Annotated in this window: 79 protein-coding genes; 46 read left to right on the top strand and 33 right to left on the bottom strand. The window is 66.2% G+C overall.

Annotated features, from left to right (window positions below):
• Positions 1 to 623, bottom strand: a 623-nt coding sequence (locus tag AC5RW2_RS30355) for an acylneuraminate cytidylyltransferase family protein (RefSeq protein WP_494074818.1), incomplete at its 3' end; no start/stop codon positions are given.
• 138 nt (positions 624 to 761) lie between these two features.
• On the opposite strand from AC5RW2_RS30355, the gene AC5RW2_RS30360 reads away from it, so the two are divergent.
• From AC5RW2_RS30360 to AC5RW2_RS30400, 9 genes are all read left to right on the top strand, one after another.
• Complete coding sequence (locus tag AC5RW2_RS30360; protein WP_494074819.1) at positions 762 to 2351, top strand: glycosyltransferase family 87 protein; 1590 nt, start codon at positions 762 to 764, stop codon at positions 2349 to 2351.
• Positions 2348 to 3787: a phytoene desaturase family protein gene (locus AC5RW2_RS30365; protein WP_494001177.1), complete on the top strand. Its 1440-nt coding sequence runs from the start codon at positions 2348 to 2350 to the stop codon at positions 3785 to 3787. The genes AC5RW2_RS30360 and AC5RW2_RS30365 overlap by 4 nt, the downstream gene beginning before the upstream one ends.
• Before the next feature lie 39 nt (positions 3788 to 3826).
• Entirely contained in the window at positions 3827 to 4846 is a 1020-nt protein-coding gene (locus AC5RW2_RS30370) for a PHP domain-containing protein (RefSeq protein ID WP_494001176.1), read from the top strand.
• A gap of 64 nt (positions 4847 to 4910) precedes the next feature.
• Complete coding sequence (locus AC5RW2_RS30375) at positions 4911 to 5393, top strand: transporter substrate-binding domain-containing protein (protein WP_494001175.1); 483 nt, start codon at positions 4911 to 4913, stop codon at positions 5391 to 5393.
• Positions 5390 to 6385: a cation diffusion facilitator family transporter gene (locus tag AC5RW2_RS30380; RefSeq protein ID WP_494001174.1), complete on the top strand. Its 996-nt coding sequence runs from the start codon at positions 5390 to 5392 to the stop codon at positions 6383 to 6385. Before AC5RW2_RS30375 ends, AC5RW2_RS30380 begins: the two co-directional genes overlap by 4 nt.
• A 106-nt stretch (positions 6386 to 6491) precedes the next feature.
• The gene (locus AC5RW2_RS30385) at positions 6492 to 7316 is read left to right on the top strand and encodes a fumarylacetoacetate hydrolase family protein (RefSeq protein WP_494024943.1); all 825 of its coding nucleotides are present in this window, start codon (positions 6492 to 6494) and stop codon (positions 7314 to 7316) included.
• A 39-nt stretch (positions 7317 to 7355) separates the two neighbouring features.
• Positions 7356 to 10211, top strand: a complete 2856-nt coding sequence (locus AC5RW2_RS30390; RefSeq protein ID WP_494024944.1) for a helix-turn-helix transcriptional regulator — start codon at positions 7356 to 7358, stop codon at positions 10209 to 10211.
• A gap of 276 nt (positions 10212 to 10487) precedes the next feature.
• The gene (locus AC5RW2_RS30395; RefSeq protein WP_494024945.1) at positions 10488 to 12170 is read left to right on the top strand and encodes an ABC-F family ATP-binding cassette domain-containing protein; all 1683 of its coding nucleotides are present in this window, start codon (positions 10488 to 10490) and stop codon (positions 12168 to 12170) included.
• 139 nt (positions 12171 to 12309) lie between these two features.
• Complete coding sequence (locus tag AC5RW2_RS30400; RefSeq protein ID WP_494074873.1) at positions 12310 to 13437, top strand: MFS transporter; 1128 nt, start codon at positions 12310 to 12312, stop codon at positions 13435 to 13437.
• Positions 13438 to 13586: 149 nt separating this feature from the next.
• Here AC5RW2_RS30400 and AC5RW2_RS30405 read toward each other — a convergent pair whose 3' ends face one another.
• The 13 genes from AC5RW2_RS30405 to AC5RW2_RS30465 all read right to left on the bottom strand — a co-directional run bounded on the left by AC5RW2_RS30405 (position 13587) and on the right by AC5RW2_RS30465 (position 27344).
• Positions 13587 to 14546: a 2-hydroxyacid dehydrogenase gene (locus AC5RW2_RS30405; protein ID WP_494074820.1), complete on the bottom strand. Its 960-nt coding sequence runs from the start codon at positions 14544 to 14546 to the stop codon at positions 13587 to 13589.
• Positions 14547 to 14555: 9 nt separating this feature from the next.
• Complete coding sequence (locus tag AC5RW2_RS30410; protein WP_494074821.1) at positions 14556 to 15542, bottom strand: phosphoglycerate dehydrogenase; 987 nt, start codon at positions 15540 to 15542, stop codon at positions 14556 to 14558.
• Positions 15539 to 16258: a GntR family transcriptional regulator gene (locus tag AC5RW2_RS30415; RefSeq protein ID WP_494074822.1), complete on the bottom strand. Its 720-nt coding sequence runs from the start codon at positions 16256 to 16258 to the stop codon at positions 15539 to 15541. Before AC5RW2_RS30415 ends, AC5RW2_RS30410 begins: the two co-directional genes overlap by 4 nt.
• A gap of 39 nt (positions 16259 to 16297) precedes the next feature.
• Positions 16298 to 17035, bottom strand: coding sequence for a ribonuclease activity regulator RraA (locus AC5RW2_RS30420; protein WP_494013470.1), 738 nt, complete (start codon positions 17033 to 17035; stop codon positions 16298 to 16300).
• Positions 17036 to 17150: 115 nt separating this feature from the next.
• On the bottom strand, positions 17151 to 18362 hold the full coding sequence (gene lhgO / locus AC5RW2_RS30425) for an L-2-hydroxyglutarate oxidase (protein WP_494013471.1): 1212 nt from the start codon (positions 18360 to 18362) through the stop codon (positions 17151 to 17153).
• Complete coding sequence (locus tag AC5RW2_RS30430) at positions 18359 to 19450, bottom strand: Ldh family oxidoreductase (RefSeq protein ID WP_494074823.1); 1092 nt, start codon at positions 19448 to 19450, stop codon at positions 18359 to 18361. The genes lhgO and AC5RW2_RS30430 overlap by 4 nt, the downstream gene beginning before the upstream one ends.
• 44 nt (positions 19451 to 19494) lie before the next feature.
• Positions 19495 to 20490 (bottom strand): Bug family tripartite tricarboxylate transporter substrate binding protein, encoded by a 996-nt coding sequence (locus AC5RW2_RS30435; protein WP_494074824.1) that lies wholly within the window; start codon positions 20488 to 20490, stop codon positions 19495 to 19497.
• Between the two features lie 336 nt (positions 20491 to 20826).
• Positions 20827 to 22155, bottom strand: a complete 1329-nt coding sequence (locus tag AC5RW2_RS30440; RefSeq protein WP_494074825.1) for an enolase C-terminal domain-like protein — start codon at positions 22153 to 22155, stop codon at positions 20827 to 20829.
• A gap of 3 nt (positions 22156 to 22158) precedes the next feature.
• The gene (locus AC5RW2_RS30445; RefSeq protein WP_494074826.1) at positions 22159 to 23760 is read right to left on the bottom strand and encodes an aldehyde dehydrogenase (NADP(+)); all 1602 of its coding nucleotides are present in this window, start codon (positions 23758 to 23760) and stop codon (positions 22159 to 22161) included.
• Positions 23761 to 23792: 32 nt separating this feature from the next.
• Entirely contained in the window at positions 23793 to 24719 is a 927-nt protein-coding gene (gene kdgD / locus AC5RW2_RS30450) for a 5-dehydro-4-deoxyglucarate dehydratase (RefSeq protein WP_494074827.1), read from the bottom strand.
• Positions 24720 to 24839: 120 nt separating this feature from the next.
• A complete protein-coding gene (locus AC5RW2_RS30455) occupies positions 24840 to 25229 on the bottom strand; it encodes a universal stress protein (RefSeq protein ID WP_494013477.1) in 390 nt (129 codons plus the stop codon).
• Between the two features lie 53 nt (positions 25230 to 25282).
• On the bottom strand, positions 25283 to 26818 hold the full coding sequence (locus AC5RW2_RS30460) for a tripartite tricarboxylate transporter permease (RefSeq protein WP_494013478.1): 1536 nt from the start codon (positions 26816 to 26818) through the stop codon (positions 25283 to 25285).
• 16 nt (positions 26819 to 26834) lie between these two features.
• Positions 26835 to 27344, bottom strand: coding sequence for a tripartite tricarboxylate transporter TctB family protein (locus AC5RW2_RS30465; RefSeq protein WP_494013479.1), 510 nt, complete (start codon positions 27342 to 27344; stop codon positions 26835 to 26837).
• A gap of 583 nt (positions 27345 to 27927) precedes the next feature.
• On the opposite strand from AC5RW2_RS30465, the gene AC5RW2_RS30470 reads away from it, so the two are divergent.
• The 7 genes from AC5RW2_RS30470 to AC5RW2_RS30500 all read left to right on the top strand — a co-directional run bounded on the left by AC5RW2_RS30470 (position 27928) and on the right by AC5RW2_RS30500 (position 36173).
• Entirely contained in the window at positions 27928 to 28746 is an 819-nt protein-coding gene (locus tag AC5RW2_RS30470) for a class I SAM-dependent methyltransferase (RefSeq protein WP_494074828.1), read from the top strand.
• Positions 28747 to 28845: 99 nt separating this feature from the next.
• Complete coding sequence (locus tag AC5RW2_RS30475; protein ID WP_494001169.1) at positions 28846 to 29031, top strand: PspC domain-containing protein; 186 nt, start codon at positions 28846 to 28848, stop codon at positions 29029 to 29031.
• A gap of 354 nt (positions 29032 to 29385) precedes the next feature.
• Positions 29386 to 30414, top strand: coding sequence for an extracellular solute-binding protein (locus AC5RW2_RS30480; protein ID WP_494074829.1), 1029 nt, complete (start codon positions 29386 to 29388; stop codon positions 30412 to 30414).
• An 89-nt stretch (positions 30415 to 30503) separates the two neighbouring features.
• Positions 30504 to 32099 (top strand): ABC transporter permease, encoded by a 1596-nt coding sequence (locus tag AC5RW2_RS30485; RefSeq protein WP_494074830.1) that lies wholly within the window; start codon positions 30504 to 30506, stop codon positions 32097 to 32099.
• Complete coding sequence (locus AC5RW2_RS30490; RefSeq protein ID WP_494074831.1) at positions 32096 to 33244, top strand: ABC transporter ATP-binding protein; 1149 nt, start codon at positions 32096 to 32098, stop codon at positions 33242 to 33244. The genes AC5RW2_RS30485 and AC5RW2_RS30490 overlap by 4 nt, the downstream gene beginning before the upstream one ends.
• A 5-nt stretch (positions 33245 to 33249) precedes the next feature.
• Entirely contained in the window at positions 33250 to 35811 is a 2562-nt protein-coding gene (locus AC5RW2_RS30495; RefSeq protein ID WP_494074832.1) for an AMP-binding protein, read from the top strand.
• Between the two features lie 71 nt (positions 35812 to 35882).
• Positions 35883 to 36173 (top strand): GNAT family N-acetyltransferase, encoded by a 291-nt coding sequence (locus AC5RW2_RS30500; RefSeq protein WP_494074833.1) that lies wholly within the window; start codon positions 35883 to 35885, stop codon positions 36171 to 36173.
• Positions 36174 to 36266: 93 nt separating this feature from the next.
• Here the strand turns inward: AC5RW2_RS30500 and AC5RW2_RS30505 are convergent, their stop codons facing one another.
• Positions 36267 to 38015, bottom strand: coding sequence for an L-aspartate oxidase (locus tag AC5RW2_RS30505; protein WP_494074834.1), 1749 nt, complete (start codon positions 38013 to 38015; stop codon positions 36267 to 36269).
• Positions 38016 to 38088: 73 nt separating this feature from the next.
• On the opposite strand from AC5RW2_RS30505, the gene AC5RW2_RS30510 reads away from it, so the two are divergent.
• Together AC5RW2_RS30510 and AC5RW2_RS30515 are read left to right on the top strand one after the other, a co-directional pair.
• Positions 38089 to 39066 carry a LysR family transcriptional regulator gene (locus AC5RW2_RS30510; protein ID WP_494074874.1) on the top strand — a complete coding sequence of 326 codons (978 nt, stop codon included), beginning with the start codon at positions 38089 to 38091 and terminating at the stop codon, positions 39064 to 39066.
• Positions 39067 to 39275: 209 nt separating this feature from the next.
• Positions 39276 to 40634 (top strand): protein kinase domain-containing protein, encoded by a 1359-nt coding sequence (locus AC5RW2_RS30515; RefSeq protein WP_494074835.1) that lies wholly within the window; start codon positions 39276 to 39278, stop codon positions 40632 to 40634.
• A 21-nt stretch (positions 40635 to 40655) separates the two neighbouring features.
• Here AC5RW2_RS30515 and AC5RW2_RS30520 read toward each other — a convergent pair whose 3' ends face one another.
• Both AC5RW2_RS30520 and AC5RW2_RS30525 read right to left on the bottom strand, forming a co-directional pair.
• Positions 40656 to 41861 carry an alpha-hydroxy acid oxidase gene (locus AC5RW2_RS30520; RefSeq protein WP_494074836.1) on the bottom strand — a complete coding sequence of 402 codons (1206 nt, stop codon included), beginning with the start codon at positions 41859 to 41861 and terminating at the stop codon, positions 40656 to 40658.
• A gap of 25 nt (positions 41862 to 41886) precedes the next feature.
• Positions 41887 to 43203, bottom strand: coding sequence for an MFS transporter (locus AC5RW2_RS30525; RefSeq protein WP_494074837.1), 1317 nt, complete (start codon positions 43201 to 43203; stop codon positions 41887 to 41889).
• Between the two features lie 98 nt (positions 43204 to 43301).
• Here AC5RW2_RS30525 and AC5RW2_RS30530 point away from each other — a divergent pair, with 98 nt between their 5' ends.
• The 10 genes from AC5RW2_RS30530 to AC5RW2_RS30575 all read left to right on the top strand — a co-directional run bounded on the left by AC5RW2_RS30530 (position 43302) and on the right by AC5RW2_RS30575 (position 50992).
• Entirely contained in the window at positions 43302 to 43961 is a 660-nt protein-coding gene (locus AC5RW2_RS30530; protein ID WP_494074838.1) for a GntR family transcriptional regulator, read from the top strand.
• Positions 43962 to 44190: 229 nt separating this feature from the next.
• The gene (locus tag AC5RW2_RS30535; protein WP_494049213.1) at positions 44191 to 45177 is read left to right on the top strand and encodes an ABC transporter ATP-binding protein; all 987 of its coding nucleotides are present in this window, start codon (positions 44191 to 44193) and stop codon (positions 45175 to 45177) included.
• Positions 45178 to 45179: 2 nt separating this feature from the next.
• Complete coding sequence (locus AC5RW2_RS30540; RefSeq protein WP_494074839.1) at positions 45180 to 46025, top strand: ABC transporter permease; 846 nt, start codon at positions 45180 to 45182, stop codon at positions 46023 to 46025.
• Positions 46026 to 46044: 19 nt separating this feature from the next.
• A complete protein-coding gene (locus tag AC5RW2_RS30545) occupies positions 46045 to 47313 on the top strand; it encodes a sensor histidine kinase (RefSeq protein WP_494074840.1) in 1269 nt (422 codons plus the stop codon).
• Positions 47306 to 48025: a response regulator gene (locus tag AC5RW2_RS30550; protein ID WP_494074841.1), complete on the top strand. Its 720-nt coding sequence runs from the start codon at positions 47306 to 47308 to the stop codon at positions 48023 to 48025. The genes AC5RW2_RS30545 and AC5RW2_RS30550 overlap by 8 nt, the downstream gene beginning before the upstream one ends.
• A 303-nt stretch (positions 48026 to 48328) precedes the next feature.
• The gene (rpsF, locus tag AC5RW2_RS30555; protein WP_136787676.1) at positions 48329 to 48634 is read left to right on the top strand and encodes a 30S ribosomal protein S6; all 306 of its coding nucleotides are present in this window, start codon (positions 48329 to 48331) and stop codon (positions 48632 to 48634) included.
• A 94-nt stretch (positions 48635 to 48728) separates the two neighbouring features.
• Positions 48729 to 49301, top strand: coding sequence for a single-stranded DNA-binding protein (locus AC5RW2_RS30560; RefSeq protein ID WP_494013490.1), 573 nt, complete (start codon positions 48729 to 48731; stop codon positions 49299 to 49301).
• Between the two features lie 58 nt (positions 49302 to 49359).
• Positions 49360 to 49599, top strand: coding sequence for a 30S ribosomal protein S18 (gene rpsR / locus AC5RW2_RS30565; RefSeq protein WP_136787674.1), 240 nt, complete (start codon positions 49360 to 49362; stop codon positions 49597 to 49599).
• 27 nt (positions 49600 to 49626) lie between these two features.
• Complete coding sequence (rplI, locus tag AC5RW2_RS30570) at positions 49627 to 50076, top strand: 50S ribosomal protein L9 (protein WP_493988326.1); 450 nt, start codon at positions 49627 to 49629, stop codon at positions 50074 to 50076.
• Between the two features lie 76 nt (positions 50077 to 50152).
• Positions 50153 to 50992, top strand: a complete 840-nt coding sequence (locus AC5RW2_RS30575) for a PhzF family phenazine biosynthesis protein (RefSeq protein WP_494074842.1) — start codon at positions 50153 to 50155, stop codon at positions 50990 to 50992.
• A 10-nt stretch (positions 50993 to 51002) separates the two neighbouring features.
• Here the strand turns inward: AC5RW2_RS30575 and AC5RW2_RS30580 are convergent, their stop codons facing one another.
• Complete coding sequence (locus AC5RW2_RS30580) at positions 51003 to 51440, bottom strand: DUF1801 domain-containing protein (RefSeq protein ID WP_494074843.1); 438 nt, start codon at positions 51438 to 51440, stop codon at positions 51003 to 51005.
• 92 nt (positions 51441 to 51532) lie between these two features.
• Positions 51533 to 52366 (bottom strand): hypothetical protein, encoded by an 834-nt coding sequence (locus AC5RW2_RS30585; protein ID WP_494074844.1) that lies wholly within the window; start codon positions 52364 to 52366, stop codon positions 51533 to 51535.
• A gap of 493 nt (positions 52367 to 52859) precedes the next feature.
• Here AC5RW2_RS30585 and dnaB point away from each other — a divergent pair, with 493 nt between their 5' ends.
• On the top strand, positions 52860 to 54227 hold the full coding sequence (dnaB, locus tag AC5RW2_RS30590) for a replicative DNA helicase (protein ID WP_493941666.1): 1368 nt from the start codon (positions 52860 to 52862) through the stop codon (positions 54225 to 54227).
• A gap of 34 nt (positions 54228 to 54261) precedes the next feature.
• On the opposite strand, the gene AC5RW2_RS30595 is transcribed toward dnaB, so the two are convergent.
• A complete protein-coding gene (locus AC5RW2_RS30595) occupies positions 54262 to 55215 on the bottom strand; it encodes a M20/M25/M40 family metallo-hydrolase (RefSeq protein WP_494074845.1) in 954 nt (317 codons plus the stop codon).
• A gap of 204 nt (positions 55216 to 55419) precedes the next feature.
• Between AC5RW2_RS30595 and AC5RW2_RS30600 the strand changes: the two genes are divergently transcribed.
• The 6 genes from AC5RW2_RS30600 (at position 55420) to AC5RW2_RS30625 (ending at position 60210) form a co-directional block, all read left to right on the top strand.
• Positions 55420 to 56592, top strand: a complete 1173-nt coding sequence (locus tag AC5RW2_RS30600) for a cytochrome P450 (RefSeq protein WP_494074846.1) — start codon at positions 55420 to 55422, stop codon at positions 56590 to 56592.
• Entirely contained in the window at positions 56589 to 56783 is a 195-nt protein-coding gene (locus AC5RW2_RS30605) for a ferredoxin (RefSeq protein ID WP_494074847.1), read from the top strand. Before AC5RW2_RS30600 ends, AC5RW2_RS30605 begins: the two co-directional genes overlap by 4 nt.
• The gene (locus AC5RW2_RS30610) at positions 56780 to 57964 is read left to right on the top strand and encodes an NAD(P)/FAD-dependent oxidoreductase (protein WP_494074848.1); all 1185 of its coding nucleotides are present in this window, start codon (positions 56780 to 56782) and stop codon (positions 57962 to 57964) included. Before AC5RW2_RS30605 ends, AC5RW2_RS30610 begins: the two co-directional genes overlap by 4 nt.
• Positions 57964 to 58578: a TetR/AcrR family transcriptional regulator gene (locus tag AC5RW2_RS30615; RefSeq protein WP_494024964.1), complete on the top strand. Its 615-nt coding sequence runs from the start codon at positions 57964 to 57966 to the stop codon at positions 58576 to 58578. Before AC5RW2_RS30610 ends, AC5RW2_RS30615 begins: the two co-directional genes overlap by 1 nt.
• Before the next feature lie 91 nt (positions 58579 to 58669).
• Positions 58670 to 59443 carry a hypothetical protein gene (locus tag AC5RW2_RS30620; protein WP_494024019.1) on the top strand — a complete coding sequence of 258 codons (774 nt, stop codon included), beginning with the start codon at positions 58670 to 58672 and terminating at the stop codon, positions 59441 to 59443.
• A 308-nt stretch (positions 59444 to 59751) separates the two neighbouring features.
• A complete protein-coding gene (locus AC5RW2_RS30625) occupies positions 59752 to 60210 on the top strand; it encodes a sortase domain-containing protein (RefSeq protein ID WP_494074849.1) in 459 nt (152 codons plus the stop codon).
• A 159-nt stretch (positions 60211 to 60369) separates the two neighbouring features.
• Here the strand turns inward: AC5RW2_RS30625 and AC5RW2_RS30630 are convergent, their stop codons facing one another.
• Positions 60370 to 61386, bottom strand: a complete 1017-nt coding sequence (locus tag AC5RW2_RS30630; protein WP_494074850.1) for an SDR family oxidoreductase — start codon at positions 61384 to 61386, stop codon at positions 60370 to 60372.
• Between the two features lie 204 nt (positions 61387 to 61590).
• Here AC5RW2_RS30630 and AC5RW2_RS30635 point away from each other — a divergent pair, with 204 nt between their 5' ends.
• Positions 61591 to 61875, top strand: coding sequence for a hypothetical protein (locus AC5RW2_RS30635; RefSeq protein WP_494049224.1), 285 nt, complete (start codon positions 61591 to 61593; stop codon positions 61873 to 61875).
• Positions 61876 to 62189: 314 nt separating this feature from the next.
• Here AC5RW2_RS30635 and AC5RW2_RS30640 read toward each other — a convergent pair whose 3' ends face one another.
• The 3 genes from AC5RW2_RS30640 to AC5RW2_RS30650 form a co-directional block, all read right to left on the bottom strand.
• Positions 62190 to 62846: a 4a-hydroxytetrahydrobiopterin dehydratase gene (locus AC5RW2_RS30640; RefSeq protein ID WP_494074851.1), complete on the bottom strand. Its 657-nt coding sequence runs from the start codon at positions 62844 to 62846 to the stop codon at positions 62190 to 62192.
• A gap of 194 nt (positions 62847 to 63040) precedes the next feature.
• Positions 63041 to 63772, bottom strand: coding sequence for a hypothetical protein (locus AC5RW2_RS30645; RefSeq protein WP_494074852.1), 732 nt, complete (start codon positions 63770 to 63772; stop codon positions 63041 to 63043).
• Between the two features lie 279 nt (positions 63773 to 64051).
• A complete protein-coding gene (locus tag AC5RW2_RS30650; RefSeq protein ID WP_494074853.1) occupies positions 64052 to 64750 on the bottom strand; it encodes a histidine phosphatase family protein in 699 nt (232 codons plus the stop codon).
• A 203-nt stretch (positions 64751 to 64953) separates the two neighbouring features.
• Between AC5RW2_RS30650 and AC5RW2_RS30655 the strand changes: the two genes are divergently transcribed.
• From AC5RW2_RS30655 to AC5RW2_RS30670, 4 genes are read left to right on the top strand one after another with little or no spacing between them, the layout of a single operon-like run.
• Positions 64954 to 65925 (top strand): glucosyl-3-phosphoglycerate synthase, encoded by a 972-nt coding sequence (locus tag AC5RW2_RS30655; RefSeq protein ID WP_494074854.1) that lies wholly within the window; start codon positions 64954 to 64956, stop codon positions 65923 to 65925.
• Between the two features lie 3 nt (positions 65926 to 65928).
• Positions 65929 to 67056 carry a glycosyltransferase gene (locus AC5RW2_RS30660; protein WP_494074855.1) on the top strand — a complete coding sequence of 376 codons (1128 nt, stop codon included), beginning with the start codon at positions 65929 to 65931 and terminating at the stop codon, positions 67054 to 67056.
• A complete protein-coding gene (locus AC5RW2_RS30665; RefSeq protein WP_494074856.1) occupies positions 67053 to 68078 on the top strand; it encodes a Gfo/Idh/MocA family protein in 1026 nt (341 codons plus the stop codon). Before AC5RW2_RS30660 ends, AC5RW2_RS30665 begins: the two co-directional genes overlap by 4 nt.
• On the top strand, positions 68075 to 69178 hold the full coding sequence (locus AC5RW2_RS30670; RefSeq protein ID WP_494074857.1) for a zinc-binding dehydrogenase: 1104 nt from the start codon (positions 68075 to 68077) through the stop codon (positions 69176 to 69178). Before AC5RW2_RS30665 ends, AC5RW2_RS30670 begins: the two co-directional genes overlap by 4 nt.
• Positions 69179 to 69226: 48 nt before the next feature.
• Here AC5RW2_RS30670 and AC5RW2_RS30675 read toward each other — a convergent pair whose 3' ends face one another.
• On the bottom strand, positions 69227 to 71350 hold the full coding sequence (locus AC5RW2_RS30675) for a calcineurin-like phosphoesterase C-terminal domain-containing protein (protein ID WP_494074858.1): 2124 nt from the start codon (positions 71348 to 71350) through the stop codon (positions 69227 to 69229).
• A 1252-nt stretch (positions 71351 to 72602) separates the two neighbouring features.
• Here AC5RW2_RS30675 and AC5RW2_RS30680 point away from each other — a divergent pair.
• Positions 72603 to 72794: a YjzC family protein gene (locus AC5RW2_RS30680; RefSeq protein WP_494074859.1), complete on the top strand. Its 192-nt coding sequence runs from the start codon at positions 72603 to 72605 to the stop codon at positions 72792 to 72794.
• Positions 72795 to 73826: 1032 nt separating this feature from the next.
• Positions 73827 to 74918 (top strand): LLM class flavin-dependent oxidoreductase, encoded by a 1092-nt coding sequence (locus AC5RW2_RS30685; protein WP_494074860.1) that lies wholly within the window; start codon positions 73827 to 73829, stop codon positions 74916 to 74918.
• Between the two features lie 784 nt (positions 74919 to 75702).
• Here AC5RW2_RS30685 and AC5RW2_RS30690 read toward each other — a convergent pair.
• Genes AC5RW2_RS30690 through AC5RW2_RS30720 form a run of 7 tightly spaced genes read right to left on the bottom strand, consistent with a single transcriptional unit; the run spans position 75703 to position 83565 of the window.
• Positions 75703 to 76134: a nuclear transport factor 2 family protein gene (locus AC5RW2_RS30690; RefSeq protein WP_494074861.1), complete on the bottom strand. Its 432-nt coding sequence runs from the start codon at positions 76132 to 76134 to the stop codon at positions 75703 to 75705.
• 51 nt (positions 76135 to 76185) lie between these two features.
• The gene (locus tag AC5RW2_RS30695) at positions 76186 to 77514 is read right to left on the bottom strand and encodes an SLC13 family permease (protein WP_494074862.1); all 1329 of its coding nucleotides are present in this window, start codon (positions 77512 to 77514) and stop codon (positions 76186 to 76188) included.
• 43 nt (positions 77515 to 77557) lie between these two features.
• On the bottom strand, positions 77558 to 78772 hold the full coding sequence (locus AC5RW2_RS30700) for an NADH:flavin oxidoreductase/NADH oxidase (RefSeq protein ID WP_494074863.1): 1215 nt from the start codon (positions 78770 to 78772) through the stop codon (positions 77558 to 77560).
• Entirely contained in the window at positions 78667 to 79848 is a 1182-nt protein-coding gene (locus AC5RW2_RS30705) for a thiolase family protein (RefSeq protein WP_494074864.1), read from the bottom strand. Before AC5RW2_RS30705 ends, AC5RW2_RS30700 begins: the two co-directional genes overlap by 106 nt.
• Positions 79845 to 80276: a Zn-ribbon domain-containing OB-fold protein gene (locus tag AC5RW2_RS30710; RefSeq protein ID WP_494074865.1), complete on the bottom strand. Its 432-nt coding sequence runs from the start codon at positions 80274 to 80276 to the stop codon at positions 79845 to 79847. Before AC5RW2_RS30710 ends, AC5RW2_RS30705 begins: the two co-directional genes overlap by 4 nt.
• On the bottom strand, positions 80273 to 81907 hold the full coding sequence (locus AC5RW2_RS30715) for an AMP-binding protein (protein ID WP_494074866.1): 1635 nt from the start codon (positions 81905 to 81907) through the stop codon (positions 80273 to 80275). The genes AC5RW2_RS30710 and AC5RW2_RS30715 overlap by 4 nt, the downstream gene beginning before the upstream one ends.
• Positions 81904 to 83565 carry an FAD-dependent monooxygenase gene (locus tag AC5RW2_RS30720; RefSeq protein WP_494074867.1) on the bottom strand — a complete coding sequence of 554 codons (1662 nt, stop codon included), beginning with the start codon at positions 83563 to 83565 and terminating at the stop codon, positions 81904 to 81906. Before AC5RW2_RS30720 ends, AC5RW2_RS30715 begins: the two co-directional genes overlap by 4 nt.
• 399 nt (positions 83566 to 83964) lie before the next feature.
• On the opposite strand from AC5RW2_RS30720, the gene AC5RW2_RS30725 reads away from it, so the two are divergent.
• Complete coding sequence (locus AC5RW2_RS30725) at positions 83965 to 84510, top strand: MarR family winged helix-turn-helix transcriptional regulator (RefSeq protein WP_494074868.1); 546 nt, start codon at positions 83965 to 83967, stop codon at positions 84508 to 84510.
• A gap of 46 nt (positions 84511 to 84556) precedes the next feature.
• Here the strand turns inward: AC5RW2_RS30725 and AC5RW2_RS30730 are convergent, their stop codons facing one another.
• Positions 84557 to 85117, bottom strand: a complete 561-nt coding sequence (locus AC5RW2_RS30730) for a MarR family winged helix-turn-helix transcriptional regulator (protein ID WP_494074869.1) — start codon at positions 85115 to 85117, stop codon at positions 84557 to 84559.
• A 114-nt stretch (positions 85118 to 85231) separates the two neighbouring features.
• Between AC5RW2_RS30730 and AC5RW2_RS30735 the strand changes: the two genes are divergently transcribed.
• The 3 genes from AC5RW2_RS30735 (at position 85232) to fahA (ending at position 88582) form a co-directional block, all read left to right on the top strand.
• The gene (locus AC5RW2_RS30735; RefSeq protein ID WP_494074870.1) at positions 85232 to 86449 is read left to right on the top strand and encodes a homogentisate 1,2-dioxygenase; all 1218 of its coding nucleotides are present in this window, start codon (positions 85232 to 85234) and stop codon (positions 86447 to 86449) included.
• 86 nt (positions 86450 to 86535) lie between these two features.
• The gene (locus AC5RW2_RS30740) at positions 86536 to 87303 is read left to right on the top strand and encodes a hypothetical protein (protein WP_494074871.1); all 768 of its coding nucleotides are present in this window, start codon (positions 86536 to 86538) and stop codon (positions 87301 to 87303) included.
• Between the two features lie 43 nt (positions 87304 to 87346).
• Positions 87347 to 88582, top strand: coding sequence for a fumarylacetoacetase (fahA, locus tag AC5RW2_RS30745; protein WP_494074872.1), 1236 nt, complete (start codon positions 87347 to 87349; stop codon positions 88580 to 88582).
• Positions 88583 to 89129 lie beyond the last annotated feature (547 nt).

The following is an 89129-nucleotide window of genomic DNA, read 5'->3' on the forward strand; positions in this document are numbered from 1 at the left end:
GCCTGCCCCGCGGGCACTTCCTGCAGCCTCAGCCGGCCGAAGAAGCGGTGCCCGCGGTCGAGGAAGCCCTCGGTGCGCATGGCGTAGAACGCGCCTGTTTCGCGGTACTGCGGCCGGCGGTCCTGGCGGCGGGGCCGCACGTCGGCGCGGTGCCCGACGGCGGTGACGGCGCCGTCGTCGTCAAGCGACCAATGGAACGCGTGGCTCTCGGTGACGGAGAAGGCGACGTCGGCCCGGTCCTCCAGCACGTGAAGGACGGCCCGGTCCAGGTGCTCCGGCTCGATGAAGGGCGAGGTGCACTGCAGCAGGACGGTGACCGCTGGCTGCCGGGGCAGCGTGGAGAGCACGTGGAGCACGGCGGATTCGCTGCTGGCGGTGTCTCCGGAGAGCTCCGCGGGGCGGATGACGACGCGGGCGCCGCAGCGTTCGGCTTCGGCCGCGATGTCGGGATGGTCTGTGCTGACGACGACGTCGGTCACCGACGGGGCTGCCAACGCACTGTCGATGGCGCGGGCCACCAGGCTCCGGCCGGCCACGGGCGTCAGGTTCTTGAACGGGATTCCCTTGGAACCGCCGCGGGCCGGGATGACGACCAGGACTTCCCGGGGATCGTTGTAACTCATTGGAGCCACGGTAGGAAGCACCGGTAACGGCCCGGGGTGGACCAGGTTACGGGAAGGCGTGCAGCAGCGGACGAAACGGGTAACCTGCCGCCGGCCCCGGATCTGTGGCCTGTGGGCCGCCGACAGTAGTCTTGGACCATGCCCGGGTCCCGCTCTTCGCGCCGCACGCCGCTGCGCATCGTGGTGCCCAGCCGCAACGACCCGTTCCTGAAGCAGTTCACCGAAATGGTGGGCGGTCCGTTGGGCCGGCACAGCGCCCCGGGCCTGGTGTCGCCCGGATTTTTCACCGTGGAGCGGGTGCTGATCATCTTGACCACGCTCGCGGCGCTGCTTTCCGTCCTGGTCAAGACGCCGTGCCGGCTGGCCGGGTGGGAGCTGCCGGACTATTTCTACATGGGCTGCTACTCGGACTGGCCGGTGCTCTTCGAGTCCCGCGGGCTTGCCGGCGGCGTGATGCCGTTCGTCACCGCGGGAAGCTCCTTCGAGTACCCCGTGCTGCTGGGACTGGTGGCCGGGGCCACGGCGTGGCTGGTTCCCGGCGAGGGCACGTCTCCGGAGCGGGCCCTGGCCTATTTCGATATCAACGCCACCCTGGTGGCCGTGGTCTGGCTGGTCACCGTCATCGCGACGGCGCGGATGAGCCACCGGCGGCCCTGGGACGCGGCGATGGTGGCGCTGGCACCGGGCATCGTGCTCGCCGGGACGATCAACTGGGATCTCTGGGCGGCGATGCTCGCGGCGCTTTCGATGCTCGCCTTCGCCCGGCGCCGCCCGGTCCTGGCCGGCGCGCTGGTCGGTCTCGGCGCCGCGTTCAAGGTGTATCCGGTGCTGATCCTCGGTCCCATCCTGCTGCTGGCGGTGCGGACCGGCAGGTACCGCCCCCTGGCCCGGGCCGGGCTGGCGGCGGCCGCGGCATGGGTGGCGGTCAATCTGCCGTTCATGCTGCGCGACCTCGGCGGCTGGTTCCACTTCCTGGACTACAGCCGGCAGCGCGAAGCCGGTTATTCGTCCCTCTGGTACGCCTACAACCTGACGGCGCAGCGGCAGCAACTGCCCGTCCTCAGCCCCGAATTCATCAACGCCGCCTCCCTCCTGCTGTTCGCGGCCGCCTGCGCGGGCATCGCGCTCCTGGCCTGGACGGCACCTCGTCGCCCGCGGATGGCGTCGCTGGTGTTCCTGGTGGTGGCGGCCTTCGTGCTCACCAACAAGGTCTACTCACCGCAGTTCGTGGTGTGGCTGGTCCCGCTGGCCGTGCTGGCCCATCCCCGCTGGCGCGACTTCCTGATCTGGCAGTTCTTCGAGGCGATGCACTGGTGGGCCACCTGGATGCACCTGGGCCAGGTGACGAGCGGCGGCGAAGCGGCACGCAACCTGGACACGCCGTACTACGTGCTCGCCGTCGTCGCACATATAGCAGCAACGGCATACATAGCGGGGAAGGTTGTCCGCGGCATCTGGCTGCCGGAGCATGATCCGGTCCGCCGCGTGGACACCGACGACCCGCAGGGCGGGGACTACGACGGCGCGTCGGACAGGTTCACGCTGGGTCTGCCGGGTGGCGCCCCGGGGAGGGGCGCCGGACCGGCGGCCGCCGAGGGGAACGGGCGGCCCGAAAATTCCTCGTCGGGCATAGATGCCGTGCGGCGGCCCTCGACCTGGCCGGGCCTTGCCGGTGAGGCGGCGCAGGCCACAAGGTTGAAGCCCCAGCGGGAAGGAGATCCAACGTGACGGACGTAGCGGTAGTCGGCGCCGGGCCGAACGGGTTGGCGGCGGCCGTGATCATGGCGCGGGCGGGCCTCGGAGTCACGGTCTTCGAGGCGGCAGCCACGCCCGGCGGGGGCTCCCGCACCGTGGAATTGATGGAGCCGGGCCACTGGCACGACGTCTGTTCCGCGGTCCATCCGATGGCCGCGGCCTCGCCGTTTTTCCGGGACTTCGGGCTGGACCAGCGGATCGAACTGCTGGTGCCGGAGGTTTCCTACGGGCAGGTGATCGACGGGGCCGCCGCGGCGGTGGCCCACCGCGACCTCGACCGGACCGTGGCCGGGCTGGGAGCCGACGGCGGCGCGTACCGGCAGTTGATGGAACCGCTCGTCGCGCGGACCGATGCGCTGCTGGAGTTCACCATGGACCAGCTCCTCCAGGTGCCCGCGAGCCCGGTGACGGCCTTCCGCTACGGGCTCCGCACCCTGGAGCAGGGCTCTCCCGCCTGGAACCTGCGCTTCAAGGAACAGTTCGCACCGGCGCTGCTGACCGGCGTCGCCGCGCACACCCCCGGCGGGGTGCGCCGCCTCTCCTCCGCGGGCGCGGGGTTGATGCTTGGCGCGCTCGCCCATGCCGTGGGCTTCCCCCTGCCCGCCCGGGGCTCGCAGGCCATCATCGAGGCCATGGTCGAGGACCTGCAGGCCCACGGCGGCCGGCTCGAGACCGGGCACCGGGTCGCGTCGCTCGCCGAGCTGACCGACGCCGAGGCGGTGATGCTGGATACCTCGCCCACGGAACTCCTGCGGCTGGCCGGTGGCCGGCTCCCGTCCCGCTATGCGCGCGCCCTGCAGCGCTTCCGCTACGGACCGGGCGCGGCCAAGGTCGACTACATCCTGTCCGGACCGGTTCCGTGGGCCCATCCGGACCTGCGCCTGGCCGGCACCGTTCATCTGGGTGGCACACGGGAACAGATGGCAGCCTCGGAACGGGACATTGCCCGCGGCCGGCACTCGGAAGACCCGGTGATCCTGACGGCGCAGCCCGCCGTGGTCGATCCGTCCCGGGCGCCCGCCGGGCGGCACGTGCTCTGGACCTATTGCCATGTCCCGGGCGGTTCCACCCGGGACATGGAGCCGGTCATCACCGCTGCGCTGGAACGCGCCGCCCCCGGCTTCACCGACCTGGTGGTGGATTCGGCCAGCATGTCCGCGGCCGACTACGAGGCCTACAATCCCAACTACGTCGGCGGCGACTTCGGCACCGGGGCCGTCAGCCTGCCGCAGCTCGCGGCGCGTCCGGTGCTGAGCCGGAGGCCCTGGCAGACCCCGCTGCACGGCGTCTATTTGTGCTCGGCCGGGACGCCGCCCGGCCCCGGCGTGCACGGCATGGCCGGCTACCGCGCCGCCGAGCTGGCCCTGCGGGAGCAATTCGGTCTCGCTGTGCCGTCCCTGAGGCCGTAAGCCATGGATCAGCGGGTGGTGCCGGTGGAAGATGGTCACATGGATCCTGTCGCGGCCCTGAACGAAATCGCCTTCTGGCTGGAGCGTGAACTCGCGCCCACGTACAAAGTGCAGGCGTTCCGGCGGGCGGCCGCCGTCGCCGGCGGGCTGGAGCCCGCCGAACTGGCCGAGCGGGCGCGCACCGGCCGGCTGAAGAGCATGAAGGGGATCGGTGCCAGCACCTTCGTGGTGATCCAGCAGGCGGTCGACGGCGAGGTCCCGGACTATCTGGCGAAGGTGCGGGAGCGCGCCGCCGCGCCCCTGGCCGAGGGCGGCCGCGAGCTGCACCAGGCCCTCCGCGGCGATTTGCACAGCCACAGCGACTGGTCCGACGGCGGCTCGCCGCCGGAAGCCATGGCCGATGCCGCCCGCTGGCTCGGCCGCGACTACCTTGCCCTGACCGACCACTCGCCCAACCTCACGGTCGCCAACGGCCTCAGCGCGGAGCGGCTGGCCAGGCAGCTCGAGTTGGTCGAAGAGCTTAACGCTTCAGCGGACGGCTTCCGGGTGCTGACCGGGATCGAAGCCGACATCCTGGAGAGCGGCGAGCTGGACCAGTCACCGGAGATGCTCGACCGGTTGGACGTGGTGGTCGCCAGCGTGCATTCGAAGCTGCGGTCGGACCGGGGCACCATGACCCGCAGGATGCTGGGCGCCATCGAGAACCCGCGCACCAACGTGCTCGGCCACTGCACCGGGCGGCTGGTCAAGGGATCGCGCGGCACCCGCCCGCAGTCGGAGTTCGACGCCGGGCGAGTGTTCGCAGCCTGCGCGGCGAACAACGTCGCCGTCGAAATCAACTCCCGGCCCGAGCGGCAGGACCCTCCGGACGAGCTCATCCAACTGGCCCTCGACGCCGGCTGCCTGTTCAGCATCGACAGCGACGCCCACGCGCCGGGGCAGCTCGATTTCCTCCACTACGGAGCCGAACGGGCGGCCGCAAACGGCGTCCCGGCCGAACGGATTATCACGACCTGGCCGGTGGAGCGCCTGCTCGAGTGGTGCCGCGAGGGCCGGTAGCCCGCCTGCTCGGGCGGACCCGGGCTTCCCCAAAACGCCGCCGGTTTAGCTATGGTCCTGAAGTATGCTGAACAATTTTTCCAAGGCGGCCTTTGCGGTGCTGGTCATGCTGCTGATGACCTCCTGCGGGCTGCAGGTGCCTGCGGACCCGGAAGGGACCTTGGACCGCATCAGCGGCGGAACTCTTAGGGTGGGTGTCTCGCACAACCCGCCTTGGACGGAAATCCGGGACGGCGCGGAGCCCACGGGCTCCGAGGCGGACCTGGTGAGGCAATTCGCGGCGACCCGCGACGCGACCATCGAATGGGCGGCGGCCGGCGAGGAATCCCTGATAGGGCAGCTGGAACGCGGCGAACTTGACCTTGTCATCGGCGGCCTGACGAAAAAGTCGCCCTGGTCGGACAAGGCAGCCCTGACCCAGCCCTACGCCGAGGGCCGGGCCCCCGACGGAGGCAAGGAAGAATACGTCATGGCGTCGAAGATGGGCGAAAATGCCTTCCTGCGGGAACTGGAAAAGTTTCTTCTTGATCGGAAGGAACAGGGATGAATACCAAATTCGGCCGCACCGAGCTGCCCGATGAGCAGGAAAAGGCCCTTCGGCGGGCCATCAAGATCCAGTGGATCACCATCGCGGTCCTGGCCGTGTCGGTCACGCTGGTCTTTTTGGTTATGGGTAATTCGCAGGCGATGAAGGCGGCCTGGATCGAAGACATGCTCTCCCTCGCCCCTCCCATTGCGTTCCTGCTGGCGATGAAGATCATTAACCGGCCCCCCAACCGGAAGTACCCCTACGGGTACCACCGGTCGACCGGGATCGCGCATCTGGTGGCCGCGGTGGCACTCTGCACCATGGGCGCTTTCCTGGTCGTCGACTCAGGCATGGGCCTGCTGAAGGGGGAGCACCCGCCCATCGGATCGGTCCAGCTGCTCGGCCACACCATCTGGCTCGGCTGGCTCATGATCGCCGTCATGGCAGCGACCGCCGTCCCTCCGGTCCTGCTCGGCCGGGCCAAGGAAAAACTCGCCGAGCAGCTGCATGACAAGGTCCTCTATGCGGATGCGGACATGAACAAGGCGGACTGGAAGACCGCCGCCGGCTCCATCGTCGGGGTCGCCGGCATCGGAATCGGTCTGTGGTGGGCCGATGCCGCCGCCGCGCTGTTCATCGCCGGGGGAATTCTGCGCGACGGCTACAAAAACATGCGGAGCTCCGTCACCGACCTGATGGACACCCGGGCCACCACCTTCGACGACTCGGAGCCCCACCCGCTGATCGAACGCATCGATGATTATCTGCGCCAACTGGAATGGGTAGAAGAAGCGGGCTCGCGTGTCCGCGACCAGGGCCACGTGCTGCACGTTGAGGCCTTCGTCGTCCCCCGCGACGGACGTGTCCCCGCGGTCGATGTCCTCGAAGAGGCGCGGGACGGCTGCATCGATCTGCACTGGATGATCCACGACACGGTTCTGGTGCCGGTCTCCGAACTGCCCGAGGAAGCAGGCGGAGCATCGGAGCGCCAGTCCGAGAGGAACCTCTGAGCGCTCCCCGTGCGGCGCGCCCCACCATATATCGTGCAAGGAGGCCCTGCTGCCAGGGCCTGACAACATCACGACGGCGGTGCACGGCTGCCGCAAGGAGGTACAGATGCGTCTGGGGACAGTACGGCGGAACGGGACCACGCAGGCGTTCCGGCAGGATGGCGGTGCCACCGACTACCTGCCGGCCAGGGATGTCGGCGAACTGCTAAGGGGTGGGGACTGGCGGACCCTGCCCGGCGAGCGGGGCCCTGCGCCGGCGGCGTCGGAGCTGGACATGCCGATCCTGCATCCGGGCAAGATCCTCTGCGCCGGCCTGAACTATTACGCGCACGCCGAAGAAGTGGGCCAGGAGGTTCCCAAATACCCCACCATCTTCACCAAGTACCCGAACGCGCTGGTCGGCCCGGTGGACGACGTGGTGCTGCCCGCGGCCAGCACGAAGATCGACTGGGAGGCCGAGCTGACCGTGGTGATCGGTTCCCGGATCCGGTACGCCGACGACGCCGCCGCGCGGGACGCGATCGCCGGCTACACGGTGATGAACGACGTCTCCGTCCGTGACTGGCAAGGCCGCACCTCGGAATGGTTCCAGGGCAAGAACTGGGACCGGATGACTCCGGTGGGCCCGGTCGTCGTCACGGCAGACGAGCTGGATCCGGAGGCGGGGCTGGCGGTGGAATGCGAGCTGGACGGCGTGTCCAAGCAGTCGGGCAACACGTCGGACCTGATCTTCTCCTGCGCGCAACTGGTGTCCTACGTCAGCCAGTTCATGACCCTGGGACCCGGTGACCTGCTGGCCACCGGCACCCCGGCCGGCGTGGGACTGGCCCGGAAACCGCGCGAGTGGATTCCCGCCGGGGCGCGGCTGGTGACGAGGATCGAGGGAATCGGCGAATTGCACAACCGCTGCGTGGCCGAAGAGCCGCGCTGAAACGTCGAATTTCTTCCTCCGGCGTCCTAGGATCAAGGAGTGGCACAAACACGGCTGTTTGGGCGTGACCGGGAGGTGGCGCAGTGGCGCGACCTCGCCACTGCCGTGGAATCCGGCCGCAGCATCGAACTGACCGTCAGCGGCCCGTCCGGAATCGGCAAGACATCCCTGCTGGAGACGGTGTGCGCCGAGGCCTCCGCGCGCGGCTGGAAACTGCTGCGGGCGGCCGGCGCCGCCCGCCGTTCGCTGCCCGGATCCATGTTCTGGCAGTGGTTCGCGCCGCTGGCCCAGCAGGTGCCGGACCACGGCCCGCCCTTCGACGGGCAGGGCCGGGTGCTGCATTCCTTCCTGACCTACGCGGGCGGTCCGCTGCACAAGGACGCCCTGACCTATTCCGCCTCCTGGGTCCTGCGTTCGCTGGCCCAGGAGGGACCTGTGGCCGCCGTGGTGGACGACGCCCAGTGGCTCGACGAACTCTCGCTCCAGTCGCTGTCGGACATGGCGGGCCTGCTGATCGACGTCCCTTTGCTGCTGCTGCGCGGGGTGCGAACCGGCCGGGGCGCCGAGCGCGGCGACGGGATCCTGGCGGACTCCTTGCTGCTGGGGGCCGACGACGGCGGTGCCCGGGGCAGTGCCTCCCGCGCCGACGGCCGCGTGCACTGGCCGCTGCAACCGCTGGACCGCCAGGCCGTGACCGAGTGGACGGCCAGCCGGAGGCCCGCCGCGGACCACGTCGTGGCGGCACGCATCCATGCGGCGGCCGGGGGAACGCCGTTCTACGTCCACGAGCTCCTGGAGGGCGGCGCGGGGGCAGGTCTCGATGCCGCCGGAACCGGTAAGGCCCAGGCGGAAGCCGCGGTGCTCCAAGACCGCCTCGACCGGCTCTCGGCGGACGAGCGGGCGGTGCTGGACGCCGTCGTCGTCCTCGGGGAGGACGCGAGCCACCAGCTCTTGGCGCGTATGACGGGGCTGCCGCCGGCCGACCTGACCCGGGTGTTGAAACGCCTTGCCGCCGCGCGGTTCTTCAGCGCCCTGCTTCCGCGCCCGCGGATCCAGCATGCCCTGGTGGCCGAAGCGGTGCTCGCCGCGCTGGAGCCCGAACGGCAGGCCGAACTGCACGGCCGGGCGGCTGCCGCCCTGACGGCACAGGGCAGCGAAAGCGCCGTGGTGGCGGGCCACCTTCTGGCCACCAAACCGGGCGCCGACCCTGCCTCGGCCGAAGTCCTGCTTGATGCCGCCGGGGGAGCCCGCCGGATCGGCGCAGCGGAACTCGCTGTCCGGCTCATCGAACGGGCCATGGCGGAGAACGGGCTGGCGCCGGATCTGCAGCGCCGGATCGCGATTGAAGCGTCGCTGGCCCATCAGGCCGCCGGCCACCTCACGCAGGCGGAGGTGCTGGGACGGCGGGCGCTGGCCATGACCCACGGCACCCGGGCGCGCGTGGAGCTGCTGCTGGAGTTCGCCGAGGCACGGTATTCAATCAACCGGATAGAGGAAAGTTCGCGTTACTACAGCCAGGCCCTGGGCGAACTGGACAACGACGGCGACCCGCACACCGAGCTCAGGCGGCGGGTGGTTGCGCTGGCAACAGGGGCGGGGTTCCAGCAGCTGCAGTTCTCGGAGGAGTACCGTCAGGAGCTGGCGAGCATCCTGGTGCAGGACCCGGCCCGGGACGGCCCGAGCGACCGGCTGTTGCTGGTGCAGGAGGCGCTGCGCCTGACCGTGACCGGAACCGATGCCCAGCGCAGCGGGGAACTGGCCCTGCGGGCGTGCGCCGGCGGAAAACTGCTGGCGGAGGTCGGCGCGGAATCCAACATCATCAACTACGCGACCGGTGCGCTCAACGGCTCGGAACAGGACGCCGCTGCCCTGGAGCTGCTGGACGCGGCCATCGCGGAGGCGCGGGCCAACTCCTCGCCGATGGCGAACGCCACCCTGACCTATTGCCGCGGCGCCATCCACTTGAACCGGGGTCGGCTGCGGTTGGCCCAAATGGACCTGGAAACGAGCATGCAGGCGGCAGACACCGGCTGGCGGACGTACCTGGAGGTAGCCTGCGTGACGCTGGCCGAGGTCTACCTTGCCCGGGATGACCTGGCCGCCGCCGACGCCCTGCTCAAACGGGTCCCGCTGGCGGAAGAACGCGTGCCGCTGGTCCAGGCGATGGCGCTCCAGCTGCACGGAGTGGTGGCCGCCGGACACGGCGACCACCAGCTGGCGCTGGAATACTTCGCCACCGCCATGGACCTCGACGCCGGCCTGGGCCCGACATTGAACCTGTGGACGCGCAGTGCCATCGAATCCGCCGCCCGTGCCGGGCAGACCGAATACGCCTCCGCGGTTGCCGCCGACCTGCTCCAAGAGGTCCGTTCCTTCGGTGCTCCGCGCCTGACCGGCACCGTGATGCGGGCCGCCGCGCTGGCGCAGCCCGGGCCGAGCGCCGTCGTCATGCTGCGCGAAGCCATCTCGCTGCTCGAAGCCCACGAGGGCCGCTACCAGCTGGCACTGGCCCTGGCCGACCTGGCCGAGATCTGCCTGCAGCCCGCACGGGGCGACGCGCTGTCGGTGTTCCGGACGGAAGCGCTGGCGGCGGCCCGCAAGGCGCTGGTCCTTGGGAACCGGATCGGGGCCGCCGCGGTGGCCCGGCGCATGACCCGCCTGCTCGGGCAGCAGGATCTTCACCTGCCGCTGATCGCCGAGAACAAGGCCGACCGGCTGACGCCGGCCGAGTACCGGGTCTGCTCCTTGGCGGCCAGGGGACTCACGAACCGCAAGATCGCGGCCGAACTGTTCATCACCATCAAGGCGGTGGAGTGGCACCTGTCCCGGTCGTTCGCCAAGCTCGGGATTGCGTCCCGCAAGGAATTGGCGGCCGTGTTGGACCGGCAGGACTGACCCGCGCCAGGGTTAGCGCAGCGGCACACCCTAGGTTTTCCTAACTAGGGTGGATTGATCTGGCAAACGGAAGCCGCCGGGACCATGATTGAAGGTGTCAGCAACCGGAACGGGAGACCACACCGGAGGCGGCGGCACCCCGGATCCGAGTTGGGGGGACATGCCTTAGGGCGGTGGATCCGATGCCGCACACGAAATGGCTCGAAGTGAGTTGGCTAATGGGGAGGCCTGACTTTGGGCCATTTCGTATGTCTGCGACCATGACAGACTGGATCCGTGGCCCATCTCGACGTCTCCAACATCGCATATTTCCTTTCCGACGGCCGCCAGCTGCTCAACGGCGTCGGCTTCAAGGTCGGCGACGGTGCCAAAACCGCGCTGATCGGACCCAACGGCACCGGCAAAACCACCCTGCTGCGGATCATCGCCGGCGACATCGCTCCGGACGAAGGCGCCGTGGCACGCTCCGGCGCCATGGGCATCATGCGGCAGTTCGTCGGCCAGGTCCGGGACGGGACCACGGTACGCGACCTTCTGGTCGGCGCCGCCCCGCCGGCCCTCGCCGCCGCGGCACGAGCAGTGGATGAAGCCGAACTGGCCATGATGGAGCACGACGACGAGCCCACCCAGATGCGGTACGCGCAGGCGCTTGCGGACTGGGGCGACGCCGGCGGCTACGAGCAGGAGACCGTCTGGGACGAGGTCACCTCGGCCGCCCTGGGCGTGCCCTTCGACCGCGCGCAGCACCGCACCGCATCGACCCTGTCCGGCGGTGAACAAAAGCGCCTGGTGCTGGAAGCGCTCTTCGCCGGCCCGGACGAGTTGCTGCTGCTGGACGAACCGGACAACTATCTGGACGTGCCCGGCAAGCGCTGGCTGGAGGAGAAGCTGCGGGAATCGCGGAAGTCGGTGCTGTTCGTCAGCCACGACCGTGAACTGTTGGCCAATGCCGCCACCAGGATCGTCACGCTCGAACCCGGCGCCCTTGGCGCCACCGCCTGGGTCCACGGCGGCGGCTTCGAGAGCTACCTGCAGGCCCGGGACGACCGCAACGCCCGCTTCGAAGAACTGCGCAAGCGGTGGGACGAGGAGCACGCCAAGCTCAAGGAGCTGGTGAACATGTACAAGAACAAGGCCGCGTTCCGCTCCGACATGGCCAATCGGTACCACGCCGCCCAGACCCGGCTGGAGAAGTTCCTGGAGGCCGGGCCGCCGGAGGCCGTGCCGATCGAACAGAACGTGCAGATGCGGCTCAAGGGCGGGCGGACGGCCAAACGGGCGGTGGTGGCCACCAAGCTGGAGCTGACCGGCCTGATGAAGCCGTTCAGCACCGAGATCTGGTTCGGCGACCGGGTGGGGGTGCTGGGCTCCAACGGTTCCGGCAAGTCCCACTTCCTGCGCCTGCTCGCCGGCGGCGGCACCGACCCGGAGAAAGAGCACCTGCCGGTCTCCGAGGTCCGGATCGCCCACGTGCCGCACGCCGGCACCGTAAAGCTAGGGGCCAGGATCCGTCCCGGCTTCTTTGCCCAGACCCACATCCGCCCCGACCTGCTGGGCCGTTCCCTGGTGGACATCCTGCACCGCGGCGACGACCACCGCTCCGGCCTGGGACGCGAGGCCGCGGCCGCCGTCCTGGACCGCTACGGCTTGGCCCGGCAGGCGGAACAGCTGTACGACTCGCTCTCCGGCGGGCAGCAGGCCCGGCTGCAGATCCTGTTGCTGGAACTTTCGGGCGCCACCCTGCTGCTGCTCGACGAGCCGACCGACAACCTGGACCTGCATTCCGCGGAGGCGTTGGAGCGGGCCATCGACGCGTTCGAGGGCACGGTGCTGGCCGTCACCCACGACCGCTGGTTCGCGCGCAGCTTCGACCGGTTCCTGGTGTTCGGCTCCGACGGCAGGGTCTACGAGAGCGAAACCCCGGTGTGGGACGAGGAACGCGTTGTCCGGGAGCGCTGAACCGCCCGGCGTCGGGGAGAACGTCGAGGAGGGCGAGGCCGCGAAGCGCCGGCCCGGTGCACCGCGCGGCGAGGCAAGACAGCGCCCGGCCGGCGATCCGACCCGCCCGCTCCGGGCCGCCACCTACGCGACCTTCGCCATCTTCGGGCTCAACGGGCTGGTCTTCGCCAGCTGGGCGGCCCGCATCCCGGCGGCCGCGGCGACGCTGGACATCAGCGCCGGCAGCATCGGCGCGCTGCTGCTGGCCCTCGGCCTCGGCTCGGTCATCTCGCTGCCCCTGGCCGGCCCGCTTGCCGCCAGGATCGGCACGGCCAACAGCGTCCGGGCCGGCGGGCTGATCGCGGCCGTCAGCGCGGCCGGACTCGCCGCCGCGCTGGCGGCCGGCTCCTTTCCCGCCGCCGCCGCGGCGCTGTTCTGCTACGGCGTGGGCGTGGCCTGGTGGGACGTGGCGCAGAACATCGAAGGCGCCGACGTGGAGCGGAAACTGCTGCGCACGATCATGCCGAAGTTCCACGCCGCCTTCAGCCTGGGGGCGTTCGCCGGAGCCATGGTCGGCGCCTGGCTCTCGGTGCTCGGGGTTTCGCTGGCCGTGCATCTGGCAGTGCTCGCGGTGGTGGTCGCGGCCGCCACGTGGGTGGTGCCGCGGGCTTTCCTGCCCCACCGGCCCCAGCATGACGACGACGGCGCGGCCCGGCCCGGCCGCTTCGCCGCCTGGCGGGAACGGCGCACGGTGCTGATCGGCGTCGTCGTCCTCGGGGCCGCCCTGACCGAGGGCGCCGCCAACGATTGGATCGCCCAGGCCACCGTCGTCGGGCTCGGTGCCACCGAGGCGACGGGGGCGGTCATGTTCGGGGTCTTCGTGGCCGCCATGACGCTGCTGCGCCTGGCCGGCGGGCGGTTCATCGACCGCTGGGGACGCGTGGCCGTGCTGCGGGTCAGCCTGGGCACGGCCCTGGCCGGCCTGCTGCTCTTCGTGCTGGCGCCGAACCTGCCGCTGGCCTTCGCCGGGGCCGTGTTCTGGGGCGCCGGCGCCGCGCTGGGCTTTCCCATGGGCATGTCCGCGGCCGCGGACGATCCGGCCCGGGCCGCGGGACGGGTGTCGGTGGTCTCGACCCTGGGCTATGTCGCGTTCCTGGCCGGCCCACCTTTCCTCGGCTTCCTGGGCGAACAGGTGGGCCTCCGCAACGCCCTGCTCGCCGTGGCCGCGGTGATGGTCGCCTCCCTGCTGACCGCCCCGGCCGCCCGCGAACAGCGCGAACGATCGTAAGGCGCGGTGGGAGGCTGCGCAACGCCCAGGCACCCACGTTTGATCAAAAAGTTCAGCGCTGCCCCCAGTGGCTTGAGTAAGGGCGGAGTGCGTCCGTCACCCAACCTTTGTGTTCCTGCGGAACGTTTTGAGCTTATATGGGGGCACCCCTACACGGGGGTCACCAGTTCTCCACTGCTCATGAAACTGTCGAGGTTGGCTACGACCAGGTTTGCCATTGCCTGGCGCGTTTCGCGGGTTCCGCTGGCCATATGCGGCAGCAACACGACGTTGTCGAGGGAGAGCAGCTCTTCCGGAACGGAGGGTTCCGTGGCGAAGACGTCGAGTCCCGCGCCGGCGATGGTGCTGGACGTGAGCGCTTCAACCAGGGCTTCCTGGTCCACTAGGGAACCCCGGGCGACGTTGATCAGGTATCCGTTCGGGCCCAGTGCCTCGAGCACCTGCCGGGACACCAGTCCGGCCGTGTCCGGCCCCCCGGCTGCCGCCACGATGATCGCGTCGCTGCTCCGGGCCAGCTCCAGCACCGAGTCGACGTACGTGTAGGGAACACCGTGCACGGGTGACCGGCTGTGGTACGAGACCCGGATGTCGAAGCCTTCGAGCCGTTTGGCGATTGCCCGTCCAATACGTCCAAGGCCGAGGATTCCGATCCGCTTGCTGCTGACCTTGGTCGTGAGGGGATACCTCGCGTTCGTCCACTCCCCGCGGCGGACAAATCGGTCGGCTGCGGAAATGCCGCGGAAGACATCGATCAACAGGCCGACAGCAATGTCCGCGACGCAGTCCGTGAGGACGTCGGGGGTGTTGCTCACCGCGATGCCCCGCGCCCTGGCCGCTGCGACATCTGTCGTGTCATAGCCCACGCCGAAGTTCACAATGGCTTTCAGCCCGGGCAGCGCGGCCATCAGTTCCGCGTCGACCCCGACAGTGGCGGACGTGACCGCTGCGGTGATGTCAGGGTGTTCATGGACGAACGTGTCGGTCCCCGTCTCCGGCAGCCGGACCACGGGGTACCGGGCGTACAGAGTCTCCTCCAAGGCCGGGAGGAGGGGTCCCACCTGAAGGATCCGTGCTGGGGACGTTTTTCCGTTCTCGTGACGTGTGGTCATTTCGGGTCCTTATCGTCGTGGAATGGTCGGCAGTATCGGGTGGTCGGGCTGTTCCCCGCGCAGCACCCGGGCGACGTCGCGGACGACGGCGGCGCCCATGGCGGCGTTTGCCCCGTCGCTGCAGGCGCCGATGTGCGGGGTGAGTACCGTGTTCGGCGCCCTCAACAGAGGGTGGTCCTGCGGTATCGGCTCTTCTTCGAAGGCGTCGGAGGCCAGGAAGCTCAGGTGGCCGCTCAGCAGCAGATCGGCGGCCGCCGAGCTGTCGATCAGGCCGCCCCGAGAAGTGTTTATCACTCCCACTCCCGGCTTCATGCTTTCCAGGACATCCCGGGTCAGGACAGGTGTACCGTCGGGAGGCATCGGGGCATGCAGGCTGACGAAGTCACTGTCCCGGAAGACCTCAGCGAGAGCGCAGCGACGGACTCCTGCGTCAGAAAAAACGCTGTCGGGAAGGAACGGGTCGAAGGCTAGAACCTCAAGGCCGAAGCCGTTCGCGCGCCGGGCTACCTCGCGCCCGATCTGACCGAACCCGATCAGTCCGAGGGACCGGCCGAACAGTTCCCGCCCGAAGAGTTGGTTCCAAGCGCCCGCCCGGAGTGTACGGTCCGCCTCGGTCACCTTTCGGGCCCCGGCCAGTAGAAGAGCCAACGTCAGGTCCGCGACGGCGCGCGAGTTTGCACCGGGGGTCCGCACAACTGTGACGCCGGCCTCCGCCGCGGCCTGCAGGTCGATGTTGTCCACGCCGACCCCGTGTTTACCGATCACTTTAAGGTGTGGAGCCGAGGCAATGACCGAGGCATCGACGCGGTCGACGCCAACGATGAGCGCGGCGGCCTCGGAGACCTCATCCCTTAGTTGAGCAGCGGACAGCGGACCTTTGACTCGGGAGCGGCGTACGTCGAGGCCCTCGGCGGCGATGGCTTGCCAAGGGGCGTCCGAGTACAACCCGAAGCTCGGAGTGGTGACCACTACCGGACCCAGAGCTGTTTCCCTCACCGCTGTTGTCCGGTCGCTGGGGAGGGTGAGTCCTCTGCTGATTCTTCGTCGAGGAGACGTGAGATTGACGCCTGGATGTGGCTGCGCATGAGGTCTGCGGCCTTGTCCAGATGGCCCGCGTGGGCGGCATCGTGGATGGCGCGGTGCTCCGAGAACTCTTTGTCGCTGGTGGGCCACTTCTCCCACAGCACGCTTGCGGCGGCCAGCGCCGTGAGGTCTTGGAGCCGGTCGAGGGATTCAACGATGAATCCGTTGTCACACTGGGCGTACATGGCCCGGTGGAACCTGCGGTTGGCGAGGGCGCTGGCGGCGGTGTCCCCGTTGACGCGGTGCCGCTCGACGTCGTCCAAAGCTTGGGCTGCGGAGGAAAAGTCGGGGCGCGGTCCGCGGGCGTGGGCGATGGCCCAGGGCTCCAGCAGCACGCGCTCTTCGTAGATGTGGCGCACCTCCCGGATGCTGAGCCGGCGTACACACACGCCGCGCCTCGGGGCGACTGTGACAAGACCGGAGCGCATGAGTACGATCAGTGCCTCACGTACCGGGGTCTTGGAGATGCCCAGCTGGTCGGCTATGCGCCGTTCGACCAGTACCTCCTCCGGTGCCAGTTGGCCGGAGAGGATCGCGGTCTTGATCGATTCGACGACCAGGTCGGAACGGTTGGTTGACAGGCCCAAGGGAGGTAGCTGGTTCGCGGTTGCTGATCCGGGGGATGTCATTATGGTGAGGTTCCTTTCGCGTTGCAGGGCGGCCGCGTGTCAGCGTCGCCCACGGGACTGCCGGTACGCCTCACGCATTTGAGCGTCCGGGGGGTAGGTACCCCGCAGCGGTCGTCCGCTCTCGATCTGCTCAAGGATGAATTCTTCCAGATGCTCCTGCTCCACTGCGTCGCGGGCGACCTCTTCAACCAGGTGGCGGGGAATACAGATCACCCCGTCCCGGTCTCCGACCATAATGTCTCCGGGGTAGACCGCCACCTCGGCACAACTGACGGGCAGCTGCATATCCACAACGTGGTGCTGGGCAAGGTTGGTGGTGGGGGAGCTGCCGGCAGCGAAGGTGGGCAGGTCGAGTGCCTCGAACCCCGCTGCGTCACGCACACTGCCGTCGGTAACGATACCGGCCGCGCCGCGGCGGAGCAGGCGTGTGGCGAGGATGTGGCCCAGCGAAGCGGCGCGTTTCTGGCCGCGCGCGTCGATGACCAGGACGCTTCCCGGGCTCACCGACTCGACGGCCTTGCGCTGGGGATGGTCATAGTCCTGGAAAACCGACAGGACGTCGAGATCCTCGCGTGCGGGGATGCAACGCATGGTGAACGCTTCGCCAACCATTCGGTGGCGATTCGGGTTCAGCGCACCCAACCCTTCCAGGAAGGTGTTCCTGAGGCCGCGATCCATCAACTGCGTGGTCAGTGTCGCGGTGCTGACCACGGTCAGCGCCGCGCGGGCCTCCTCGCTAAGGCCGGTCCCTGTGGCGGATGCAGTGTCGGTCGTCATGGGTTTTTCCTATCTTTCTCGTCCGGCAGGGGCGGGAGCCGGATAAGTCATCGGGCATTATGGTGGTCGTCGAATAAATCAGGTTTGGCGTAGCACGGCGGCATGGCTCCGTGGCCTACATAGTTTGTTGAGCGGTGTGTTCGGCCACCCGGGCAGCGAGATGCTCCCCAATCGGCAGCGCAGCCGTGGCTGCCGGTGAAGGCGCGTTCAGCACGTGCACCATGCGGGGTGTTTCGGAGAGCAGGAAGTCATGCAGAAGGGTCCCGTCCCGGCGCACCGCCTGAGCCCGGATGCCTGCTTCATAGGGGAGCAGGTCCGCTTTGGTCAGGGCGGGGGCGTACTTGCGGCACTCCCTCAGATAGCTGGCCTTGAACAAGGAGTTCAATACCTCCCGGGCCCCGGTGGCGACGTTGGCGCGGGCGACGTGCCAGAGGCCGGGGAACGCCAACATGCGGGCCGTGTCGCGGAGGTTGAAGGAGAACTTGGGGTAGCCCTCCCGTGCCAGGCCGAGTACGGCGCTGGGGCCGACCGTGATTTCCCCTCCGATAGTGGGGCTGAGATGGACACCCAGGAAGGGCAGCTCGGGATCCGGTACCGGGTAAATGAGGTGCTGTACGTAGTTGGACTTCGAGTCAGGGAGCCGGAAGTACTCGCCCCGGAAAGGGACGATCTGGACGTCGGGCCGCAGGCCGGCCATCTCGGCCATTCGGTCGGCCTGCAGCCCGGCGCAAACCACGAGCTGGTCGCACGTGGTGCTCCCGGCGGCCGTTTGGATCTGGACGTTCTCCCGGGTCTCTGCGATGCCGAGCACCCGGGTGCCCGTGCGCACGACCCCACCGGCGGCAGTAATGAGCTCGGCGAGTTTGCCTGCGACCTGCGTGTAGTCGACGATGCCGGTGCTTGGAATGAGGAGCGCCCCGGTCCCGGCGACATTGGGTTCGCGTTCCTGCAGCTCCTGCCGGTTCAGGCGGTGGGCCTCCAAACCATGAACGGCGGCGCGTGTTTCCAAGGCTTCCAGACGCGACGCTTCAAGTTCGTTGGTGGCGACCAGGAGCTTGCCGCACTCGTCGAAGGGGATCCCGTGCTCGCGGCAAAATTCTTTTGTCTGCTGCGCCCCGGCCTTGCTGAAACGGGCCTTGAGGCTGCCGGGTTCGTAGTAGATGCCGGAGTGGATGACGCCGCTGTTGTGGCCCGTCTGGTGCTTGGCCAAAATCTCCTCGGCCTCCAAGAGCAGCAACGAGGCGTCGGGATTGCGGGACAGCAGCTGGTGGGCCGTCGCCAAGCCGACAATGCCCCCGCCGATCACGCAGTAGGTGTAGTCGCTCATGCCGCCGCCTCCTCGGGCTGGAGGAGGAACGGCACGTTGTTGCGATCGCACACTTCACGAATGGCAGACAGGAGCAGCTGCGGCAAGGGGACGCCCTCGCGCTGCCGGGTTTTCCGGGCGGCGGCTTCGGGCTCTCCGGGCACGAGTACCGGCACATCGGGGTTCAGGGGTTGCGTGGCATGCATCATGTCGATCAGGTCGGAGGTATAGCCGGCGGTGCCGCCGCCGGGATTGAAGGTCTCCGGGTCGATCACCAGGAAGAAGTGTCCAATATTGTCTCCGTGCTCGGAGCCGCCGCCGGGCAGGGCTGCCGCCGACAGGGCAGCGCTGAGGATCTGCACCATCAGCGACAGCCCGTACCCCTTGTGCCCGCCGCTGCGGGTGGTGGATCCGCCCAGCGGCACGAGTCCGCCCTCGGCGCGGGAACGCAAGTAGTCGAAGGCGGCAGCCGAGTCGGTGACCGGTCGCCCCGCCTCGTCGATCACCCACCCGGGCGGGATGTCTTCCTGTTTGAGGGCGTAGGCCTTGACCTTGTTCATGGCCACGGTGCTGGTCGACATGTCCAGCACGAACGGATTCCCGTCCCGCGTCGGTGCGGCGAAAGCGATTGGATTCGTGCTCAGCGCGGGCGTGGCGCCGCCGGTCGGGATGACGGAGAGGACCCGGGCGGTTGTTGTGGCCAGGCCGATCAGCCCTTGTTCCGCGGCCCGGCGCACGTAGTACCCGGTGGCGCCGAAGTGGTGGGAGTTGCGTACGCCTACCGCGCCAATGCCGAGGGTGCGTGCCTTGGTGATGGCCATGTCCACTGCCTGGACGGCCACGGGGTGGCCGAGTCCGGCGTCGGCATCGAGCACTGCCACGGCCGGTGTCTCGGTGACGATCCGTGTCTGCGCCCGCATGTTCATCTTGCGCTGCTGCATCAGCGAGTCGTAATTCATCAGCATCGAGATTCCGTGGGAGTCGATGCCGGACAGGTCGGCATCAACCATCGCTTCGGCAGTCGTGTCGACGTTCTCCTCGGGCATTCCCCACCGGCGCAAGAGAACCCTTATTTGTTCCCTTAGCCGTTCGGCCGGATAAGCGTGCATGTCAGTCCTTCTTCCCTCGTCCTTCTCGGCGGCACCAGCGGCCCTTACTTAGACTTACCGATACCGAACTCTTGGGTCAGCTGTTCGTACTTGCGCGTGTCCTGGTCCACGATCTTTCGAATCTCTGTGGGCTCGACGTCCCACTCGGCAATGAAGGACGTGGCCGTGAACTCCTGGAAGGACTCCGAGTCCTTGGCTGCCTCAACGGCGGTCCGCAGCGTCTCGACGACCTCTTCCGGGGTGTCCTTGGGTACCGCGATCCAGCGGCGCTGCACCACGGAGAAGTCATAGCCCAGCTCCTTGGCGGTGGGCACCTCCGGCAGCATCTTCTCGCGTTCCATGGAGAACACTGCCAGCGGGCGCAGGCTGCCGTCCTTGATGCGCGGCATCACCTCCGCGATCTGGGCCGTCACCGCGTCGGTGTGCTTGCCGAGGACGGAGGTCACGGCAGGGGCGCCGCCGTCGAAGGGGACGTCCACGGCGTTGGCGCCCGCAAGGGCGAACAATCCGGCAGAGGAGAATTGGGCACCACTGCCGACGCCAGAGGTGGCATAGCGGATGGAATCCTTGGCCAGCAGGGTCGGCAGATCCTTGTACGGCGAGTCAGCGTTGACGACCAAGGCATAACCCTCTTCGCTCACCGGGGCCACGATCTCCATGTCATCCAGGCCGGTAGTCGCGGCGTCCTCCAAGAACAGGGGCGTGATGGAGTAGAGCGATTGGGATGCAAGCAATGAGGAGTACCCGTCAGGAGCCCGGTTGAGCGCGTTCTCGGTGCCCACGCCGCCGTTGGCCCCCGGCAGGTTCTCGACCACCACGCTCTTCCCGAGTGGCTCCTTCATGGACTCGGCCAACGCCCTGGCGGTGAGGTCGGTGCTTCCGCCGGCGCTGAAGGGTGCCACGAGGGTGACCTCTTTGGTGGGAAAGTCGCCGGCACCGGAGGCTTGGACCCCACCGCATCCAGAAATGGCTACGAGGGAGACGAGGCCCAAGGTCACGGGCAGGGCGGTCCGCTTCAGGGACTTCAGGGGATTAGTCATTGCGTTTCCTATCGTCATTGATCAGGTGTGGCTTGAATGTCAATTTTCGGGGCAGTCGGTTTGCGCTGCCCGAGGCGCTTGCTTGGTATACCGTCACACCAATATACCAAAATTCGGATGGGGAGAGATGGTTTTGCGGAAAAATCTTTTGGCAGATCCGTCTTACTCGGAGGCTTTGTCAACCGCTGAACCGTTCCGCAGTCACGAAGGTCGGAGCACGAAGCCCGTAACCAAGACAGCTGCAGCCAGGCCCGGGCTCCGACCGTGCCCAGCCACCTGCGGGCGAGGATCAGAAAAGACCGCCCGCCCCGCGGGGTGCGGGGCGGGCGGGAGGTATTAGCGGACCAGGCAGGGGCGTTTGGGGTCGAATTCCCAGCCGGGTACCAGGTATTGCATGGCGGCGGCGTCGTCGCGGGCGCCGAGGCCGTGTTCCAGGTACAGGGCGTTGGCTTCGGCGAGGCGTTCGCGGTCCAGTTCGATCCCGAGGCCGGGGGCTTGCGGGACTTTGATCTGGCCGTCGCGGATCAGCAGCGGTTCCTTGGTCAGGCCTTGGCCGTCCTGCCAGATCCAGTGCGTGTCCAGCGCGGTGATTTCGCCCGGGGCGGCGGCGCCGACCTGGGTGAACATGGCCAGTGAGATGTCGAAGTGGTTGTTTGAGTGCGAGCCCCAAGTCAGACCGAACTCGTGGCACAGTTGTGCCACGCGGACGGAGCCGGCCATGGTCCAGAAGTGCGGATCGGCCAGCGGAATGTCGACGGCGTTGGTGCGCACCGCGTGGGCCATTTCTCGCCAGTCGGTGGCGATCATGTTCGTGGCGGTCTGCAGTCCGGTGGCGCGGCGGAACTCCGCCATCACTTCGCGGCCGGAGAACTTGCCTTCGGCGCCGCAGGGGTCCTCGGCGTACGCCACCACGCCCTGCATGCGCTGGCCCAGCCGGATGGCGTCCTGCAGCAGCCAGCCGCCGTTCGGATCCAGGGTGATGCGGGCGTCGGGGAAGCGCTGTTTGAGCGCGGTCACCGCGTCGACTTCCAGGTCCCCGGCTTGGACGCCGCCCTTGAGCTTGAAGTCCTGGAAGCCGTAGCGGGCCTGCGCGGCTTCGGCCAGGCGGACCACGGCGTGCGGGGTCATGGCCTCTTCGCGGCGCACCCGTTCCCAGTCGTCGGCGCCGTGGGGTTCGCGCAGGTACGGCAGGTCGGTGGCGTCCGGGTTGCCCACGTAGAAGAGGTAGCCGAGCATCGGCACCGCGTCGCGCTGTTGGCCGTCGCCGAGCAGTTCGGCCACGGGAACACCGAGGAACTGGCCGTGCAAATCCAGCAAAGCGGATTCGATGGCGGTCACGGCGTGGACGGTGGTGCGCAGGTCGAAGGTCTGCAGCCCGCGGCCGCCGGCGTCGCGGTCGGCGAAGGCCGCGGCGATTTCCCGCAGCAGGCTGCGGAAGCGGGCCACCGGGCGGCCGGTGATCAGGGCGCCGGCGTCTTCGATGGTGGTGCGGATTTTCTCCCCGCCAGGGACTTCGCCCAGGCCGGTGCGGCCGTCGGAGTCGGTCACGATGACCACGTTGCGGGTGAAGAACGGCCCGTGCGCGCCGGAGAGGTTCAGCAGCATCGAGTCGTGCCCGGCGACCGGGACCACCTCGACGGCGGCAATGGTGGGTTGGTTGCTCATGCGTTACTCTCCGGCCAGTTCCAGTGCGCCGTCGATCCGGCGGTTCAGCTTCCAGGGGTTCTCCTGCTGCACCGGTGCCGGCAGCAGGGCATCGGGAATGTTCTGGTAGGCCACCGGGCGCAGGAACCGCTCGATCGCCAGCGTGCCCACCGAGGTGGTGCGGGTGTCGGAGGTGGCCGGGAAGGGGCCGCCGTGGACCATCGCGTGCCCGACCTCGACGCCGGTCGGCCAGCCGTTGGCCAGGATGCGGCCGGCCTTGCGCTCGAGCACCGGCAGCAGCGGGGCCACCGTGGCGTGGTCCTCGTCGGTCATGTGCAGCGTGGCGGTCAGCTGCCCTTCGAGCCGCTTGGCCGCAGCCAGCAGGTCCTCAATGGAGGTGTAGCGGACCAGCAGCGAGGCCGCGCCGAAGATTTCCTCGTGCAGCACCTCATTGGTCAGGAAGGTGCGGACGTCGGTGCCGAAGACCGCCGGCGCGGGGGCGTTCTGCGTGGCGCCGTCCTGGCCGCGGGCCACCAGCTCCACCCCGTCCTGCTTGCCGAGGGAGTCGACGCCGGCGATCCAGGAGTCGGCGATGCCGCGGGTCAGCATGGTCTGGCCGGCGGCCGGAGCCAGGGCGCGGTTCACGGCCGCCGCGAACGCGTCCCCGGCCTCCCCGGCGGGCACGAAGGCAAGCCCGGGAGCGGTGCACAGCTGCCCGCTGGAACCGGTGACAGAGCCGACGTAGGCCGCGGCCAGCGCGTCCAGGTCGCCCTGGAGCGCGCCGTCGAAGAAGAACACCGGGTTAATCGAGCTCATCTCCGCATAGACCGGGATCGGTTCCGGCCGTGCCGCGGCGGTGGCCACCAGGGCGGTGCCGCCGGAGCGGGACCCGGTGAACCCGACGGCCTTGATCGCCGGATCGGCGACCAGGGCCTGCCCGATGCTGGCGCCGGGGCCGTAGACCAGGGAGAACACGCCCGGATGCAGGCCGGCCTCGGCCACCGCGTCGGCGATGGCGTGGCCGACGATTTCGCTGGTGCCCGGGTGGGCGTTGTGGGCCTTGAACACCACCGGGCAGCCCGCGGCCAGCGCGGAGGCGGTGTCGCCGCCGGCGGTGGAAAAGGCCAGCGGGAAGTTGCTGGCACCGAACACGGCGACCGGGCCCAGCGGGACCTTGCGCTGGCGGATGTCGGCCCGGGGCATCGGCCGGCGGTCCGGCTGGGCCGGATCGATGCGCACACCGCGGTGGTCGCCCTGGCGGATTACCGCGGCGAACAGGCGCAGCTGGCCGGTGGTGCGGCCGCGTTCCCCGTTCAGCCGGGCGGCGGGGAGACCGGTTTCGGCCATCGCGCGTTCGACCAGCTCTTCACCGACGGCTTCGATGTTCTCGGCGATCTTCTCCAGGAAGGCGGCATGCGTTTCCGGCTCCAGCGTGCTGAAGGAGGCGAAAGCTTCCTCCGCCGCGGCAGTGGCCGTCGCCAGCTGGGCCGCGTCGATCAGGCTGTAGGCCGGTTCGAGGACTTCGTTGGTGGCAGGATCAAAACCGTTGACCGTGCCGCCGGTACCGGTCACGGCTTCGCCGGCAATGATCGACTGTCCGGTCAGTGAAATGGTCTGGGTGTCCATGAGGGTAAACTCCTTTCTCCTGATAGGGGCCCTCACGCGGACTGCAAGACGTGGGCGTCAATCAGGGCCTTGAGATCCGCGAGGTCTTGATCGGTCAGGTCCTGCAGCGGCGGACGAACGCCACCTGCGTCGCGGCCGACGGCCTTCAGGCCGCCCTTGACGATGGAAACACCGTATCCCTTGACCCGGTCGCGGATGTCCAGGTAGGGGAGCACGAAGCGGTTGAGCTTCTCGGTCACGGCATCGCGGTCTTGGTTGCGGACGTCGCGGTAGAAATCCAGGGCGAACTCCGGCACGAAGTTGTACATCGCCGAGGAGTAGGTGCTCATGCCCAGCTGCAGCAGCGGCAGGGCAAAGGTCTCCGCCGTCGGCAGCCCGCCCAGGTAGAACAACCGGTCACCGTTGGCCGCGACCACCTTCGTGAGATGCTCGATGTTGCCGAGTCCGTCCTTGAACCCGATGAAGTTGGAATGCTTTTCGGCCAGTCTCATCACAGTCTCGGCGGAGTAGATTGCGTTTGCGCGGTTGTAGATGATCACCCCGAGGGACGTGGCCGAACAGACCGCGTCGACGTGGGCTTCCAGGCCCCGCTGGTCGGCTTCGGTGAGATAGGGCGGAAGCACCAGCAGGCCCTCGGCTCCCGCGGCCTCGGCGTCCTGCGCGTTGCGTACGGCCTGGTTGGTGGGGCCGGTGGCGGGGGCCAATACGGGGACTATATTCCCGACCTCCGCTACGGCTGCTCGGACCACTGCGTTGATCTCCTCCGGGCTCAGGGAAAATCCCTCGCCGGTGCCGCCGGCGGCGAACAGCCCGGCCGCTCCCGCCGACGCCTGCCAGGCGAGATGTTCTCGGTACCGGGTCTCGTCAAAGAGCAGGTCGGCGTCGAAGGCTGTGACGGGGAAGGAGAGCAGGCCGTTCTTGAGGCGGTCGGCCAGTTCTTGGGGGGTGTGGGTTGCCATGATGAGGATCCTTCGTTTCAAGTCGCCCGGGAGGCGAGCAGTCGTTGTACGTTGTCGATTTCAGCAAGGGCAGACAGGCGCCCGAAGCCTTCGCAGGTGTTTTTTGGGACGGGAGCGGCGCTACCGGGCCTTGACAGCAAGAACAGGGCAGGCTGCTTCCAGGAGGATGCGCTGGGCATCGCTGCCCATCAGAACCTTGCCCACCTGGGAACGGCGCCGGATGCCGATTACCAGGAGCTCAACGTTCTCTGTCCCGGAGGCTTCGATCAAGGCGTCGGCGGCGTCCGTTTCGGTGAGCCTCTCGGCCCGCGCCCGCACGCCGACCGCCGCCGCCTTCTCCACGAGGGCCTGTAGTTCGGACTCATCGGCCAGCTTGGGGTCCACGCGGGAGTGACGGTCGGTGGCGTTCATGATCACGAGTTCGCGGCCGAGTTCGGCGGCGAGGGCGAGCGACTTCTCAAAGGCCGCGTGTCCGCGGTCGTTGGGGATGTAGCCGAGGAGGATGCTCATGTTTGTTGATTCCGTTCCCTATTCGTCTGGATTGCCGTCAGTTGCCGTTGCGCCTAGTCTTGGCGGGCTTTTTCGCGGGTGTGCAGGGCGCTGTTTGTCTTCGCTTGCTGACGCCGCAGCACCCACGTCATCGCCGGTGCCGCGAAGATCGCCAGTACGACGCCGACGGCCAGGGAGATGGAGATCGGGCTGCCGACGAAGATCGCCATGCTGCCATCCGCGAGCCGCATCGACTGCCGGAAGGAAGTTTCCAGCAGCCCGCCCAACACGAAGGCGAGCACCAGGGGCCCGGGCGGATAGCCGGTCTTCTTCATGAGGAAGCCGATCACGCCAAAGACAAGGACCAGGAACATGTCGAAGACGCTGTTGCGTACCGTGTAGACCCCGATCATCGTGATCAACACAGTGATCGGGTTCAGGATGGTGGCCTTGACCTTGAGCAGCTTCACGAAGATGCCGATCAGCGGAACGGAGAGCAGCAGCAGGAAGACGTTGCCGATGTACATCGAGTTCACTACGCCCCAAAAGACGTCCGGATGCTCGTTGATTAGCTGCGGCCCGGGCGGAATGCCCTGCAGCAGCAGGGCACCGAACATGATGGCCATGGTGCCGTTTGCGGGGATACCCAAAGTCAGCAGCGGGATGAAGGAGCTCGTGGCAGCGGCGTTGTTGGCGGTCTCGGGGCCCGCGACGCCCTCGATCGCGCCCTTGCCGAAGCGCTCGGGATTTCGGGCAAGCTTTTTTTCCGTGGCGTAGGAAACCAGCGAGGCTACGGTGGCACCGCCGCCGGGCAGGATCCCCAGGATGAAGCCGGAGATCGAGCCACGCGAGATAGCGCCCGCGGACTGCCGCAAGTCCCTGCGGGAGGGCAACGCACGCTTAAAGTTCGGGGTGCCGGCGGTCGCCGAAGGAGGCCCGGCCATGTTGTACAGGATCTCGCCGACGCCGAAGAGGCCCATGGCTACGATGACAAAGTCGATGCCGTCGGCGAGGTTATGAGAGCCGAAGGTGAAGCGGCCCACGGCCGTGACGGGGTCCCGCCCCACCGTGGCCAGCAGCAATCCGACCGTCGCGGAGACGGCCGCCTTCCGGGCCGATCCGTTGCCCAGTGAGGACACCAGCAGGATGCCTAACAGTGCCAGCAGGGTGTACTCGGCCGGACCGAAGTCCAGGGCGAAGGAGGCCACCAGAGGCGCGAGAAAGGTCAGCGCCACGATGGAGATGGTGCCGCCGATGAAGGACCCGAAGGCGGCGATGCCCAAGGCGGCCCCTGCGCGTCCCTGGCGGGCCATCTGGTAGCCGTCCAGGGCGGTAACCACGCTGGAGGCTTCACCCGGCAGGCGCAGCAGAACGGAAGTGATTGTGCCGCCATACTGGGCTCCGTAGAAGATGCCGGCCAACAGGATGATGGCACTGGCTGGCTCCATGGAGTAGGTGATGGGCAGCAGAATCGCGATGGTTGCCGCGGGGCCGAGCCCGGGCAGCACGCCGATCAGCATCCCGAGGGTGACGCCGATCAGGCAGAACAGCAGGTTGCCCGGCTGCAGCACCACGTCGAACCCGGAGAGGGCGTCGTTGAAAATATCCATTCTGTGGTGTCGCTTCCTAGAAGAGATGCGGGATGGGGACGGAGAGCATAAGGATGAACAACCCGTAGACCACCGCTGTGGCTACGACTGCCACCGTGACCGCGGTGCGCCAGCGTTCCCTGCCCAAAACCTTGATCCAGAAGAACAGCAGCAGCACGGTCGGGATCTCGAAGCCAATAACCGGCAGCAGCAGGGCATAGATCACCAGGCTGGCGACGCTGAACCCCACGGTGACGATGCCGCGGTCGAAGGCCTCGACGTCGTCATCCTGCCGGGCTTTCAGCAAAGCTGCGGCTGAGGCGGCGACCATGGCCAAGGAGATAACCAGCGGCCACAGCCCTGCCCCCGGTGCGCTGAAGGATCCGATGCCGAGCGTGACGGACACGATGACACCGAACACCCCTAGGGCCAGCGGGACGAGAGCACCAAGACGGGCGGTGGTAATCCCTCCGCGCTCAGCCTGCTCCTCGAACTCGAGCTCCTGAGGTTCCGTGTGCCCGCCCGGGGTGCCGGCCGCCGAGCTCATTGCTTACCCGCAGGGCTATGAATTCCAACCCGATCGGCTGTTTGGAGCTGCGCTCCGTCCTGGATGCCATCAAGTCCGGTAAAGCCCAAGCCGATTGTTTCGGGCCAGGCGATGGTGGAAAGTGCGTGCTTCCAGTGCCTCGGATAAGTAGGCATTGCTTTTCCTATCGTCATTGATGAGAGCGGCGTACACAGAGTCACCCATGAGGGCATGTTGCAGGCCTGCCGGTTGGGCATGGTGAGCCGGCTCAAACGTTCGGCAGGCAGCAGCAGAGCATGATGCCAACCACTTGGTATACCGTCATGCCAATATACCAACACTGAAGGGTTGCTATGCAAGCATTGGCTGAAAATTTCATGCGGGCGCCAAGGAGCACTCCCTACATCTGATGCAAAGCTCCCCAAGAACTGGGAGCGCGCCGGGCTGCCTCGTGGTCGGGAGCGACCACGGGTACCCGGCCCGACCGCGTTGCCGCTTGGAGGGGACGCCCCGCTCGCCCGCGTTCTACTGGAAATTATTCGAACCCGGCCCCATCCTTGAAGAACCCCCGAACCAGGGGCCTCAATCGCAGGAGGCAACGGTCATGAGCAATCAACCCGACGATTCGGGGATCAAGGCAAAGCACCGGGCCATGTGGGCCCTCGGCGACTATCCCGCCGTCGCCACCGAGGTGATCCCGGCGCTGGGCACGGCACTCGTCGTGGCCAGCGGCATCGGGAAGGGCGACCGTGTTTTGGACATTGCCGCCGGTTCCGGCAACGCGGCCATCCCCGCCGCGCAGGCGGGGGCACAGGTTACCGCGGCGGACCTCACTCCCGAGCTGTTTGAGAAGGGGCGCCGGTTGGCCGAGGAGGCAGGGGTTTCCGTGGACTGGCAGGAGGCCGACGCCGAGAACCTTCCGTTCGGCGATGGTACTTTCGATGCCGCGATCTCCTGTGTGGGGATCATGTTCGCTCCCAACCATCAGGCGAGTGCCGACGAACTCGTCCGCGTGCTGCGCCCCGGCGGCACGATAGCCCTCGCCAACTGGACTCCGGAAGGCTTCATTGGCCAGATGTTTGCGACCATGAGGCCTTACGCGCCCCCGCCGCCTCCGGGCGCGCAACCACCGCCGCTGTGGGGCAACCAGCAGCACGTGCAGGACCTGCTCGGGGGCCGGGCCACCGACGTCGTCGCCCGGCGCGAAAAGCTGACGGTCGAAAGGTTCGCCACCGCCGGGGAGTTCCGCGACTTCTTCAAGGCCGCCTACGGTCCCACGATCAACACCTACCGCTACATCGCGGACCAACCCGACCGGGTCCAAGCCCTCGATGAGGAACTCGAAGAACTGGCCAGCCGGCACGATCTCGGCGGCGGCCGGATGGAATGGGAGTATCTGTTGTTCACGGCCCGCAAGAAGTGACCGTGCCGGGCTAGCGGTCGGGAAGCAGATCGGGGCCTGAGGGTCCGTTTCCGCCGCCGATGCTGTTCGGAAACCGGTCCGGGTTACTAGACTGAGGCCATGGCTGCTGCATTGGTTCGTCCCCGGAACGGCAAGCTGATCGCCGGTGTCTGCGCCGCCCTGGCGGCCCGTTTCGGCCTGCCGAAAGTGCTGGTGCGTCTCGGGTTCGTGATCTTCGGACTGGTCGGTATCGGGGAACTGGTGTACATCGCGCTGTGGATCATGATCCCCAAGGCTCAGGTGTAGTCTTCGCGCCCCTGACCCCGGCACTCCCGCGGTCGGAGGTCCCCGGTGCCTGGGTCACCCGGAAATGCACCACGTGGTCGCGCTCGCTCTCGTGATGATCGCGCTCTCGGATGGCGCCGCCGTCGAGGTCCGCAAGGACTCGGAACGTACCGGCGGGTTTTTGGACCAGCTCTCCGGTTTTCCTGGATTTGGCCGTCCGAGACGCGTGCGGTCAGGCAGTGAGGACATGCAACGGGATTACGTAACACATATGTTGCCTATCATTGCCCGTTAGTACAGAATGTCGGAGGCAAGGTTAGCCTTGCCTACCTTATGTTGCGCGGTGGTTGCCGCTTTCCTCAGGAGTACCTCTTCATGCATCGACCCAAGCTTTATGCTCTTTGCGTCGCGTCGACGGTGTCCGCGTTGGCACTTTCCGGCTGCGGCGTCATGGGTATCGGTAAGCCTCCTGCCGATCTGCAGATCTATTCGGCGCGGCACTATGACCTGGAGGGCGCTTTCGCTGACTTCACCGATGAAACCGGTATCTCGGTGGAATTCATTACCGGTGACGACGCGGAGCTGCTGGAGCGGCTGAAGGCGGAGGGCAGCGATACTCCCGCTGATGTTTTTATGACTGTGGACGCCGGCAATCTTTGGAACGCTGCCCGCCAAGACGTGCTTGCGCCGATCCGTTCGGACGAGCTGGAGAAGGCGGTCCCGGAAGACCTGCGCGACCCCGAGGGACAATGGTTCGGTCTGGCGATGCGGGCCAGGACCTTGACCTTCAACCCCGACAATGTTGATCCCGGCGACTTTGATGCACAGGACAGCTACGCAGGCCTGGCAGATCCGCAATGGAAGGGCCGGCTGTGCATGCGGGATGCGACGTCTCCCTACACCCAGTCCCTGGTGGCCAGCCTGATCGACCTGCACGGGCGGGAGAAGGCCCTGGAGATCGTGAAGGGTTGGGTGGCCAACGAAGTGGACATCATGAGCAACGACGTGCTGCTGCTGGAAGCTATCGACGCCGGGGCCTGCGACGTGGGCATCAACAACCATTACTACCTCGCCCGGACCCTGGAGGAAAACCCCGACTTCTCCGTCGAACTGTTCTGGGCCAGCCAGGAGGGCGCCGGCACCCACGTAAACATCTCCGGCGCCGGCGTGGTCGCAAACTCCGACAACGCGGCGGACGCGCAACGGCTCATCGAATGGCTGGCCACGACCGGGCAGAACGCCTTTGTGGACGCGAACCACGAGTTCCCGGTCAACCCGTCGGTCAAGCCGGAGCCGGTGATTTCCGGGTTCGGTGAGTTTAGCCGTATGCCGCTGAACGCGAAGGCCTATGGAGATCTCAACGCGGAGGCTACCGAGGTCCTGGCCGAGGCCGGCTACAAGTGACTCAGCCGCGGGTCCTGGCGCCGGCTGCGGTCCCCGGAGGGCGCAGGCGCCGGCTGACCGGGAGCGGCCGTCCGTTGTGGTCAGCGGCCGTGTTGGCCGTTGCGGTGCTGGTGGCCACCCCGGTCGTCGCGGTCATGGTGGATGGGCTGGGGAGTCTGGGGCATGGAACCGTGCCACGCGACCTCGGTGCGATGGTCTTCTCCACCGTTGCGCTGATGGGCGGTGTCGGCGCCGGCACCCTCTTAATTGGTGGCGGGCTGGCGTGGCTGGTCACCGCCTACAGTTTTCCCTTTCGGAGAATGCTGGTGTGGGCGCTGGTGCTGCCGCTGGCGATGCCGGCCTACATCCTGGGTTTCGTGTTTCTTTCCACCTTCGACGTGGGCGGTCCGGTGCAGGCCGTGCTGCGTTCGGTGTTGGGGCAGGGGGCGTGGCTGCCGGAGGTCCGGTCCCTGCCCGCCGCGGTCTTCGTGATGTCCTTGACGCTCTACCCCTACGTCTATCTCCTTGCGCGGGCGGCCTTGGCCGAACAGGGCACAGCTACCTATGACGCCGCCCGCACCTTGGGGGCCAGCCGGACCCGGGCGCTGTGGAGGGTTGTCGCACCTATGGCCAGACCGTCGCTGGCCGCGGCCCTGGCCCTAGTCATGATGGAAACACTGACTGACTTCGCCACCGTTCAGTATTTCAACGTGCAGACGGTCTCCGTGGGCGTTTACCTGGTGTGGAAAGGCAGCTTTGACTTCCACGCCGCCACGCAGCTTTCGGTGCTGGTACTGCTGTTCGCGGTAGCGGTGCTTTCGGGGGAACGCCTGTTCCGGGGGCGGTCGCGTTTTCACCAGAAAAATGGTCGCGGCACTGGAATACCGTCCCGGCAGCTGACCGGCTGGAGGGGGTGGGCAGCCGCATTTGCGGGTCTGGCCGTGCTCGGAGCCGGGTTCGTCCTGCCCGTGGCGCAGCTGGCCGGCTGGGCAGCCGGGGAGTTCTTCCGCGGTGCGGGGATGTTGCTGGATCCGCGGTTTGCGGAGTATTTGGCCAACAGCATCGCGGTTGCCACGATCGTCGCACTGCTGTGCGCCGCGCTGGCGCTGCTCATCGGGCACAGCCTGCGCTTGGGTGGTGGCGCGCTGGTCACGTCTGCCGCGCAAGTGACGACCTTCGGGTATGCAGTTCCGGGCGCCGTGATCGGTATCGGCGTTTTGATCGCGTTCGCCCGGTTCGATGAATTGCTCGAAACGGCAGGTGTTCCCGGCGGCACCGGCCTGCTGGTCACCGGGTCCGTGGCCGGGATCCTCTTCGCCTATGTGGTGCGCTTCCTCGCGCCCGCCTACCAGGCGGTTGACGCGAGCTTTGCCAAAATCCCGCCATCATTGACTTCCTCCGCGCTGAGCCTTGGTGCCACGCCGCGAAGGCTGCTGATGCACGTCCACATGCCGCTGGCCCGCCGGGGGGCCGCCGTCGCGTTGGTTCTGGTGGCCATCGACGCTGTCAAGGAACTGCCGATCGTGCTCCTGCTGCGGCCCTTTGGGTTCACGACGGTGTCCGTTTGGGTCTACGAGTTGGCCCGCGAGAATTTTTGGGAGAAGGCGGCGCTGCCGGCACTGGGCATCATTGCGGTGGCCGTGATCCCGGTGTATTTCCTGTTTAGGCGGACGCCCGGGCTCCGGAGCGAGGCGATGGCACCGTGACGTCCTTTCCTGGCCCCCCTTCCCTGCCCCCTGCACTGGAACTGGACGGTGTGGGCAAGCGCTACGGCAAGGTGGCCGCTGCGACTGCCCTGGAACTGCAGGTTGCCGCGGGCGAGCTGGTCACTGTCATCGGCCCGTCCGGATGCGGGAAATCAACCATGCTCCGGCTCATTGCCGGACTGGAGCGGCCAGACACGGGAAGCATCACCATCGCCGGCGAGACCGCCGCGGACCGGCGGCGGTTCCAGCAGCCGGAACACCGCCGGGTGGGACTGGTGTTCCAGGACCACGCCCTGTTCCCGAACCTGACCGTCCGGAAAAACGTGGCCTTTGGGTTGAACCGGATGGCCGCCCGGGAACGGGAAAAGCGCGTCGCCGAGGTGCTCGAGCTCGTACGGCTCGGGCACCTGGCCTCCCGCTACCCGCACGAGTTGTCCGGCGGTGAGCAGCAGCGGGTCGCTCTGGCGCGCGCCTTGGCCCCGCGCCCCGCCGTCGTCCTGCTGGACGAACCCTTCTCCAGTCTGGACGAAACGCTGCGGGGTCGGGTTCGCGCAGACGTTGTCGCAGTCCTCCGGGAAACTGGTACCACAGGCCTGCTGATAACCCACGACCAGACCGAAGCGCTGTCGGTCGGTGACCGCGTGGCAGTGATGCGCGATGGCGTCATGGAGCAGGTCGATACACCTGAGAAGGTCTTCGAACGGCCGTCCACCCGTTTTGTGGCCTCCTTCATGGGGGACGCCGATTTTCTCCCCGCACATGTCCACAACGCGTTGCTGACCTGCGAAATCGGGGTCGTCTCCACGGTGCCGGGCTGGGCGAACTGTGACGCGGACGTGGACGTGGTGCTCCGGCCGCATGAAGTGTCGCTGTCGCCGGACCCTGCAGCCCAAGCCAGGGTGGTGTCCCTGGAATACAGGGGCGCTTTCCTGCTGCACCATATCCGCCTGGCCTCCGGCCGTACCGTGCGGTCCTGGCAGCCGCACCAGGTGCGCTATGCCCCCGGCACTGCCGTCAGCGTGGCGGTCGCAGCCGGCACACACCCGACCCTGCTGGTCGGCGACCGTGCCGTCACGGAGCCGCCCGCATCCGCTGTCGGCTCCGCGACGCCGATACCGTCCCCCATAGCCACACCAATGAGGTAATTCCGTTGTCCATTTCACTACCGTCCCTGCCCTTGGAAAGGGCGACACTGGCTGTTGGCTTCGCCGCGGAGCTCGCCCGCTTCGCCGACAGCCCAGCCGTCCTCACCAATGACGGGACGATCAGCTACCGCCAGTTGGCAGAACGGGTGGAAGCCGTCGTCGACAGGCTTGGCCCCGTTCGCCGGTTGGCTGTGCTGACCGCAAGCAACAACCTCGATTCCCTGGTGGCCTACCTGGCGGCGCTGTCCGCGGGCCACCCACTGATTCTGGTGCCGGCAGACAAACCCTCGGCCTTGCGGTCCATCATCGACGCCTTCGATCCGGACGTGGTCATGGGAGACGCCGCCGGAAACGGGGAGCCAACAATACGGGAAGTGCGCCCGGCCACCCGACACGAACTTCACCCGGACCTCGCCCTGATGCTGAGCACGTCCGGTTCCACTGGTTCCCCGAAACTCGTGCGGCTTTCGCAACGAAACCTGCAGGCGAATGCCGGGGCGATTGCCGAATACCTGCGCCTTCGGCCTCAGGACCGGGCTGTCACCACCCTCCCGATGTCGTACTGCTACGGGTTGTCGGTGATAAACAGCCACCTGCTCACGGGGGCCTCGCTGGTGCTGACCGACCTTTCCGTGGTCGACCCCTGCTTTTGGGACCTGTTCCGCAGCACGGAGGCCACCGCCTTTGCCGCGGTGCCATACACCTTCGATCTCCTGGAACGCGTGGGATTCGCCGACATGGACCTGCCGCACCTTCGCTACGTGACGCAGGCCGGCGGACGGCTGGCGCCCGAGCTTGTCCGGCGCTACGCCGTGCTCGGCCGGGACCGGGGCTGGGAACTGTTCGTTATGTACGGCCAGACCGAGGCCACGGCACGGATGGCTTACCTGCCGCCTGGCCTGACGGCCCAAAACCCGTCCCGCATCGGTGTTCCCGTGCCCGGTGGCAGTTTCCGGATTGACCCGATCGATGGTCTCGACGACGGCGAACTCGTTTACACCGGTCCCAACGTCATGCTGGGCTACGCCGAGAAGCCAGGAGACCTGGCCACCGGCCGCACGGTCAGTGAACTCCGCACCGGAGACCTCGCCCGCAGGCATCCGGACGGACTGTATGAGGTGGTGGGGCGGCGCAGCCGGTTCATCAAGATCTCGGGCCTGCGCATCGATCTGGGCAGGGTGGAGCAGATCCTGACGGACCTGGGCGTGCGGGCCGTCGCCGCCGGCAAGGATGAACACCTCGTGGTCGCCGTCGAGGGTGACCACGACGCCGGACTGCTCAAGAAGTCCCTGGCGGTGGACATGGGTATTCCCCGTGGATCCCTGACCGTGCATGCGGTGGAGCACCTGCCGCGGCTCAGCAGCGGAAAACCCGATTATCAAGCCGTGCTGGCCCTCGCCCATCCCGCCCCGGCGCCGCAGGAACAAACCCGAACACGGGCCGAAGGGCCGCGCGACGTGCGGGCCATCTATGCGGAGCTGCTGGAGGTTCCCGCCGTCCAGGACACCGACACGTTCGCCTCGCTGGGCGGCGACTCACTGTCCTACGTCGCTGCCTCGGTCCGGCTGGAAGATGCGCTTGGCTCACTGCCGGATGACTGGCATCTCCGCCCGGTCAGCGAGCTTGAACGGACGACGCCTCCGGCCAGACGGCGAAGGAAACTGTTCGCGCCGATGGAGTCAAGCATCGTGCTGCGGGCGGTAGCGATCATCTTCATCATCAGCACACACATCGGACTGTTCCACTGGGAGGGAACCGCCCACGTGCTGCTGGCGGCCGCCGGGTACAATTTCGCGCGTTTCCAAGTGCAGGGCCAGCCAGCCAAACGGCTGCGCCGCCAGCTTGCCAGCCTGGCCCGGATTGTCGTGCCCAGCGTCGCCTTCATCGCGCTGGCCTATGTCTTGACCGACGATTACAGCATCGCCAACATCTTCCTGCTGAATGCCCTCATCGGACCGCAAGAGGTGACGACCGAATGGCACTTCTGGTTCGTGGAGGTGCTGACCTACCTCCTGGTCTGCATGACGGCGCTGCTGGCCATACCCGCCGTTTCCCGCCTGCAAAGGCGGTTCCCCTTTGGCTTCCCGCTCGGACTCACCGCGGCCGGCCTGGCAGGCCGATTTGAAATCATTGACCTCGATGTGCCGAACACCGGCCCGGCCCTGTGGTTGTTCGCCCTCGGGTGGACCATCGCGCAGGCGCGGACAATTCCGCAGCGCTGCCTGGCCACCGCCCTCGTGCTGCTCAGCGTTCCGGGCTTCTTTAACGATCCGCCCCGGGAAGCGACACTGCTGGCCGGAATACTGGTGCTCATCTGGCTGCGCACCCTGCCCGTACCCCGCGGCCTGCAGCGGCTGACCGTCCTGCTGGCCAGCGCGTCGCTGTACATCTATCTCACCCATTGGTTGGTCTTCCCGCCCTTGGTCCCCATCCACCCCGCGGTGGCCGTCGTCGCCTCACTGGCCTCCGGCGTCGCCTACTGGGCGCTGGTCACCCGCCTGCTGAGCCTTTACCGTCACCGGGCGGAGCGGCGCAGGCGCCAGGCCGGGCAGGTTCTGACCAGCTGACACCGGTAATAATCCCCAAGGCTCAGGTGTAGGGCTTCGGGCCGCTGCACAGGCCGGGACCGCGCGGGTTCATGGTCGTTCAGGCATGTCATTGGTCCGGGCGGGGAGCCCGTGGGAATGGCCGCGTCGTAGGAGACGGCGGCTGGTACTTCGTCATCGCCGACATGGCTACCCTGCCGGAACATCAACAGCGCGGCGTCGGCGGCGCCGTGCTCGATAGCTTGCTCGAAGACATCCGCACGCGCGCGCCGCGCGGTGCCTACGTCAGCCTCACCGCAGACCCACCCGGGCGCAGACTCTACGAGTCACGCGGCTTTGCGGACGTCGGAGCCGCTGCCGACGCCATGCACCTCTACACCTGACGAGCGAGTTTCAGCGGGCGGGGGAGGGCGCGATGCCCAAATCGAAGCAGCTTCAGTGAGGACAGAGACCGCCGGCTTGCTGGCAGGTCAGCGCTACTCGACGAGCTTGCCCGCTACCGAGTCGTCGACGTCGGCCTCGGCCAGGGACCGGAAGGAGTCTGGGGCAGGGGGCAGGGCCTCGAAGCTGACTCCCTCGGTCGGCGACCAGACGAAGTTGCCCTGCAGCGACGGATCCATCTCGGGAAAGTCCGCCCGGTTGTGGCAGCCCCGCGTCTCACGCCGCTCAAGGGCGCATTCGAGAGTGGCCCGGGCCGCGAGGAGCGAGCCCAGCAGGTCGTAGGCGTGCGCCAGGTCGTCGAACCCGGCGATGTCCGGGTGCGCGGTGACGTGCCGCGCGCGTTCTTCGAGGGCGGCAAGCCGGTGCAGGCCGTCCTGCAGCCCCTGCCCGGTGCGCACGACGCCGGCGTGCTCGGTCATCAGGTTGCGCACTTCGCGCTGCAGCCGCCGGGCTGACTCCGTCCCGCGCTCACTGAGCAGGGCCTGCATCTCGGCGCGGGCCGACTCGACGGCGGAGGGGTCCCGGCGGACATTGGTGCGGGAGGCCGCGTACTCTGCGGCGTGCTCGCCCGTGATGCGCCCGTAGACGAGCAACTCGATCAGCGAGTTCCCGCCCAAACGGTTCGCCCCGTGCAGGCCCGAGGACGCCTCGCCGATCGCGTACAGCCCGTCCACGCCGGTGCCGTGGTCCTCCGGGGCCACCCAGACCCCGCCCATGGAGTAGTGCGCGGTCGGGGCGATCTCCATCTTCGTGGTCGTGATGTCCACCATCTGCAGGTCGATCAAGGTGCGGTAGACCCGCGGCAGCTTCTGCAGGATGACCTCCCGGGGCAGATGGGACACGTCCAGATAGACGCCGCCCTTCTCTGTCCCCCGGCCCGAGGCGATCTCGGTATACCCGGCCAGGGCCACCCGGTCGCGGGTGGACAGCTCCATGCGTTCGGGATCGTAGCGCTCCATGTAGCGCTCGCCGAGCGCGTTGATGAGGATGCCGCCTTCGCCGCGTGCTGCCTCGGAGACGAGTGTGCCGGCAGCGTCGTCGGGCTCCAGCAGTCCGGAGGGGTGGAACTGGACCAGCTCGGCGTCACGGATCCGGGCTCCGGCCAAGGCCGCCAGGCGGAAGGAGTCGCCGGTGTTCTCGTCCCGCCGGGAGGAGGTGTGGCGCCAGATGCGGGTGTGCCCACCGGCGGCCAGGATCACCGCATCGGCGTTGATCTGTACGGGCGTGCCGTCCACGACGTCGAACCCGTAAGCGCCGAAGACAGTGCCGTCGGCCACCAGCAGGCGGGTGATGTAGATGCTGTCGATGATCTGCACGTCCAGTTCGGCCGCGCGGCGCATCAGGGTGCGCTGGATCTCCAGGCCGGTGTAGTCGCCGGCGTAAGCAGTACGGCGGTACTTATGGGCGCCGAAGAAGCGCTGGGAAATCCGCCCGTCTTCCTCCCGCGCGAAGGGCATCCCCCACCTTTCCAGATCCTCGATGCCGCCGGCGGCATTGCGCGCCACGGTCTCCACGATGGCCGGATCGGCCAGGAAATAGGACTCGCGCAAGGTGTCGGCGGCGTGCTGCTGCCAGCTGTCCTCGGGATCCATGGTGGCCAGCGCGGCGTTGATGCCGCCGGCCGCCAGCGTGGTGTGGGCGTCGTGCTTGCGCCGCTTGCCCACCGCCAGCACCTGGACCCCGCGCTGTGCCAGTTCGATGGAGGCGCGCAGCCCGGCACCACCGGTACCAATGACGAGGACAGAGGTGGACAACAGTCGCTCAGCGGCGTGCTTTGGGGTCATATCTCCATGCTAGGAACGCGGGTATGATGAGTCCAATGCATTATCCGACTGAACCTGATGCAAAAAGGCTATGATGAAGCTCGAGCAGTTGTTTTCCTTTGAGGCCGTGGCCCGGAACGGCCACTTCACCCGTGCCGCCGAGGAGCTCTTCCTCGCCCAACCGTCCCTGAGCCGGCAAATCGCCGCGTTGGAGGCCGACCTGGGCACCAAGCTGTTCCGCCGCGGACCGGCCGGGGTGACACTGACCGACGCAGGCGACGTGCTGTTGCCCATCGCGCGGCGGATGCTGGGTGACGCGCGGTTCGCCCGCGAGCAGATGGACGAACTGGCCGGGCTTCGCCGCGGCCACGTCCGGCTCGGCGCCCCGCCGACCCTGTGCGTCTCACTGGTTGCCGACGTGCTGGCGGCGTTCCGGGCCGCGCACCCCGGAGTGGACCTGCACATCACGGAGGGCGGTTCGCGCTCCCTGGTGGAAGCTCTGAACGAGAACGCACTGGACCTTGCCCTGATGGTCACCCGCGGTGCCGAACCATCCGTACCCGGCACCGAGCTGATTCCCCTGCTTTCCGAGGAACTGGTGGTGATCTCAGCCGCGGGCTCACCGATGCCAGGACACGAGCAGGAGCAACCGGGCGGACGCCCGACCCGGGCCGAGCTCACCCTGGCGGAGCTGGCGGAGATCCCCCAAGTCGCGTTCAACCGCAGCTACGACCTGCGCGTGGCCACCGACGCGGCCTTTTCCGCCGCAGGACTTACCCCGACGATCGCCGTCGAGGGTGCGGAGATGGACGCAGTGCTCCGATTCGTGGAACGGGGGCTGGGAGTGGCCGTGGTTCCGGCCATGGTGGTCATCGACCGCCCCTCGCTGGACAGCACCCGCCTGGTGAGCCCCCAGCTGACCCGAACCGTCAACTTGGCCCGGCGGACCGACGTACCGCCCTCGGCCGCAGCAGCGGCCATGCAACAGTTCGTCTTTGAAACCGTGGAGCGACTCGCCGCCCCAGGCACCGACCTCGCGCGACTCGTGACCGTGACGCCGCTTCGCCGATGAGCTCCTATCAGGCAGCAAAGCGGACTCGCTCAACGGACTCCTTCTGCTGCCCGGTGGAGCGGGCAAAGCTCCGTACGCCGGTCGAACACGGGCAGAAAGCCCCAGCGCTACCACGGCGGGCCGCCGCCGCACCGTAGGATACTAAGTGTGCTGTTAAACAGGCAGCCGGGAAGCAGGAGACGTTGGCGCCTCATTTAGATCGATCCGGAATGCTGCTCGACGGGCGCTACCTGCTCAAGGAGTTGGCAGGTACCGGAGCGAACGCCAAGGTTTACCGGGCTAGAGATGAGGTTTTGGGGCGGGAGGTAGCCGTCAAGGTCATTCAGCGGCCCACGATGAACGAGGAAGAATTCCACCGCGACAACGCGGAGATCAAGCTTTTGGCCCGGCTAAACCACCCGAATCTGGTGACCCTGCTGGACGCAGGCATCGACAAGATCGAAGCCGGACATCCGCAAATTTATCTGGTGATGGAACTGATTGAAGGCGCCGACCTGAGGGTGCGGCTGGCCGAAGGTGCCCTCCCGCCCCGCCACGTTGCCCAAATCGGCCGCGAATTGGCCGAGGGACTGGCCTACATCCACAACACCTCGGTCGTCCACCGCGACGTAAAACCGGGCAACATCATGCTCTTTAATTACGACGACGACGGCTCGCGCCTGCGCGCCAAGCTCGCCGATTTCGGAGTCGCCATGGTGGTTTCCGATGATGCCCATGTTCCGGGGGTCTACGGGACGGCTGCCTACCTCAGCCCGGAGCAAGCGAGGGGCGAACCGATAGGCCCGCCCAGCGACATTTATTCGCTGGGCCTGGTTCTGCTCGAATGCCTTACCGGCCAGGCTGCCTTTCCCGGCCCGCCGCTGGAGTCGGCTGTTGCCCGTTTGCTGCGTGATCCGGACGTCCCCGCCGGATTCGGGCCGGAGTGGGCAGGGTTGCTGACCGCCATGATGGCACGTGAACCAGGGGAACGGCCCACGGGGCGGGAGGTGGCACTGGCATTGGCTGATTTGGGGCTCGCACTCCGGGGCCGGCGCAGGGTGGACGCATCCATAATCCCCGTAGACGAAGCTCAACGTATGGAAGCGGTTCGACGCTACGAGATCCTGAACACCCCGCCGGACGGAGCGTACGACCGCATCACCGCACTGGCCTCCCGCCTTCTCGCCGCCCCGATTGCCATTGTCAGCGTGGTGGACCACGATCGCATCTGGTTCAAGTCACACCACGGCCTGGACGTCGAGCAGATCGACCGGGAACCCGGACTCTGCGCCTCGGCCATCCTGCAGCACGGACCCTGGGTCATCAATAATGCGCCCGCGGATCCCCGGGCGTTTGCCAACCCGCTGGTGGCCAGCGACTTCGGGTTGAAGTTTTATGCCGGCGTCCCGCTGAGAACCCGGGACGGATTCAACCTGGGCACCCTCTGCGTACTGGACTTCGAAGCGCGCGACTTCAGCGACGAAGATACTCAGACGTTGGAGGACTTGGCCGCCCTGGTCATGGACGACTTGGAGCTGCGCTTGGAAAGCCGCCGGTACCAGTCGCCCCCTGCCGCTGTGGCGGTCTGAGCACTCCGTGGCGAGGCCCGGTTAGGTGCGCAGCAGGTGTGGTTTCAGGTCCGCGATAGTCGCTGCGCCGATGAGCTGCATTGTCACCTCGATCTCTTTCGCGAGCAGGGTGATCACCCGCTCGACGCCCTCGCGCCCGCCGGCCATGAGCCCGTACAAGTAGGCGCGCCCGATGAGGGTGAAGTCGGCGCCCGCGCACAGCGCAGCGACGATGTCCGCCCCGGACATGATGCCGGAATCGAGGATGATCTCCACCCCTTCCCCGGCTTCGGCCCGCACTTCGGGCAGCGCGCGGAGCGAGACCGGCGCGCGGTCGAGTTGCCGCCCCCCGTGGTTTGAGACGATGAGTCCGTCTGCTCCGGCGTCGAGCGCACGGCGCGTGTCCTCGGCCGTCAGCACGCCCTTGACGAACAGCTTCCCGCCCCACTCCGACCGGATCCATTCAAGGTCCTCGATCGAGAGCGACGGATCGAACATCGAGTTGATCAGCGTGGGCAGGTCCTGGCTGGTCCCGGACAGCGACGCGAACGTGAGCGGGTCGGTGGTGAGGAAGTTGAACCACCACTCGGGCCGGTAAGAGGCATCGAGCACGGTCTTGAGCGTGAGTCTGGGCGGCATTGTCATGCCGTTTCGGGCGTCCCGGAGACGCTGCCCGGCGACCGGTGTGTCCACGGTGACGAGCAGCGTGTCGAAGCCCGAGGCCTCCGCGCGGCGCAGGAGGTCCAGCGATTTCTGCCGGTCCTTCCACAGGTACAACTGGAACCAGCGCCGGCATTCGGGGGCGGTGGCGGCAACCTCCTCGATCGAGCGCGTGCCCATGGTGGACAGCGAGAACGGGATGCCCGCCCCAGCGGCAGCAGCCGCGCCCCCGTCCTCGCCTTCGGCGTGCATGAGCCGGGTAAAGCCGGTCGGCGCAATCCCGAACGGCAGCGATGAAGTCCTGCCCGCGATCGAGGTCGAGAGGTCCACGTTCGCGGTGCCGTGCAGGATGCGGGGGAGAAGCTCGACGGCCTCGAACGCCTCGCGCGTGCGTCTCGCCGTGAGCTCCCGCTGGGCCGCGCCGTCCACGTAGTCGAACGCGGCCGTGGGCGTGCGGCGCTGTGCGATCGCGCGAAGATCCCACACATCCGCGGCGTGCGCGAGCCGCGCAGTCCGGCGATCCAGGGTCGGCAGGTCGAACTTCAGCAGTGGGCGAAGTTCGCTCACACGGGGGAATCTGCGCTTCATGGTGCTACCTCCAAGGTTGTGGAAATCACGGTGCGGTGGTGCCGCGGCCGCGGGCCAGCAGCACAGCGATCACCGAGGACGCGCAGCAGGCCGCAAGGAACAGTGCCGCCGACCACGTACTGCCCTGCGCAGCGGCGATGAGCGCGCCTGCGATGAGGGGGCTCAGGCCCGCCACGATCGCGCCATTGAGTTCGCGCGCGAGCCCGACGCCGGAGAAGCGTCGCTCGGGCGGGAAAAGGTTGGTGAGGAATGCGCCCTGGGCGCCGCTGGTCATCGCGACGACGACGCCGTACCCCACTCCGATCGTGGCCGTCGCAACAGCGACCGACCCGCTCGCCAGGGCGGCGAACAGCGGGAACGCGAACAGCGCGCCGGCCGCGGAACCGATCGCGAGAATCCGGCCAGCTCCGAAGCGGTCGGAAACCCATCCGCCCGCGGGTGTCGCGACCACGCCCGCCAGCGATCCGATCGTGACGGCCAGCAGCGCCTCGGGACGGCTCATCCCGACGGCGGGGGAGGCCATGAAACCGATCGCGAACACCGCCATGATGTAGTTCAGCGCATTGTGGCCAGTGATGGAGAAGAACCCGATCACCACGGCCATCGGGTCCTTGCGCAGGAGTTCGACCACGGGCCGCTTGCGCTTGCGGGCCTCGTCGGCGTGCTCGCTCGCCTGGCGGTATTCCGGCGTCTCCTCGAGTTTGGAGCGGATGAACAGCGCCACGAAGAACAGGACGGCGGAGGCGAGGAACGGGATGCGCCAGGCCCAATCGAGCAGCGCGGCGTCGCCTGCGGAAGAGGCCCAGAGGAAGGCGACGGTCGCGAGGGCGATGCCGGCGGGTGGCGTCGCCAGCACGATGGCAGTGAAGTAGCCGCGCCGTTTGGCGGGGGCGAACTCGGCGACGAGCGTCATGGCCCCCGCGAGCTCGGCGCCCGCGCCGAGGCCCTGCAGGAGCCGGAACACGACGAGAAGGAGGGGTGCAGCAGCCCCGATGGCGGCCGCGGTCGGCAGCAGGCCGATGCCCACGGTCGCGGCACCCATGAGCAGGATCGTCAGGAGCATCGCCGGTCGGCGGCCGTGCCGGTCGCCCAGATGCCCGATCAACACCCCGCCCAAAGGCCGGGCCACGAAGCCCACGGCAAAGGTCGCAAACGCCGCCAGCGACGCCCCGGACCCGGTCTCCGCGAAGAAGAGCGGCCCGATGACGAGGCCGGCCGCCGCGCCGTACAGTGCGTAGTCATACCACTCGATGAGCGTGCCGAGGGTCGCGGCGAAGAGCGCGCGACGAGCGCCCGGGGTAAGCCTTGCGGGACTGCTGGCAACGGCGGTGTTGCTAGTCATGGTTCCTCCTAAGGGCGGACGCGAAGCGATGGTATATCTGAAAGATATTTCTAGCACGCCGTGATATGCTTCACAAGAATGTTTCGTGAGGGGGTTCCGTGGCCGAGTCGATGACCGATCGGGTCGCCGGCGCCTTGCGCCGGCAAATCCTCGCGGGGAACCTGGCCCCGGGATCCCTCGTGGTCGAGCCACGGCTCGCCGAGGAGTTCGGCGTCTCGAAAACCCCTGTGCGGGAGGCGCTGCGCCTGCTCACCACGGAGGGACTCCTGACAGTGCTCCCCAAAAAGGGCTACCTGGTGATGACCATGAGCTCGCATGATGTCGCCGAGGTCCTCGACCTCCGCATGCTCCTGGAGCCGCATGCCTGCGCGAGTGCCGCCGACTATGCGGACCACGCCCTGCTGGCCACGCTGCGGGACCTTTTGGACTATCAGCGCGAGAAGGCCGCTGCTGAACCGCTCGTGAGCATGGAGCACGCCTACTCGTTCCACCGGGCCTTGGCGCGTGGCGGCCGGAACCGCCGGCTTGACGAGTTCCTGGCCCGTTGCCTCGACGAGACCTCCCGCGCCTACCGCGTGCTGCCCGGCCTGCACGCCCACCTGGCGGCCGAGCAGGAACTCGTGGAACACGAGGCCATCTTCACGGCCGTGGCCGCCGGCGACGCCGCGGGTGCGGCCGACGCAATGCGCAGCCACCTGCGCAGCGTACGGTCCGCGATGGCCCGTCAGTTCGAGCGGCCCAGCGACCTCTGGGCTTAGTGCTGGCACCTCTTCCGGTACACAGCAGCGTTCCGGGAACGGTCAGGGGCCGCTCAGGGCTTCCCCCGGTAACGCCCGCCTGCCCGCGGCACGTAGCGTCATCCGTAAGGACGATCCGGCCCGACGCGAAGATCATCCCGCAGTGCGGTGTGCGGCCGGCCGGCACTCCGTAACGTATTCATTGGTCCCGGGAATCCGGGCGCTATTCCATTTACGAAGGACGGTTCAGATGATCGAGGCACAGGGCCTGGTCAAGGTCTACGGAAACAAACCGGCGGTGCAGGGCGTCTCCTTCACCGTGCAGCCGGGTCGGGTGACCGGCTTCCTGGGGCCGAACGGCGCCGGCAAGTCCACCACCATGCGCATGATCATGGGACTGGACCGTCCCACCGCCGGTGACGTCCTGGTCAACGGCAAGCACTACGCCAAGCACCGGGCCCCGCTGCGCGAAGTCGGCGCCCTGCTCGACGCCAAGGCGGTGCACACCTCCCGGACCGCGTACAACCACCTCCGGGCCATGGCCGCGACCCACAGCATCCCCACCAAGCGGGTGCACGACGTGATCGAGCTGACCGGCCTGGGCGCCGTCGCCAAAAAGCGCGTCGGCGGATTCTCGCTGGGCATGGGGCAGCGGCTGGGCATCGCGGCCGCCCTGCTCGGTGATCCGCAGACCGTCATCCTGGACGAGCCGGTCAACGGGCTGGACCCCGAAGGCGTCCTCTGGGTGCGCAACCTGGTCAAGGCACTGGCGGCAGAGGGTCGGACCGTGTTCCTCTCCTCGCACCTGATGAGCGAAATGTCGGTCACCGCAGACCACCTGATCGTCATCGGCCGCGGCCGGATCATCGCCGATGCGCCCATCCAGGACATCCTCAACAACCGGGCGCAGCGGGTGCGCGTACGCACCGACCGGCCCGACGTCCTCACCCGCGCGCTGGCCGGGGAAGGGGTCACCGTCGAAGCCCACGAACCGGAACTGCTGGAGGTCAGCGGCGTCCCGGCGCGGGACATCGCCGAGACGGCCCTCGCCCAGCAGGTGCTCGTCTATGAGTTGACCCCGCTGCAGGCGTCCTTGGAGGAGGCCTACATGGACCTGACCAAGGACGAAGTTGAATACCATTCCGGCCCGGTGGCCGATGTACACGACAACGCCGGCAGTGCAGGGTCGGGACGGCACGCTGCCGTCGCCGCCGGCGTCGGCCAGGAAGGAAAGTGACCATGAGCGCTGCAACCCTGACCCCGGCGGGCCGCGTCACCGGCCCCGGCGTGAGCTTCCCCCGGACCTTGGCGAGCGAGTGGATCAAGTTCACCACGCTGCGTTCCACCTGGGTCCTGCTGGCGACCACCGTCGTGGTGATGGTCGGCATCGGGCTGCTCGGCGGCTGGGGCGTCGCCACGGGGATGGAGCAGATGGAGGCAGCCGGCCAGGATCCGGCGGCCGCCGGCATGGATGAGTCCATCCTGTACCTCATGACCAGCGGCGGGATCGACTTCGGCCAGCTGATCATCGGGTCACTGGGCGTGCTGCTGATCGCCTCCGAATACTCCACCGGCATGATCCGCTCCACCATGACGGCCGTGCCGTCCCGGCTGTCGCCGCTGTTCGCCAAGGCGCTGGTCGTCGCCGTCGTCGCAGCCGTCGTCGGAATTGCGTCCAGCTTTGCCACCTATTTCCTGCTGCAGCCGATCCTGGCCAATTACGGCAAAGAATTCGGGCTCGACGTGGAAAACCTCGTCCAGTCCATGTTGCTGTCCGGCCTCTACCTGGCGGTGGTGGCGTTGATGGCGCTGGCGCTCGGATCCTTGCTGCGCAACAGCGCCGGCGGCATCGTCACGCTGGTCGTGCTGCTGCTGGTGCTGCCCATCGTCGCCCAGATCATCCCCTTCGACTGGGTCCAGGACGGCGTGATGCCCTACCTGCCCTCCAACGCGGGACGCCAAATGCTCATGCTCGAAACGGCCGAGGGCGACCTGACCCAGTGGCAGGGCGGGCTGGTGATGGCGGCCTGGGCGGCAGTACTGCTGGCCGGGGCGGCCGTGACCACCAAGACACGGGACGTCTAGGCGCAGCCGGGCTTAACGCGTGAATCAAGAAGCCTCGGTGAAGGAGGCGGCGGAACGAACGGCCGCCGTCTCCTTCACCGAAATATCGTCCAGGCGCCGGGGACCGATCCGGCGCTACTTCCACACCCACCCCGTGGTGATGGACTGGGTGCTGGTCGGCATCCACGTGCTGTTCGGCCTGCCTAATGCCCTGATCACGGCGGTCGCCGGCGAATGGCCGCCGTTGCTTTTGCTGCTGGCCGGCGGCGCCGCGCTGATCTGGCGGCGCCGGTCGCCGCTGCTCGTGCTGGCCGCCATCGCCCTGGTGGACTTTCTGATCGTGGTGCTGACCAGTACCGGCAGCGGCTCCTTTGCCATGTGGTTCGCCGTCTACACGGTCGCCACCGCCCGGCCGGCGGTCCAGGCCATCATCGCAGCGGTCCTCGCCGCCGTGCCCATGCTGGTGGGGATGGGCGTCCGGATGCCGCCGGAGATCGTCAAGCAGATTGCCCTCGGACAGGTCCCGAGCTACGTCGGACTGGTCACCGGCCTGGTGCTGGTCCTGGCCAACGTCATCGCCGCGGGCATCGGGGTCACGGTGCGCCGGGACCGGCTCCACGACGCCGAACTCCAGCGTTGGGCCACTGACAACGCCCGCCTGGCGTCGGCGACCGAACGCACCCGGATCGCCCGGGAGATGCACGACGTCGTGGCACACTCGCTCTCGGTGATGATCGCGCTCTCGGATGGCGCCGCCGTCGTCGCGCGCAAGGATCCGGAACGCGCCGGCCAGGTTTTGGACCGGCTGTCGGCGACCGGCCGGTCGGCGCTGGCCGACATGCGCAGGGTGCTGGGGGTGTTGCGCAGCGAAAACGGAACCGACGCGGCCCCGCTGGCGCCGGTGCCGTCCGGGGATCAGTTGACCGGGCTGCTGGACGGCTTCCGGGCCGCGGGCTTGCCGCTCCGCACGGTCATGGCAGGACCGGCGTTGCCCGAGGACCAGAATTTCCGGCTCACCGTGTTCCGCATTGTGCAGGAGTCGTTGACCAACGTGCTGCGCTACGCCAAGGACGCGTCCAGGGTGGACGTTGCCCTGATCCGCGACGGCGACGCCGTGCACATCACGGTGGCCGACGACGGCCGGCCGGACGGGCCGGCCGATTCACTCGGCGCGGGGCAGGGCCTGCACGGCATGCGGGAGCGGACCGCCATCTACGGCGGCCACGTTGCCGCCGGTCCGCGGTCCGGCGGTGGTTGGATGGTGGAGGCAACCCTGTACTGGCCCGGAGAGGAAAACACGAGTGTCTGAGAGCGCGGACGGCAGCGAGGCCGGGCCGGTAAAAGTGCTGCTGGTGGACGACCAGCCGCTGCTGCGGATGGGGTTCAAGCTCATCCTGGAGGGCGAAGACGACGTCGCGGTGGTGGGGGAGGCGTCCGACGGCGCCGAGGCCCTGCGGCTGGCGCATGACCTCGCGCCGGACGTGGTGCTGATGGACGTCCGGATGCCGGTCATGGACGGCATCGAGGCCACCCGGCAGATCGTGGCCGCCGGGCTGTGCGCGCGGGTGATCATCCTGACCACCTTCGATCTGGACGAGTATGCCTTTGCCGGGCTGCAGGCCGGGGCCAGCGCCTTCCTGCTCAAGGACGTGGCACCCGCGGAACTGGTCCAGGCGGTGCGCCTGGTCGCCACCGGCGACGCCGTGGTGGCGCCGCGGGTGACGGCGCGCCTGCTGGAGACGTATGTGCGCGGCTTGGCCCCGGGCGGCAGCCCGGCCGCGCCGCCGCAGCGCGACCCGTTGCTGGATGACCTGACCCCGCGCGAACTGGAAGTGCTGCGGACCATCGCCGAGGGTCTTTCCAACGCGGAGATCGCCCACCGGTTCTTCCTCTCGGAGGCGACCGTCAAGACGCACGTCCGACGGATCCTCGCCAAGCTGCACCTGCGCGACCGGGTGCAGGCCGTGGTGTACGCGTACGAGACCGGGCTGGTGGTGCCCAGCCTGGGGCTGGACTACTGACACCGCCGATCCCCGGGGCGGGGCGCTCGGGACCCTTGTGCCGCAAGGTGCTGGCTCCCGGCCTGTGGAGGACGGCGCTCCCGGCCTCCCGCCCTGTGGAGGACAGGTCCGGCCGGCGGATTCACGAGCCCGGACCGCCGTCCGGTACCATTGGTAAGTCTGTGCTGTCGGCGCCGGCCGGTATTTCCTGTGACAATAGCCAAAACACACGGAAGTCGCCGCGCGGTGGCAGGCAGGCAACGCAACAGAACCTCCTGTTACGGAAAGACCGTGACCGCTTAGCCCGAAGGAGGTGGGTTCACAATGCGTGCTTATGAACTGATGGTAATCATCGACCCCGAGGTCGAAGAGCGTACCGTAGAGTCCTCGCTCGATAAGTTCCTCAACGTTGTCCGCAACGATGGTGGAACCATCGACAAGGTGGACATCTGGGGACGCCGCCGGCTCGCCTACGACATCAAGAAGAAGTCCGAAGGCATCTACGCGGTGGTCAATTTCACCGCCACTCCCGCCACTGCTGCTGAGCTTGACCGTCAGCTTGGTCTGAACGAGACCATCCTGCGCACCAAGATCATCCGCCCGGAGGAGCAGAAGATCTCCGCTGAGTAATCAGCTGTGATCGCCGCCCCCTTTCCGGGAGCGGCATTGACGAAGACATTCCCGCGCGCCGCCGGCAACCGGGACCAGGACATCAGGAGGCAACATGGCAGGCGAAACCGTTATCACGCTCGTCGGTAATCTCACCAACGATCCCGAGCTGCGGTTTACCCCGTCCGGGTCCGCGGTAGCGAACTTCACCGTTGCATCCACGCCGCGGACCTTCGACCGCCAGTCCAACGAATGGAAGGACGGGGAAACCCTGTTCCTCCGGGCGTCGGTGTGGCGCGAAGCTGCCGAGAACGTCGCCGAAACCCTGACCAAGGGCATGCGCGTGATCGTTCAGGGCCGGCTGAAGTCCCGTTCGTATGAAACCAAAGAGGGCGAAAAGCGTACCGTCATGGAGCTTGAGGTCGACGAAATCGGCCCCTCGCTGCGCTACGCCTCTGCCAAGGTCACCCGTACCCAGCGCTCCGGCGGTGGCCAGGGCGGCTTCGGCGGCGGCCAAGGCGGCGGCTTTGGCGGCGGTGGTTTCGGCGGTGGCCAGAACCAGGGCGGTTGGGGCGGACAGCAGTCCGGCCAGCAGCCCGCACCCCAGGACGACCCTTGGGGAGCACCGGCCGGCGGTACCTCCGGCGGCTGGGGCAACGGTCCGGACTCCAACGAACCGCCCTTCTAAAACAAACCCCATCCCGTGGAAAAGATCCACGGGCTCCACAAGATAAAGGAGCTCCACGATGGCTAAGGCTGAAATTCGTAAGCCCAAACCAAAGTCCAATCCCTTGAAGGCCGCTGACGTCACCGTCATCGACTACAAGGACGTAGCTTTGCTGCGCAAGTTCATCTCTGACCGCGGAAAGATCCGCGCCCGCCGCGTGACTGGCGTCACCGTGCAGGAGCAGCGCAAGATCGCACTGGCAATCAAGAATGCCCGCGAAGTTGCCCTGCTGCCCTACTCCGGCGCTGGCCGCGGCTAAGCGAAGCGAAGAGGAGAGAGTACTGACATGGCAAAGCTCATTCTGACCCACGAAGTGACCGGTCTCGGCACTGCTGGCGATGTCGTCGAGGTAAAGAACGGTTACGCCCGTAACTACCTTCTGCCCCGCGGCTTCGCCCTGACCTGGACCAAGGGCGGCGAGAAGCAGGTGGAGTCCATCAAGGCTGCACGTGCCGCTCGCGAGATCGCATCCCTGGAAGACGCGCAGCAGCTGGCTGCCCAGCTGTCCGCCAAGCCGGTCACGCTGACCGTCAAGGCCGGCGAGTCGGGACGCCTGTTCGGCACCGTCAAGCAGGCCGACGTTGCTTCCGCTGTCGAGGCCGCCGGCCTCGGCGCCATCGACAAGCGCAAGGTCGAACTGACCGAGCACATCAAGTCGGTGGGCGACTACCAGGCCACCGTGCGTCTGCACGAAGAGGTCTCCGCCGTCATCGACCTGAAGGTCGTTGCAGGCTAACAGCCTCGCTGTCGCTGCAGGCCGGGTCCGTCCAGGACCCGGCCTGCAGCGTTTAACGCCCGGTACGCTGGAGGACGTGAGCACACATCAGTTCAGCCAGGTAGACGTCTTCGCCACCGGACCGTGCACGGGCAATCCGCTGGCGGTCGTCTCGGGTGCCGGCGGCCTCAGCGAAGAGCAGATGCAGCGCTTCGCCAACTGGACCAACCTTTCCGAGACCACCTTCCTCCTGCCGCCCGAAAACGCTGCAGCCGACTATCTGGTCCGGATCTTCACGCCCAGCGGCGAGCTGCCCTTCGCGGGCCACCCGACGCTGGGCACGGCCTACGTCTGGCTCGCCGCCGGCGGGCAGCCGAAGGCCGTCGGAGAAATTGTGCAGGAATGCGGCGCCGGCCTGGTCAAGGTCAAGCACGACGGCGGACGGCTGGCCTTCGCTGCGCCGCCCCGGCGGCGGACCGGGCCGCTTCCCGAGGAGAACGTCGCGAAGATCTGTGCCGCGCTGGGGATTGGACGCGACGAGGTGATCCGCCACCAGTGGGCGGACAACGGCCCCGAGTGGCAGGCCCTGCAGTTGCGGGACGCCCAGGCAGTCCTCGACGTCGTGCCCGACTATGCCGCCCTGTCACCGTTCGGCGTCGGACTGATCGGCGCCCATCCCGGCGGCTCCGCCGTCGACTTCGAAGTCCGCGGGCTCATGGGCTTCGAAGACCTGCCGGCGGAGGATCCGGCGACCGGCAGCCTGAATGCCGCGCTGGCGCAGTGGCTGATCGACGAGGGAGCGGCACCCGCTGCGTACACCGTTCGGCAGGGAACGGCGCTCGGCCGGGACGCCCGGGTCTACATCGACTCCGACGGCGGGGAGGTCTGGGTCGGCGGGACGGTAGAGACCGTGATCAGCGGGACAGTGGAGCTCTGACCCGCCCGCCCTAGCGCTGGCCCTGCAGGGACTCGTGGTCGGTGGTGGTCATGTGCCGGTAGCCGAGCTGGACCAGTTCCCTCAGCACGTCGAGGTCGATGTCAGCGAGCTTGTTGATGTACAGGCACGCGGCGCCGGTTTTGTGCTTGCCCAGGCGCTCCAGCAGCGGCGCGGAGCCGGGCGCGTACGTCAGGCCGTAGAGGGCCAGATTGGCCTTCCGCGGCGAGAAGCCCACGGCGGCGGCGTCACCCTCGCGGCCGCTGGCATATTTGTAGTGGTAGCTGCCGAAGCCGATGATCGAGGGGCCCCACATGACCGGCTCCTGCCCGGTCACCTCCCGCATGAGGCGCAACACGGTCTCGCCGTCCCGGCGCCGCACGGGGTGTTCTACCGACGCGAGGAACACGTCGACGGGTACGTCCGTGGGTGCGGTCTTGTTCTCGGCCATGGCTGAAGTGTTCCAGAAAGCCCTGCCCGCTGCCAGCACCGCCAGAGGTCCGCTGGTTACGGCGCCGCTAGGGGTTGCGTGCGGACCCGGAGCTAGGGCTCCTCGTCGGGCTCGATCAAATCCACGAATTCGCGCGCTTCCACCTCGGTCGCTTCCGAGTGCTCCAACAGCAGACGGACGGCGCCGTCGCGATCGCCGCCCAGGGCAGCGGTGCGGATGCGCTGGAACACTGCGTCGTTCAGGCGGGTGCTGGCCACCTCCCTGATGGTGTCGCCCTTGGACACGATGGCCCGGTACCGGTAGCCGGCCGGCTCGGGAAGCGGTGCGGGAGCGGGCGCCGCCGGCGGCACGACCTTGTCCGCGGGGTATGCCGGGGCCGCCGCCCGTGGCTCCTCGTCCTTGTCCGCGGGGTATGCCGGGGCCGCCGCCCGTGGCTCCTCGTCCTCCGGCAGGTCAGCAGCGGCCGCCTGACGCGGCTCCTCGTCCTCCGGGTGAGCCGGGGACGACTCCCGCCCCTCCTTGTCCTCCGGGCGCGCCGGGTGCCCCTCCAGGGGCCCCTCGTCCTCCGGGCCGAGGGTAGGGGCGGCATCCCGGCGGGGTGCCGTGTAGGGCTGCGGGTGCGCGGACATCTGCGCGACGGCGGAGGTAGCCTCCCGGAGCCCCGCGCCGGTGGCGGTGCGGTATTCGCGGATCGCCGCAAAAGCCTGCCCCTGCGCGATCAGCGCGTAGACCGCGGTATGTTGCTGCTGGTTCAAGCGGCCGCTGGCCGCCGCGGCGGCCTCCCGGGTCGTGGCAGCTGCCGGCATCGCCGACGATCCGCGCCCCGGGCGGGGCCCGCGCGTCTTGTTGCGGGAAACCAGCCGCATGATCACCAGACCGATCACGACCACCAGTCCGGCGATAAGCAACGGCACCACAAATTCCATACTTGAATCGTACGTCCCCGGACCATGGCCCGCGCGCCAACAGCCTTCGAAAGAGGGCATCACAGCTCTGTAATTCCAAGCTGTGGATAACCCGTGGATAACTTTTGCCTTACGCGTCTATTCCGAATCTGTCAACCGCAAAAATGGCGGGGAAATCAACAGCAAACTTCTTTTTGTCCACAGCCCGTGGATAGCGTTTTCGCAGGTCAGAGCGGGGTTACTCGCGAGTTAACTATTGTTTCCACAGCTCTGCGCACAGCCTGTGCACAAGACACGCCCACTGATCCACATTTTATCCACAGGGGGAGTGGATAACTCGCTTGGTGGGAAGGGGGAAGGGGGTTACCGTTGCGGAGTATCCCACTCGCAGCCCGCGCGCTGAACTGGAGTCTGCGCCCCTTGGCGGTCCGACGAAATCGTCCGATCCGGCTGGTAGTTCTAATTCTGAGGGGGATGCGGTATCCGGTTCGAGGAGCAAAGAAAGCAGGCAGCGGTGTCGTTAGCGCACGCGGATTCGGCAACAGGTCGGGACTCCGAATTCGGCCGCACGCCGCCGCAAGACCTCGTGGCCGAGCAATCGGTCCTGGGCGGCATGATGCTCTCCAAAGACGCCATCGCCGACTGCGTTGAAGTGCTCCGCGGCGTGGACTTCTACCGCCCCGCCCACGAAAGCATCTACGAGGCCATCATCGACCTCTACGGCCGCGGCGAACCGGCCGACGCCGTCACCGTTTCCGACCTGTTGACCAAGCGCGGCGAGATTTCCCGCATCGGCGGACCCGCCTATCTGCATACCCTGATCCAGTCCGTGCCCACGGCCGCCAACGCAGGCTTCTACGCGGAGATCGTCCGGGAACGTGCCGTGCTCCGCCGCCTGGTCGACGCCGGAACCAAGATCGTCCAGCTGGGCTACTCGCAGGACGGCGAAGTCGACGCCATCGTCAACCAGGCCCAGGCAGAGATCTACGCCGTCGCCGAGCGCCGCACCGCCGAAGACTACGTCCCGCTCAAGGACATCATCGAAGGCACCGTCGACGAGATCGAATCCGCCGGACATCGCGGCGAAGGCATGACCGGCGTGCCCACCGGCTTCTACGAACTCGACGAGCTCACCCAGGGCCTGCACGGCGGACAGATGATCGTCATCGCGGCCCGGCCGGCCGTTGGCAAATCCACCTTCGCACTGGATTTTGCGCGATCTGCCGCGATCAAGAACAACATGACCACGGTCTTCTTCTCCCTGGAAATGGGCCGGAACGAAATCGCCATGCGCCTCCTCTCCGCGGAAGCCACCATCGGGCTTCAGGACCTGCGCAAGGGCACCATCAAGGACGAGCAGTGGGGCAAGATCGCCACCACCATGGGCCGGATGAATGACGCGCCCCTGTTCATCGACGACAGCCCCAACATGTCGCTGATGGAAATCCGCGCCAAGTGCCGGCGGCTCAAGCAGCGGCACGACCTGAAGCTGGTGGTGCTCGACTACCTCCAGCTGATGTCCTCCGGCAAGCGCGTCGAATCCCGCCAGCAGGAAGTCTCGGAGTTCTCCCGTGCCCTCAAGCTGCTCGCCAAGGAACTCGAAGTCCCCGTCATCGCGCTCTCCCAGCTGAACCGTGGCTCCGAGCAGCGTACGGACAAGAAGCCGATGGTTTCCGACCTTCGCGAATCCGGTTCGATCGAGCAGGACGCCGACATGGTCATCCTGCTCCACCGCGAGGACATCTACGACAAGGAATCTCCGCGCGCCGGCGAAGCCGACGTCATCGTCGCCAAGCACCGTAACGGCCCGACCAAGACCATCGTGGTCGGCTTCCAGGGCCACTACTCACGCTTCGCCAACATGGCGGTCGAGCACGGCTAGCAGCTTTAGGGTTTCCTCCCTATAGGGAGGGGTTCTACCGGTGCCCCGCTGGCTTGAGGGCGCCGCGGTCGTGGGCCAGGCGGGTGGCGGCATGCGTGATCGCGGCGGTCATGATGCTCAGCGCCTCCAGATTGACGTTGCTGAGGTCATCGCCCGGCTGATGGTAGTTCGGATCGCAGGGCCGCTTGGCGGTGCCGCCGAAAAGGCGGGCCTGCTTGGTGGTTTTCTTCTCGTCGTCCCCGCTGTACAGCCCGCCCACGGCGACACCTTTCCTGACGAAAGACAACTGATCCGAGTCCATGTCCCAATCGGTGGCGACCCAGGGCTGGTCGTGGGCGTCGAAGTAGTCGGTGAAGACGTCCATGATCTCCGTCGAGCCTTCCGGCACGTCGCAATGGGGCTTGGGGTCCCGTGCGTCGTAGACCCCGATGACGGGGTTGGGCGAGGCGATCATGTCGAAGTTCAAGTAGGCCGCGATCCTGTCGAGAGCCTCGCTGTCGCTCTTGGCCAGGTGCTTGACGTAGTGCCGGGACCCGTACTCCTTCTTGTACTCCTCGGCACCCCACCAAGCGAAGCGCACCGTGTTGCTGAGGCCCTCCTGCCGGCCGAGCGCTTTGGCGGCCTCCAACACGGCCGCCACCCCTGAGCCGTTGTCATTGATCGCCGGACAGCCCGGCACCCCGTCGAGGTGGGCCCCGAGCATGATCACGTTCTCGTCGCTGCCGGATGCGGTCTCGGCGAGGATGTTGAAGGTCTCCATCCGCTCACCGCGGTGTTTGAAGGTGAAATACTGACGCGTGCTGCGATAGCCGGCGCTGGCGAGTTGGCGTTCGACGTACTGGGCCGCGGCCTCGTACCCGGAGGTGCCGGTGGCACGGTCGCCGTACTCCTCGGCCAGGGCCTGAAACTTCTGCAAATGCTCGTAGGCAGCGGGAACCTTGCCCAGTGAGATGACGGGACCTGATCTTAGGCGCTGGCTCAGCTTCATATCGTCCCTATCCAGTACGACACGGAGACGGTGGCAGTCTATCCTCCTCTCCGTGATGCACAACATAATTTCACTTGACATGCTGTAAAGATAACGGGCAGACTGTGTTCCACGCCTCACTGCCGAGGCGCGGCTCTCCGAGGCAATGGGCGTCCCCATCGTCCGGCTTCCGACCCCCACCCAGGACGATCAAAGGAGCACACCGTGACCACACCGATCGAAGCAGGCATCGACATCTGGGACGATGACGTCCTCGTCGACCCGTACCCCACCTACGCCGCCCTGCGCGAGCAGGCCGGCGTCGTCCGCCTGCCGAAGAATGACCTCTACGTCCTGACCCGCTACGACATCATCCGCGACGCCCTCGCCGATCCGGAGACGTTCTCCTCCACCAGCCTTGGCTTCAACCCGATGGTGAACGAGGCGCTGCAGGGCACCTCGCTCGCCTCCGACCCGCCCACGCACACGCAGCTGCGCGCGACCCTGTCGGAGAACCTCACGCCGCGCGCCCTGCGCGGACTGAAGGTCACCATTGACGAAAAAGCGGACAAGCTCGTCGCCGAGCTCGTCGCCAGCGGCAGCTTCGAAGCCATCGACTCGCTGGCACGCGCCTTCCCGCTCGAAATCGTCGCCGACCTCATCGGCTTCAGCGGACACGTCAAGGACAACATGCTGCGCTGGGGGCAGGCCGCGATGCAGGTCCTCGGACCGATGAACCACCGCACCCAGGAGAACTTCCCGATTGCCGGCGAGCTCTACGGCTGGTGCTCCTCCGTCACCGCCGAGGACCTCGTACCGGGGTCGATCGGTCGCGGCATCTTCGACGCCGAGACCCGCGGCGACATCCCGGAAGGGGCCGCCGGGCACATCATCCACCAGTACCTCGGCGCCGGCGTCGACACCACGATCGCCTCCATCGGGAACATCGTCGCACTCTTCGGCCGCCACCCGGAGCAGCTCGAGCTCGTCCGCCAGAACCCGGAGCTCGTGCCCGCAGCGTTCGCCGAGGTGCTGCGCTACTGGCCCCCGATCCACATCTGGGGCCGGACCGCGACCCGCGACGTCGAGATCGATGGAGCAACCGTTCCCGCAGGAGCCCAGCTGGGCATCCTGTTCGGCGCCGGCAACCGCGACCCGCGGCACTATGAGAATCCCGACGTTTTCGACGTCACGCGCAACCCGGTGGACCATCTCAGCTTCGGCTACGGGCCGCACGGGTGCGCCGGCCAGGGCCTGGCGAAGCTTGAGGCCCACGCGATCATCGAGGCCCTGGCCCGCCGGGCGAAGGTGTTGGAGATTGGAGACGAGGTCCGCGTGCCCAGCAACATCACGCGCAGCCACGAACGCCTCGACGTCGTGAAGGCGGTGGCAGTGTGAGGATCGAGCTTGACCGCCCCCGCTGCGAAGGACACGGACTCTGCGAGGAAGCCGCGCCCCAACTCATGCACCTCGACGACGACGGCGAATTGGTGATCGACGTCCCCCTGGTCGACGAGGCGGAGCTGGCCGCTGCGAAAGCCGCGGTACGGGTGTGCCCGGTGGCCGCGCTGCGGTTGGCGGAAAAATGACCCTGAGGCGGATCGTCGTCGTCGGCAACGGCATCGCCGGGCTCACCGCGTGCGACTCGCTGCGTTCGAACGGGTTCGACGGCGAGTTGACCGTCGTCGGGGCCGAGCCGCACCACCCGTACAGCCGCCCGGCCCTCTCGAAGGCGCTGCTGCACGGCGACGGCGGGCTGCAAGCCCACGAGCTGCCCGAACCAACCCACGAAGCGACCGACCTCCTCGGGGTCAGCGCCACAGGCATCGACCCGGAGGCGAAAGTCATCCGGACCGACGGCGGCGATGAGCTGCCGTACGACGGCCTGGTCATCGCCTCCGGTTCACGGGCCAAGCGGCTTAGCCCGAGCCCGCTGCCCGAGAGCGCTCCCCGGGAGCTCACCCTGCGCACGCTCGAGGACGCGGTGGCGCTCAAGCAGCGGGTCTCGGGCCGCCCCTCGGTGATCGTGGTCGGCGGGGGACCCTTGGGCATGGAGATCGCGTCCGGCTGCCTGCACGTCGGTTGCGACGTCACGCTGGTCTCCGACGTGCAGCCCCTCTCGCGGCAACTCGGGGACCACCTGTCCGGGATCTTCACTGCCGCCGCCCGGCGCGGGTTGCGGTTCGTCGGCGGCAGCAGGGCGCGACTCATTGACTCCGGCTCGGGGGCGCGGGTTGCCCTTGCCGACGGCACCCGGCTTGAGGCGGACCTCGTCGTCACGGCCATCGGCGACGAACCGAACATCGAGTGGCTGGCCGGTTCGGGTCTCCTCGTCGACGGGGCGCTGCGCGTCGATTCGCGGGGCCGGGTCCGGCCGGACGTCGTTGCCGCCGGTGATGTGGCGTTCTTCCCGACCGGCCGCGGCCTGCGGCGCGTGCCGTTGTGGACCAGCGCCATCGACCAGGCCAAGGTCGCGGCTGCCGGCCTGCTCAACGGCGACGCGGCGCCGGAGCTCGACTTCCAACCGTACTTCTGGACCGAAGGATTCGGGCTATCCCTCAAGGCGATCGGCTTCACACCCGTGACCGGGGCGCCGGACTACCTGGAGCCGGGCGGCGAGCCCGACTCGATGCTGCTGCGCTGGGACAACGCGGACGGCGGCCCCGGAACCGCGGCGGCGATCAACTACCGCATCCCCATTCCCAAACTGCGCCGCCTCGCCAATGTAGGTTCGTCGGCGCTGCAACCGGCTACGCCGGCGAAGTCTTGATGCCGTCGCTGCGAGAAGCCCAAAAACAGCTGACCCGCGACAGGATCGTCGAACGGGCGCTCGAACTCTTCATCGACAAGGGATACGCGGCCACGACGATCGACGATATCGCCGCCGCTGCCGGCACCACCCGGGTGACCTTCTACGCGTACTACCCCTCGCGGAGCGATCTGATGAGGGACTTTATGGCGCGGGTGAACGCGGTCCTTGACCGCGCCGCCGGACCCGGCCACGCATCGACGGCCCCCGAGCTCGTGGACGTGGTCAGCGCGGGCGCGCTAGCGGGCATCCTCGACTGGCTCGAGTCGCGCGCAGCACTTTGGCCCGTCTTCCGCCCCTACCTGGATGTCCTCGACGAGGCTGCCGCCGTCGACCGCGAAGTGCGGGCCCTGGTCATGGGCTGGCGTGAGGAAGTAGTCTCCGACCTCGTCCGCGGCATGCAGCAGGCCGGCCGCTTCTCGGAGGAGACGCACCACGTCCGCGGAACGCTCGCGTTCACCCAGCTCAACTACGTCTCCACCCTCTGGACGAGCCGCACCTCAGAACCAAACCGTGGCCAGGCGCTCGGGGTCCTCGCCGAAAGCTGGTACCACCTGCTCGGCGACGCAGGCTGAGTAAAGACTTTTCAGATCGACGGCATTGGATTAGGGTGTGACGCACGGGAGAACCGTAAGCACCCTTACTATTTTCTGAGAGGCCTACATCATGAAGGCACAGACTCTTCTCATTGCCCCTGCCGTCGCGATTGGCGCGATGGCTTTCGCGGCCGGGCCGGCTGTAGCCCAGGACGGCGTGTGGCAGGCTGACCTTGCGCCGGCCAACAACAGCGGAACCGCCGGACAGGCGATGATCGAGATACACGGGCAGCAGGCAACGGTCAGCATGAACGTCTCGGGCGCCGCGGAAATCTGGATGAACGCACCGTTCCCACACGGCCAGCATATTCACATCGGCGGCCAGGGGTTGTGCCCCGGGCCGGCAGCAGACACCGACGGCGACGGCGTCGTCAGTTCACCCGAGGGCGAACCTTATGCCGGTGCCGTCAGTACCTCGCTGACAGTCCAGGGGGACACCAGCCCGGCCTCGATGGTGGCAACCGACCGCTTCCCCGCCGGCGGAGCCTACACCTATGAACGGACCCTGACCCTGGATCCGGCAACAATAGCGGCAATCCAGGCCGGAACTGCAACGGTGGAGGTCCATGGCGTAGACCCGAACAGGCTCCCTCCGGCTGCCCAGCAACAAATGAGCCCTGAAGCCCCGGGGCTGCCGCTGGCCGCCACACTTTCCGCGGCCTGCGGAACCTTGGTTGCTTCCCAGATGACCGGGCCGATGCCAGGCGGTGCCCCCGACACAGGCGTCGAGACCCCGGCGCAAACAGACGGAAGCGCGATGTCCCTCGCCGCAGGTCTGGGGGTTCTGCTTGCTGCAGGCGCTTCGGTGGCCGTCGCACGCAGGCGTTCCGCTCCCAAGGACTGACCGGCGTGAAGACGGCACGGACAGGGCCACCCTTCTTCGCCGGGCTGGCCCTTGTCCTGGCCGTGAATGCGGGGTGCGCTGCACCCTCCGCTACCGGGTCACCACCCCCACCCTCCCTACCCTCGGCCTCAGCACCCTCGACTTCCGCGCCCTCGGGCACCGCCGTCGAGCAGGCTCCCCGTGCGGCCCAAGGGCGTGAACCGGGGGAAAAGCCGGAACAGGCTGACAAGAAAACAGCCGCGCCCCAAGCCGCCGTTCCCGCTGCCGGCGGCGATTCCCCCGTGATGGAGAAAGCCAGGCCTTTAGCGTTGAGCATTCCCCGGATCGGGCTTAGCAGCGACATCATCGACCTCGCACAGCAGGAGGATCGCACCTTGGAGGTGCCGCCCGAAGAGGCCGGTTCCCCGGCAGGGTGGTACATCAATTCCCCGACGCCGGGGGAAAGGGGGCCCGCGATCCTCCTGGGTCACGTCAACGCCTTGGGCGGGGGGCCGGGCGTTTTCGCCAGACTGCAGGAACTGGTACCCGGAGACGAAGTCAGGGTGGAGCGCGAAGATGGCACGACGGCGGTCTTCCGGCTGACGGTCATCAAGCGATATGCCAAAGACAACTTCCCGGCCCTGCAGGTGTACGGGAATACCACTCAGGCAGAGATCCGGCTCATCACCTGCGACGGGTACAACCCGGAAAACGGCAGGTTCGAAGACAACCTTGTTGCCTACGGGAAACTTATCGCCGCCACCCCAGGCGCGGGGGACAAGGGCTGAACGTGCTGGCAACTGCCCGCCACCGTTCCGACCCATCACCGAAGACCAGCCTTGACCGAACGCCCGCCCCTTCCGCCTGCGGCTTTTCAACATACTTGAATCGCGGTCCTCGCCCTGAGTTCCGCGTCGAGGCGGCCGCCTGCCGATGCGAGGGTGGACTTAAGGGATCCGCGTTCCTGGTCCACCGGAACCAAGGTAGCGCCGGGCAAGCGTGCTGGTGAGCTTTCCGGCGGCGGTGAGGACGAGCAGGGTGGCGCCTGTCCTGCGCAGCGCGGTTTTTCTTCTTCCGTGCCAGCCGCCTCCTGTTGCTGGCTTTGGGTGCGAGGGCTGCGGCGAGTAGAGGTTTCCCGCGGTCGTGGGCGCCGGCTCGCTGCGCGAAAGATGTGTCCTGTTAACCTGGGCCGCCATGGCGCCTTCCATCAAGCGCGGGGTGAGCCTGTGCTGCAAGGCCATGACCCGTCCAAGCGGTCCGACGACGGCTTCCGCGCGAGGGGAGACCGCCAGCGCGGTGATGGCTTTGGCAACCCGTTCCGCCGTGTACACCGGCGGCATGGCAAGGGCCTTGCGGCCGGTGTAGTTACCGGCGTGCTGGAAGAACGGGGTGTCGATGGTTGCCGGCAGAAGCGTGCAGACCCTGAGGTTTTTCCTGCCGGTGAGCCGCAGTTCCGAGCGCAGGCTAACGCCCAGGGCGCGGATGGCGGCCTTGGACATCGAATAGGCGGAGGTGTAGGGCTGGGCGATTTCCCCCACGACGGAGGAAACGTTGATGACCACTCCCGCTCCCTGCTGCTGCATCTGCGCTAGCGCGGCCCTGCACCCGTGCACGTAGCCCATCACGTTGACGTCGATGAGGCGCCGGAAGTCCTCGACGGGTGCCTTCAGGAACGGAGCGAAAAAGCTGACCGCGGCGTTATTGACCCAGACGTCGATTCTGCCGAAGCGTGTTACCGCTCGGTCCGCGAGTTCCTGCACGGCGGCCGCGTCGCTGACATCGGTCGGCACTGCCAGTGCTTGCGCCCCGCGCCGTTCACATTCGACGGCAAGCGTTTCCAAAGCCTGTGCCTGGCGGGCCGCGAGCACGACGCGGGCGCCCTTCTGGGCGAAACGGAGGGCAGTGGCGCGGCCTATTCCGCTTGACGCACCGGTGATCACAACGACGGAATCCTTGATGCGCATCGAAGCTCCTCCTCGATGTAGGCCCGATGCCCGCTATGGGCAACTCTGGGTTCAAAAGCCCGTGTTTATAAGTATGCTTACGGTTTTGGTAACTCGCTAGCCATGGCTTTCGCGGTCCGCAGGGGAGGCCCCCTGATTATCGGGACTTCTGGTGTGGCCATCTGCCCCGCCAACGATGCCAAGCCCCTCCTGTGAAATCACCTGATGCATTACTTCACCGGTGCCAGCCTCGGCGCCCTGAGAGGAGTGTGGGCCGCCACGGGCATTCGCGGACTGCACGCCAATATATGGCACACCGTGATGCGACTGGGCTTTGACCAAACAATTGAGAACGCCACCGGTGCCGGGTCACCACCAAAGACCTGGCCCGCCGAGGAGAAAGCCGTGGACGTCCTCCACAAAACGCTATTTTCAATGGTGACCGGAATGGTGGCCGACCGAATGCTGCCCCCGACGTTGGCCTCATCCCGCGGGCGCACCAGTCACTGAATTGTCTTGCCCTGGAACTGTTGCCCTAAGCCTATTCCGCCCATACTCTGAGCTCAACGACAGGAGACAAGTATGGAATTCGCCATCATTGTTGGCATCCTTTGTGCGGCATGTATCGCCTGGGTGGTATTGGGTGCCCGCGCCGACCGCCGACCAGTAAAGGGTGCCCGGGCTCCTGCTAGCACGGATGCAGCCAGCACGGGGGCTTTCGGAGCCACTGCCTACGGCGGAGATGTCGGGGGCGGTGGCGGCGACTGCGGCTGACAGGAAGGTCAGGCTGCCGCCCTTTGCCGAGGCAGCCTGAATTTACGCGTCTAGTCGCCGCGTCCGGCTTCAGTACTGATGCATAGCCGGTTGCCTTGGGCATCAGTGGCAACTACCCACATGGGCGCATGTTCATCATCGAGTGTTGCACCAACGCTTACCAGGGCATCCAGAGTCGAGCTGCTTTCGCTGAAGGGGACGGTGACGTCCAGGTGAAAACGATTCTCGCTCGGACGCTGGGACTCCTGAAACCAAATGGCCGGACCCCTGCCATAGGGATCGATCAGGCTTCCGTCTTCGTGCCTCTTGTAGCCCAGTGCCGTCCGCCAGACTTCCGAAATGGCTTCCGAGGCATCTGTGTCTATGGCTATCTCCACTGTTCGCAAGAGTTCCGGCAGGGGCGTGACGCCAGTGGCTTGGGCCTGCCGCGATATTGAACGAGCCAGCGTCACGTCACGCGCCGTCACCCTGTCGCCGGCATCATGCGAAGTGAGCGTGATGAACAGTGTGTCGTACCGCCAGTCCACATCAGGGTGGTGGTCGGATTCCTGTGCCAGCCGGCCAATGGCGGAAAGCAAGTCCAAGGCAGCTGCGGATGATTCGCATTTAACTGCGGTCCGCAAAGCACCCAAACCGTAACGCCAATCCGGCAACTGGAGCAGATTTGCTTGGATTTGCTCCTGGCTTAGGACATCTCTTGCTGGCATGATTTTTCCTCCGCGTTTCGAGTTAGCTTGAGATTATCCAAGCTATCTGGAATGCCGGAGGGCGCGCTCTCCGAATATGCTTGGGTCCGGTTCTGACCTCGTCACCTGGTTTGCTGTGTGTAACGATATCCGGAGCCCGTAGTTAGGTTAAGGCGACCCATCCAGGTCATATTCTCCTTTATGCAGATGGTTGGTTACTCGCTTTGGGCAAGCGCGTCGTTGACGAGTTTGATGAGTTCGTCCTGAGCTTCTTCCTCGATGTCGACTCCGATTTTTACTGCGGTGGCCGCGAGGGATCCTTGCGTTCCGGCTACGGACATGACCTTCTGGCTTCGCCCGTTCGGCAACTTCTGGGTGGTGATGGAGCCGAGGGACTGCTCACCGTCTGTGATCACGTCCAGTGGGGTGATCTTGCTGCTGATTTTCTGTCCTTCCGCTTCGATTTCGAAGTCGGCGCACTGCTGCATGGATTCTTGTGCTTGTTCGAGCTGCTCGGCGACGACTTGCGGGTCTTTGACGGCGACGAGGGTGATGACGGTCTGAGACTTTTCTTCGGCTGAGTGGCTGGCTCCGGCGGCGTAGGTGCTGCCATCGGGTATCCGGGTCTGTTCGGTCGCGAACATGGAACAGGCTTCAGGGGTAATGGTCGCGTTCGCCAGCAATTCCTTCGCGGCCGTGAGTCCCTGATCGATTTGTGCCGCCGGAACGACTGAAAGTTGTTGGCCCTGCGCGTCTTCCAGACCCGCGATCACTTCCTTGAGGTCGTCGTTGGTGTATGTTTTGGCCGCCGAGGTGGTCTGCGGTGATGGGGCGGTAGGGGACGTGGCCGGCTCGGCGGTCCCTTCCGGGGCTGCTTCACCTCCGCAGGCTGTGAGCATCAGCATTGCGGACAGGAGCACTGCGTAAACCCCGGTTGTGCGTGCCATTCTTACCGTCTCCCTCGGTTCGCCGGTCACACCGGCCGTGGACGCGCCGGCATGATGCGCGGCGTAGGGCGTATTCTGCGCGGGTCCTCTTATGAAAAGCTTGTTCCAGCATTCCCCCCGTCCATCGGGAAGCTTGCGGAGGCCAGCGGGACTTGCTGGGTGCTGCGCCGAGAAAGCTATTCCACATGCAGGCAACAGTTCTGCGGAGGCACCATAGGCCAACCAGCGTGCCGCAGTTGCGCAAAGACGCCGGATGGTGCGATTCCGCCCGGCCGGATCCTACCCCTGGCCATCGTGTTCGGCCGGCATTTCGTCTGCCAGTGCCGAGGAGGGATCGGGCAGGGTTTGGGCGTTGTAGTCGACGACCTGCCACCCGCGGTCCGGGTGCCTTTCCAGCACCGTCCAGGCGCAGTTGGCCATGCCGGCAAACATCTCGCGCATGTGGGCCGGGGCGTCGAAGAAGGCCAACAGCCCGCTTCGGAGCGCGGCACCGTGCCCCACCAGGACGCCCGTGCCGCCCGGGGCCAGTTCTGCGGCGGCGTCCTGCATGACCGACTTCATCCGCCCGTTGACTTCGGAGGGCAGTTCTGCTCCGGGCACCCGGTAGTTCTCCTCGCTGAAGAACTTCTCGTAGATGCTCGGATGCCGTTCCCGGAACTCGGCAAAGGTGGTGCCTTGCCTGATGCCCACATGGTACTCGCGCAGCCGCTTGTCCAGCATCGGTTCCAGCCCGGTTAGCGCGGCCAGCTCTGCAGCAGTGTGGCGGGCGCGTTCCAGGTCGCTGGACCAGATGAAATCGGGTTGGAACGTTGCCAGCAGCCGGGCAGCCTGTTTGGCCTGGACACGGCCGGTCGCATTGAGCGGGATGTCGGCATGGCCCTGGGCCTTTTCCAACACGTTCCAGTCGGTTTGGCCGTGCCGCCACAGCACCAGGCGGGGCCGATGGACGCCGCCGCCGGCGGGGACCTGCTGCTGCATCAATTCTCCTCACTGCCGCCGCCTCGCGCAGACATTGCCGACCCGTGTGCACCGGCATCCGCAGCCCTTTCTGGGGGCCGGCCGTCCCTGCCAATCTCGCGGAAACTATTCACAGGGCAGGATCCGGCCCCGTAGGCTTCGACTTGATCCTACCGACAGCCGGCCTTGGGGGATGAACCGGCGCTCGATGAGAGGAAGCCGGAATGCGGGCAGACGTTCTGGAGTGGTTCTCCGCGAAAAATTATCAAGGCAAAAGCTTCGACCGGCACGAACTCGTGAAGCGCAAGGCCGGCCAGCGGATCAGCGTGGTACTTCCGGCCAAGAACGAGTCGGAGACGGTCGGGTCGATCGTGACCGCTTTGCGCAGGGAACTTGTCGAGGCGGTACCGCTGCTGGACGAGATCATCGTGATCGACTCCAACTCCACCGACGACACCTCCGCCGTGGCCGCGGCCGCCGGCGCGAAGGTTGTCCACCAGGACCTGATTCTGCCCGGCACCGGATGCACTCCGGGCAAGGGCGAAGCCTTGTGGAAATCTCTGGCCATCTCCAGCGGCGACCTTCTGGTGTTCATGGACTCGGACCTGCGCCGGTTCGATGCACAGTTTGCCGTCGGATTGATCGGCCCCCTGCTAACCGATCCTCGGACCCACTTCGTCAAGAGCTACTATGACCGGCCGCTCGACGACGGGGTCAAAATCATGCCGGCGGGCGGAGGCCGGGTCACGGAACTGGTGGCGCGCCCCCTGCTGAACCTGTACTGGCCCGAACTGGCCGGGATCGTCCAGCCGCTGGCCGGCGAATATGCCGGCCGGCGCAGCCTGCTCGAACGCATACCCTTCGTCTCCGGCTACGGGGTGGAAACCGGCATGCTGATCGACGTGTTGGAAGCCGTGGGCCTGGACGGGATGGCCCAGGTGGACCTGGGCGAGCGCTGCCACCGCAACTCCACTGACGCCGAACTGGCCCGGATGGCCCTGCAGATCCAGCTCACCGTGCAGGCCCGGCTGCACCGCCGAGGCCTGGCCCCGGCTGCTCCTCTCGCCGTCGAGCTGACACAGTTCATGCGCCAGGGGGAGGACTACGTCGGGCAAACCTGCACCGTTGAGGTGTCCGAACGTCCGGCGATGCTGGACGTGGGCCAGTACCGGCTCGCGACCGGGCACGTGGCCTGAGCCGTGCGGATCCTCATCAACGCCGGCCCCTGGTTGCCTGTCCCGCCACGCGGCTACGGGGGCATCGAAACGGTGGTCGCCACCCTGATTCCGGAGTTGCGCCGCGCCGGGGTGCATGTCACCCTCGCGACGGTGGGTCCGAGCACCATCGAGGCCGATGCCTACCTGTGCCCGCTCGACGAACCCCAGTTCGCCTCGATCGCCCTGCCCTACAACCAGGTCTCGGGTATCGCCCACGCGCATATGCACGGCGTTGTGCAGGCCATGTACGACGGCGGCGCCTGGGACCTGGTGCACGACCACCTCGAGGTGGTGGGACCGGCGGTGTTCGCCGCCATGGGGCAAGCTGCGCCGCCGGTGCTGCAGACCCTGCACTGGGACCTGGCCAAGCACGGCGCGTTCTATTCGTCCTTCAACGGCCGCGGCCGCATCCGGTTCGCGGCGGTCTCGCAGTCCCAGTTGGAGCGCGCACCAATAGCGCTGCAGCGCCAGACGATCGGCGTCGTCCCGCTGGCCGCTCCGCCCGCCCTGGACGTCCACGCAGAGAGCGCCGGTCACGCCCTGGTGCTGGCCCGCATCACCCGCGACAAGGGGCAGGACGCCGCGCTCAGGATCTGCCGCCTGGCCGGCCTGCCGCTGGTACTCGCCGGTCCCGTCGCCGGAATCAACGACCCGGCCGAGCTGGACCGCCGGCTGGCCGAAGGGGACCCGCACCTGGCCTCCCACCCGGACGCCAGGTACTTCCGGGAGGAGGTCCGTCCGCTGCTCGACGGCGGCCGGTACCGCTGGATCGGCGGAGTCGAAGGCGAAGCGAAGGAACACGTCCTTCGCTCGGCCCGGGTGCTGCTGGCCCCCAACCGGTGGGCCGAACCCGGAGCCACCGGGGTAGTGGAAGCCCTCTCCCGCGGCATACCCGTGGTGGGGACGCCGCTGGGAGTGTTGCCCTCGCTGGTGGACCACGGCCGCACCGGTTTCCTCGCCGCCGATGAGCAGGAAATGGCCCGGTTCCTGCAGGAACTGGACAATATCCGCCCACAGGACTGCATCGACGCGGCAGCGGCATGGACACCCGAGGCGATGGCTGCCAGTTACCTGCGCCTGTACGACCAACTCATCCAGGAGGCCACATGATCGTGAAAGTAGCCTTGATCGGGGCCGGCTCCGTCGGGCGGCGCCACGTCGGCGTCCTGCAGGAGCTTGGCGCCCGGATCACCAGCGTCACCGACGCGCATGCGGCTGCGGGGGAGAAGCTGGGGCGTGAAGTGGACGCCCCGGCCTTCACCAATCCCGAGACGGCCCTCGACCACACGGAAGCGGACGCCGTCTACGTGTGCGTTCCGCCGTTCGCACACGGGCCCGGTGAACGGGCCGCGCTTTCCAGGGGACTGCCGCTGTTCGTGGAAAAGCCGGTGGGCCTGGGCCGGGAAACCGCGGAGGAAATTGGAGCGCTCGTGGAAGCGGCTGGCGTCGTCACCGGCACCGGCTACCACTGGCGCTGCATGGACGCCGTCGGACATGCCCGTGGCCTGCTTGCGGAGGCCCCGGCCCTGCTGGCCAACGGCTACTGGCTGGACAAACGGCCGCCGGTTCCCTGGTGGGGGCGCATGGACCGCTCCGGCGGTCAGGTGGTCGAGCAGCTCACCCACGTCCTGGACACCGCGCGCTTCCTGCTCGGCGAAGCCGTGGAGGTCTACGCCGCCGGGGTGCGCGGGACGGAGACCGGGCATCCGCCGGGCGACGGATCGGGGCCGGAGCCGGACGACGTCGACGACGTCGACGACGCCACCGCGGCCACCGTCCGCTTTGCCAGCGGGACCGTGGCCACGCTGGCGGCGACCTCGGTGCTGGCCGCCAAGCACCGCGCGGCTCTGCACATTGTGAGCCGCGGCCTGTACCTGGAGCTGTCCGAGGCCGGCCTGAGCAGTTTCGACGGCACGTCGCGCACGGATCTGGGCTGTGCCGAGGACCCCCGCATCGCGGTCGACCGGGAATTCATCCAAGCAGTCCGCGGTGAACGGGAAAGCACCCGCGCACCCTATGCCGAGGCCCTGCGCAGCCACCGGCTCGGCTGTGCCATTGCCGAATCGGCCCGCACGGGGCTGCCGGTGAAGCTGCCCGAAGAGCGGCCGGCCACGGCAGGGGCAGCGCCATGAGGAACCGGCGCAACCTCGTCATTCCTGCAGCAGGAGCCTTGGAGATTGTGGAGGAGCGGCTGCCCGAAATCCCTGACGGCGGGCTGCTGCTCGAAACCCTCGTCACCGGCCTGTCGGCTGGCACGGAACTGGCCTTCGTCAAGGGCGACCACCCCGGGTTGCGGTCCCGCCTGGATCACGAGCTCGGTCTGTTCCTGCAGGACTCGGCCGAGGCCGCCTATCCGATCCGCCGGCTGGGCTACATGGAAGTCGCACGGGTCGCCCAATCCCGCACCCCGGCCTTCGCCGAAGGGGACGTCCTTGCCACGGCCTATGGCCACGCCACCGCGCATGTGGCCGACCCGCTGCGCGAGCATCTGGTGCCACTGCCGGACGACCTGGACCCGCTGCTGGGCGTCTTCGTCGCACACTTCGGGCCCATCTGTGCCAACGGCCTGCTGCACGCGGCGGCTGATGAAACCGGTGGACAGGTCCGCGCGCTCGGCGACGGGGTGGACGGCCGGCTGGTGCTCGTCACCGGAGCCGGCCCCATCGGGCTGGTCACCGCCCTGTTCGCCCGCTCTCTCGGCGCGCGTGAAGTCGCCGTCGCTGACTCCGACCCCCGCCGCCGGCAGCTGGCCGAAGAGCTGGGCTTCCTGGCCCTCGACCTGAATGACGACCCCGGCAAAATCCTGAAAACACGATGGCGCCACGGTCCCGGGGACCGTGGCGCCGACGTCGTCTTCCAATGCCGGGGTCGCCCCGAAGCGCTCCACGCCGCCCTCCGCGCGGCCCGCCCGCAGGGAAGCATCATCGACCTGGCCTTCTACACCAGCGGAGCCGACGCGGTGCGGCTGGGCGAGGAATTCCACCACAACGGGCTCAACCTGCGCTGCGCGCAGATCGGCAGGGTGCCGCGCGGACTCACGGGACAGTGGGACCGGGCGCGGCTCTCGGCCGAAACCATCAAGCTGCTCGGCACCCACGGTGACACGATCCGCAAGCACCTGATCTCCGACGTCGTACCCTACGAAGACGCGCCGCTGCTAATGCACGACGTCTCCCGCCGCCGACGGCACGTCCTGACCGCCGTCTTCGCCGTGGCCCCCGCGTTCCTGTGAGCACGGCTGGCAGGCACCCGCGGGACTAGCGCAAGCGGCATTCAACTATCACCACACGACGTCCTCGCCGAAGGTGTCCAGCCGGAAGCTCTGCTGTGGCCGTTCGTCGACGACCTCGAAGGCGAGGGTCTCGGTGTGTTTGTTGCCGTAGCGGTCGGTCCAGACCACCTCGGCCAGGTGCATGCCGTTCTCGAGGTCGGCCGAAAGCGGGATGCGCCACAGGTGCGGGGACCCATCGGCGAGGTTGCCTTCCACCGGGCGCGGTGCGGAGGGTCCGTAGACCTGGCCGTTGTACAGGTGCAGGCCCTGGGCCTCCGGGTTTCCCGAGGTCGACTGATAGGACATCCGGGCGCTGGTGAGCTGGCGGATCAGCGCTGACGGGTCGGACCACTCGACGCCGCGCCGCACCTCTTCACCCGCCGCCGGCTGGGTGATCTCCGCGGTGACGGGTTCGGCGCCGTCGATCGAGACGGTGACGGTGGAGTCGGTGGTGCCCGCCCAGACGTTGGCGGTCAGGTAGGTGCCTCCGTCCAGGTCCTCGCGGGTGATCATGTTCTGGTCCCCGAGATCCCCCAGGGTGAGCGGGGGCACCGCGTCCTTGTGCTTGTTCTCCCAGGTGACGGGGTGCTCGTCGCGCCAGTCGATCAGGGTCTGCGCCCAGTGGCGGTAGTGCGGGGAGCTCACGCCCAGGCCCATCTGGTCGCCGTCCCGGCCGGTGGCATGGAAGGCGTGCCGGTAATCGGTGCCGGAGAAGTCGAAGGTCCAGAAGCCCGGCAGCGCGCCGTCGCCCTGGAAACTCATCGGCTGGCCGTCGACGTCGTAGTCCCCGGCGTACCAGTCTCCCGACACGGCGCCGGCGACGATGTGGTCGAACGGCACCGCCTTCACCCCAACGGCCTCCTCCCACGCCCCGAGGGAATCTCCCTCGGCCATCGACTCGACCCAGTGCGAATGGCCGGACAGGGACAAGGCCTCGCGTCCTTCGAGGAGGTCATAGAGTGTGCGGACGTCGTCGGTCTGGTGCTGGGCGCTGTCGGCACCGGAGTGGGACACCAGCGGGATGTGCGTGGCGACCACGACGCGCTTGTCCTTGGGCACGGTGGCCAGATCCTTCTTGATCCAGGCCAGGGTGTCTTCCCCGAGGCGGCCGTTGTACGCCGGGGCGCCGGCCGGGTCCTCGCAGGCCGGCCGCTTGCCGTCCGCGTTGTCGTCCTCGGGCGTGCACGGGTATTTCACGTTGTTCAGCGCCAGCACGTGTACCTCGCCGACATCGTAGGAGTAGTTCTCCGGTCCCCAGTGCTGCCGGTAGGTATCGAACGACCACCGGGCGTCCGTGGCATCGAAGTCCAGGTCGTGGTTGCCGGGGATCGCGCGCACGGGCATGCCCATCAGGCCCAGGGCCTCCTTCGCCCGGTCGTACATGCCCAGGTCATCGCCGGCGATATCGCCCAGCAGCAGGGCGCCGCAGTCGGCGGCATCATAGGCAGCCGCTTCCCGCAGGGCGCCGTTGCGCGCGTGGGAGATCTCCTGATTGGAGTAGGCCTGCGGATCGGCCAGCACCAGGCACCGAATGTCCTCGCCGGCCGAGGAGGGGTTCTTGGTCAGCGGGAAGTTCACCGCGGCGGGCAGTTCCCCGGTGGGCTCCAGGCCGCCGAAGCGCAACTCCTGCTCGGTGGTGCCCTGGGGGGCGTGAGTGTAGGAGAACTGCGCGATGTTGTTCTCATCGACCGGGGTGTCCCAGTCGGCGGGCTTGGTGACGAAGAAGGTGTCCTTGTTCTGCGCCGGCAGTTCGTATCGGCCTTTGGCATCGGTCTGGACCACCTCGCGGCCGTTAGACACCGTCACCCCCGAGATGCCCTTCTCGCCCTTATCCCGGACCGAGTTCCGGTTGGCGTCATCGAAGACCACGCCATCCAAAACATCCTCCCCGGTCTCGCCCTCGGTGACGACTTCGGGACCGCCGACGTACGTCGTGGGGTCCACCGCATCATCGACGGGCTTGTCCCCGCGACCCTTGGCGGCGGCATGGGCCGGCGGGCTGCCCTCCGCGCTGGAGTGCTCCGGCGGATCCGCCGCAGCGATCTGCACGCCGAAAAACGCAAGCGGTGCCAGCAAGGCCAGGGCGGTGCCGCCCGTCAGGGCACGACGACGCCGGGAGACAGGGGAAGACATACAGAATCCTTTCGCGAGGGTGATTGCTGTTGGAAGCAATCCCTCAAGCTAGGACTTCCGTATGACGGACCGGCCCCTGTTCCGCCACGCCCGGGTGAACGGGCGGCAAAGCCTGGCCTGCGCGGGCTCAAGTTGCCGGCACTACCTCGGTAAATGAGCCCTCGCAGCACCGCTTTCGCTCGTTGGTTCATGTACCGCCGTCATTGGCCTGTGCGGTCCTTTCCGTACCTGATCGTTCCGCCGCTGCACAGCTGAGGCCCACACCAAGGTCACCCAACGGACCCCGCCCTACGTTGCCTTCGGGCCTGGGGAAGATCAGCTCACCGCCGCCTGGACGGGTTGCCCGCCAACTAACAACCATCCCTGTGCAGTGTCTTACCACCGAATCCCGCCACACTTGTGGCCGCGGTCCCGTTCCGCCGCGCAAGAGTCGGCTCGTTCGTGCACGCGGAGAATGCCGCCCGGGGACACCCCAACGAACATATGCGCCGTTATCGGCGTCGCCTTATGGGAGGCTGCTCGTCGCCCTCCTGTCGCATTGCAATGACTAGGACCCCGGTATCGGCATCCCGAGTTACGCTTTCCTGCCTGCCAGCCACTTCTTCGGCTGGTTCAAGGACGGCGTAAATATCTACTCCTCGGAAAGCATGAGCGAAAGCGCAACTGGTCGAGTCGCCTCACGTGAAATCATGTTTCGGCTCGACAACGGGTAAGCCACTAGACCGGAAGCGCGCCCCGTGAACTCTCTCCGCGTGGGCGGGTTTCTTTCGCTTCAAGCTCAGGACAAAGTAAAGGTCGAATCAAGTTATCCTCAATAGGTTTAATCGACCACAACATCTAGTACTCCGCATCCCATGAACGACACGCCGAGGAAGCGGCGACACGATACTTTCCCCAGCTGTGGGCAGGGAATCCACAGGCTGTGGACGACGGATCGAAAAGCCCGAAAATTCAACTGTTTAACCACCAAAGATATCCCCGTGGGCTGTGGATAGTCATGGGGACGGAATGACATACTTGTAATACATCATCTTGGGGTTCCGATTGGCCGGAACCACTAGATGTAGTGTTTATGTCAGCAAGAAAGAAAGGCCTCAGCCGACACAATGTCTCTGAGGACCAAGGTGCCAGACTGAGGCCGGGATATCTCGGGAAAGATGCCCCAAGCCTACAGGCTCAGACGCACCGCGACTAAATGGCGCGGTGCGGGCGAGCCGGTGTGTCTCACCGCCTCTTGCGGGAAGGCAATTCAATGAGTAAGCAACTCAAGCCCGGTAATACTGCCCCAGCTTCAGGGCAGTACGAAATGGTTGGTCCTCGCGGGGGTCGGACGAACGTCGAACGGACAGTAGTCAAAGGCGAGACGCTGCCGCCGACCGAACGCGCAGGACAGAGCTATATCTTGGCTGACCGGAGCAAAAACGGTGCAGGACGTAGCAAGTAATGCGCCGGGAAAGGTCGCTAACTGACCTTCCGGAAGACGGCGAATGCCAGTTCTTCGAGGGATCTCTTGCAGACCCACGCGGGTATTGGGCGACTTACAACCTCGCCACCCGCGAATGGGTACGCGACAGGTAACCCGCGATTAGCAGTAGTAGCCAGCCCCGCCAAAACAATCTCCCCGGCGGGGCTGGCTACTGACCACTCTCTCCCGGTCACGCGGGCAAAACGCATGCTGCTACTTATACGTCACCCAGTCATCGCCATCTTTCAGCCACAGGTCCTTATGCTGCGGGCAGCATTGGGATCCTGACACCGAAGTGGACTTCGTGGACCTCCCAAACGCGCAACACGCCCGTTCCCTGGGAGCGCCGCCTTTCACAGGACATTTGACGTGAGGTCGGATGGTGCGGTCGGGCCAGCGCTATCTGTCCCAATTCATTGTCGGGCCTCGTGTCGGCGACCCGGCGGTACATCCGCGCCGTCGTATCAAAGGACCGGTTATCAGGACTGGGCTCCCGCCCGCCGGCGTTGGCACGCACTCGCGGTGACTTTGAAACCGCACTGTCTCACCAATGCATCCAACCCCTCCAATTCTCAGCAATTAGGACCCGGGTCTTTGATGGGACGGGGAGTGATGGGCTGGGATGACCAAAATGCTCGTGGCCATCAACTGATCGACAGGCTGCTCTGTGGACTGCAATCCGGCATTGGTGGAGGAAGGCTTGGCCGCGCTGGCCTGCGGAGCCTTCCACACATCCGCAGCGGCGGACGCTCCTACTTCAACACCACCCCCGGAGGCGCCTTGGCCCAAACCGAGTTCTTGAGCGACTTCGCAGTAGCGGTGATAGCACGGTCATACAAGCCCACAATGTTGTTGGTTGTAAAAGTTCTTTATTCAAAGACATGAAACTACTTGTGGGTACACGATCCTTAACCGGTCCACGTCCCTCTGCGAGCCGCCCCTACGGTTGTCGAAAACAGTCCTGCCCCTTTCTTTCGGTCAGGAACAGAGTTCACAGCACTGGAGGCATGAATGAGCGTTTCAACGGAACTGGACAACCGCCCGTCTGAGGGGGGCCGACCGGCCGGCAATCCGTTCCGGCTCGGGTTCTTCACCCAAGTGCATGGGGTTGACGGGCAATCGACGCGCGAGCTCTACGCCCAGCTTCGCGACACGATCGTGGCCGCGGAGGAGCTCGGATACCAGAGCGTGTGGGTGGGCCAGCACCACTTCGGGCTCGGCAGCGGCAGGCTTCCGTCCCCGCTGACGTTCCTTGCCGGGGTCGCGGAGCGGACCAGCAGCATCGAGCTGGGCACGGCGGTCACGGTCCTGCCGCTGGAGGACCCGGTGCGTCTGGCCGAGGACGCGGCGGTGCTGCACGAGCTCTCCGGCGGGCGGGTCAACCTGGGCCTGGGCAGCGGCGGAGGGGACCAGGCTGCGTTCGCCGCGTTCGGCCACGACTACGAGGACCGCCGGGAGCTGTTCGACCGGAACCTCGGGGTCTTGCACCAGCTGTTCGGGGGCGGCTCGCTGACCCCGGAGGACGACGCCCGCCGGCTCTACCCCCAGGCGCCGGGGCTGCGCGAGCGGCTGTGGCATTCGGCGGGCACTCCCGAGCGGGCGGCCGCCGCGGCGCGGGCCGGCGACGGGCTGCTGATCGGCACGTTCTCTGATCACCCGGTCCACGCGCAGAAGGCGAAGATCGCCGCCTACACCGCGGAGTGGCGGCGGGTCCACGGGGACTCGAAGAAGCTGCGCATCGGCGCGCTGCGGTTCACATACGTGGGTGACAGCCGCGAGGCCATCCAGCGCCAGGTGGAGGACGAGCTGCGCCAGTGGCGCGAATTTGCCGATGCCTACGAGCCGACCCTGGCGCCGCTGGACACCGCCGGGTACCTGGAGCGGGTGACCCGATACGGAACCGTCCAGGACGTGGTGTCCGACCTGCGGGCGGACCCGGCGCTGCTGGGCCAGGTCACCGACTTCCTGCCCACGGTGGGGCTCTATCCGGCCGCCGGGGACAGCACTCCGGGCGCGGACCTGGACATCAAGCGTCTGGAGGTCTTCGCCCGCGAAATCGCTCCGGCCCTCGGCTGGAGCCCCACGGCCGAGGCGGGGAAATGATATCGGCACCTGAATCGGCGGTGGCTTGATGAGTACTGCGACAAGTGGCCATGGCGGGCCGGTTGCCACCGAGCCCACTACACGCCCCACTGTAACTCTCAAAGTGTCAGGTTAGAATCTAAAACTTTCGCCAAGCTGTGCCATTAAATAGCAAATCAACCCTATATAGACATCTTTTCGAATCCCTTGCTGACGTCAGGTTAAGGTGTGCTCTAGCCTGACGTGTTAGTTGACCATGAGCCGAATGGCGCGTTCCCGGAAGATCTGGAATCGCCATGGCGTCTATGCATGTCTCGGGCACCAGCTACGGCCGAACTCCCAGGGCTGATCCCAGCCATCGGGCCGATGCAGCAGGGGCGTTGGCCCATTTGGCCTACCTCGATTTCGTAGGAGCCAGGACCATGCGGGACATCCCAACCGCAGCGAAGATAGTCCAGGGCTCTCGAGAATAGAAAGTGGGGCCCGCCGCGCGGGCCCCACTCATTTCTGCCGGAAACAATGCTGCAGGGAGACTTTACCCACCTGGACCGCCTCGTTTGTCCGTGGTGACGCACTACTCGATCTCCTCCGCCTAGGCGGCTGAACTTCATTAGGCAGGGTTCGACGTTCCTACACCAGCCGGTTCACCTCCGGGCAACAATGTCCAGCTGTTCGGGCCCTCCGATAAAGCCCGACTGGCCCCACAAGGCGTGTTGGTTGGCCCAACGCAGTCACTGTTTCGTGATGGCTTACAGGACAGTTTCTGCGCGATGTCTCAAAGGCTCTGGCATGGAGCTGCCGCTGATTAGTCTGGCCGCACTCGTCGGAAAGCTACCAGCAGGCCTTCTGACGTGCGCGCCAGATCATCCTCAATCACAGTGATCCTATGCAGTTGTGTCGGCTGGCCCGCCTTCGTGCCGATGATTTGCAGGTAGGCGAGACACTTGAGGGAATCGCCCGACATCTGTTTCACCTGCAGGTTGGTGACCACGTGGCGGAGGACTTGATTGTTCAGGCGGCAATCTGCCGCGAATTGTTCGGCAAACCTGGCCAAGGCCCTCCGGCCCTCGGCAGGTGCCGGGTAGGTCGGAGAGCTGAAAATTCCGTCCTCTGTGAACGTTGCCGCCCACCCTAGGGCGTCTCCGGAATCAATGGCATGACTCTGCAAACCGTAGAGCTGATTTGTGGCCACGACGTCGTCGGTCGTAGCGGCGGTTCCGCGGAAATCAGTAATCATGTCGCTCCTGAGAAATTGTTCCCTTCCATGTCGTTCGCTCCTGCATCGTCTCTATAGGACGGTGAGAACGAGCCAGGCCAACGGCGGGCCCAGCAGGACCATTGCGCCAGCCCAGAGCAGCATGGATCGCATGAGTTTCGGGCGGGCTTCGGTTTCAACGGAGGCGAGTGAGAGCGCCCCGATGATGCCAATGGGACTTGCGTCAACGATCGTGGAGGAGATGGTCACCGGCCCGACAACTGACAGGGTGCTCATCTCGGGACCGATTAGCGGGGTGGCCAGCTGCAATGATGCCCCGATGGTGGTGATCGACGACGCGAAGGCCGAGATGATGCCGCTGAGGAATGACAGTGCCAGGACAGAGGCGACGTCAGAGCCCATGCTCGCCAGCAAGTTGCTGATGGCATCGACAGCGCCGATCTCCGTCAGCACGCCGAAGTACACAAGAACGCCCGCCAGCATGAGGATGACACCCCAGGGCATCTTGCCAACGAAGGAGTTGTCCTTGCGTTCGAAGCACAGGGTCAAGGCGAGGCCGAGGCCCAGGGCCGTGTATCCGATATCCCATCCGAGGCCCAGAGCCAGCACGACCAATGCGATCAGAGCCGTGATTGTGGCCAGCTGATACCGGTTGGGCCGGGGATGTGCCAGCTTTGCGCCGGTCCCCGCGGCATCCTGTTCGCCTTCGCCGCCAGACCCCCGGGAAGCGATGGGGGCCGAGTGCGCTCCTCCTGCGCCGACAGTGACCAGCTCGGGCTTCGCCATGACGACTCGCTTGGTGCGCACAAGCTTCAGTCCCCCAAAGGCGAGGTAAGCGACAGTGGCGACGGCGCCGTTGACCACCAGATGACTCAGGAACAGCTGCATGGTGATCGGGTCGATTCCTGCATCGGTGAGCACCTTTGCAGTAAACACGCCCGGCGTGGCAAGGGGACCGAAGTTACCGGCCAGAATGCCATGGATCACCATGATGGCCATTAGGAAGCGGTTGATTCCGTGGTCCCTGGCCAGGCGCATGGCAACGGGAACAATCAGTGCCGCGACGGCCGGCGGGTAGGCTCCAATCGCCGTGGTGGCCGCGGCCAGGCCGAAGAACAGGAACGGAACCACCGCGACCGATCCTCGGACCAGCCGCAGTAGCGAGTCGACGATGTAGTCCATCGTTCCGCTGGACTCCACTACTACGAAGAAATAGGTGATCCCGGCGATGAGGATGAAAGTCCCGCTGGGGAATGACTTTCCGATGACTTCGGGGGATACGTTGCCAAGGAAAGCAATTACTGACGCTGCGAACAGCATCAACAATCCCATGTTGATTTTCCATACTGACGCGATCACGAAGATCGCCAGCAGCATGACGACTGCCAGAAGGATGAGCATGAGTCCTCCGATATGGGTGGATAGGTGTGGGTTGGATTTGGGCTTACCGAGCCAGGTGGCTCCAGGACTTTGGGGGCTCGAAAGTGCTGAGGCGGGCTCGGGAGTATTGGTAGGGGACCTCTAGTGTGTGCCCGAGGTCCTCCGCCGCTGTCCACGCCCAGTGCGGATTATGGAGGTGTCCGCGTCCGATGCCGACGAGGTCCACGGACCCGCGGCTGATGAGTTCATTGGCGAAACGGGGATCGTTGAGCAGCCCCACGCCGATCACGGGAATGCTGACCTCGCCGCGGATCAGCTCGGCGGCCGGCACTTGGTAGCCGGGGGATAGAGGGATGTCTCCCCTGACGTTGCCCCCGGAGCTGACGTGAATGTAGTCGGCGCCCCGAGCCTCGAGGTCACTGGCGAAGCGGCTAGCTTCGTCCGGGGTGATTCCGCCTTCAGCCCAATCTGTTCCGTTAATACGGGCGCCGACTGCCACGTCCTTGGGCACGGACGCCCGAACGGCCTCGAACACCCGAAGAGGGAAGCGTGCACGGTTGTTGTAAAGGCCGCCGTAGGCGTCCGAACGTTGATTGGCCAGGGGCGATAGGAATGAACTCAGCAGGTATCCATGGGCAGCGTGCAGTTCGATGAGATCGAATCCTGCCTCGACAGCACGGTTTGCGGCCGCCACATGCTGGGTGACGATGCGGTTCATGTCTGCCTCGGTCATCGGATGCGGCGTTGGCCACCGGTCGGAGACGGGTACCGGACTGGGGCCGATGGTTGGCCAGGACTGGCCGGGGCCTAGTGGTCCGGCCCCGGATGTGCGAGGACTGTGAGAAGAGGCCTTGCGGCCTGCATGCGATAGCTGGATTCCAAGGCGGATATTTGAGTTCGCCTTAACGGATTTGACCAGTGCCTCGAGAGCCATTGCCTGGTCATCGCGCCACAGCCCCAGACAGTCATGAGTGATGCGGCCTTCCGGGGTGACTGCGGTTGCCTCCATGATGAGCAGCCCGGCACCTGAAAGGGCGAGGCTGCCAACATGAATGAGGTGCCAGTCGGAGGCCAGCCCGTCTGTGGCCGAGTACTGGCACATAGGCGGAATCACGATCCGGTTGGGTAGCACCGCCGTGCCGAGGTGGATAGGGTCAAATAGGTGGGTCACTCTTAGTCCTCCCTCATGAGCAGTGCACAGCCGAGCCCGTAGGCACCCATGCTGATGGCAGCTACATCTGGTTCTTTGGGGACCTGGCGGGCTCCGCCGCGGCCCCATAGTTGCATGCAGGCTTCGTGTAGGTGGCCGAGTCCATGTAGGCGGCCGGCGGAGAGCTGGCCTCCACCTGTGTTCATGGGGAGCTCGCCTGCCAAGCCGATGTTGTGCCCACCTTCGATGAAGGGGCCGACGGCGCCCGGGGGACAGAAGCCCAAGGCCTCGAGCCAATGAACGGTGAGAATACTCATGCCGTCGTAGATTTCAGCCACCCTGACTGCATTCCTGGGGACTCGGGACCGTTCCCATAGCATTGCTGCGGCCTTCTCCGCGCCAAAAGAGGAGAGGCTCAGCGGGTCCCGGAGTCCGCCGGATCCCATGGCGGTGCCGATGGCTTCGAAACGGAGGGGCGGCCTGTTGAGGTGGCGTGCGTCGTCCACCTTTGATAGGACGAAAGCCACCGAGCCATCGACCGGTACATCGCAATCGTATAGTCGAAGCGGCCAGGAGATGACCCTGCTCGCCAGGTAGTCGTCCATCGACAGTGGGTCACGGTAGATGGCGGCCGGATTGCCTGCGGCCATACTGCGGGCGTTGACGGCCAAAGCGCCCAGTTGTTCCTCCGTGAGGCCATGGTCGTGCATGTACCGTTGCGCGTACGTTGCGTACCACGGGACGGGCGATTCAATCCCATAGGGCGCGGTCCACTCCCAGAATCCCCAAATTTCGTCTGTCGACCCGGCCCAGGTCTGGCGCTGTTTGTCGCGAAGCCTGGAGGTGGCCTCCGAGACGGTGCGGAATACCAGGACGTGTCGGGCCAGGCCGGCGGAAATGGCGCCAATTGCGTTGACGATGGCGCTGAACTGACTGGGAGAATCCAGTGCGGCGGATGAATACCAGCTCACGTCCATTCCCAACGCGAGCCGCAGGTCCTGTGCGCCAACGGGGGCAAAGCCCGGACCGGTGTTCGACGCCCCCGGATAGGTCGAGATTCCGTCGATGTCGGCAATGTTCAGCCCCGCGTCCGTGACTGCTTCAAGGACCGCGTCGACGGTGAGGCTGAGTGCGCTGGACTGCGCCGGGCGCGCCACTTCAGACAGCCCGATGCCGGTGACGGCGATGTTACGTTCTGAGATCATCGTTCTGTTTCTTCGTTGATGCGAAAGACCGGCAGCCAGGCTGAGCCCTGCTGATGGAACAGCGTCTCCACCGCCCGACCGGTGGGGTCCTCGTCCTTAAGCCCGATGAGGCCGCCGAAGACGAACAGGCCGGGCTGCTCGATCAGTTCGACATAGCCAACGCGGAAGGGCACCGGTTGGCCGGGGTACCAGGACTGGTTGTTCTGGGTCCAGGAAGCCACGTGCCCCACACCGCTGACCGCTCGGGCACTGAGATTCGACCGTCCATGGCAGGTCCGGCACACCGGGCTCGGCGGGTGCTGCCAGATGCTGCATGCACTGCAATGCTGAATGCGAAGCTCACCTTGGGCGCCGCCCTCCCAATAGTCCCTGGTTTCCGCAGTAACGCCCGGCGTACTGCGGCCGTGCGCCCACTCGTGAACAGTCACGGCAACCTCCGAAACTGCTGCTTGTTTTCCAACGAAGAGAAGTGTTCCTTGAGCTTGAACTTCTCAACCTTGTGGCTGGCATTACGGGGAAGCGAGGGCACAGGAATGTAAAACTCGGGATGCATGTAGCGCGGCAGCCGTGCCTCGCACTGGACCTGCAATGCGGCGATGCCGGCGGAAGAATCATCCAGGCACTCGACATACAGGGCGATCTCGTCTTCCTCCAACTCTGAGGGAACGGCTATGGCGGCCACGTCCCGAACGCCGCCCAAAGAGGAGACCAGGGATTCCAGCTCGTAAGCGGAGATGTTTTCGCCACGGCGCCGGATGACATCTTTCAGCCGGTCCTCGAACCACATGTAGCCGTCGGCGTCGATGCGGCAGAGGTCACCGGTGTGGAACCAGCCGTTGCGCCGGCTCTCCAAGGTTTTCTCTGGCATGCCGTAGTATCCGCTCGATTCGTTCCACGGGGCATTCGTCCGGATCAGCAGTTCACCCTTGACGTCGACGCCGACCTCAAGGTCACGCTGATCGACGATCTTCGCGTCCATGGTTGGGCGGAGGCGGCCGGCCGATCCCAGCTTCTCCGGAGGATCATTCAGCGTGTATGCGTGGCTCGGCCCGTAGTCGGTCAAACTGTAGCCCGACGTGAAACGGAGCCCGAAGCGCCGCTCGAAGTCTTTCGCGTAGGCCGGAAGCGGGACGGTCATAACCATGCGCAGGTCGTTATCGGCGTCGTGCGGATCGGGCTCCCGCTTCCAAAGGATTGCGGCCATGGAGCCGAGCAGGTTGGTTGCGGTAATCGAGTTGTCCCGGATATCAGCCCAGAACTTCGAGGCCGAAAAGCGACGGCGCAGGAAGACGGTAGAGTCTGCCCCGATGGCGCAGTTCAAAGCGCCTTGAAACGCATTGACGTGGAACAGGGGCAAGCAGATATAAACCCGGTCCGTGGACTCGTAGCCAAACGAGACTACATGGCTGAACCCCCATAGCATCGCCCGAACATGAGTCATCATCACACCCTTCGAGGGACCCGTAGTCCCCGAGGTGTAATTGATGTAGCCGAGCTCCGTGGGGTCAACCCTCTCTACGGGGTTCCCTTGCCGGTTGCCGGCCGCACAGATTTCCTGGTGGGAGATTCCTGTGGTCCCCGACGGTTTCGGGGAATCCATCCAGGGGCCGGAGAACCCGATGGGAGTGACCTTCTCCCTGCGGGCGGTGACGGCCGCGGAGGGGTTGTTGGCATCGTGCAGGAGGAACGCGGCATCAGAGTTCGACAGGTAGTAGGCCAACAGGTCGTCTTTAGCCTGGGTGTTGAGCGGAATGGCTACAGCCCCGAGCCGGCTAAGTGCCACATAGGTTAGGATGTGCTCGACCGCGTTGGGCAACTGGACGGCAACGTGCGTCCGGGGTCCCACCCCCTTCTGTTGCATCCACCGCGAATAATGGATCGACTCTTCGACCATCCGGCCATAGGTGTATTCGGCGCCGGTGTCCAGGTCCACCAAAAAGACCTTGTCGGGGTCCGCCGCGGCGCGGGCAGACAACGCATTGAAGAGGGTCAGCTCGTCGAAATCGAAGCCGAGATGCAGGTCGTCAAGACGTGCCACCGTTGATGGGGTCGGCGTCACTTTTCGGCCCCTTCCAAAACTGAATCCCGGAGCATCGTACGGATCACAGGCGGCTCCAGGTGCCGGCCCTCCTCGGAGGCCATGAGCCGGGACAAGCGGACGAACGAGTGCTGCAGATCCGTCAAAGGCAGATCATCCAGTGCTTTGTGATCCTGATGGGAGACCGAAGTGACAATCCTGTCAGGGCGTCCGTAGAGGACATCGCCCGCGGCGTTCAGCCCCAAGCGTTCAAAGACCATCCGGCGTGGTGCCAGGACCACGTGGAGTTCCGGTTCGTCGCCCGTTGATTCACCGTCCGAAGGCGCTTCCATCCTTTGCAGTTGCAGTGAGACCATGTCGTCAGGACCGGTTAGGCCAGACAGCATTGTGATGCTGAAGTGCCCTTTCGGGAGCAACTCACTCAGATACTTCGATTCCTGTGAAGCCGTGGCCACCACGAGTTCCCGCAGGGGGCGACCGACGCCACCGGGAATTGCGTCGTCGAGGGGAAAATCGGAGACCTGGGCCGCAGCATGACCATCGACTAGCTCCTTTAGCCGTGGTACTTCAGGAAGCAGGTCCATGACCGCACGACGAAGGAGCCGGGACTGTTCGTCGGCGCTGGTCATGAACAGGCATACCGGGGTCAAGGCCTGGAGCATGCGTCGAACAACATAGGTGCGTTCCCTTGAGTAGTGATCGAGCTGAATTGAATCGCCGGCCAGCGCCAGCGGAAGCCGCCAAGCCAGGGCGTTGACATCGCCGAAGCCCATGTTCAGGCCGCGCCCGCCGAAGATGGGGGATTGGTGTGCCGCGTCTCCAACGAACAGGACCCGGCCGTGACGGTAGCTGTCGAGGGTGCGCCCCATGGCCCGATACGTGGTGACCCAGAGAATCTCCGGATCGGCGTCGATGCTCATCATTGCCAAGTGCTGCCGCACCCTGGATTCGGCGGCCTCGGGCGTCGCGGCTTCTTCGGGCGTTAATCCGCCCGGCACCTCATAGTCCAAGCGCCATATATTGAACGGCTGCGAATGGAACAGCGAAATTGAATTGGGGGCGTACTCCGGGCCGATGAACAGGCGACGCCCGGATTCCAAGGGGTGGTCCATGGTGAAGTCGCAGATCACGAAGTTTGTAGCCGCACCCCGCTTGGGGATGATTTCCCGGTATTCGAGGTCCAGAGACTTGCGTGTGATGCCCCGGGCGCCGTCCGCCCCAACGACATAGCGGGCCCGGGTCTGGTAGGAATGCCCTTGCACTTCGACCTGGACAGTCGCCGAAGCATCCTGTTGGGAAACGCCGGTAACCGAGTGCCCCCATCTGATGATGTCTTTGGCATCGTCGCCCAGTTTGCCAATCAGGATGTCTTCCAGCCAACACTGTTGCAGCAGGGCCAGCGAGGGCCACCGCTCGGTCTCTTCAGGGAGGAACTCAGTACGCCAGAGTTCCTCGTTGCCATGAAGGACGATGCTGCGCTGCCGTATCTGGGCCATTTTCAGGTAGTCGTCGGCTACGCCAATCCGGGAGAAGAAGCCGAGGCTCTCGCGATTCATGGTGATCGCACGGCTTCCATCGGACACCTGCGTCCTAGCTTCAAGGATGATGACGTCCAGACCCTGATTGCGCAGCGATACGGCCAGGGACAGTCCCACGGGGCCGCCGCCAACGATGGCCACATCGTGGATGACGTCCTCGTCGGTGGGGTCTACCGCTGAAACGGCGAACTGTTCCCATTGGTAATACATGAGCTGATTCCTCCTGAAGGTTCTGCCGCCGCGGTCTGACCACTTACCCGTTCGAGTGGTAGGAACACGTGCCCCAAGACCGCGAGTGTGGGGTGGGCCACAAGAATTTACGTCGAGTCTGAACTATATCGAAGAGGTTGTCAATGTATGTACTACTTCGTTTCGTCCCACATATGCTCTAACCCGCCAACCTGATGCGGAAAATCGAACGAATCTGGAGTAGGCGACTCTTCAAGTTTTTTTGGGGCCGCAAAAGTAATTCGAACACAACGGACTTTCGTCCTGATCCAAACGAGCGAAGGTCAGAGTGGAGCCGTGTACGCTGGCGCTGTGGATAAGGACTTAACAGGCGGCGGCCATGACGAAATTAATTACTGGGAGCTGGTCGAAAAGGCCCAGGCGATCGTTCCCGCCGCTCTCAGTGATGTCGACATGGAGGCAAGTCGCCTTGTGATGTCACTGAACCGTGCTATGCGAGTCGTTATCTACGACCTGGAGGTGCAGACGTTGAAGCCATTAGGGCTCACGGACTCGGTCTTCCGGCTGCTTTTCGTGTTGTGGACTGCCGGGCCGTTGAGCCCCCATCGATTGGCGCGGCTGTCGGGTATGCCCCGGCCAACGGTCTCGAGCCTGGCATCGAGCCTTCGGGAAGCCGGCCTCATCGACCGAAGGAATGACCCCAGTGATGGGCGGGCAGTGACGCTGCACCTTACTGAGCAGGGTGAGGCGGCCATTGCGGAGTCTTTTGCTGCCCACAACCGACGGGAAACTGAATGGGCCTCTACGTTGACGCCGATCGAGCGCAAATTGCTCACCATGCTCCTGGAAAAGCTGATGGAAGGCCGGATGAAGATCGGCGCTGTTGAGCGGGGCTGACGTCTCGGGGGTGAATGCCACGCTTCAGGCTCTTCTACGTCCGGAGTTATTTTCGCTGCCGTGCCCCGACGGCGCCTCTCTGGGCCATTAGCTTTTCAAGTAGCCGAATCAGAGTGTTGCGTTCATCTTCGCTGAGAGCACCCGCCCACTGGCTCTCTCGTTCGTTCTGCCTGGAGAAGTCGGCACGGATGCGTTCCGCGCCGGATGCCGTGAGGTGCAGCGTGACCGAGCGGCCGTCATTAAGGGATTTGCGCCGTTCCAGCAGGCCCTTTTTCACCAAGGGCGCGGTGAGGTTCGAGACAGCTGCGCGGCTCATGCCCGTGATTAAGGCCGCCTCATTCGGGCTGAGTGGCCCGGAGACCCACAGTGCCAGCAGCAGTCGGAAAGTGGGCCAGCTGCCACTGGCCGGCCGATGAATGGTGGATTCGAAGTCGTAAATAACGGTGGAGGACGCGCGGTTCAGGGACAGGAAGACTCGGTTTGCGGTGAGATCCGCTTCTGGAAACTCCCTTGAGATATGGCGCTGTGCCGCGTCGACGAACGCCCAATAGCCCGGCAGTCCTGACGTTTCGTGGCTGGTGGAGTCTGAGAGGTCGCTGTGAGGCACGGTCCAATTCTAGGCGAAGGTTGCCCTTCAGTGATACATGGCTTTACTATCGGAGTAGTACATACCTTTACTAAATCACCAGGTTTAGTTTCTGGCATCAAGAAGGAGAAGACCATGGCGTACTACCGTCAGGTGGGGATCGTGCCGCAGCAGCGCCACACCCTCTTGAGGGACAAAAATGGAAATGTTCTCTACGAGGAGCTCATGGGCGAGGAGGGGTTCTCTCTTGACTCGGCCCTGCTGTACCACCGGCACATTCCGTCGGCCTTGGTGGGTGCCGGAACCTGGGAGGTGCCGGACCAGAGCCTCACTCCCAACGACCCACTGTTGCCGCGACACCTAAAGCTTCATGACCTCTTCGATGCCGACCACGTGCCGGAGGTCGATGCCGTGACGGGCCGCCGGCTCGTGCTGGGCAATGCCGACGTCCGGATCTCCTATGGTCATGTCGGCAAGACCTCCCCGCTGTACAAGAACGGGATCGGCGATGAATGCGTCTACGTCGAGCGGGGATCCGCTCTGGTCGAGACGCAGTTTGGGGCCTTGGAGGTGTCGGAGGGGGACTACATTGTGATCCCGCGGGCGACTATCCACAGGTGGGTGCTGCGGGACGGCGAGAATGCCCGGCTGTACTTCATCGAGGCGAACTCGCACATCGCCCCGCCCAAGCGCTACCTCTCCCGGTACGGACAGTTGCTCGAGCATGCCCCTTACTCCGAGCGGGACCTGCGCGGCCCATCGGAAGTCCTTCTGCGGGAGGAAAAAGACGTCGAACTGTACATCAAGCACCGCGGGCGCGGCACCGCGGGCATCCAGGGCAGCATCCACGTCCTGCCGAACCACCCCTTCGACGTGGTCGGCTGGGACGGCTGCCTGTACCCCTACGTTTTCAACATCAAGAACTACATGCCTATCACCGGCAAGGTCCACCAGCCGCCGCCCTCCCACCAGGTCTTCGAGGGGCAGAACTTCGTCATCTGTAATTTTGTGCCCCGCAAGGTTGACTACCACGAGCTCGCGGTGCCGGTTCCGTATTACCACTCGAACGTGGATTCGGACGAGATCATGTTCTACGTCGACGGGGACTACGAGGCACGCAAGGGCTCCGGTATCGGCAAGGGGTCAATCTCCATCCACCCGGGCGGCCACCCTCACGGTCCCCAACCCGGAGCTATCGAGGCCTCCTTGGGCGTTGACTACTTCGACGAGACGGCAGTCATGGTGGACACCTTCCGCCCACTCGAGCTGGGCGAAGCCGCCTTGGCCACAGACGACGGCGTCTACGCCTCGTCCTGGGCCGGTGGCCGCTGGCAGCCGGAGGTGCGGCGGTGACGGCCGTTTCGGCCCTGCAGACGGTCCCCGCCGAGTTCGCGAGATTCTTTGATGATGCCGCAACCTTTCCGCCCGGCCTCGCACCTTTGGAGCAGGCCATCAAAGACCATGTGTCCCGGTGGTCCAATCCGTTCAGCAGTGCTATCGGCCCGGCTGTCCTAGCCCTCAAAGACCTGCCGGAAGCGCGACGAATCGCCTCACGACTGGATCGCGATGGACGCGCCGTGGAAGTGTCCGCCGTCGTGCCGGCCGGCAAGCTCAAAGAAGCACTGGAAGCTATCGCCGAGCTCGGGCCCGAAATCGCAGTCGTCGCACTGGAGCTGAAGACCGACCCCGGCGTCCGCGACGTGTGGACCTCGCAGATCCAGGAAGCGAAGGGGGTGACAGGCCCCGAGGTCTTCGTAGAGTTGACGACGGGTCAGATCGGTGAGGGCGCACTCGACCTTCTGGAGGCGAATCTGCAGCTAAAGTACCGCACCGGCGGTATGGAGGCTCACCTGTTCCCGAGCCCGGAACAGCTGGCCGCAGTGATAGCGGCCGCCGTGTCCGCGGGCCTGCAGTTCAAATTAACCGCAGGGCTCCACGAGGCAGTCCGCCATACTAACCCGACCACGGGCTTCACCCATCACGGATTCCTCAACATCGCCCTGGCAACCGCAGCTGCCCAAGCTGGTGACCCCCTGGGCACCGTGGTGCAAATCCTTACCGAGACCAACCCCGCACCTCTCACCAAGCTCGCCAATACCTCCGATGGATCTTGGCGCGCCTCGTTCAGATCCTTCGGGACTTGCAGCGTCAGCGAACCGGCCGAAAGCCTGAGGCAACTGGGGCTGTTTCCACCAGGGCTGGCCTGAGATGAAGAACCGTCCGCAAATCACTGCCGAAAGAGAGACACCTGTGACTACCGCCGCCGCCCGCTTTGCCACCGAGGGCTTCGGCCCCGAGAACCTGCCGTATGGCTCGTTTTCCATCGAAGGAGGGAAGGCGCGTCTGGGGGTGCGTTTGGGAGATCATGCCATCGACCTCGGGGCCCTCGCTCGTGCACTTCAGGACTCCATACCCAGATTGCCGGAAGATGCTCTTCCCGCTGTGACCGCACCCAACCTCGACGTGCTGTTGGCCGCCGGCCACAGCGTATGGACGGCTGTGCGGACGTGGCTCATCGACGTGGTAACCACCAATGGCCTGGACGACACGGTGCAGTCCTGCTCCTACCCCTTGGATCTGATCACCCTGCAGATGCCATTCACGGTGGCAGACTACGTCGACTACTACGCCTCCGAGCACCACGCCTCTAACGTGGGACGGATCTTCCGGCCGGACCAGGCCCCGCTTCTGCCCAACTGGAAGCACCTGCCCGTGGGGTATCACGGCCGGGCCGGAACCGTCATACCGTCCGGGCACAGTATCCTGCGGCCCAAGGGCCTCCGGCCGGAAGCAGACGGCACGCCCAGCTTCGGCCCCACCCGCAAGTTGGATATTGAGGCTGAGCTTGGCTTTGTATTAGGCGGAGCAGCTCCATCCGGTGAGGTATCGACCAGTCAGGCCGCCGCTGAGCACCTCTTTGGCGTGGTGCTGTTCAACGACTGGTCCGCCCGTGATATTCAGGCCTACGAGTACGTGCCTTTGGGGCCGTATCTGGGCAAGTCCTTCGCCTCGTCAATATCTCTTTGGGTGGTGCCGTTCCAAGCCTTGGAATCCGCCCGCGTTGAACCGCCGAAGCGGGAGCACCAACTTGCGCCCTACCTTGAGGACACGCAGGATGGCCCATGGGGATTAGACATCACCATGAATGTCATCCTCGATGGGGAAAGTGTCGCAAGGCCGCCGGCGAGCTCGTTGTACTGGACCGCGCCGCAAATGGTGGCGCACATGACCGTCAACGGTGCCGGCCTCAGACCGGGAGACTTCCTTGGCTCCGGCACGATATCAGGACACAAGCAAGGTCAGCGTGGGTCCTTCCTCGAACTGTCTTGGGGCGGAGAGTCACCCCTCACACTGGCCGACGGGTCCACGATGACATTCCTGCAGGACGGTCAGACGGTCACCTTGACTGCGACTGCACCCGGACCGAACGGCTCCATCATAGATTTCAGCGAGTGCACCGGCACCATCGCCCCGGCCAAGATCTGAGGCTCACCGAAACGCTCCCATACAACCATCAGTGCACAATTAATTGCGCTCGTGGCTAACGGAGCACAAGTACCGCCGGCCGCAGAGGCCTCAAGGTCAGGTTTTGGGTAGTGGACTCACAGATCGTCCCAATAGCCGCCCCTTCACCGGGCATTATTGCGGGCGGGGTATCCGCGCATCTTGAGACGCCGCAAATACGGCGTTTCTGTGTCCTAAACCTTGCAGGGGGAGTGGCGCGATGAGGGACCGGCTATTGGGACAGTGTGTAAGGAGACCCCCCGCCGCCCAGTCCCTGACCCCTGAGTGTCAGAGTGAATTTGAGGACTTTGGCCTCAAGGCGTCCGAGATTGGAGATTTGTACTCTAACCTGGCTCTTTCAGCTATCTTCCTGACGTCAGGTTGGGGTGTACCTAACTGGCAAACACGCGGAACGCGAGCCAGTCTCCCAAGCAGGACCACTCACGATACCCGAGGACCAAAGCAAGGAGCCGTGTGTCAGCTTGGAGTTGCCGCTGTGAAAGGCTGCAGTTATGGACAACTCATCCCG

The sequence above is a fragment of the Arthrobacter sp. B0316-1-20 genome, assembly GCF_059091865.1.

Coding starts and splice junctions, on each gene's coding strand:
- lhgO (WP_494013471.1), bottom strand. CDS start 18,362: ATGAGCGACTACACCTACTGCGTGATCGGCGGGGGCATTGTCGGCTTG.
- AC5RW2_RS30435 (WP_494074824.1), bottom strand. CDS start 20,490: ATGACTAATCCCCTGAAGTCCCTGAAGCGGACCGCCCTGCCCGTGACC.
- AC5RW2_RS30430 (WP_494074823.1), bottom strand. CDS start 19,450: ATGCACGCTTATCCGGCCGAACGGCTAAGGGAACAAATAAGGGTTCTC.
- AC5RW2_RS30640 (WP_494074851.1), bottom strand. CDS start 62,846: ATGCCAGCAAGAGATGTCCTAAGCCAGGAGCAAATCCAAGCAAATCTG.
- AC5RW2_RS30695 (WP_494074862.1), bottom strand. CDS start 77,514: ATGCTCATCCTTCTGGCAGTCGTCATGCTGCTGGCGATCTTCGTGATC.
- AC5RW2_RS30700 (WP_494074863.1), bottom strand. CDS start 78,772: ATGGGGCCGCGGCGGAGCCCGCCAGGTCCCCAAAGAACCAGATGTAGC.
- AC5RW2_RS30445 (WP_494074826.1), bottom strand. CDS start 23,760: ATGGACACCCAGACCATTTCACTGACCGGACAGTCGATCATTGCCGGC.
- AC5RW2_RS30595 (WP_494074845.1), bottom strand. CDS start 55,215: ATGAAGCTGAGCCAGCGCCTAAGATCAGGTCCCGTCATCTCACTGGGC.
- AC5RW2_RS30370 (WP_494001176.1), top strand. CDS start 3,827: ATGGATCCTGTCGCGGCCCTGAACGAAATCGCCTTCTGGCTGGAGCGT.
- AC5RW2_RS30415 (WP_494074822.1), bottom strand. CDS start 16,258: ATGACATCCCCCGGATCAGCAACCGCGAACCAGCTACCTCCCTTGGGC.
- AC5RW2_RS30690 (WP_494074861.1), bottom strand. CDS start 76,134: ATGATTACTGATTTCCGCGGAACCGCCGCTACGACCGACGACGTCGTG.
- AC5RW2_RS30380 (WP_494001174.1), top strand. CDS start 5,390: ATGAATACCAAATTCGGCCGCACCGAGCTGCCCGATGAGCAGGAAAAG.
- AC5RW2_RS30630 (WP_494074850.1), bottom strand. CDS start 61,386: ATGCGCATCAAGGATTCCGTCGTTGTGATCACCGGTGCGTCAAGCGGA.
- rplI (WP_493988326.1), top strand. CDS start 49,627: ATGGCAAAGCTCATTCTGACCCACGAAGTGACCGGTCTCGGCACTGCT.
- AC5RW2_RS30470 (WP_494074828.1), top strand. CDS start 27,928: ATGAGCAATCAACCCGACGATTCGGGGATCAAGGCAAAGCACCGGGCC.
- AC5RW2_RS30480 (WP_494074829.1), top strand. CDS start 29,386: ATGCATCGACCCAAGCTTTATGCTCTTTGCGTCGCGTCGACGGTGTCC.
- AC5RW2_RS30705 (WP_494074864.1), bottom strand. CDS start 79,848: ATGATCTCAGAACGTAACATCGCCGTCACCGGCATCGGGCTGTCTGAA.
- AC5RW2_RS30360 (WP_494074819.1), top strand. CDS start 762: ATGCCCGGGTCCCGCTCTTCGCGCCGCACGCCGCTGCGCATCGTGGTG.
- AC5RW2_RS30635 (WP_494049224.1), top strand. CDS start 61,591: ATGCATTACTTCACCGGTGCCAGCCTCGGCGCCCTGAGAGGAGTGTGG.
- AC5RW2_RS30675 (WP_494074858.1), bottom strand. CDS start 71,350: ATGTCTTCCCCTGTCTCCCGGCGTCGTCGTGCCCTGACGGGCGGCACC.
- AC5RW2_RS30465 (WP_494013479.1), bottom strand. CDS start 27,344: ATGAGCTCGGCGGCCGGCACCCCGGGCGGGCACACGGAACCTCAGGAG.
- AC5RW2_RS30510 (WP_494074874.1), top strand. CDS start 38,089: ATGAAGCTCGAGCAGTTGTTTTCCTTTGAGGCCGTGGCCCGGAACGGC.
- AC5RW2_RS30680 (WP_494074859.1), top strand. CDS start 72,603: ATGAGTAAGCAACTCAAGCCCGGTAATACTGCCCCAGCTTCAGGGCAG.
- AC5RW2_RS30405 (WP_494074820.1), bottom strand. CDS start 14,546: ATGACCACACGTCACGAGAACGGAAAAACGTCCCCAGCACGGATCCTT.
- AC5RW2_RS30375 (WP_494001175.1), top strand. CDS start 4,911: ATGCTGAACAATTTTTCCAAGGCGGCCTTTGCGGTGCTGGTCATGCTG.
- AC5RW2_RS30645 (WP_494074852.1), bottom strand. CDS start 63,772: ATGGCACGCACAACCGGGGTTTACGCAGTGCTCCTGTCCGCAATGCTG.
- AC5RW2_RS30610 (WP_494074848.1), top strand. CDS start 56,780: ATGACCCTGAGGCGGATCGTCGTCGTCGGCAACGGCATCGCCGGGCTC.
- AC5RW2_RS30500 (WP_494074833.1), top strand. CDS start 35,883: ATGGTCGTTCAGGCATGTCATTGGTCCGGGCGGGGAGCCCGTGGGAAT.
- AC5RW2_RS30585 (WP_494074844.1), bottom strand. CDS start 52,366: ATGGAATTTGTGGTGCCGTTGCTTATCGCCGGACTGGTGGTCGTGATC.
- AC5RW2_RS30685 (WP_494074860.1), top strand. CDS start 73,827: ATGAGCGTTTCAACGGAACTGGACAACCGCCCGTCTGAGGGGGGCCGA.
- AC5RW2_RS30455 (WP_494013477.1), bottom strand. CDS start 25,229: ATGAGCATCCTCCTCGGCTACATCCCCAACGACCGCGGACACGCGGCC.
- AC5RW2_RS30650 (WP_494074853.1), bottom strand. CDS start 64,750: ATGCAGCAGCAGGTCCCCGCCGGCGGCGGCGTCCATCGGCCCCGCCTG.
- AC5RW2_RS30505 (WP_494074834.1), bottom strand. CDS start 38,015: ATGACCCCAAAGCACGCCGCTGAGCGACTGTTGTCCACCTCTGTCCTC.
- AC5RW2_RS30560 (WP_494013490.1), top strand. CDS start 48,729: ATGGCAGGCGAAACCGTTATCACGCTCGTCGGTAATCTCACCAACGAT.
- AC5RW2_RS30580 (WP_494074843.1), bottom strand. CDS start 51,440: ATGGCCGAGAACAAGACCGCACCCACGGACGTACCCGTCGACGTGTTC.
- AC5RW2_RS30655 (WP_494074854.1), top strand. CDS start 64,954: ATGCGGGCAGACGTTCTGGAGTGGTTCTCCGCGAAAAATTATCAAGGC.
- AC5RW2_RS30420 (WP_494013470.1), bottom strand. CDS start 17,035: ATGACGACCGACACTGCATCCGCCACAGGGACCGGCCTTAGCGAGGAG.
- AC5RW2_RS30540 (WP_494074839.1), top strand. CDS start 45,180: ATGAGCGCTGCAACCCTGACCCCGGCGGGCCGCGTCACCGGCCCCGGC.
- AC5RW2_RS30460 (WP_494013478.1), bottom strand. CDS start 26,818: ATGGATATTTTCAACGACGCCCTCTCCGGGTTCGACGTGGTGCTGCAG.
- AC5RW2_RS30620 (WP_494024019.1), top strand. CDS start 58,670: ATGAAGGCACAGACTCTTCTCATTGCCCCTGCCGTCGCGATTGGCGCG.
- AC5RW2_RS30535 (WP_494049213.1), top strand. CDS start 44,191: ATGATCGAGGCACAGGGCCTGGTCAAGGTCTACGGAAACAAACCGGCG.
- AC5RW2_RS30385 (WP_494024943.1), top strand. CDS start 6,492: ATGCGTCTGGGGACAGTACGGCGGAACGGGACCACGCAGGCGTTCCGG.
- AC5RW2_RS30475 (WP_494001169.1), top strand. CDS start 28,846: ATGGCTGCTGCATTGGTTCGTCCCCGGAACGGCAAGCTGATCGCCGGT.
- AC5RW2_RS30520 (WP_494074836.1), bottom strand. CDS start 41,861: ATGAAGCGCAGATTCCCCCGTGTGAGCGAACTTCGCCCACTGCTGAAG.
- rpsR (WP_136787674.1), top strand. CDS start 49,360: ATGGCTAAGGCTGAAATTCGTAAGCCCAAACCAAAGTCCAATCCCTTG.
- AC5RW2_RS30670 (WP_494074857.1), top strand. CDS start 68,075: ATGAGGAACCGGCGCAACCTCGTCATTCCTGCAGCAGGAGCCTTGGAG.
- kdgD (WP_494074827.1), bottom strand. CDS start 24,719: ATGGCAACCCACACCCCCCAAGAACTGGCCGACCGCCTCAAGAACGGC.
- AC5RW2_RS30735 (WP_494074870.1), top strand. CDS start 85,232: ATGGCGTACTACCGTCAGGTGGGGATCGTGCCGCAGCAGCGCCACACC.
- AC5RW2_RS30525 (WP_494074837.1), bottom strand. CDS start 43,203: ATGACTAGCAACACCGCCGTTGCCAGCAGTCCCGCAAGGCTTACCCCG.
- AC5RW2_RS30665 (WP_494074856.1), top strand. CDS start 67,053: ATGATCGTGAAAGTAGCCTTGATCGGGGCCGGCTCCGTCGGGCGGCGC.
- AC5RW2_RS30615 (WP_494024964.1), top strand. CDS start 57,964: ATGCCGTCGCTGCGAGAAGCCCAAAAACAGCTGACCCGCGACAGGATC.
- AC5RW2_RS30440 (WP_494074825.1), bottom strand. CDS start 22,155: ATGAGCAACCAACCCACCATTGCCGCCGTCGAGGTGGTCCCGGTCGCC.
- AC5RW2_RS30515 (WP_494074835.1), top strand. CDS start 39,276: ATGCTGCTCGACGGGCGCTACCTGCTCAAGGAGTTGGCAGGTACCGGA.
- rpsF (WP_136787676.1), top strand. CDS start 48,329: ATGCGTGCTTATGAACTGATGGTAATCATCGACCCCGAGGTCGAAGAG.